Genomic DNA, 115,343 nt, shown 5'->3' with positions numbered 1-115,343 from the left:
GAGCGTTGAATAACCGATTTCTTTGATTTTTTTCATTCCGGCGGGTACGTCCTTTGTCAGTTCACCCCCCAGGGAATAAATCTGTAAACCTAAACTTTTTGTGGCGGTCGTTTCCGTGGTTACGGGAGTGGCTGCCTGTAATGTTCCCGCTTTTCCGGTCATCAAACCGCCGAGAGTCAGCAGGGAAGCATTTCTCAGGAAATTTCTTCTATTTATCATGGTCTAGTAATTTTAAGTCTTCAAAGGTATAATTTTAATCTGAAAAATAGTTTTATATTTGTAGGAAAGTAAGAACCCTATAAATTTATTTTGTATCATGGAACCTATTTATTGCCAAAGTTGTGGAATGCCACTCGTTGCCGAAACGGATTTCGGAACCAACCGGGACGGAAGTAAGAACAAGGAATATTGCGCTTTCTGCTTCAAGGACGGCCAGTTCACGCAAAATGTTACGATGGAAGAGATGATCCAGATCTGCCTCCAGTATTCAGACTCCTTCAAACATGAAAACGGCGAAAGCTACACCAAAGAGGAAGCCTTGGCAGGAATGCAGTATTATTTCCCGCAACTGAAACGCTGGAAAAAGGATTGAGTGTCCGGCTAAATCTATAAAACCGTGTAGACCGTTATGTATCAGGAATATCCCCCATGCCAACTGCTTGCCCCCTATATTGACAAATACTGGGAGTTCAAGGGTGAAACCGAATACGATATGCGCTATAAGATACTACCCGACGGCTGCACGGACTTTATCTTTTCTATCGAGGAACCGTCGCAACCCCTGAACGGAGAGATACTGATGCAACCCTACCGTTTTTATTTTGTCGGCCCGATGCGGGTTTACTCGGAGCTGGTGACCCGCTCCACCCGCCTTCATATGATGGGTGTCCGCTTCTCCCCCTGCGGCCTGGCGGCTTTTGCCCGGATGCCTTTAGGCGAGTTTACCGACACGAGGGTCAATGCGTCCGAGTTGAACGTCCTTTTCGACGATCATTTTGCAGAAATGTTATGCGAAAAGGAGTCTTTGCAAGAACGCATACATATAATAGATAGACATCTTATCGCCCGTCTACCGGGGCTCCAGCCGGTAGACCCGCAGATCATCCGGGCTACCGATCTGATCGTCCGGGCAAACGGGATGCTGCCCATACAGCAATTGACGGACAAATTGTATATCGGGCAACGGCATTTCGAGCGCAAGTTCAAACACATCACCGGCTATACTCCCAAAGAGTTCAGCAGAATCACCAAGTTCCGGTATGCAACCCGCGTATTAAGACAGATGAAGGGGGAAGATATGCAGCAATTGGCTATCGACTGCGGCTATTACGATCCGTCCCATTTCATCAAGGAATTCAAGAAGTTATCGGGGAGCCCCCCCTCTGCTTTCATGGCTTTGCCGATACCGGAAGACGATCCGCTTACTTACATAGAATAAAGAAAGTCGATTTTTTACAATAGGAAGCGGGAAGTTTCCTTTATGTTTGCCGAACAAAATTAATACTTCAGAACATGGAAAAAATCAAACAACAAGCGATCGATTTGCTGAATAAATGCGAAGTCTTAACCCTTGCCTCCATCGACGAACGGGGCTGTCCGCGTCCGGTCGTCCTGTCGAAGATTAAAACGGAAGGGATCGATTCGATCTGGTTCTCAACGGGAACAAGCTCGGAGAAGACAAAAGATTTTATCAAAAACCCGAAAGCCGGAGTCGCTTTCTACGAAGGACACGACAGCGTTACGCTGACCGGCACAATCGAAGTGGTAAACGATGTGGAAGAAAAGAAAGCCCTCTGGGTGGATTGGTTCTATGAACACTTTCCCAAAGGGGTGGACGATCCGGAATATTGCATTCTGAAGTTCACGGCTGAACAGGCAACGTACTGGATCGGCAATCAGTTTATCAAAGGAAAAGTTTAACCGGTAGGTATCGGTCGAAAGATTGCTGCCGACGTTTTTCCGGAAAGGATACATGCTTTTTACCAAGAGGGTGTATGCTTTTCGGAAAAAGGTCGGCAGCTATTTTTTTAATCGTCCAGCTCTCCCTGGTTACGCATGTGCTTTCCGTCGCAGAACGGTTTATTCTGAGACAAACCGCAACGGCACAAAGTGACACGGTTGCGGACAGGATAAAACCCGTCCGTGCTCATCTTCTATCGGGATACCGCCTTTCACCCAGATAGGGCCGTGAACGCTGAGAGCCACGTCTTCGAGGATGCTGATGCCTTCGGGCAATTCCGGTTCGATACGTTTTCCGTCTTTCGTGACGGCAGTGAGACGTCCGCTGGGACAGTTGGCACATTGCTGTTTCACGATTTCAATCGTTTCGGCCGAGTCGCCCTCTTCCACTTGTTCCCAGGACGTACCGTGGGTATCACAGAAACGAGCCACGGCACAAAGGCTTTCAGCGTCCAGCATATCGATCACCTTCCCTTCGTAGAGGACAGACATTTCATCGTATGTGTCATGGCTGGCGGTCGTATCTCCTTTAAAGCCGTTTTTCTTATGCGTCCCGTCGCAGAACGGTTTGTTATGCGAACCACCGCAACGGCACAGATGATATACGCCTTCCGGAGAATACTTCTGTATTTCCTTATAACCGGTGGAAGCACCTTTACGGTCGTTTACATAACGCAATTGGTTCAGGGGAATATCCCCGATCACTTCATAAGGCCCGTTGGGAAGAACCTTGATTTTCTTTTCACTATTAGCATCCATTACCTAAGTTGTTTTAATTTTATGTACTATTTAATAAACAACCAGCAAATGGGTTTGTTTAGGCATATCTCCGGAAAAACAATCCGGAAGAATCAGAAACCCAGCCCCAACTCAAACATAAAACGGAAACTGTCGGTTGAACCGAAGCAGGAATATTTCGTCGTAATCTTATTAATCAACGTCAGCCAGATACCTCCCCCGTAGGACGTATGCCATCTTTTGGATTGCTCGCCGGGAAACCAGACACGCCCGTAATCGAAACCGGCAAAGACACCATACTTCAGCGGGGTAAACGGATTCTTCAACTTCCCCATATCCAGCCGGATGTCCGAATACTGGTAAAAAGATTGCTTTCCGATGAAACGGTTGTCCCTGTAACCGCGCAATTCGGTGGATGCTGCCTGGTAAAACTCATACTTATTATTGAAAAGCTGCTGGGTTTTCGCCATCGTAGCCCAGGTAAGACGGTCGGTTATCTTTACATCCAGCTCCACCGATGCTTCGGCGTAAGGGAAATTACGGCTTGCATCTTTCAGGTTCATCTTCCAACCTCCGGTAAGCGTCCCTCCCAGTTTGGGGATGAAGGAACAGATCTCTTTTTCCGTATGGAAGGAAAGTCCGAGGTCGATGAACAGGTTGGTTTTGAAGATACGATGATCCTCGGGGTAAAACTGGTTAATGAAACGGTCGTTGGTTTCCTTGGCTTTAAACATTTCCCAGGAGGCTTGTACGACCAACCTCTCCCTTTCGCTGAAATCCAGGTGGAAGGAAGGGGATAATTTGAACTGGCGGATATGCACGCGGTTGTAATTCTTCTTTGCATCCTTATAGCCGTCCGTATTGTTTCCGAAGCCGAAGAAATTGTAAAAGTTCCTCCGCGAGCTGATCGTTGCATCTATATTAAACGATTTCTTCCCGTCATAAGACGGAAAAATCCCCTGATAGACAAAGCCTTGTATATAGTTGTACCCGATACGGTGCTGATAGGTAAAGGGTGAACGTTTGAAACCATACATCGTATAGGTAAAGAAGGTTCCGAGACTGAATCCCTTGTCCGAGTCGTAAATTCCCCAGGGAGTGAAAGACATCTTATGATGCTTTATCTTATTATAATCGTACTGATGAATCTCAGGAATATCCGAAAAAAACTTTTTGACATGGGGCACAGTATCGAGGGCTGCCTTCCCCGACTCATATTCATAAACACGTATGTGGTGACCCGGTTCCATCCGGTAGGTATTCTTTCCTTTCCCGGCAATCAGGAAAACGGGCACCTCCTTGTTTGCCCTGCCACTTACTTCGAAACGGTCGTCACCCTCCAGGCCGTAGAGCCAGATCTCTTTTGTCTTTTTCCGGCTGTATTTCCGGTCGAACACCCGTTGTCCGGTCTGTTGGTCGTACATCTGTATGAACAGACTGTCCGGATTATGGCGGTCGATCACGAAACGGTCTGAACGGTTGGTTCCCGTCAGCACCGGAGTTTGTTGCAACGAAGCAAAATAATTTTTTGCTATCACCTCCAGCTTCTCCCGCCTTTCCTTTATTATCCGGGTAATCCGTTTAATTTCTTGGTCTTCTATTCCTTTGGGAAGCCTTGAAAAAGCCTCGTCGATGATAGAGTCGGTAAGCGTCTGCCGGATAAATCGCGCCTGTCCGATCCATACGGAAACATCGCTTTGGGAAGCCAGCGCCATATCCAAAGCAAAGCCCAACGTATTCTCTTTCCGGACGCTTTTCGGGGAAGCGTCGTAATTGACGATGAAACCCAATCCCAGCACACGAAGCATTTGTTTGAACAAAACACCGTCTACCTTCGTAAAAGCATGGTTACGATCTATGACTATCGGGGCATAGAGGATGCTGTCTCCTTCGGAGCGGCCCAGCCAGTTCCAGTTTTCGGGTATTTTATTCCAGTCGCCTATCAGCATATCCAGCAGACGTTCGCGGATATAAAGTTCCTGATCCACCTGAAAATTCTTGTTGGCCTGTATGGTATCCAGCAATTCTTCCGTCAGGAGAATATTCGGACGGGTATTGAAATCCGGGACATCAATGACGCTAACCAACTTATTTTCGATAGACGTCCCGTTGGCAACCGTATCGCGGGTCGAATGTTCCGGCAGGTAAAATATCCGCGAATTGTTTGAACTCAACCCCGACGAGCGTGCCAGATAATCGGCGGAAATAAAGGTATAGGGATTGATTATCGTATAGGCATCCCCGATAAACTGATCCAGGTAAGTATTTTTAAAGACCTTCTTGTTATAGACTTCCTGGAAGAATTTCGACTCGATAAATGTGGTATATCCGCCTAACGGCTTCAAAAGACAGAGTTGCTGTTGGTTGTTTTCAAGCAATAATCCTTGAAAATCGGCCGCCTGTTCAACCACCTTCACCCCTCCCCACAGCGATTGCAAGGTAACGGCGGGAACGGTAATAGGGAGAGAATAAAGTGTGCGGTAATGCTCGCCCCACAGCTTATTATACAAATCGCTTTTGCGCGTGGCAGAGGGAGGATAAATGGATTTTCGGACAAGAGAGTCACCTTCGCCCACCCGTGACGAGTCCGGGCGTAAGACAGAAGCCATCATATCCGCTGAAAAGACAAACAGCATAACAAGAAAGACTATATAAGAAGCAGGACTAAGCCGCATTTTCATCATCATCAGATAATTAAACAGTAATTACATCCTACAGATAAACACCTGTATATATAAGTAACACATCAGGCGTTTTACTTGTTTTATTCATACTGCCTGGCAACCTGTGCCAGTTTCTTTGCCATCTCTTAACAGGCTTCCCATGTTTAGCAAATTGTCAATTCACCCCATTCTTAAAGGGGCTGTACGTAGACTAATCAATACCTGTCTTTTTTCATGCAACTGTCCGCGACTTAACAAATAACACTTCATTCAGATAAAGTCCAATAAAGTGACATTATAAGACTAAAAAAGAATAGAACGAATCACTCAAGCAATAAGATCTCCCATACGAAACAAATTTGTCAATCTATTTGCAATGCTTATTTACTATGCTACAGAAAATAAAAATGTTATTCAACATACGATTTTAGTATAAAACGACTTCCAGGAAGACTCAATTAAACACTTATTAACCATTATCCTATTTAAAACAAACCTCCATTTCGTTTTAAACAAGTTTTTTGTTCGTTTTAAACGAAGTTCAAATCCCTTTAAAACGAAATGAAAAAGCATTTATCGGGAAGCGACTGTTAATTTTTGTATCCACGAGCATTCTATAAGACAGATTTGAACCAGCGCATTCGCCACAAATAATCGAATAATAAAGTCTTTATGCTTAACAAGTAGTACATTCTATTACATTTTGTCAATTACGAATAAATACACAATAATTTGCATAACATTTATGGTCTTGACCTATTTTTTTCCGTTCTTTGTTATACAGTTGAATATTCATCCTTAATTATAAGCTTATGAGTTTTGCCGGCCATGTTTTCGATATGATACGAAGAAATAAGGAAGATCGCGAGAAGCTCAACCAACTTCGTGGGAGGGGGAAAGATATGCATACCAAATATTCTTCCCATATCCCAGACATCAGTGTCGAAGAATATGAAAAGATCAACCAACAATTGAAGGAACGTGAAAAAAATGAACAAACTTATATTTCACGAATAAAACTAGTTGTTTTAGCTGTTATCATAGCCATAGTTATGCTATCATGGGTTATATTTAAACTCTTGTCTTTGTAAAATCAACAAGAGTGAAAAACACATCTTCAAGATTTACACTTTTTGTTACAAATATTTGTTAATTCAAAAACTGATATTATCTTTGCATTGAGATTTTAGTACAAACCCTAAAAACTGAGAAAGGGTACAAATATGTTGGAGCAGAAATAACATTCGAAAATCGGGACTAAGGTGGTTCTTCGGGAGGAAGGATCTTTGTAACTCGCGTCTTTTATCTAATACAACTTATAATATGACTTCTATAAGTTAATTAGTCCCACAATCATATCATACATTTTATTAACAGACTGATGCGTCAGGGCTGAGAAGACAAATTATATTCTTTTCAGGCTGCCAGACTATCAGTACAACCCAATCGTTATGGGTAATTATACGGATGAAACAAAACTCATCTTCGATAATAATTTGTCCTCAGCAGGTTGGAAGACAAGGCGTATCCGTACGGCATTCGACAAACGACTGCGCCGTGTGAATACCCCTTCACAAAATCGTGGAAGAATACAACACAGAAAAAGATTTATGGCAATACGAACAAAAGATTTAAGTAAGATAGGATATACCGACAATGTAGCCCGTAGCAAGGCTGTAAACATCATCAGCAAACATTGCAAACATGACAACAAAGAAACGGTACTCGCCGTGTTGAGCGACCTGTTGGAGAATCCCGGGAAATATAAGGATAACGACGTCTGGAAGCAGCTGGCGGAACACTTCTCTCCAACAATTGAAGAGAAGCAGTTCACCACCTATCTTCTGGCGGACGAGCCGAAAGGATATAAAACTTATGGCGGGAAATTCATCGATACCCTGGCCAAACAACAGATGGAGCTGGCAATGCGTCTACCGATAGCCCTCGCTGGCGCCCTGATGCCCGACGCACATGCCGGTTACGGACTGCCTATCGGTGGCGTGCTGGCCGTTGACAATGCGGTCATCCCTTATGCAGTCGGTGTCGATATCGGCTGCCGGATGAGTATGACCGTCTTCGATGCCAAGGCGGAAAGTCTGAAACGTTACGCCCACCAGATCAAGGAAGCGTTGAAAGACTATACGCACTTCGGTATGGAAGGTGGCCTCCCGTTCGCCCAAGAGCATGAGGTACTCGACCGCGAGGAGTTCCGGTCGACACCCCTGCTACGCATGTTTCACGGGAAAGCTCGGCGGCAATTAGGAACTTCCGGCGGCGGAAACCATTTTGTCGAGTTCGGCGAACTGGAACTGGCAGCCGACAACGTACTGAACCTTCCCGAAGGTAATTACATGGCGCTCCTCTCCCATTCCGGTTCCCGCGGCTTGGGAGCGGCCATCGCCCGGCAGTACAGCGATATCGCCCGCGAAGTTTGCAAACTTCCCCGCGAAGCACAACATTTTGCCTGGCTGGACTTACACACCGAGGCGGGACAGGAATACTGGATGAGCATGAACCTGGCAGGCGACTATGCCCGTGCCTGTCACGAACAGATACACTATAACCTGTCCAAAGCATTAGGTCTGAAGCCTCTGGCAAACGTCAACAACCATCACAACTTCGCTTGGCAGGAAGAGATTGCTCCCGGCCGTCACGCCATCGTTCACCGCAAAGGCGCCACTCCGGCAGGCAAAGGACAACCAGGCCTCATCCCCGGAAGCATGGCGACACCCGGTTACCTGGTCTGCGGACGAGGAGCGGAAGAGTCGCTCTGCTCCGCTTCACACGGGGCAGGACGGGCGATGTCGAGACAGAAAGCCAAAGAGCAATTCACGCAGTCGGCCATGAAAAAGTTCCTTTCGCAGGCCGGAGTCACCCTGATCGGTGGCAGCGTGGAAGAAATGCCGCTGGCTTATAAAGACATAGAGAAGGTTATGCCTGCCCAGGAGTCGCTGGTCGATATCCACGGCAGGTTCATACCCCGGATAGTAAGAATGAATAAAGAATAGGGAAATCCCTCAGCTTACCAAAGCACACGAAATACATTATATAATATAAAAGCAGCAAGATTGGACAAATAGAAACCGGAAATGTTTCATACATTTGCCATTCAGGCCAAAAGACTCTATTTTAATGAACGAACATACATTTACCGAAACTTTCAACACCTCTTCCGCCCTGCTGACGGAAGGAGCCATCGTTGAAAGATTACGTCACGAATACCGTATTCCCCTGGACGAACAGATCGTCCACGCCGGTTTGATATACAACGAACAGCATAGGCAACAACTGGCAGCCATCTACCGTGAATACCTCGATATTGCGGAAGCCCGTCGGCTGCCCCTATTGCTGATGACGCCCACCCGGAGAGCCAATAGGGAACGGATCGCCGCATCCGCCTATAAGGACAGGCACGTCCTGAAAGACAATGCCGCCTTCCTGTCCGGACTAAGGCAATCCTACACCACGCCGGTCTATATCGGCGGGTTGACCGGTTGCCGGGGAGATGCCTATAGCGGCCAGAAATACTTCTCTGTCGAAGAGGCTTTCGATTACCATCTCCCGACACTTCTTGATTTCCGGGAGTCAGGAGTCGATTTCCTTTTTGCCGGCATCATGCCCGAACTGAGCGAAGCAACCGGCATGGCAAAAGCGATGGAGACAACCGGACTCCCTTACATCATCAGTTTCATGATCGGACGCAACGGGCGGCTGATGGACGGAACGTTTATCCACGAAGCTATCGAAAAGATTGATAAACAGACCTCACGCCCTCCCATCTGCTATATGGCAAATTGCGTACATCCGGACATCCTGCACGAGGCTTTGCTTCACCCGATGAACGATACGGAGTTGGTAAAAGCCCGCTTCGACGGTATCCAGGCAAACGCCGCCGCCCTCAGTCCGGAAGAACTGGACGGATGCTCCTGCCTGAAATCGTCGACGGCAGCCGAATTATCCGACCGCCTGTTGAGTCTATTATGGGATTTCCCGCTGAAAATCTGTGGCGGTTGTTGCGGAACCGATGCTTCTCACCTGGGAATGTTCGCCGATATTTTAGCGAACCGCACAAGGTAACGTCACTCCCCCGGTACAACCTTCAGGGCGGTCGTATGCTTGATCTCGTTCAACACGAAGGAACTCTGCATCTTTACGATGCCATTTACTTTGGTTAGCTTGTTAAAGACAAACTGGTCGTATGCGGCCAGGTCTTTAACAACTACCTTTAGAAAAAAATCATAGATGCCGCCGATCGAATAACATTCCATCACCTCATCAATCTCCTGTATCTCTGCTTTGAAGCGCTGGATATGCTCATCGTTGTGCACCGCCAGTGAAACATTACAGAAGACCACCAGCGGAAGTCCTACCTTCTTATTATCCACCAGCGCAACATAATTCCTGATATACCCCTCTTCCTCCAGCCGTTTCACCCGTTCGTAAACAGGCGTTTTCGAGATATTCAGTTCCGCCGACAACTCTTTCATGTTCACTTTTGCATTATTCTGCAACGCTTGTAAAATCTTAATATCAATCTGATCCAGTAAAGCCATAGTATTTTTTCCTATTTTCGTTATCAAAGTTATTCCTAAAACATACAATGTCCTGTATTTACTACAAATATAGGAATAATTCCTTATTTTCAATAAATCACCAGAACTAATTTACTAAATACATATATTTGCAGTACGATTTTCCTGAATTATTAATAGAAATTTACCGACAACATGGCAAAAACAAATCTGACTTACTGGTATCACCTGATCGCGATCATAACGGTTATTATCTGGGGTACTACATTCGTATCGACAAAAGTACTGATCCACCACGGGCTTTCGCCGGTCGACATCCTCTTTTACCGTTTCGCGCTGGCTTATATATGTATCTGGTTTATCTCGCCGAAGGTGTTGTTTGCCCGGAGTAAGAGAGACGAGCTTATGTTCGTTGCCGCCGGACTTTGCGGGGGATCGATCTATTTTATTACTGAAAACACGGCTTTAGGCATCACGCTGGCCTCGAATGTGTCGTTGATTATCTGTACAGCTCCTATCCTGACGGCATTTCTTTCGTTGCTTTTCTATCGGCAGGAAAAGATAAAACCGAACCTGATATATGGCTCGGTCATGGCCTTGATCGGCGTAGCGTTTGTGGTATTCAACGGCAGTTTCCTGCTGAAAATCAATCCGCTGGGAGATATGCTTACGCTGATTGCCGCATTGATGTGGGCGTTTTACTGCCTGATACTGAAACAGATGGGGAACCGTTATCCGACATTGCTGATTACGCGGAAAGTGTTTTTCTACGGGCTTGTCACGCTGACGCCGATGTTTTTGGTTCATCCGTTGAATACGGATACCACTGTTCTCTTCAACCCGGTAGTGGCAGCTAACCTGCTGTTTCTGGGAGTGGTAGCATCAATGCTTTGCTACATCATGTGGAACACGGCAGTAAAAGAGCTGGGGCCGTTCCGTACGGCAAATTATATCTATATCGTTCCGCTGGTGACGCTAATCACTTCGGCCATCGTGATTGATGAAATTATCACGGTCGTTGCCCTGATCGGTTCAGTGTTTATCCTGAGCGGGGTGTATATTGCGGAGAGAGGGTTTCGGTTCGGAAAGAAACAGAATTGTCCCCCAAATTGAGGGACAATATAAAAACTATTCTTATTTCAGTGCCTCAACCACCTTCGGTAGCATCGTCCAGATGGCATTTTCGCACTGGGCGGTGTAGAAGTTTCCGTCTATTTCAGATTTTTCGTCGGTGGCCAGTCCGGATTGGATGGCAGGTTTTGCCAGCGGATGTACGGCTACTTTCTTACCTTTCGCAACGCCTGCAATTTCAAACATCAACGCAGCTGCACAATGGCCTATCATCATCTTTCCTTTATCACCAAAGGCTTTGATGACAGCCAGCATATCCTGGTTGTACTGCTTTCCGGCGTTTTCGCTGAACACAGGAACGGCATCCCCGCAACCGAACACTAAAGCGTCGAACTCGTCCTCATGCCCTTTCAGGTTGGCTACCACATCGTCCACCGTCAGCTTGATACCCGAATTAGTCTTAATCTCTGTCGTTTCGGCAACAGCAAACACCTTATAAGAAATTCCATTTTCAAAAAATGCTTCCAGATACTGGAACAAACCTGATCCGTTTACCGGATTTACTGCTAAAACTGCTACTCTTTTTGACATAATTGTAATTATTAAGTGAAACAATAGTTACCTTTCGTAAGTTTATTACCTTTGTGCAGCAAATGTAGACGTTCCGTGCGAAACAAACAAGAACGCACTCCGGGATAAGCTACTTACACAGAGGTAACTATTATTGAATTTCAGCTTGATAGAAAAAGGAAAAAAAATGAAAAATTTTCACCCCACAGGAAATTGTCCGGTAAGGGACGTGCTCAGCCGGCTGGGCGACAAATGGTCGATGCTTGTCCTGACTACTTTGAACGTGAACGGCACGATGCGTTTCAGCGACATTCACAAGACCATCGACGATATTTCACAGCGGATGCTGACCGTCACGCTCCGGACTTTGGAGGCCGACGGCCTGGTGCACCGCAAAGTATATCCCGAAGTGCCGCCCCGTGTGGAATACTGCCTCACGGAACTGGGCACAACTCTGATGCCACATATCGAATCCCTTGTAAATTGGGCGGTCGGAAACATGGACGAGATACTGACGAGCCGGCAGACTGCCGGGCAGTAAATCGCCGGAAGGAGACATTTATTTTCATCCAGAGTATGCATGTTTTTTTGAAGAGGGTGCATCCTTTTTCGAAAGAGGGTGTATCCTTTTCTAAAATGGGATGCGTGCTTTTTGCACAAGGGAAGAAAGTAACCGGCAGCAAAGTCATCCGGTAACGCGGCGTTACAGCTTAATTTTCGTAATCAACTCCCTGACGACCGTTTTGAGTTCGGGCGGCCCGATAATCTCGGAGCGGTCGGCAATGGAGAGATACCAGCGGCCGAATGCTTCGAGCGAATAGGTCTGGTATTTCTGGAGGTAATACTCCCCGTCGGGTTGCTCGTCGTAAAGTCCGTAAGTGTATTTGGAGACTTCCGTATCGCGTGCGACATCGCGGTGGACACGAAGTTTCACCTCGATATCGACTTCAGAATAATAGACCTGCTCTATCAGCTCGTCAAGCGGAGGATGTGCTTCCTCAAAATCGTTTTCGGTCAGAGATAGATGGACAATCCTTCCCAGGTGGAAAGTACGGTAATCCTTTCTCAACTTGCACCAGGCGAGGACATACCAGATACCTCTCGAGAAAAACATGCCCTGGGGTTCGACCGTCCGCTCGGTGAGTTGATGGTTATAGCCGGCACGGTAGGTCATCAGTAATTGCTTCTTATTCAACAAGCCTTTCAGAAGCGGCTGAAGGACATTTCCGGGGATGGCAGGCGGTGCACTGTAACTCCCCGAAATCCGGATGTACTGGTCGAAATGATGAAGGATATCTTTTTCGGCCGTTTTCAGCACTGCACGTATCTTATCCATGCCACTGCGGAACAGTCCGTAGGTATCGCCGTCGGTCTGATGGCTGACAAGTTTCTCCGCCACCAGGAAAGAGAGAGCCTCCTCGGTATTGAACATCAGGGGCGGCAACTTGAAACCGTCCACCAGCGAATACCCTACCCCGGCCTCGCCACCGACAGGGATGCCAGACTCTTCCAACGCACGGATGTCGCGATAAACCGTCCGGAGACTTACTCCGAACTGCTCCGCTATCTCGCTTGCCGTGACAACAGGGCGGGATTGCAGCTTGACCAGGATAGCGGATATTCGTTCCAGACGGTTCATTGTACGTGTTTCTTCAGTTGATTTTTTTACAAAGATATCAACTTTCCGGTTATCTGTCGAACGATTAGCAAATCATCGCCCGGACTGATTGGGGGATCAGGCGAATGATGCAAATGCCGTCGCCGGTAGGGCCTTCGGGGGAGTATTCGTTCATCCAGTCTTGCCAAAGTTCGCGTTTCAGTTCCACGTCGGTGACAATCTCGACCTGACCTGCAACCTGCATCTGGCCGCCTTCCAGCGTAGCATACATCACTTCGCAGCGCGGATCCTGACGGAGGTTCGCTAATTTCTGCGTGGTGGCTTCTGTCGCGAAATGGAGTTGCTGCAATGTTTGTCCAGCCAGGTTGTTCAAGGCCGAAAGACGCGGGCCTGTCTCGGCATTGCAGGTGGCGATGATGCCGTACTCAAATCCCTTGATAAACTTTTCGGCTTCTTTTACCTGCTCTTTCGTCATCCCGGAAACCTCTCCTAAATAATACAATTTTAATTCCATCTTCGTAGCTTTTTAATGTTTATACTCGAACTATGGGACAAAGGTATGGGGCGGGGGTGACAACAGTATGTCAGGAGGGAAAAGATTATTTTCCTACAAAGAAGATTTTATTTCGCTATTTATACAAAAAAAGAGGGAAACAAATAGGATATATATTAATTACTATTTATATTTGTAACCTAAAGGTTGCTTTTAAACACCTTAGAGTTATATTAATAAACACTAGTTAACACGTTTAGTCTTATGGAAGCATCTATCATTGAAAAAACGGAAAAAGCAAGATTTAATGTCATGTTATTACAGATGATCAGTTTTGGAATTTGGATGATTGGAGGGATTTTAGCCCAATTCCCTTTCGACAAACCAGTGATAAACATATGTGGTATCATCTCTGCGATCTTCGGTTTATTGTTCTTTTATGGAACGATTAAGAACCTGCTCCTTTGTCGTGAAATCAAGAACAGCAAGGAGCTATCCAATGCTTTGGGTAATGAAATGTACAAAAGTTTCGATTGCAGGGCACGCACTAGTGGTTTATTCTCTACCATTATATGCGTAATGTTCATTTATCTGGTAGACGATTATATCAACTTTCCGGTCAAGGTATATTGTTTAATCCTTTTGTTCGTTGCCGTTATAACCGTAGGCGTACACCGGTTAGTGTTATATAAATAAGAGTAAGATGGAAAGCAAAGAACTAATCAATAAAATAAAAGTCTATCGAGCGATGAAAAACATCAGCCAGGAGGATTTAGCCACAGCCATCGGCGTGACGCGCAAAACCATCAACACCATCGAAACAGGCAAATATACCCCTTCAACCGTCCTTGCTTTGAGAATAGCCAGATATTTCAAAGCACCGGTCGAAAGTATTTTTCAGTTGAATAAAGAGGAGGAAATAACAACAAACAAATAAATACAGAAGTACATAAAAGAAGCACGCCGGTAAAACAAGAAAATGAAACAGAGGAAGAACCGTTTCTTTTTCATACATTTGCCACCAGACAAAACTTCATACATAAATCATCTTACCATGAACGACAAATTAAACATTCTCTGGACAACCGACAATAAAGACACCATATTCAATATGTTAGCCATGTACACCCTCAACTCCCAAAAGAGAGGCTGGTGGCAGGAAGTGAATGTGATTCTTTGGGGAGCTTCCGTAAAGTTAGCCGCCCAGGACACACAGGTTCAAACGGAAATTCTGGAAATGCTTCAAACGGGTGTCACCGTCGAAGCCTGCCAGGACTGCTGCGAAAGGTTCGGAGTGAAACCTGTAATCGAGAAACTGGGAGTTACCGTCAGATATATGGGAGCTCCGCTAACCGAATATCTCAAAAACGGAGAAAAAGTATTGACTCTTTGATTTGCAAGATATACCTACAAAATAAACTTTATTTTTCACACTGAAATACACAACATTATGGAACTTCCTATTTTAAAAGACAAAAACATCTTCCCCACTAATGAAGTCCTTGCCGACGTTCTGGAGACTAGTTTTCCTGCATTCGAAACATTCAGCGCATCGGCTGAAACCGCCGGCCTTACACTCGAATGGAACTATTACAACGACGGGAAGGTCTGGTTGTGCAAAGTCCTGTCGAAGAAGAAAAACCTCGCGTGGCTGGTTGTTTACCAGAACTACTTCAGAACCACCTCCTACTTCACCGAAAAGCATCTGGATCGTATCGCCGACATGGAAATTACGGAAAGCATCAAAGAGGAATTCTACCAGGCGAAACCTAGCGGAAAACTCATCCCCATGAGCGTTGTCATCACCGAAAAAGAGCAGGTGAAAGATGCCTTGTCTATGATACTTTTCAAGAAAGGATTAAAATAAACATATATGGAACCTAACGGAATCATAAAGAAACACATCGCCCCTTGCGGACTTCACTGCGGGGGTTGCTTTGCCTTCAACGGTGGCAACATACAGAAACACAGCACCGAACTCATCAAAAGCCTGGGTAACTTCGATGTTTATGCCCAACGCTTTGTCACCATGCTCGACGAACCAGTCTTCGAAAACTACCAGAGTTTCAAAATGATGCTGCATTATTTCTCGGAAACCAAATGCAACGGCTGCCGCGAACAGGCATGTGCCCTGTTCAAAAGTTGCCATGTCAGGGATTGTTTCCGTGAGAAGGGTGTCGATTTTTGTTTTCAATGTACCTCCTTCCCCTGCGAACAAACCGGGTTCGACGAACATTTGCAAAAACGTTTCATCTCCATCAACGAAAAAATACGGAAAATCGGCATCGAAAACTATTATGAGGAGATAAAAGATGTTCCTCGATACTAACCGAATAACAGTAATTTATTTCCTGTAATCAAAGGCATTTGAAAACATTGAGTACCTTTGTCCATCATGAAGAAATTAGTAATTGTCGGATGCGGACGGCTAGGCGGTATCGTCGCCGAAGCCGTTATCAAAGGCATTTTGCCTGAATATGATTTAGTTGGTGTCTATTCCCGTACGGTATCGAAGGCCGAAAGCATGGCCGCCCGGATGCAGGAACAGGGAAAACCTTGCCTAGCGTGTACAACCATAGCAGATTTGCTGGCGTTGAAACCCGATTACCTGGTGGAAGCTGCCTCGCCTGCCGCCATGAGGGAATTGGCTATCCCCACCCTGAAAAACGGTACTTCAATCGTAACCCTTTCTATCGGAGCACTTGCCGACGACGACTTCTACCGCGAAGTCTCGGAAACAGCCAAAGCACACGGCACGCGCGTCTACCTGGCCTCCGGAGCAACCGGCGGTTTCGATGTGTTACGGACGGCTTCCCTGATGGGAAATGCCTCCGCGAAGTTTTTCAACGAGAAGGGCCCCAACGCCCTGAAAGGCACGCCCGTTTACGACGAGTCGTTGCAAACGGAACAACGCACCGTCTTCTCCGGAAGCGCAATAGAAGCCATCAAGCTCTTCCCAACCAAGGTCAATGTCACCGTTGCCGCCTCACGGGCTTCGGTAGGCCCCGGGAACATGCAGGTCACAATGCAGTCCACCCCCGGATTTACGGGCGATACACAACGGGTAGAGATCAGGAACGACCAGGTACATGCCGTAATCGACGTCTACAGCGCGACAGCCGAGATAGCCGGTTGGTCAGTAGTGAATACGCTGCTGAACATCACCTCACCCATCGTCTTTTAAGAGGTTCATAACAATCCTTACCGAAAAAACAGTCATTATGGAAACCAACTATCAGAAATTCCTGTCGGGAGAATATTGTAACCGCCTGGATAAAGAAGTGTTTGATATGATCGTCCGTAACAAACAGTTGCTTGCGGAATTCAATTCGACCGACATTTCAGACAGCGAAGCAAGGACGGCTTTGCTGCATGAGCTATTCGGTCGCGTCGGAAAACATTCGAGAGTCGATATAAACTTCCACTGCGAATGCGGCAAACATATCTTTATTGGGGATAAAGTGATTATCAACATGAACTGTACCTTCCTCGACAACAATTATATAACGATAGGAAATAACGTCCTGATAGCTCCCAACGTGCAACTCTACACTGCAACCCACCCGGTAAGTGCGTCCGAGAGATTTGTGGAAGACTGGGATGAAAACTCGGGAGAGCTGTTCTTTCGTACAAGAGCGCTTCCTATTACGATAGGAAACAATGTCTGGATTGGTGGCGGAGTAATCGTACTGCCCGGCGTTACTATCGGTGATAACTGCGTAATCGGTGCCGGAAGCGTTGTCACCCAGTCAATACCTTCCAACAGTCTGGCGGTCGGAAATCCCTGCCAGGTTGTCAAAACGATATAAAAACATAGAGCACGCGGATAAAACACTGATAATTAATATTTTTCAGTGATTATCCGCATGCTACCTATTCCAACTCTGTTTATTTGCAATTGGCTGAAAGGTTTGCCAACACTTTCTCGCTCAGACGGTCAAAAGCCTGGCGCGTACGTCCTGTCGAGACTTGCATGCAACGTACATGCGGATGGTTCAGCAGGTGGCTGTCTCCCAATGCTCCGGCGGTATCGCAGAAGCAGAGATTGTCGCCTTCGAGCCATTTCATGAAGGGAGCCTCGTCCCAGGCCGGAGACAAACCGGTGTTAAACAGTATCTTTTTATTGCCCAACTGCCCGAATTCGGCTTCATGCAACAGGACGGTGTTCTTATTCAGGCAACAGAAAACGGCTTCGCTCTGCGACAACAGTTCGCCAAGGGGCAGGAAACGATAGCCCTTCCCGCGTGCCGCCTCTTTCTCGCTCCGGGCGAAATAGGCAACATCAGCCCCGAAAAACTTCAAGGCATCCGCTATCATGCCGCCGGACTTACCCAGTCCTACGATACCGACTTTCATCCCGGTAATCTCACGGGGAATATCGTCCCACGCCTCCTGCTCAAAACCATGTAGGCAACGCACCAGTTCGCTGATGACATACTCCACCACCCCTTCATCGCCATAATCGCGGATACCGGTGACAACGATACCCCGTTCGTTCGCATAGCGAATATCGACATTCGCGCTTTCCGGCGAGTAAAGCGAGCAACACATCCCGATATACCGGACGTTCGGGCACTTTTCCAGTGCCGCCCGCCCAATCCGCGAGGTGTAACTCAACAAAACAGCGTCCGCATCCCCGATACGGCTTGCCACCTCCTCATCGCCGGAGGGTATATCGTCGTACATAATAACTTCTTTCGCAAAATCTTGCAATTTCTTTTCTGCTGATGGAATCAGGCTTACAGGCTCTATCGCCACAAGTTTCTTAAACATCGGAATTTTTACTTATTTTTATCACACAAAGATAGCCCTTTCTTCCCACAAAGCGGAATTATCCCCCTCCATTCTTACAAATCGAAAACTTATCCTACCTTTGGGAACATGGAAACAAAGAAAGCTACAATCAGCAAAATCAACGTCGTCGTCGATTGCAAGGATGCAGGTATCATGGCATGTTTTTACAGCCGGCTTCTGAATTGGGAGTGGACACACCCGCAGGCAAACGGCTGGTCAGCCATCACTTCGCCCGCCGGTATGGTCATCGCCTTCCAGGAAATTGAAGAATACGAACCACCCGTCTGGCCCTGGCAGGCAGGGAAACAAGGGCAGATGCTGCACCTCGACTTCTATGTGGACGACCTCGAAGAAGCCGTCCGCCACGCCCTCAGTCTGGGAGCACGCCTTGCCGGTGAGCAATATTTCAAAACTTCCCGCACATTGATCGACCCCGCCGGCCATCCTTTCTGCCTGGATACGGACGAACCGGAGTAACCTGTCAAAAACAAACATCATGAAAAAAAAGAACTTGAACGAAATGAGCAACGAGGAACTTTGGCAACTGTTCCCTATTATACTGTCGCCCCATAACCCGGAGTGGCCCGGACGTTACGAAACAGAAAAAGAGCTGCTCATAAAAACCATCGGAACGGAAAACATCATCCGTATCAACCATATCGGAAGCACTGCCGTCCCTGGCCTGACAGCCAAACCGACGATCGACATTTTGCTGGAGATACAGCAGGAAACCGATCCCGTCCGCCTCATCCCAACTATCGAGTCAGCAGGTTATATCTATTGCCACAAACCCGACAACCCGCCTCCCCACATGATGTTTATGAAAGGATATACGCCCGAAGGATTTAAAGGTCAAGCCTTCCATCTCCACATAAGATACTCCGGCGACTGGGACGAACTCTATTTCCGCGACTATCTCCTCGCCCATCCCGATACGGCCAAGGTCTACGGTGAGTTAAAGGTCAAACTACAAAAGCTATACGAACACGATCGTGACGGCTACACCAACGCGAAAACCAATTTCATCCGAGAGATAACAAACCAGGCAAAAGAACAGATTACCTATCCCACAAACACGGAATAAATTATGAAAACCAAAGAGATTATATGGTGGATATTTCTACTGGTCATCATCGATCAGGCGACAAAGATTGTGATCTATCATTTTTATATGGATACCCATTTTGAGATTATCCCCTCGCTATTCGAGTTCAGTCCGGTATTCAACGACAAACACAGCTACGTCAACTATCTTCTGAACCAGAAACTGAATATCAATATGGGCTTCTGGATCCACATGGTCATCTTCGCCATGGCCGAATGTATCATACTGGCATTATACGTCTTCCTCAGAAGCCTGTCAAAAAAAACGAAGCTCCTCGACATCGGCATCACCTTCCAAATTGCGGGACTGATCTGTGCTTTACTCGGTAATATCGTCTGGGAAAAGGGGGTATTGGATTTCATTTACCTCAAACCCCTATTTGTTTTCGATCTGAAGGATTTATACAATAATTGTTTTGTTGTTCTCCTTCTTATATATGTACACAAGCACAGGGAAAAAGTAAATACGGCAGAAATAAAAGAGGTCATCAACCAGCTCCGCAACAGATAGAAGAGGCTGACAAACAGGAAGCAATCGAAACGAAAACGAATTTGGCCGGATTGGACAACTCCCGATCAGTATAGATTGCCTACTTTTGTCCCTAAAGAATCAGAAGTATGCGAAGCAGTACCGAAAATATCTATCAGGAAAAGGTGAACCAGGTAATCGACTACATCAGCGCTAACCTGCACCAGCCGTTACAGCTGGATGTAATAGCCGAAAGGATCTGCGTATCCCGGCGGCAGTTGCTCCGCATCATGCGCTCCGCCCTCGACGAATCCCTCTATGCCTACATGGCCAGACAGCGGATGGAACGGGCTATCATGTATATGCAGACGGAGGAAATGACACTTGTCGAACTGGCCGCGCGGGTAGGTTACGACAATCCGCAATCGTTCTCGAAAGCTTTCAGGAAGCTGTTCGGTATCTCGCCGAAAGCCTATATTAACGAGTTGAACGCCCGCTTGCAAGAATATGTGAAAAGCAGCAGCGGCAAATACGAAACCGTCCCTTCGGAAATCTGTGAGGAGGAAGATCTGAATCTGATTTATATCCGCATCGTGGGACAGTACGGAGAGGAAATGCCTTACGAAACGGCCTGGAACAAACTGATGAAGTTCCTGAAAGAAAAGCAGGCACTATCCGCCGCCACCCGCTTTATTGGTCTGAGTTTCGACGATCCGAACGTCACCATAGCCGGACAATGCCGCTTCTACGCCTGTGCAACGGTAGATAAACCGATCGAAGCGGCAGGCGTCTTCGGCACACTCCGACTGCGGAAAGGGAGATATGCCGTTTATACGTTGAAAGGCAGTTATTCCAACCTACAGGAGTTTTACAACAACATCAGCATCAGCTTCAACCACACTATCCGCCACGGTATGCCTTTCGAGGAATACATCCATTATACCGGAACGGACAGCGAGGCGACTCTAACCAAGATTTACATACCCATAAAATAAGATCATCATGGAAACGAAATACATCACCCTGACGAAGGAAAATATCGCAACCGAACATATTTGTTGCGCCTTCTCCGACAAAAAATGCAAGGAAAGTTACGAGCTGAAAAAAGAATGGCTCAGGAAAGAATTCGACAACGGATACGTTTTCCGCCGCCTTGACGAACGTGCCAAGGTATTCATCGAATATGTTCCCGCCGAGAAGGCCTGGGTTCCTGTCAACGCTCCCGGCTATCTGATGATAAACTGTTTCTGGGTTTCAGGGCAATATAAAGGATGCGGGCATGGAAAGGCCCTGCTGCAATCCGCCATCGACGATGCCAGAGCACAGGGAAAGGCGGGGCTGGTCACCGTAGCGGGTACATCCAAGTTCCATTTTATGAGCGACACCAAATGGCTTTTGCACCAGGGTTTCCAAACGGTGGAAAAACTGCCCGACGGTTTCAGCCTGCTGGCTTTGAAAATCGACTCCGAAGCCCCCGACCCGTCGTTCAAAGCAAGTGTGCGAAGCGGAGAATGTGAGGAAAAGAAGGGCGTGGTCGTCTATTACACCAGCCGTTGCCCGTTCACGGAATTTCATGTGCGCGGTACGCTGGCAGAGGTGGCCGAAAGGAAAGGTATACCGCTTAAAATCATCAAACTGGAGACGATGGAACAGGCACAAGACGCTCCTACCCCGGCTACCATATTCACCCTTTTCTACAACGGGAAGTTCGTTACAACTGACGTCAGCGTATGTATGGAGAAACGGTTCGAGAAGATTGTCGGGATTTAATCGCCCGTCTGCCAACGGATGGGTTACTCGAACAAGTCAGCGGGCGACTCCAATTCGAACAACAGCAGCTTCGCCGGAAGACCTCCGGCATAACCTATCAGAAGTGCAATACCGAAACTCAATAGGATGCCGATTAACACAATCACTGTATATCGCTGTAACAAATTATAAAACATTGAACTACACATATAAATATAAACTCAACAATTTATAATTTACTTTTATAAGTACAGAGACTTATATGCAATTTGAAGTCAACAAGCAACTAGTTAAAACAATAATAAGTTATATATTACAAGACAATAAGTCTCACATATCCAAATAAAAATCTATATTCTTTTTGCGTGAAGACTCGATATCTGATTCATTAAAAGGGACTAATCTGCTTTCATCTTTGAACATTGGAATATTTATTAGATGAATTCTTTTCGGTGGAACTATATCTGTATATAGGTGTACACCTGTCTCCTTGGTAGCAAACTCTACAACAAGTCCAGAAATATCTACACCCACAAAAAAACGAGCAGCTTTTGTATTCAAAGCATCTATACTATGCTTCAAATAATTGTTATATTTTGGTCTAAAATAATTAATTAAAATTTCTTCTATAATATCTACCTCTATTTTCCTTGGGATATGCATTTCATTAAATGCATTTATTCTCTTTTTTTCTCTTTCATACGTAGACTCAAAGTATTCAAAACCAGTACTAAATATCTTTTGTTTATGTCTAAAATTAAAAGCCATAATAAGCGCCTCTTTATCTGGGTTCAACTCTGTGATATTCATCAATATAGATTTCAAGGCTTTATGATTTTGATTATACAATCTATCCACAATATTCAATTTCTTCTTCACACCATATGAACGACCGATATAAAGGACTTCAAATAATATAGAAGTATGTTTGAGCAAAAAATCATGTATATGGAATGTCTGTATTTCTTCATTTTTCGAGTTTTTAAATATCAGATATTTATGGGGAAAGTCTGAAACTTCTATTGATTTCACCTCGTTTGGTACTTCAAATTGAACACACATAATATTCCTGTCATATTGATTCATAATAACAATACATATTTGAACAATATTCCTTTTATTATCAAAGGTCAAACTATCTACAAGAAACCATGCCCTGTTAGTCCAGGTTATAAAATTTAGTCCAGGTTATAAAATATATATTATAATTATCAGGTAATTCAATATCCTCATTTTTGAAATCTTCTAAAACGGAAGGTGTAAAGATATAAGGATCATCAGAATAATAATTGAATATTGCTTCAAAATCAAACTGCTTCATATTATCAATGTATTAATAAATAAAAATCCTCATAAACCTAAGTTTACAAGGACTTCTTATACTCAGCGGAGAGATAGGGATTCGAACCCCAGGAACCTCTCAGTTCAACGGTTTTCAAGACCGCCGCAATCGACCACTCTGCCATCTCTCCAGTACGTTTTGCTATCGTTTTCTCTCGATTGCGGTGCAAAGGTAGTGATAATTTTCATATCTCCTAATTTTCCGGAGCATTTTTTTCTTTTCACATGAATATTTTTCTTTTAGGGAAACTGGATGAGGGTTATATTCTTTTTATTACTATTTTTGTATCTAATAATTATCAATGAATTAATAAGTTTTATATGAGAAAGTTGAAAGATTTATTCTTGATTTCGGTGGTACTGCTGCTCGTTAGCTGTTCCATGTCGGCCAAATCGGATAAGAATGAAACGGAAAAGGTGGCAGCCCAGGGCGAAGTTGTCGTTTTGGACAAAGCTAATTTTCTGACCAAGGTATATAATTACGAGAAAAACCAATCGGAGTGGGTTTACGAAGGTGAGAAACCTTGTATCGTAGATTTCTATGCCGACTGGTGCGGCCCCTGCAAGAAGGTGGCTCCTATCCTGAAGGAACTGGCCGGAGAGTATAAGAACGACATCATCATCTATAAGATCAATGTCGACAACGAGAAGGAACTGGCTGCCGCTTTCGGCATACAAAGCATCCCTACCCTGCTGTTCATCCCGGCAAAAGGCAAACCGCAGCTGGCTCAGGGCGCACTTTCAAAGGAACAGTTTGTTGAACAGATCAACGGTTTCCTGTTGGGCAAGAAATAAAATCCGGACGAGCGGATTTGAAGGAAGTTGTAAGATGTTATGTTTTACAACTTCTTTTGTTTTATAGAAGCGGGAAAGCAACCGGACAAAGAGTGACGGATACAGACATAAAAAAAGAGGATATCTCTCAGCGAGACATCCTCTTTTTTATTTGGCATTTTGCACGAATTATTCTGCGCTTTCTGCTGCCGGAGCTTCTTCTACAGGAGCGTTTGCTGCTGCTTCTTCAGCTGCTTTTGCTGCAGCGGCGGCTGCTAATTCTGCTTTCTTTTTAGCTACTTCTTCAGCTTTTGCCTTGTTAGCTTCTTTTTCTGCATCCAAACGAGCTTTTTCTGCTGCTTTGGCTGCTTCGCTATCCTTAGACTTTACTGCTTCAACTGCTGCCTGTTTGTTTTTCAACCAAGCCTGGAATTTTGTTTCCGCTGCTGCTTCGTCGAAAGCACCCTTCTTAACACCTTCCAATAAGTGTTTCTTCATGCATACACCTTCGCGTGAAAGAATGTTACGAGTTGTGTCTGTAGGCTGTGCACCTACCTGTAACCAATACAAAGCTCTTTCGAAGTTCAAATCTACTGTAGCAGGATTAGTGTTCGGATTATAAGAACCTATCCTTTCAATAAACTTTCCATCACGTGGAGCCCTGCTGTCTGCGACTACGATCTGATAAAAAGCGTAGCTTTTGCGACCGTGTCTTTGCAATCTAATTTTTGTTGCCATGTTTGAATTATTATTTTACGCTGTTTGTATTAGCGGGTGCAAAGATAGTGCTTTATGCACATAAAACAAATATTAAGCGGGTATTTTTCTTCCTAAAACCTACATTTCCATCGGCATAGCGGGTGCGGGATTGCTTATACGAACATTTTTCCTACCTTTGCGCCTTCTTTTTACTATATATATAATGTACGTATGATTTCAATTGATGGACTTACAGTAGAGTTTGGCGGCAGCGCCCTCTTTACAGATATATCTTTCGTGATTAACGAGAAAGACCGGATCGCCCTGATGGGTAAGAACGGGGCGGGCAAATCGACTTTGCTCAAGATACTGGCCGGGGTACGCGAACCGAGCCGCGGAAAGGTTTCGGCCCCAAAAGATACGGTAATCGCTTATCTTCCACAGCATTTGATGACCGAGGACGGACGCACGGTATTCGAGGAGACGGCGCAGGCATTCGCCCACCTGCATGAGATGGAGGCCGAGATCGAAGCGATCAACAAAGAGCTGGAGACGCGCACGGATTACGAGTCGGACAGCTACATGGAGCTGATCGAACGGGTATCGACCCTGAGCGAGAAGTTCTACTCGATCGAGGAGATCAACTACGACGCCGACATCGAAAAGACGCTGCTCGGATTGGGTTTCAAGCGCGAGGACTTCACACGCCAGACCAGCGAATTCAGCGGTGGCTGGCGGATGCGTATCGAGTTGGCCAAGTTGCTGCTGAAGAAGCCCGACGTGTTGTTGCTCGATGAGCCGACCAACCACCTGGATATCGAGTCGATCCAGTGGCTGGAGGATTTCCTGATCGAGAACGGACAGGCGGTGGTGGTGATCAGCCACGACCGCGCGTTTGTCGACCACATCACCACCCGTACCATCGAGGTGACGATGGGACGCATCTACGACTACAAGGTGAATTACAGCAGTTACCTCCAGCTCCGCCAGGAACGCCGCGTGCAGCAGCAGAAGGCTTTCGACGAGCAGCAGAAGATGATTGCCGAGACGCGCGAGTTTATCGAACGTTTCAAGGGAACCTATTCCAAGACCTTGCAGGTGCAGAGCCGTGTCAAGATGCTCGAAAAGCTGGAGATACTGGAGGTCGACGAAGAGGACACCTCGGCTTTGCGGTTGAAATTCCCGCCTTCGCCCCGCTCCGGCTCGTATCCGGTGACGATCGAAAACGTGGCGAAGTCGTATGGCGACCACACGGTGTTCCGCAACGCCAACCTGACTATCGAGCGGGGCGACAAGATTGCCTTTGTCGGTAAGAACGGCGAGGGTAAATCGACACTGGTGAAATGTATCATGAAAGAGATCGAACACGACGGTACGCTGACGATCGGGCATAACGTGATGATCGGCTATTTCGCCCAGAACCAGGCCTCACTGCTGGATGAGAACCTGACGGTGTTCCAAACGATCGACGATGTGGCGGTAGGCGACGTGCGCAACAAGATCAAGGATCTGCTGGGCGCATTCATGTTCGGCGGCGAAAATTCGACCAAGAAAGTGAAGGTTCTTTCGGGGGGTGAGCGCACGCGCCTGGCGATGATCAAGCTGCTGCTCGAGCCGGTCAACCTCCTGATCCTCGACGAGCCGACCAACCACCTGGACATGAAAACGAAAGACATCCTGAAGCAGGCGCTGCTCGACTTCGATGGTACGCTGATTGTGGTGTCGCACGACCGCGACTTCCTCGACGGGTTGGTAACCAAAGTCTACGAGTTCGGCAACCAGCGGGTGACGGAACATCTGGAGGGTATCTACGAGTTCCTCCAACGCAAGAAGATGGAAAACCTCAACGAGCTGGAACGGTCGAAAAAGAACTGATACAGCCTGCCGGCAAAAGGATCGCGAAATCCTTTCCGGCGAGATGCCTACCTTTTCCCAAAGAGGATGCGCCCTTTTACGCAAGGGGGTACATGCTTTCCGGAAAAAGGCAGGCATCTTTTTTTTCGGCCATACACGGGTTTCCCCGTCAGATCTTCATCCCGATGCTGAGACGCAGGTCGTAAGTCGAACGGTTCACGTCGTCGTGGTAGGTATAATGGGTGCGGCGCGAGAAATAACGGTTCGACAGGCTGATATTCCACTTCTTGTCGGAAAGATACATCAGCCGCACCTCCATCACCGTCAGGCGCGAATGTCCCTTGTCGCCCTGCACGTTAAAAGTGTGCGGATCGACGGTCGAGAGGTCGATATCCGGGTCGTATCCTTTCCAGGTGAAGATATGGTAGTTCTCGAGGTTGAGCAAGAAAGCCCAGTGGCGATTGTAAGTCAAACCGGAGAAGGCCTTCGCGCTGTAGCCGCTTCCCATGTTGTAATCGCGGTTGTCGAGGCGGAAATAGTCGGACGAGCCACCGCCGAGCGCCACACCGTTGAGGTAGAACGAGCCGAAGGCATCCACCTTGTCGTCGGGTTCGGCCCGCTTATAATAGATGATCCCCCCTCCCACAGCTGCGGCTTCGGAGATGCGGTAGGGCGCCACCTTCCCTCCTTCGCTCGAACGTAGTTGCGAGTCGTAATAATCAAAGTGCTGGAAAACTCCGGCGGTGAGCGAACGGGCTCCTTTCTCCCAAACACGCTTGCCCCACAGGGCACCGATGGCGTTCACCTGGGTGATGACGGGCTGGCTCGAAAAGAAGTCGAACCCGGCACGCAACTGGAACCATTCGTAGGGCGAATAGAACTTATCTTCGAACGGGTCGCCGTAATCCAACCGCAGGCCGACATGCATACTGGTCGTCCCATGCTTGGAATGTTCCTGCTCGGCGAGGAAGCGCGGCCCGACGGTCAGTATGAAGTTCACGGGGACGTACGAGTAAGTTCTTCCCTTATGCGCCCGGTGCTTCCAGGCCTCCCCTGTGATCAGGCGGTTGATCCCCCTGACGGGAGAAATCAGGCCGGAGAGGATCTCGCGGCCAACACGTTCGGCACCGCTCGTACGGTCGTCGATAAAAAGATCCGAAAGGCGGTAGGTGATCTCGCCCAGTTCCACGCCCCCGAAGGTGGTGGCCAGCAGGTCGTTGATCGAAGGCGGTTCGTTCTCCATGAAAAATTCCCACATCAGGCTTCCGCTTGCCGCATAAGGGATTGATTGCCAGAAGTTCATCCCATTGCTACGGGCGGCGTTGAAATAGAGCGAACCGTGGTAGGGATGCGCCACGAGGTTGGTCGAAAACATGTCGGTGTCCCAAACCGGGCCGCGTCGGAAATTGCTCTTTATCGTATGTCCGTTGATACGTGCGAAGTCGGCGTTGAGGGCGAAACGGTCGAATGCCCAGATCCCCATGTTCAATCCGAACACTTCAGCTGCTGCCAGCCAGGGCTTCTTCGGCATGAAATAAGTGGAGTCGCTCACGTAATTTCTCGTATCCATTTTAGGGAAATGCTGCCCCCATGCCCACTGGAGCGAGAACAAGGAAAGCAATCCCATCCATATAATCTTTTTCATTCTCTAACAATCTTTTAACCTATGCATATACCTTTTCGTTCATGCAAACTTATACATAATTAACAGTACAGGACTCGTTTGGTTTAAATTATTGTTAGGTTGTCTCACTATAAACATCCACAATCCAAAGGAAATACTTATTTTTGCAGAAAAAACAAAATGATAGATTTTATCACCTTTTGCGACTATACCGGAACTTTTGCATTCGCAATTAGCGGTATCCGACTCGCTTCTGCCAAACAATTTGATTGGTTCGGGGCATATGTGGTCGGGTTAGTCACAGCCGTTGGTGGAGGTACGGTACGCGACATTCTACTAAATGCCACACCGTTCTGGATGGAACAGACATCTTATTTAACAGTATCGGCACTTGCGTTATTGTTTGTTATCATTTTCCGTAAATACGTTATCCGGTTGAACAACACCTTCTTTATCTTCGACGCGATCGGTCTGGGACTGTTCGTGGTGGTGGGTATCGCCAAAACGATCGAGTTCGGCTTCCCTATGTGGGTGGCTATCGTGATGGGGACGATCACCGGTTCGTTCGGAGGGATGATACGGGATATATTAATTAACGAAGAACCCCTGATTTTCCGGAAAGATATTTACGCACTGGCCTGCGTGTTCGGCGGATTTGTGTATTACCTCTGTATGCTGGCGGGACTTAGCCCGGCCATAACACAGTTCTCGTCGGCCCTGGGAGTATTCCTCATGCGCATTATAGCCGTAAAGTATCACATAAGCGTCCCGGTATTGAAGGGAGAAGAATAATTTATTACCTTTGCACTATGACAGTAAACATGAACGATCAGAAGGATAAGGCTTCTATCTTGCTAATCTATACAGGCGGTACAATCGGAATGATTGAAAATCCCGAAACCGGAGTACTTGAATCTTTTAACTTCCAGCATCTTAGAGATAACATGCCGGAGCTGAAGAAGCTGGGCTATTCGGTGTCGACCATCCAGTTCGACCCGGCGATGGACTCGTCGGAAATGGGGCCGGAATCGTGGATGAAGATTGTGAAAATTATTGCCGACAACTATGCCCAGTTCGACGGTTTCGTGATACTGCACGGCACGGACACGATGTCGTTCACAGCCTCCGCCTTGAGCTTTATGCTCGAAAACCTGAGCAAACCGGTTATCTTCACCGGGTCGCAACTACCCATCGGGATGCTGCGTACCGACGGAAAGGAGAACCTTATCACCGCGATCGAAATCGCCGCAGCCAAGGAAAACGGCGTGCCGGTGGTGCCCGAAGTATGCATCTTTTTCGAGAACGACCTGCTGAGGGGCAACCGGACAAGCAAGATCAATGCCGACAACTTCAACGCGTTTCGCTCCTATAATTACCCGGCGTTAGCGCATGCGGGTATTTATATCAAATACGATACGGGGCAGGTCTATCACCCGGTTTCGCGCAAACCGCTCAAACCGCATTACCTGCTCGACCGGAACATTGCGATACTTAAACTCTTCCCCGGGATCTCTCCCCAGGTAGTGGAAAGCATCCTCAATATCCCGGATCTGAAAGGGGTGGTGATGGAAACGTTCGGAAGCGGCAACGCCCCCAGCTACGACTGGTTCCTGACTATGCTCAGGGATGCGGTAGACCGGGGAATCGTGATTGTCAACGTCACCCAGTGCTGTGCCGGAAGCGTGGAAATGCACCGGTACGAGACAGGGCATAAATTGCTCGAAGCCGGCGTAATAAGCGGGTTCGACAGCACGACGGAAAGTGCCGTCACCAAATTGATGTTCCTTTTCGGCCACGGACTGAGTCCGGAGGAGGTGAAGGATCACATGAACTGTTCGCTCATCGGGGAAGTGACGATCCCGGATGCGTTCCGTTCTTGAATATATATACTATGTAAAACAGAATGAGCCGCGATGCGGATTTGAAGAATATGAAACTATCATTTCTAAGCTTAGCAAGTGGAAGCAGTGGTAACTGCTATTATCTGGGTACTCCCGAATTCGGGATATTGATTGATGCTGGTATCGGTATCCGTACCATCAAGAAGGTGTTGAAAGATAAAGCGATCGACATATCTAAAATCGTGGCTGTCCTGATCACTCACGACCATGCCGACCATATTAAAACCGTCGGTTGCCTGGGTGAGAAAATGAACCTCCCGATATATACTACCGCCGATGTTCACCGGGGAATAGAGAAGAGCCGGTATGTGGAAGAGACTTTGTACACCTCACGGCGGATCATCGAAAAGGAGGTTCCCTTTACCATCCGCGACTTCAACATCACGGCCTTCGAAGTGCCTCACGACAGCACCGACAACGTAGGCTATTATATAGAATACGACGAGCATAAATTCACTTTCGCCACCGACGTAGGCCATATCACCGACACGGTGACCCGTTATATGCGCATGGCCAACCACCTGATCATCGAAGCAAACTACGATGAGGAGATGCTCCGCTTCGGAACTTATCCGGCCTTCCTGAAGGAGCGCGTAGCCAGTCCGACCGGCCACCTGAGCAACCGTGAAGCTGCCGAGTTTCTGGCCGCCAACTACGACCCGAAGCTGAAAGATATCTGGTTGTGCCACCTGAGCCGCGACAATAACCATCCGGAACTTGCCTATAAGACGATCGATATTCGTCTTTTTCAGGAGGGGGTTCGGGTAGGCAAAGATGTCTCTCTTGTAGCACTTAAGCGCACCACGCCGTCTGATATTTTTGAATTCGAGTAAAATTCCTTTGAAAAAAGCGGGCGAAAAGTTTGCAAAGAAAAATTAAACCTCTATCTTTGCACCCGCAATCAGGAAACAACCTGAGGCATGAATGACTTGGTAGCTCAGCTGGTAGAGCAAATGACTCTTAATCATTGGGTCGAGGGTTCGAGCCCCTCCCAGGTCACTCTATAAAAAACCAACACATGTTGACTCGGTAGCTCAGTTGGTAGAGCAAATGACTCTTAATCATTGGGTCGAGGGTTCGAGCCCCTCCCGGGTCACAAAAAATAGTCTTTTACAGATTTCTGTAAAAGACTATTTTCGTATTACGGCATAGCAAAAAAACCGCCCTATTCTCACGAACAGAGCGGATGTTTGCCCCATGAAGGGCTTGGGATACAACGTTATTAGATATGAGGATTAACGTTATAGAGTAAAAAGTATGATTTCACCAATTACATAAAAAAAACTATTCTCACATTTTAATTTATCCAATCCACTATAAAATCAGAACCGGGTCTATTGCCCTTTTCCGGTATATGTATTTCACCGGAGATCTCCCAGTCCGTAATAAAAGCACCCGTATAATCCGGTTTGTAGCTCGCTTCCTGGTCTTCTTTTTTACCATTTGCTGAGTCGTCACAACCCCATACCGGTGAAGCACCACGTTTCCGCCGACGGGAAACAAACATTGATCTCTGTACCTTTTCGCCTCCTCCCGACCACAACGGGAAGAGATCAGTTTTAGCAAAAGTCATTTCAACTGTAATCATCTATGTAAATTTTAATCAAGCAGGCTCGAAAAAGCTCTCAAAAACTTTGATGTAAAGATATTCCACCAAAACCATTGTTTTACACCTATCTTCAGCTATTTCGGTTACGATATTTATAAATGTAGGGCACATCCGGAAGGAAATCCTCTAAAAAAGACAAAAACGCCCTCCGGGAAAAGAATTTACTCATTTCATAACAATTTTGTTTCGTTTTTGCCAAAAACTGCCTATTTTTGATAGTCAGGAAAACAACCCCGAACGGTTCCCAACATTTCCTGGCTGCCTCTTGTTGTATTGATATAAAAAGTAAGAAAATGAAGAATAAGACACACCAAAAAAGGGTCGCAGCCATACACGACCTTTCCGGCTTCGGAAAATGTTCACTCACAGTAGCTTTACCCATCCTCTCGGCAGCCGGTATCGAGGCAGCAGCCCTCCCCACCGCCATCCTGTCGACCCATACCGGAGGCATCAGCGGATACACCTACCGCGACCTCACCAACGATATGCGGCCGATCATGAAGCACTGGAAGTCGCTCGACCTCAAGTTCGACGCCATCTACACCGGCTTCCTCGGATCGTTCGAGCAACAGGACATCGTAAAGGAATTCTTCGATATGTTCCGCCGCGACGACAACCTGATCCTGGTCGACCCGGTGATGGGCGACAACGGCGAGCTCTATACCATCTTCACCCGTGAGTTTGCCGCCGGAATGCGGTCACTCTGCGAGAAAGCGGATATCATCGTCCCCAACCTGACCGAGGCGGCTCTGCTGCTCGACGAGCCGTTCCATCCCGGCCCTTATACCCACGCCTACATCGAGAGCACGCTCTGCAAGCTGGGGGCACTGGGGCCCCAAAAGGTCGTACTCACAGGCGTTTACTTCAAGGAGGATCAACTCGGGGCGGCCACTTACGACCGGACTACCGACACGATCGACTACGTTTTCACCCAAAAGATACCGGGCTATTACCACGGGACGGGCGACGTCTTCGCCAGTGCCCTCCTATCGGCCCTGATGAACGATTTCAGCCTGACCGAGTCGGCTGCCATCGCGGTGAATTTTACGGCAGACAGTATCCGGCGCACCTATAAGGCAAAGACTGATTATCGGTTCGGTGTTAATTTTGAACAAAGTTTTCCCGACTTTCTAAAAGAACTCAAACTCGTATAAGAGGATTCGATTTTATTTTTCATCTTTGCGCTACCATTAAGAATATAAACTTGAAAACTCCTATATAACAGATATGAGTAAAGTAAAAATTGCTATTTCCGGAATAGGGGCCGTGGGCGGATACTATGGTGGTTCGCTGGCTGCCTATTACGAAAACAACGACGACGTGGATATCTTTTTCATCTCACGTGGTAAGAACCTGGAAGCCATCAAAGAGAACGGACTACAGATAAAAAAATCCTACAGGCGGATCACTACCCGTCCGACGCTGGCAACCGACAACCCGGCCGAGATAGGGCCGGTGGACTACCTGTTCCTGTGTACGAAGAGTTACGACCTCGAAGATAACGTGAAGCACCTCGCGCCTGTGATCGGCTCTAACACCGTTATCATCCCTTTGCTCAACGGTGCCGACATTACCGAACGGATCCAGCAGATGGTTCCCGCCAACAAGGTATGGAAAGGCTGCGTCTATATCGGCGCGCGCCTGGTATCTCCCGGACATGTGGAGAAGTTCACGCTGAAAGACCGCCTCTTCTTCGGCAGCAACTATGAGGACTGGGAGCATCAATATACGCTCCGCAACATACTGCACCGTGCACGCATCGCAGTGACCAACCCCGACGATATCGACAAGGAGATCTGGAAGAAATTCTTTATGATCTCGACCGCCGCCACGATCACCTCCTACTTCAACGAGCCGATCAACGATGTGATAGAGAACCACAACGACTTCTTTATCACCCTCGGATACGAGCTCAAGAGCGTTGCAGAGGCCAAAGGCATCGAATTGCCGGACGACATCGTGTTCTCCTCCATCCAGTCGCAGAAGATGATGCCGAACGGATCGACCACCTCTATGCACAGTGACTTCCGGAAGGGTTCGCAGACGGAAGTCGAGACACTGACCGGCTACGTGGTGCGCGAAGCCAAAGCGCTGGGCATCAGCGTCCCCACCTACCAGTTCATGTACAAGGGACTGACGCAGTTCCCCTACCCCGGACGCAGCATCTAGGGCGGCAGCATACAACAACGAGCGGTACAGATAAAAAAGAACGAGCCGGAAATGAAAGTTTCCGGCTCGCCTGTTATAATAAGGTATAGGATCAGTCGCCTATATAAGTTTCCATGAACTTGGCATCGGGCGACGGGGAGATCGTCACCACCTGGGTATCGGCCGGGATCAACACCGTCTGTCCCTGATGGACGAAAATCTCGTTTCCTTTGTTATCGCGGATGGAAGCCTTGCCGCCCATGCAGATATATACCACGAAGGAGTCGAGTTCGGAGAAGTCGCGCACCATGATCGTGTCGATATCCAGCAGGTTGGTTGTGAAGTACTTGCAGTCGGCCAGCTCAACCGTTGCGTTGGTATGAGCCTTGTAATGCGTGCGGTAGTCGGGCAGCATGGTATAGTCGATGGCATCCTTGGCCAGCTCCGTGTGCAACTCGCGTCCGTTGCCGTTGGCATCCTTGCGGTCGTAGTCGTAGATACGGTAAGTGATGTTGCTGGTCTGCTGGATCTCGGCGATGAAACATCCGGAGCCGATAGCGTGGACGCGGCCTGCGGGCAGGAAGAACACGTCGCCCGGTGTCACTTCATAACGCTGGAGAACGTCCATTATGGTGTTGTTTTCCACCCGTTTCACGTACTCGTCGGCATCGATCTGCTGCGAGAAACCGGAATAGAGGGCAGCTCCCTTGGCGGCATTTATCACATACCACATTTCCGTTTTACCGAAAGAGTTATGGCGTTTCTTTGCCAGTTCGTCGTCGGGATGTACCTGGATCGACAAATCATCGCGGGCGTCGATAAACTTGATCAGCAGGGGGAAAGTCGTACCGAATTGCTCGATCACCTTCTCACCCAGCAACTGAGTGCCGTAGCGGCGTATCATTTCGTCGAGCGTCTTGCCGGCCATCTCGCCGTTCTCTACTATTGAATAGTTACCTTCCACGTGCGAAAGTTCCCAACTTTCACCGATACCTTCTTCTACCGGTGTGATACCCTTGAACGGGCAGATGTCTGAGCCCCCCCAAATGATCTTCTTGAGGATAGGCTTGAATGTCATTGGATATAACATACTGTGTTTCTGTTTTTTGGTTATTTCTTTACCTTTACTTTTCTCAATACAACAGCACTGCGTGCCGGTATGTAAAGTTTAAGCCATTCTTTTTTCTCTTTTTTATATAATGGGTCGAATTGTGTGAAATGATGTATCGTATCATCCGCCAGGCCGAAACCACCGAAACGGGCGGCATCCGTGTTCAAAACCACCTCATACTCGCCTGCGGGGACGAGGAAGCCATAGTCGGTAAACGACTTGGAAGGGCTGAAATTGAATACGAACACGAGGTCTTTACGCATATAGGCCAGTATCTGGTCGCCATCGCTGTCCCACACCTTCTGTATCGGGGTAGACTGGAAATTCTTCACGCTGCGGATCAGTTCGATCATCTCGCGGTCGAAGTCGCCCAGGTAGTGGTACTTAAGATCCATATTGTCTACCAGCTCCCACTGGCGGCGTGCGTACTTGTGCGACCATCCGTTGCCTTCGCGCGGGAAGTCGATCCATTCGGGATGCCCGAACTCGTTGCCCATAAAGTTGAGGTAGCCGCCGTTGATGGTCGAAGCCGTCACGAGGCGTATCATCTTATGGAGTGCGACACCGCGTTCAACCACGAAGTTATGGTCGTCCTTCTGCATGTGCCAATACATCTCGGCATCTATCAGGCGGAAGATGATGGTTTTATCTCCTACCAAAGCCTGGTCGTGGCTTTCGGCATAACTGATCGTCTTTTCGTCGGCCCGGCGGTTGGTCGTTTCCCACCAGATGGACGACGGATGCCAGTCCTCGTCTTTCTTCTCCTTGATCGTCTTGATCCAGTAGTCGGGGATATTCATCGCCATGCGGTAATCGAAGCCATATCCGCCGTCTTCGTACTTGGCTGCCAGGCCGGGCATGCCGCTCACTTCCTCGGCGATAGTGATCGCATGCTGGTTTACCTCGTGAATCAGCTTGTTGGCCAGCGTAAGGTAAGCGATGGCATCACCGTCCTGATGTCCGTTGAAGTAATCGCCATAATTGCAGAAGGCTTCACCCAGCCCGTGGCTATAGTAGAGCATGGAAGTAACACCGTCGAAGCGGAAACCGTCGAACTTATATTCTTCGAGCCAGAATTTGCAGTTGGAGAGCAGGAAATGAAGTACCTCGTTCTTGCCATAGTCGAAACAAAGCGAGTCCCAGGCCGGATGCTCGCGGCGCGAACCGCTGAGGAAATACTGGTTGTAGGAACCGTCGAAACGGCCGAGTCCTTCCACTTCATTCTTGACGGCGTGGCTATGCACGATGTCCATGATAACAGCGATGCCCATGCCGTGTGCGTCGTCTATCAGTTCTTTCAGCTCTTCGGGCGTACCGAAACGCGACGAGGCGGCGAAGAAGCTGCTCACATGGTAACCGAACGAGCCGTAATACGGATGTTCCTGTATGGCCATGATCTGGATGGCGTTGTAGCCTTCGCGGGCGATGCGCGGCAGGATGTTGCGGCGGAACTCATCGTATGAGCCCACTTTCTCCTCGTTGGTCGACATACCGATATGGCATTCGTAGATCAGCAGGGGGGCGGTATTGGGTTTGAACCGTTTGTTCCTGAACTTATACGGCACAGCCGGGTTCCATACCTGGGCACTGAATATCTTGGTGGCGTCGTCCTGTACGACACGCCGTATCCAGGCCGGGATGCGTTCGCCGCTACCTCCGTCCCACTCGACCAGCAGCTTGAACAGGTCTTCGTGGTGGAGAAGTTCTTCTTCGAGCGCAATTTCCCAGACGCCGTAGCCCTGGCGTCTCATCTTATATTGTTCCTCTTTTTTCCAGTTGTTGAACGTACCTATAAGGTAGATAGCTGTGGCATTCGGGGCCCATTCGCGGAACACCCACCCTTTGTTGGTCTTATGCAAACCGAAGTACAGATACCCGGAAGCCATCTCCGACAAGGTTTGTTTCCCCTTGTTAGTCAAGCTCTTTTCCTTGTCAATAACGTATTGATACCGTCCTTCTATCGCCTCTTTATAAGGGGCAAGCCAAGGGTCATTCTTTATTAGATTCAGCGACTCCATGATTTATTTGAGATTGGTTTAGCGCAAAGATAAAAGAAAAAAACATACCGTATTGATATTCCCGGGATATTTCTTAATTTTGCATCAAACCCATGCAACATATGAGTAGAGGAACAAAGAGTATTACCTTTTATGTAGTGATGATCCTTGTATTCGGTTCATTGATGTATTTTGTCGCCAAAGAAGGAGAGAGCCAACAGTTGGAAAGCGCCATGACATCCGCCTACGACGCCCCTAAAGACCTCGGTGAAGGTTTTTCCATTTTTTGGGAACTGATGCAGCACCATATCCAGTCGCCAATCGGGATCCTGTTGTTGCAGATCATCACGATATTGATTACCTGCCGCCTGTTCGGGTGGTTGTTTCAGAAGATCGGGCAACCGACGGTTATCGGCGAGATCGTGGCCGGTATCGTGCTGGGGCCGTCCGTGCTGGGGCATATCATGCCCGAAGTGTCGGGGTTCCTCTTCCCCATCGAGTCGTTGGCCAACATCACCATCCTGAGCCAGTTCGGGCTGATCCTCTTTATGTTTGCCATCGGTATGGAGCTGGATATCACCGAGGTACGGAAGAAGCTGAAGGAAACGATCCTGATCAGCCACACGAGTACCATCGTGCCCTTCTTCTGCGGGATGCTTACCGCCTACTTCGTCTACGACACCTACGCCGATAAAAGCACGCCTTTCCTCTCCTTTGCCCTGTTCATCGGCATCGCCATGAGCATCACCGCCTTCCCTGTGCTGGCACGTATCATACAGGAACGGGGGTTGACGCGCACGCATCTGGGGACGATCTCGCTCGCCAGCGCGGCCAACGGCGACATCACGGCCTGGTGCCTGCTGGCCGTCGTGATTGCCATCGCACAGGCCGGGTCGATGCTGAGTGCGGTCTACAATATTCTTTTCTCCGTTATCTACATCGCTTTCATGTTCTTTGCCGTGCGTCCGTTCCTGCGGATGATCGGGCATATCTATCATAATAAGGAAGTGATCGACAAAGGTCTGGTCGCTTTTATGTTCCTCCTGCTGATTATCTCGGCTTACCTGACGGAAATGCTGGGGCTGCACGCCCTGTTCGGCGCCTTCATCGCGGGGGTGGTGATGCCCAGCAACGTGAAATTCCGCAAGATCATGACGGAAAAGGTGGAAGACGTGTCGCTGGCACTCTTCCTGCCGTTGTTCTTCGTGTCGACAGGGTTGCGCACGGAGATCGGGTTGCTCAACAGCCCGGAGCTGTGGTGGATGTGCGGGATCTTCATCATCGTTGCCATCATCGGTAAGTTCGGCGGCGCGATGTTTTCCGCCCGTTTCGTGGGAGAGAGCTGGAAAGACAGCTTGTATATCGGGGCGTTGATGAATACACGCGGGTTGATGGAGCTGGTGGTGCTCACCATCGGCTACGAAATGAAGATACTTCCCCCTTCGATCTTCGTGATGTTGGTGCTGATGACGTTGGTGACTACCTTCATGACCATCCCGTTGGTGTCGTTCATCAAGTTCTGCTTCCAGACGAGGGAGAAGATCAAGGAATACAAGGCGGTGGATGTGGCCGACGGTACTTTCAAGGTGTTGCTGTCGTTCGGGCGTGCCGGAAACGGACAGATCATGCTCGACGTGGCCTATCAGATGTTTGCCCATAAGCGGCACCAGGTAGACCTTACGGCGTTGCACCTGACGGTGGGGTCGGACGTAAACCCGCTCCACACCGATAACTTCGAGGAAGTGAGTTTCGGCCCTATCCTCTACGGGGCGAAAAAGCTGGGGGTAAACATCGATACGCGCTACGAGGTGTCGAACAACGCCGGACAGGATATCACCGACATCGCCAACAACGAGGGCTTCGACTTCTTGCTCGTGGGCTCGGGCATCTCGATGAGCAACCAGCCGGACGACATCGAGGCGAACCGTTACCGCACCTCTTTCTACAACAAGTACTTCAAACGTTTCAAGGCGCCCGAATCGTGGTTTTATCCGGGTGCGTTGCTGAAGGACAAGACGAAGATGTTTATCGGGAAAAGCAATTGCGACGTGGGCGTATTCGTGAACCGGGGTTTCGTGAAGGCCAGCAATGTGATCGTGGTGATCGACTCGGAGAACGACCTGTTCCTCCTGGACTATACCGCAACTTTGCTTAAGACGACGCACGGATCGGCCGCCATCCTCGACCGCAGCAGCTCCACCACGCCGGGCAACGAGAAGATACGCCATGCCATCAGCCAGTTCACGGAGTCGACCAAACAGACTTCCCTGCTGGCGGACAAGGACATGACCGCCGCCATTTTCGGCAGCTACAATTTCATGCTGATCAGCTACGAGAGTTGGAACGACGTCTCCGAACATCGCCGCGAAGCCTTGCAGAAGATGCCTTCGACGCTGATACTGAACCACAAGGAGAAGAAGGAGAAAGAAGCGTAAGAAAACAGCGGGTTGCCCGACGGCAACAAAAAAGATATGACAAAGGGTGCATGCTAATTTCAATTAGGATGCACCCTTTTTTTGGAAAGGATACGGGCTCTTCCGGAAAAGGGTACATGCTTCGGGAGAGGGTGGATATATGATAAAGGGGAGAACCTCCCGGCCCTCCCCCTCTCTTTCTAAAGGATTCATCTAGTAGTCTCAATTCAACTTAAACCTAAACCCTAGCTTTACGCCAAAGGACATTACCTTGACTTTATCAGTAATATTTGAGTTAAGCATGCCGTTGTAAGGTATTCCCTGGCCAACGGTTTTGTTTCCTTCCGGATGGTATGAAGCCGGAGAGGATAAAAGGCCCTGGTCTTTTTTCTTTTTCATGTCCGTGAACCCGTAGTCGATATACCCGCCCAGAAGCAGGTCGGTGTCTTCACCCAGGGCGACGAGGAAGCCCAGTTCGGCTGTTCCCGCCACACCCAGTTTCAATTTGTTCTTGCCCTTCCAGCCCAGCTCCTGGCCGGGGTCGCTGATCGTGCCGAAGCCGTGGTGAGGGACAGGCGATTCCGATGGCGAACCCACGTCCGAAGGGATATGCGGGTAGTAACCCGATATGTTCAGTTCGCTGGTCGGATTGCCCTGCACCTTGTATTTCGTCTGCACGGGTATCTGGAGCTTGACGCCCAGGCCGGCGTACATGCCCCATTTTTCTTCCTCGCCGAAACGTGTCTGGTACATGGCCATCAGGGGGATATCGAGCAGGAAAGCCGTCTGTTTCTCTTCCAGGTTCTTCAGGCGGGCACGCAGTTCGAACTCGCGCGGGTGGCCGGAGAAATCGTCGTCGTCGATCATGTTGCCCAGTTTCATGTACTTGTCGTCCGACATATCACCTTTCAACTTGCCTACGGTGGCGTAACGGGAGATACCTACCCCCGTTGCGAAGCCCCAGTGCGGGTTGAAGAAGTAACTGTAACGGATATCGATCTCGTAGCCTAACTTGCTGTTACGGTTGCCTTTTTCCTGGAAACCTTCAATCTGGTAATTCAGGTCGTAACGGAAGGAAGAGGAGCCCACCCCGCCCGAAACGGTGAGGTAGGAAGTCTTCCTTTTCGTGGTGTCCTGCTCCGACTCGCGGTACTCACGCGGCTGTTGGCGGCGGTCGTCGTACCGGTTGCGTTCGCGGCTACCCGTTCCCTGCTGCGCGGAAACGGTCGTTACAAGGCAGCCGGCAGCCAGCGATAATACGATGCTTCTTATATTGGATATCATGTGTGTCATATTTGGATTCGTTTATTTGATGATGATTTTATGGGTTGTTGTCTTGCCTTCTTCGGTCGTTACCTTCACGATGTAACTCCCTGAAGCCATGTCGGTCGGGATCGTTGTCTCCCAGGTGTTCATCTCCTGGCGGTTGACAAGCTGGCCGTTGAGGTTGTACACCTCCACGACGGCCGATCCGGGTGCGTCGCCGGGCGCTCCCGTCTGCACCGTGATCGGGGTGCTCTTGCTCACCATAGCCGGGAAGACGCGGGTGACGGGGAACTGGGTCAGCGTCTCGAACGTGATCGGGCAACTGTCTATATAGGTCTCGTCGGCACGGAAGGCGCGGATCCAGTAAGTTCCCAGCAGGCCTTCAGGCACGGAATAGTAGATCGAGTTGGCATGCTTTTCGATCATCTGACCGTCTTTGTACCACTGGAAGCGGACATATTCGTTGTCCGGGTTGGTGATGTACATGAAGTCGTTCCATTTGATCTGGATGCGCAGGCCGTTCTTGGCGACGGTTACCTTGCGGCTGGTTTCCAGTCCGCAGTCACCGTAGACGTCGACGTAGTAGATGCCTTCGTTCTGCGGGGTCAGCGGTGCCTCGTAGGTGTCGGCCGTTGCTCCCGGGATGGCTTCCTCGTTGAAGAACCACTGGTAGCTGAGGTTGATGCCGATGGCTTCCACTTTCAGCACGAAGTTGTCGCCGTCGCAGACTTTCACCGACTGCGGCTGCTTGGTGATCGTGGTGGTTTGCAGCACTTCGATCTCGAAAGGATGCACTTCCACCAGTCCCGGATCGCTCTTCTTACGTACGTAAACGTTGCCGGAGTAGATGCCTTTGGCGATGATGTTGCTGACGGGGACGGTCAGGTAGTTCGCCGTCACGTCCTTGTAGTCCGTATCCCTGAAGCCGGCCTGCTGCGCTTCGTCGGAGAAGCGGACAGCGTATTCGAGGATATTGTCCGGGTCGAGCAACTGGATGGGGATACGGAACTCGCTTTCCGTCCCGCAATACGGGGCGATGTCGCCCAGGCCGATCAGGCCGCCGTCGCGGATAATGACGGTGTGGACGTAGGCCGGCTCGGTATAGTAGTGCTCGGTGGCGATGCTTTCACCGTTGTAAAGGGTCAGCTTGTAGACGGTGTAGACGTAAGTGCCTACGAGCGTGTGGGCTTCCCCTTTGTTGAAGGTGTAGCGTTCGGTTTTGGCAACGGCCTCATCCAGCGGATAATGGTAGTCGGCGGGCGTGGCCGTGTACTCGATCTCCCAGCGGTCGTAGGTGACGTTGCTGAAACCTACCGGACGGATCTGGACGTAGACGGGCGTGCCTTTGTTCACTGCCGTCGTTGTCAGGTTGTCCACGTCGCGGAAATCTTCGAGTTGGTTCGAAGTTGTGGAGACAGACCATTGCAGGCCTCCTCCGGGGCCCGGGCCGGGGCCTTCACCGTCTTTGATAATGATGGTGTGACGGTACGGGGAAGTAGCGTAGTCGTATGTTTCGACCACCTGGTTGCCGTAGAGGTCATACAGCGTCAGTTTGGTGACAGTATATATGTAAGTCCCGATTTCGGTATGCGCTTCCCGGTTGTTGAAGTTGTGACGTTCGGTTTTGAGCGTCGGGTTCATGCCGTAATAGTGCTCTGCCGGGGTCACGGTGTATTCGATAGCCCAGCGTTCAAAGTTGAGGCCTTCGTGTCCTACCGGGCGGATCTGGACAAAGACGGGGGTTCCGTAATTCACGGAAGTGGTCGCCTGGTCGTTCACATCTTTGAAGTAGGGCTGCTCGTAGGTGACGGTCGAAACCGACCATTGCAGGGCGGGAACCGGTTTGACGGGGTTGTCCTCGATGATGACCTTATGCGTGCAGCTTGCGTTACGGTACAGGTAGGTGGCTACTTCGGCACCTGCTTTGTAGAGGATCAACTTGGTGACATTATAATAATAGGTACCCTCCAGCGTGTGGGCGTCTCCCTTGTTGAAGTCGTAGCGCAGGGTTTTAGCGATTGGGGCATCCATCGGATAGTGGTAATCCGCAGGCGTGGCCGCATATTCGATTGACCACGTGTCGTAATCGATATGATCGAGCGATACAGGCCTGATCTGCACATAAACAGGCGTTCCCACCTTCACCGTAGTTGTGGAGTTATTAGGTACGTCGTTGAACTCATGCAGTTCGTTAGTTGTCTTGGAGACAGACCATTGAAGTTTAAGGGTCGTATTCGGTTCCCACTGTGCATAGAGGTCGGTGGCCGTCGTCACCGTGAAAGTAGAACCCGGTAGATAGGTCGTCCCGGTGCCGTCGGCGTTCGTTGTCCACTTGGTGAAGATATGGTTCGGACGGTTGGGTAATCCGGTTTCCGGGTAAGTGGCGGTAGTTACGTTTCCACCGTCATAAGAGACTTCATGGGTCTGATCCGGGTCGAAGTTGGAGTGGTAGACCACTTTCCCGCCATCGCCCCAAACAGCATATAGGGTGAGGTTCCCTTCAGCATACGTCAGGCTGTTGCCCACCTTGTAAGTGGCATTTGGCTCGGTTGCGTCGTCGGTCAGCGCCCAACCCAGGAAACTTTTCGTGGCGTGGGTCGCCTTCAGGGTGGTCTTGCCATCTACAACCGTGGTTTTCCCGTCGATCGTGCCGATCGTGTAGTAATTGGTTGCCTTATTGTCGGAACCGGCTTCGTAATAGACCTCGCCCACGTATTCCGTCTGGGGGGGCAAACCGAATGTTCCGCCGTTGGAATTATACTTTACCCACGACATCTCTATTGCGCCCTGGTCTTTGAAGTTTTTGAAATTCCGCTGGTCGGTCGTAGGGAGTGTTGCCGAGTAGTTGTAGGAGTTGTCGGCAATACCTTCCGGCTTGATGGGGACGGTTTTCACGATTTCGTCTTTCACACCGGCCTTTACACCGGTGAGGTTAGCGGAGAATTTATAGTTCTTTCCCAGCACATCGTCGACGGTATAGGCCGGAGTATCGCCTCTGTCGGCGTTGAGCACGTTTCTTGTTCCCGCCGCGACGGTTGTCGAATTGGAAATATCTTTATAGGTGCTTGCAGTGTTCAGCACACCGCTTGAATTATAGACCTTATTCCCCATATACAAAGAGCCGTTGTTCGTAACGGAAGCCACGATACCCCATGAGCTGTTTCCGCTCAGGCCTATCGCTCCTCCACGCTGGTCTACTTTCGAATTTTCGTTACCCGATACATTATCCACAAAAGTACAATTTGTCAGGATGTTGCTCATTTTACTGCTACCGCCGTTCAGGAAGAACTGGATAGCTCCTCCGGTAACGTTTGCACCGTCCAACCCGTATGCTCGGTTGTTGTAGAACGTGCAGCTGGTTATATTGGTCGTCATGCCCACTGTCCCGGTCACCTGTATCATCATGGCGCCGCCATCGTCGTAAGCCAGGTTGCTGTCGAAGGTCGTTTTGTTGATATTTAATGACGCGCCGTAGGTACTTCCTCCACCATCGATTATATAGATTGCTCCGCCGTCAAAGGTATTTTGTACATTTCCGTCTGCCCCGTTCGTTTCATTCTGTTGGAAAAGGCATTCGTTTATAGTCAGGTTTCCGTAGAAATAATGCATCGACATGGCACCGCCACCACCTCCAAAGGGGCCGGAAAGCAGACACTTGTTCACATTTTTTCGCAAGATAGTGTTGTTAAGCTCAAGTGTCCCCAGATAGTTTTTCGAGCCGATAGCTCCACATTCGTAGCCCGCACCCGTACCGATGTTGTTCTCGATGGTGCAATTGTTGATCGCCACCTTCGAATAACCGGACACCCAAACGGCCGGGGCGGTGTTATTTGCCGTATTATTGTATATCCTCGTATAGGAAACAACCGTAGAGGCATCTACCCCAGTGCCCATATCCAAGGCCCCGAACGAAGAGTTGTAAAATTCCATCCTCTCCAGCACCAGCTTACCGTTGGTTGCCGTGCTATAAAGCAACCGTTTCGTTGCTGTGGCACCATCCACCTTCAGGTTTTTAATTGTCAGGGTCTTATCTCCGGCACCGGAGATACGGAAAGTCCCTATATTCCACACCTTATCCCCTCCGTCGATCGTAACGTTGACGGTAGGCATCAAAAGCGATACCTCACCAAATACAAAGCTGTTTGATAATGTGATAACATCCCCTTCACTAGCATTGGTCACCGCATCCTGCAATTCTCCAACCGTTCCGACTTCTACATCCGCCGCTAGCGACTTAGCGGGAAATAGTATCAATAAGAACAAGGCAAAAAACAAAACAATAGGTTTGCTTCTGTAGTTATAGACACGAGGTCTAACAAACCCGACCGGCCTACCGCCAGTTACTAACACTGTAGCATTCTCACTCATAATTCTAAATAAAATAAAGTTCTATAAAATATCGTTCTCCCAGAAAAAAGGGGTTCTTTCCTTTCCCAGACAGTTAAAATCTATTATCCGACTGGCGCAAATTTACAAATTAGGATGAGGTGTGGTAGTTAATTTAAACAGATTAACTCAGCTTTGAAATACATAAGCTATACGGTAAACATTTCCGTCATCCCCCTTTACAAAACGAACAAAATGTAAATTTCATACTAGTTAAATTTTCAACCTATTTAACAAAAACTCATAAAAGACGACGGAAAACAAAAAGAGACTGCCTTTTTCAAAGCAGTCTCTTTGCAGATATCCTATTTACTCTATCACTTAGAACGTCACATCGATCCCTCCCATGAACACGGCTTTCGGCATCGGGAAGCCATAATTGATGGTGTAACGGGTAGCGGTCAGGTTCTCTCCTTTGACGAAGAGGTTCAGCCCTTTGTCGCGCGAACCGAAGCGATAGGCAGCCCGGGCGTTAAGGACGGTGTAGTTCTCCTTCACTTCGGAGATTTTGTTTGCCGGATTTTCCAGGCGGACATACAGGTCGTAAACGGATTGCACGTTCGCATTAAAGGTGAAACGGCCGGGGGAATAAGTGGCACCGACGTTCAGTTTGTGAGCCGGGGCAGCCAGAAGCGGCTTGCTGGTGTGCAGGTAGCTGTAATTCATATCCATGCTGAGGTTGCGGAGTATCTGATAACGTCCCTCCAGCTCGATCCCCTTGTTGGTGAAGGTGCCGACGTTGCGGTTTTCCTGAGGGAATTGGCTCGCGGGATTCACCCGAACCGACTCAATCATGTTCTTACCGTCGATAAAGAAAGCCGTCACCTCCCCGTACAGGCGGCCGTCGAGGAAAGACTGGCCGACAGCTACTTCATAATTCAACATATTCTCCGGCTTCAAATCTGCATTAGCAGCTCCCCACATATACATTTCCCGAATATTCGGACTACGGAAACCTTTCGAGAAAGAGGCACGGATCACATTTCCTTCAAGTGGACGAAAAGTAAGACCTGCCTGCGGAACCCATTCGCCACCAAATACGCTGTTATGCTCGTAACGCACGCCGGCGTTGATGCTTAGCATGTCGAACAAGTCCTGCTGCATGATTACATACCCGGCAATCTCATTAACCGATTTATCGATAAGTTCATTTTTATTATTGTTGATACTATCCTGCCAGGCATGGCCTCCCCAGTTCTTGTAGTCGATACCGGCCGTGAAGGTGTTCCCTTCCACCAGGCGGAACGACTGATAGAGCAGGACGCCCGTGTTATGGTCGTCCGAGCGGAAGAGGTAAGAGCGCGGGGTACCTCCCGGTTCGTAGCCGTCGTTGACCTCGTGGTTACCCCAGTTGTAGAAGACACGCAAGGCACCGCTTGTCTTTTCGTGGTGGTTCTCGAGGGCAAAAGAGGTGGTACCGCGCAACACATCCACGAGATAATCGAGCACAGGAGCATCGATCTCGCCCGGATTTTGGGTCTTGAACTTGGCCAGGCTCAGGTCGCCGGTCACTCTGTAGTGTTCGTTGATCTTATAGCCCAGGTTCGCGAAACCGTTGGTGATGTGGAACTTGGAGTTCGGACGATGGCCATCGGTACGGTCGTGGTTGAGGGAGATAAAGCTGCTGAAGTTGCCGATATTGTAGCCGTTGTTCACCATGTATTTCTGGGTATTGTACGAGCCATACATGATACGGGCCTGCGTGCGGCGTCCTTCCTGCTTATGATGGCGGGTGATGATGTTGACTACCCCTCCCATCGCGTTCGAGCCATACATCAGGGAGCCCGGGCCACGGATCACTTCCACGCGTTCGACGTCGGAAGCCACGTAGGTGTCAGGCAAAGCATGTCCGAAGATCCCCGCCCACTGCGGCTGTCCGTCGAAGAGCATGAGTACTTTGTTTCCCTGTCCCACCCCGCGGATGTTGACGGTTCCGGCCGACCCGTCGTTCACCCCGAAGCCGGTGATCCCTTTCTGGGTGACGAACAATCCGGGGACACGCTGCGAGAGTACCGGAAGGAGTGCCGACTCGCTGCTGGCTTCGATCTCCTCCCTGTCGATCACGGATATGGAGAGCGGCACGCTGTTGCGGTTCACTTGTATCTTATTAGCCGAGACGACAACGCCTTGAAGGTTGATCAGGCTGTCTATTCCCAGCGGTTCAACGGGCTCAACCGGCACGGAAGAGTAAGCAACCGTAGTGACCAATAAGCCCGAAATAAGTAAAAATCCTTTCTTCATAATTCAACTTGTATAATAATTTGTTATTTGCTTTTGCTCAAAAGGTAACACCATTCTTTGAAAACGTGTTACCATAGGGATAAAAAAATAGGCTCAATCCGCCCGGCTCATCACCAGTTTTCCGTGTTTTATTCCCTTGATAGCGGTCAGTTTATCGGCCAGTTCGGTGAGGCGGTGGGCAGTACCCATCACCGTTTCGATATGCAGACAAAAATGCCGGTTGACATAATACTGGGAAGACGACAGGATAACGTCCTGATAGTCCTGCTCGATACTGACAATCTTAGAGGCGATCGCTTTCTTTTCCTGGTCGTACATTATAATAATGGTACCGGCCACGATATGGTTGCATTGCCATTTCTTCTCCGCCACGTTCTTCTCTATCAGGAAACGGATAGCCTGCGAGCGGTTGGCGAAGCCATTCTCGTTCACATACTGATCGAGCGATTCCAGCAGATTGTCTTCCAGGGAGACACCAAAACGTTTTATTGCCATACGATTTTGCATTCTATTTAGGCGGTAAATATACTATTTATTACCGATACAAAGGTAAATGGATTAAAAAGAAAAAGCGTAATATAAATTACAGATAATATTACCTTAATTACAGATCCGGTGAATCTTGGTTTATACCCGATCGATATAAACCAAGGCTCACGTACGGAAACCATAAAATATTTTCCAACCCGGATTACCAGTCTCACAGCGTCTCCTGTTTCAATTGTTCGACGAACTGGTCGATGCGGCGCAACTCTTTCGGTATGTCGATCGCTTGCGGGCAATGTTCGTTGCACTGGTCGCAACCGACACAATGGTCTGCCTGCCGCAGTTTCGGCACGCTACGGTCGTAACCGACCAGGAAGGCACGGCGGGCTTCGCGGTAGTTTTCATCCATCCGGCTCTTCGGTACATTCCCTTCGTTCACACATTTGTTATAATGAAGAAGCACGGCCGGAATATCTATCGCATACGGGCACGGCATACAATATTTGCAGTCGTTGCAGGGGACTGTCGGATATTTGATCATCAGCTGCGCCGTCTCTTCCAGGAAGTCCTTATCTTCATCGGTCAACGGTATGAGCGGGGAATAAGTACGGATGTTATCCTGCAAATGTTCCATATAGGTCATACCGCTCAACGCCGTCAGCACCAACTCCGGCGAACCGGCAAAACGGAAAGCCCATGAGGCGACACTATCTTCGGGGCGGCGCTGTTTCAACCGGGTAACGATATGCTGCGGCACATTCGACAGGCGGCCTCCCAACAACGGTTCCATGATAATTGCGGGGATATTCCGCTTTTCCAACTCCTGATAGAGGTACTCGGCATTCACATTCCGTCCCGTTGCATGACGCCAGTCGACATAATTCAACTGTATCTGTACAAAGTCCCAGTGAACGGTGTCGTGCATAGCCAGCACTTCATCGAATACATCCGACGTACCGTGGAACGACCAACCCAGATGACGGATGCGTCCCGCTTCCCGTTCTTTCAGCAGGAAGTCCAGCATTCCGTTATCGACATAGCGATCGTTGAACGTCTTCATTCCCTGCCCGCCTCCGATGGAGTGGAGCAGATAGTAATCGAGATAATCCGTTTGCAGTTCACTAAACGACCGGCGGTACATGGCCATCGAGTTTTCACGTGTATAGTTCGAGAAATTAGACAGCTTGGTTGCCAGGTAATACGACTCCCGCGGATGGCGGCTAAGCGCAATCCCGGTGGCCTTTTCCGACCAGCCCTGCACATAGACGGGCGACGTGTCGAAATAGTTCACGCCGTGGGCGATGGCATAGTCTACCAGTTCGTTGACGGCATCCTGGTCGATCAGATCCCCTTTCCCATCGGGCGAAGGGATAGTGGGCCAGCGCATACAGCCGTAACCCAGCAGGGAAACCTTATCCCCCAGCTCCGGGAAAGTACGGTAGGTCATCTGGTCGGTCGGAACAGGCGAAGCGGCTTTGCTACCGGAACCTTTCGGGTCTTTCGGGGCGCAGCCATAAAGTGCGGCGGTCGTAGTGGCAGCCGTGATACCTACGATATTCAGAAAATCGCGGCGGTTGATATGTTGATCTTTCATAGGTCTATTCTTTAAACGGATTATATAATTCGGTGTCTTTCATGCCCTTCCACATAGATGGCCGTAAACGGGCGCGAAGGACAGAGGTTCTCACAGGCTCCACAACCGATGCAGCGTTCGGTGTTAACGACCGGTATCTTCAGGGATTTCGGATCATCCGGATCAGAGGCGACCATCTCTATGGCATTCGTCGGACAATGGCGGGAACAGTTACCGCACTCGACACCGTCGGTCAGCGGGATGCAATTCGCTTTCACCCACACGGCATGACCGATCTGGACAGACGATTTATCTGCTTTCGTTATCAATGTGATGGCTCCTGCCGGACAGACCTCGGAGCATTTTGTACACTCGGGGCGGCAGTAACCACGTTCGTACGACATTTCCGGCTGCATCAAAGTCATCAAACCACCGGAAGGACGCAAGACATGATTCGGACAAACCGAGATACAGAGCTGGCAGGCTGTGCAATGATGCCTCATATTCTGTATGCTTTGTGCGCCGGGGGGGACAATAGCCGTCAGACGCTCCGTTTCTTTCCGTTCTTTTATCGGAGCCAGTCCGCCGTCTCTTTTCATAATGACCTCTTCCACCTTCTTTTCCTGTGCCTTCAAGGTACCGCCCAGCACAACCAGGGCAGTGGCCGACAAAGCCCGGCGACGGGAAAGGTTAGCCTGTTTCTTTGTTTTCCATACCGGGGCATAGCGAAGGGCATCCTTACGGCAAACTTCGAGGCAGTTCATGCAGGCCACACAACGGCTACCGTCCACTTTATGCTCTTTGCTGTCGATACAGGCTGCTTTACATTGGCGGGCACAAAGGCCGCAACCGTTACATTTATCCGTATCTATCGTGATACGGTAGAGGGAAAAGCGGGAGATGAAACCCAGCACTGTTCCCACCGGACAGATCGTATTGCAATAGGTACGTCCGTTGCGCCACGCTAATACGATCAGCACCACCGTTGTAGCCAGGGCGACAAGGAAGGTCGGAAGGCTCTTCATCCATACGTCTACCTCATAAAAGGCATAACTCTCCATACGCGCCGCCAGATAGGCCAGCAGATTGTTGCCCCACATCCAAAGCGGCTGAAACAGGTTATTAGCGATACGCCCATACGCGCTGTAAGGAGCGAGCAAAGCGACCAGGGAACCGATCCCCGCCACCAAGGCCAGGATAAAAACGGCCAGTATTCCGTAACGCAACCAGGATAGTGCCGGCGAATAAGAATAGGGAAGCTTCTTCCCTCTCCTGCCGACCCGCGCGATAACATCCTGGAAAACACCCAGCGGACAGATCACCGAGCAGTAAATACGTCCGAAAGCCAGGGTCAGAAGAACTAAAAACAATACGACACCCACATTCAATGCCAACACGGCAGGTAGGAACTGGATCTTTGCCAGCCATCCGAACCATCCATGCAATGTCCCGGTAAAGTCGAGGAACAACAATGTGATGAGTACGAAGCATACTATGGCTGCTGTCAGTCTGATTTTTCTTAACATTGTATCTCTTTATTGGTTAGTAATACGGTTACAAAGGTGATGGATTTCTACTTTAAAAGATACGGTTGTTTCGTCAAAACGAAAAAAAAGGGAATGATCGCGAATAGGCCTTAATCGCTCACCAGCCACGACTTAAATTCAGCCGCTTTGTTTTTGCTGACATAAATACGCTCCGGCACTTCCACATCCAGCGTGATAAGCAAGCGGCTGTCGAACCAGATCGTTATGTTGGTGACGCTATCCCTGTTGAGAATAAACTGTTTGTTCGCCCGGGTAAAACCGGACGGATCGAGGGAAGGCATTATTTGTTCGAGTGTCCGGGAATACGGATACTTGCTGCCATCTTTCAAATAGACGATCGTATTTTTATCCGATGTATAAAAACAGGAGATATCTTTTACGCTGACCGGCAACAACTTGTCCTTATATGGTAACAGGAATTTATCTTTATACTTAGGTGCAGGTGCTAAACGGGTCAACTGCGACAGATACTGGATGAGATCCTGCCGGTTCAGCTTGCCATACTTATCCAGGGCGTGTTTGATATCTTCCACCTTGATGGGTTTCAGCAGGTAATCGATACTGTTCACCTTAAAGGCTTCGATGGCATAACGGTCGTAAGCGGTGGTAAACACGATGGGCGTTTCGAGCTCGACCTTATCAAAAATATTGAAAGCCGAGCCGTCCGACAGGTGGATATCCATAAAGATCAGTTCCGGTGCCGGGTTCGTTTGAAGCCAGTGGATCGTTTGGGTCACGCTTTCGGTATTCCCCGCAATCCGGATATCGGGCGCGACTTCTTTCAATATATCCACTAAATTTTCATAAGCTGCTGTTTCATCTTCTACAATCAGTACTCTCATAGCTGTATCACTTTAAAGGGAGATAAACCCGGAATATATCCTCATCGCATTCTATCCGGATCTGTTTATTCATCAACAAAGTAAAACGACTTTCCAGGTTCTTGAGCCCTGTCCCGTTCGTGTCGGAAGGAGACAGTTTCGGGTAAACCGGGTTAGAAACCACCAGTTCCCCCCGTTCGTTCAGCACGATCGAAACCTCCATCTTATGCTCGCTGTCGATCTGGTTATGGACAACCGCATTATCCAGCAACGGCAGCAAAGAGAGAACCGGCAACCTCAACAGATCCTGCTGCCCTTCTTCCACCTCCACCGAAAAGACCAGTTTGTTGGCAAAGCGTACTTCCATGACATACTGGAAAGACTGTACGAACTCCAGTTCTTCCCGCAGCGAGACCAGTCCTTTCCGGTCGCTTTGAAGGATATAACGGAAGGTATCGGACAACTCATGCACATACATCAGTGTCTTTTCATCGTTCTTCTTACGGATCAATGCGGAGATACCGTTCAGCGAATTAAAGAAAAAGTGCGGGTTGATCTGGTTCGCCAGTGCATCACAACGGCTTTGCAGGTTCTCAAAACGCAGACGCTCGATCTCTTGTTCCTTCTCCCGCTGTCCGGAATACAACATGGATATATAGCCGATAAACGTACAAAGGAAGCAGGTGACAAAGAACTGGAAAATCAGGATACTTCCCAACGCATCCGTACGAATCCCCATAGAAGACACTCCATACGAGATAGAGGCATAAAGAAGATAAGCGATGAATGAGAACAGGAAGTTATGCATCAGCCGTTGCTTGAACAAAGCGTCGGGCATCTTTTTCAGGTTATAACGTATCAGCAGGCTGATCAATCCCCAGAAGAAAAAGAAACGGTAAACGAAAAAGGATAACAGAACTACAAGGTCTGTCCCTTTTATATATTTCAATTCCCAGGGGATGCAGGCTATATTGGGATAGACAATAAAAACCGTACTGATCAGGCTGACCAGCGTAAGTCTACGGGTTATATAAATATCGAACGAGTCCATAGCATCTTATTTCCTGGACAAAGAAAAACAAAATAATCGTTACTTCACAGTCCCAGAGAGGGAAAGCGAAAAAAAGGGACTTAAAAACGAAAAGGGCTCAAAGTCGCTCTCCGGGATCTCCGGCGGCGACCTTTCGACATCTGCCGCAGGTGTCCTCTGACATCTGCCGCAGATACTCGGAGACATCTGCTGCAGATATCCGGAGAGAGGTGCCGCAGGTGTCCGAGGAAGGGTGCCGCATCCCTCGGAAAAAGGCTGCCGCACCCTGCCGGAAGCCTCTTTATTCAGTTATAAAATAACCATTTTCCACACTCCAGTCGTTGCCGAAGAAACCTGATACCTCAACTCCACGAATACCTTCTTTCAACACATCTACGTTGAATATTAGTAAATCAGGATAACCGGTGATACCGGAGATATAATCATTCGGATAAGTAGCTTTCATTCCTTCGATACCCGTTCCGGCCACCACGCCTACACTGGCCGTACGACTGTCAGGACGGGGATAGACGAAATAAGTACCCAGGTCGTTGCCCTTCAGCACCTTATCTCCCATACGGATTTCACCTTTCAGAACCTGCACAGGGGCATTCTTCAGGAGTTTGTTCCATGCTTTGTTATTGCTCGCATTGCCGTAAAGCACAACATTGCGGTCGGCATAGACAGACGGAATAAATTCCCGGTCGGAAATAACGTCGATAGAACCGTTGCCCCTGTAAAGGAATGTTTCAGCGTCGAAACGAGCTTTGTTCTGATACCACGCGTTTTCTTCCTTATTTCCTCCGGTTGCATATACAAAGACCACCTTATTGTCGAAAGCCTGTTTGAAACCACCATAACGCGAGGGATATTTCTCCGTTGCCGGAACCTCGTCCACCAAAGCCCATTTACCGGAAGCCTTTTTCAAAACGGCCGATTTGCCACCATCTGCCCGAAGTGTTTCGTTATCGATCGTTATAGTAGCATCTTCCGACAGCTTCAATGCGGGCAGATCAAATGTAAGGGAAGCCACATTCGAGGTTGTTCCTTCAAGGCCTTTCCCTGTCTGTTTGAAAGAAACGGAAGAAAAGGCATACGCCGTATCCTGCTGGTTGACGGTTACCCAGTAATCTTTGGCCGAGATAGCCGGAGAAGCGGTATAGAACTCCAGTTGCTTCACTTCGTCCGCAGCCGGGACTTTATGCCAACGGAAATAATCGAAAATAGGTTTCCAGTCCACACTCTCGTTGCTGTACCAGTGTGAACCGCCCGGATATTCGTAATAACAGAAGTCCGGATGGAATGTGCCTAATATCTCCCGCATCTGGCGTACCTGCTGGATGGGGACTACATTATCCGAGTCACCATGAAGGATATAGATACCCGATTGAAGGAAGTTCTTTTTCAAATCCAGTGTACGTCCGGCATTGGCAGCCTGACAGATCATATCGAAATGTTTCTCGCCGGCATTGGCTGCGTCGGCATTCCGCCGCGAGTAACGGGCGATATCCGGATAACTGGCACAGGGAGCGATCGCCGCAAAACGGTCGGGATAGGTAACGCCCAGGAACCAGGTACCGTGTCCACCCATCGAATGGCCGGTCAGGTAGGTGTGCGACGGATCGGTTTTAAATACTTGTTCGGCTTCCGCCAGAACTTCCAGCGCATCGATACGTCCCCACTCTTCCCAGTTGAAACCGAACGGGCGGCGGTTGGTCGGAGCCACGATATGCCCCCAGTCTTTCGGCGCATAGGCACGGGCCTGGTTGCGTGCTTCAACAGAGGCTCCATGAACAGACAGGAACAATGCCTGGTTATCAGCCTGCGTAGTAGACGGGGTTACGCTGTAATATTGCACACTGCCGTCTACGTTACTGATAAACGTACGTTCATGTATAGAGGAAGCATCCTTTTGCTGTAATGCGATTTCCGCGCGGTCAATCTCCTTTCCGGATTTATCCAGGAGAGTTACAGTCGCTTTCGTCTCTCCCTTTTTGGTTGAGGTAGCTGCCGGGATACGGAACTTAAGCTTACGAACCATCATCGGCATAATATCGTCGGTAGCCACGGTAGCCGTCTCGCCACTTTCCAACTTACATTGTATCTTTAATCCGGAAAGGCTTTTTTCCTGTGCATTGACAACACGGATAGCCGCCCATTTCTCCCCTGCTTCCCCGTTGATGATATCAGGAAGGGTCATGTCTCTTTTCGTGAACATCACCGGTTTAGACGGGATGATCAACTTAGCTTCGACCCGTCCGAAACGTCCCGGGGTGAAGATAAATTCGTTATTTCCCTTTTGCAAATGAAAGGGGATCAGCGTATAGGCAAAATCATAATGATCGCCTTCGTGGGGCATGCCATTGATAAAAGTACGGGTGTTTCCGCTCGACTCCAACAGGGCCACCTGCGGTTTATCGGCCTCATAACCCGTATAAACATAGGCGCGACGTAAGGCACGGTTGGCAAACTTGCCGGTCGAGTCGGCTGTGATCGGCGTCCATTGTACCGCCTCCCGGGTACGCCCATAGTTCGTTGCAGTCAGGTCTTTTTCCGTAGGGGTACGGAATTTGCCTGTTGCGATTTCCCACGCAAGGCCATCCGAAGTGGCAAATAAATAACCTGAAGGGGCTGTTACCGGGACAAAATATCCCTGCTTGAAGGCATGAAGGATAATGCCTTCATCCACACGTTCCACTCTCTCTTTGCCAAAGTATTCGACGATATTCCCTGTCGTTTGTTGCGCCAGTAGCGGGGTCATGCTCATAAAAAGCCCGGCAGCAACCATAATGTACATTTTCTTCATGTGATATAATTTAGTGGTTTAAGAATTATTCGGGAAGGGGAAAAGAGGGATATCTACTACCGGATATCCCTCTTTCTAAATTATTAATGACGTTTATTACCAATAATATTGATCCATAATCTCCTTCATGCGGGGAGTGTCTGCATCGGTGTCGTCCACATCGGCACGGAGCTTCAACAACTCCTGCTTCATCTCTTTGATCACGTCTGCATACTGTGGATCGTTGTACATATTTTTATCCTCTTTCGGATCTACCTGCAGGTCGTGGAACTCCCAAGCCGGAGTGGTCGGTTTCGGATCCGAACCGGTTGCATTAAGGCGGTCGCCATAGAGGAACATCAGTTTATAGCGTTCATTACGGATACCCATATGAGCCGGACGGATATCATGGTGCGTCCAGTAACGGTAATACATTTCCTTGCGCCAATCGGCCGGAGTCTGTCCTTTCAGGTTTTCGCGGAAACTCTTTCCCTGCGACAGTTCCGGAGCTTTCACTCCTGCATAATCAGCCAATGTAGAAGCAAAGTCCACATTCAAGATAATGTCTTTGTTGCGTGTACCTGCGGGGATTTCTTTCGGGTAGCGGATCACGAAGGGCATGTGCAGAGGTTCTTCGTACATCATTCGTTTGTCGAACATACCATGTTCGCCCAGGAAGTAGCCCTGGTCGGAGACGTAAACGACAATGGTATTTTTGCTCAGTCCTTCTTCATCCAGCATCTTCAGCAAGCGGCCGATGTTATCGTCGATCGTCGCCCCGCAACGCAAGTAGTCCTTGATCATCTTCTGATAGATCTTCTTGCGGGCAGCCACCTTATCCATACCTTTCGTAGAGAAAGGAAGTTCCGGGTAACGGCACCACCAGGCATCCGGATCTTTGGAAGCTGTCTCCCAACGCCATCCCATGTTCTCCAACTGCTGACCTTTAAATGCCCTGCCCGACTCTTCGGGGCCGAACTCCATCATACTTTCGGGTTCAGGGAAAACAACGTCATCGTAAAGATGTTTCATCCGTTCGGGGAAGTCCCAGGGTTCGTGCGTCGCTTTGAAATGACAGCACATCATAAAAGGTTTATCCTTATCACGGTTGCGTATCCATTCCATCGTCTGGTCGGTTACGATATCGGTAGAGAAACCTTTGACCTCGGTTCCCTGCTTTCCCTTATCGTCATCCACCCAGTTTTCAGCAGTCTTGAAGATCGGGTTCACGTATTCCCCCTGATCGTGGAAGACATTGAAGTGGTCGAAACCGGCAGGCTGTCTTTTCAAATGCCATTTACCGATCAAGGCCGTCTGGTAACCGCCCGCCTGCATCTGCTTGGCGATATTATCGACCGCAGGCTCCAGTCCGTCTTCCAACGTGTAGACACCGTTACGATGGCTATACGCCCCGGTCATGATAGCGGCACGGCTCGGTGCGGAGATCGAGTTGGTACAGAAACAGTTATCCAGCACACAGCCTTCATCGGCCAAACGGCGGATATTCTCATTCTTAACATAATCGGCCAGGATGCCTCCGTAGACACCCCATGCCTGGGCAGTGTGGTCGTCAGACAAAATAAAGAGAATATTCGGGCGTTCTCCTGCCTCTTTCTCTGCTTTCTTGTTCGAGCTACAACCAATAACAGGCAGGCATGTAGCCAACATGCCTGCTTTCAAAATTAGATCAGCGTTTTTCATCTTTGTTATTTTAATTTACCTGGTTCGCGGCGTCCTGTTCCCTTGACACGTGTCAGATTATCTCCCAGATCCTTGCGCATATCATCGGCAATCTTCATCAACTTGGCTGCTTCTTCGGGATATTGGGAAATGACATCGTAACGTTCTCCCGGGTCACGACGCAGGTCATACATTTCAGCTTTCTTCAGTTCAAGGTTGGTCAATTGTCCCGGTTGTCCATCGTTGCCCGGCACATAAGCTCCGTAAGTCACGTACTTATGCGGGAAAACAAGCTTGAACATGCCATCCGTAACGGCTTCCAGGTCATTCTTATGATAATAATAGACAAACGACTCACGAGGGTTTGCATCCTTTTCTCCTTTGATTAAAGGCAAGACGCTTACACCGTCGATCTTACGCTGTGGCAGCGGTGCACCGCTGATTTCAGCCAATGTAGGCAAAAGGTCGATATTGGAAGCCAGCTTGTTACAAGTAGTTCCGGGTTGGGTAACACCTTTCCAATACATCACGCAGGGAATACGGTTACCGCCATCGAAGGTAGTCGCTTTAGCTTCACGAAGTCCCCCGGCCGAACCGGCATGGTTTCCGTAGTTAGTCCACGGGCCGTTATCGGAAGTAAGGACGATCAGTGTGTTTTCTTCCAGACCTTGTTCGCGAAGTGCTTTCAATACTTCACCGACACTCCAATCTAGTTCCATCATCACATCGCCATACAATCCCTGTTCGCTCTTCCCTTTAAATTTATCGGATACAGCCAGCGGTACGTGCGGCATAGAGTGTGCCAGATAAATGAAGAACGGTTTATTCTTATTCTTCTTAATGAAGTTGACCGTACGGTTCGTATAATCTGTTGTAAACTGGCTTTGATCCGTATTATAACCGATAATTTCATTTCCGTCATAAGTAGGCAGATCAGGGAAATTGAATACTTCTCCCTGTTGCGGGTGGAAAGGCCACATATCGTTGGAATAAGGCAATCCGTAATATTCATCGAAGCCGTTTTGCAAAGGGAGAAACTGTTTGGCGTCTCCCAAATGCCATTTACCGAAAACAGCCGTACTATATCCTTTCTGTTTCAGAAGTTCCCCTATCGTCATTTCATCAGGACTGATACCATAGTCGGAACCCGGCCCGGGCGCTCCGGCAAAACCGATACGGTTCGGATAACATCCGGTCAGCAATCCGGCACGTGATGCCCCGCTGATAGGTTGTCCGGCCAGAAAATGAGTAAAGCGGACTCCTTCGGCAGCCATACGGTCGATGTTCGGCGTTTTATATCCGTATGCGCCATTATAGGAAAAGTCTCCGTAACCGGCATCATCGAGGTTGATGATGATAAAATTGGTGTAGTTTGCGGCCACACCAGTCATTGAAAATGCGGATGCAGCGGTTAATAACCATAGTTTACTGTTCATGATATTATGTTTCTTGTTAAACTTTGCGAACTTTAGAGTAGACAAAGTTCGCAAAGTTTTCTAAAGAAACAAATATTCTTACAGTAGTTTTCCCTTACAAATGCTTAGGGTTCAATCACAATCTCGAACTCGTCGCAGTCTCCCGTACGCCAGGCGAACTGTTCCGTTGTCGGAGAAATACCGAATAAAGGAGAATAGGTTTTTACCTTGATCGTTTTCCCGTCGGGCATAAATTCCAGGATACGCAACCAACCATCTCCCCCATTCCCATGCCAACCACCTCCGGCAGTCTGGGCATTGAACATCATCTGGAATACGTTTTTCCCTGCGATATTCTTATCTGTACGGCGTCCTACATTGTGGCAAAAATCATCCACCAGGCAATAGTGACCGCAAATCAACATACGAATATTGGAAGACGGGTATAACAATTTCTCCCAGACAGCCTTTCCATAATTAGCCGGAGAAACTTTATAATTCTCGGACTCGATGACCGTTCCATCCCATCTCAAATAAGAATGTGTCAGCACAAAAACCTTATGATCGGCATATTTCTTGCTTGCAGCCAGTTCCTTCGCCCATTCGAGCACCTCGTCACGGGGGGCAAACTCGGTCGTTATGATCAGGATCTTTCCCCAATGCGGTTCGTCGAAAGCAAAAGCGGCGTTCTCCAACGTGGGGAGCCCGAATGCGTTATTACACACACTGACCAGCGAATTCTTCCAGGCACTGTTACGTTCCACCGGAAAATACTCCGGGAAACGGCACAGGCGGTTTTCCGAACGGGTATATCCGTAGTCATGGTTTCCTCCGCAGATGATATAAGGTATCTTATTATCCAGTTTTGCAAAGGCGTTGGACGCCGCTTTCCATTGCTGGGTACTAGTCTGGTTGCCATTTACATTATCCGGCACGATATATTCGTTTTGCTCCACCAGGTCACCGGTACACAACACAGCCTTTACCGACAACTTCTCCAGGTTGGCTGCCGTCCATGCCGTCATCAGATCAAACAGAGGCTGGTTGGTATCAAATTTGGTATAACTCTGCGGATCGGGTAAAAGGATCAAAGAAAACGATTCGGAATCCGTAAGCTCAGGTTTCCCTACTCTTTGCACTCCGCTATTATTCTGAGCTGTTGCCATCAGAAATGGCAACAGCATACATATATAAATCAACTTCTTCATATTATCTACTTATATATCGGCCAATCAATTACCCCAACCGGAATGTTGTTGCAGATTTTTATTCGAGTTCAACTCATCCGCCGGATAAGGCAGATCCAACAATTTATCATCCCAGGTAAATCCGCCTACCCGGGGCCATTCTTCTTTCAAAGTACCCCAACGTTTCAGATCATAATAACGCATACAATCGACTGCAAAAAGTTCCACCCTCGACTCGTAATTTATTGCATCCATCGCTTCCTGGGCGTTACGGATGGTAAAAGCAGGCAATACATCCTTATCGGCCATTCCTTCGGGGATATATTTTTCCCGGTTGGCCAGCGCGAACTGACGGGCACGGGAACGGACTTTCTCTATATATTCCGAACATTTGGCAAAATCAGGAGAAGACTTTAAAGCATAGGCTTCGGCTACATGCAAATAAACCCGCGGCAACAGCATCAGATGAATATCCGCCCGTTTATTCCAGGTATTCTCTCCATACCATACTCCCCTTTTCTGAATATCATAACCGGTTGCCGTATTCACCAGCCAATCCTGTTTCCATTTCATCTGTTTTCCGGTAGTCGTTTCGATATCATCCATGATAGTGAAGAATGTCGCATCAAAGCGCGGATCACGGTTTTTCCAGCTTTCATCTGCATTGTAATAAGGAGACTCACTGACCGGCTTACCGTCTATCGCTTCATAAAAACCGACCAGTTCCCAGGATGGATAGAAATAATCACCGGAATAGGTATCGCCACGCATAACACGTCCGTCCTCTCCCAAATCTTCTATTGTTCCCCAATAGAACTCACGATACGTCTCCACTCCGCTACCGAAACCGACGGAGAAAATGATTTCAGGACATGCCTCATAATCTACCCGCAATACATTACCCGGATTTTCGATCAAAGAATAACCATACTTGTCGACCTGTTCACCGGCTTTTATAGCATTCTCATAATCCTTTTCATACAAATAGACTTCACACAGATAGGCATATGCTGCCCCTTTCGTCGCCCGATTCTGAAACTTGTCTTCCCAGGCATCCGGCAGGTTCTGTGCAGCAAATTCAAGATCGGGAAGGATGGCTTGTTTTATTATCTCACCCTTGGGGGTAGCAGCCAACTGCACATCGTCTTTATTAGTTGGATCCGACACGGAAGCAGAACGTAAAGGAACATCCCCATAGAACTGGATCAGGCGGAAATACCAGAATGCCCGGATAAAATACATCTCGGCCAGATGTTTATTGCGGGTATCCTCATCGATTATATCATCCGGCATGTTCTTAACGCCTTCTATATTTTTATTGCAGACAGCAATTCCCTGATAAGCGCGCTGCCAGATGCCCTTCACCAGATTCGACTCGTTCGGGTTGAAAGAACCGACATAAAAAGGTTGAGCATCTTTAAAGCCGGCAGACGACAAATCGCCTGTCATTCCCAGTTCCAACTGAGCATCGGCCCAATGGGCATTCAGTTTCTGTAACTTGGCATAGCATGCCATCGCTGCCAGATCGGCATGTTCTTTTTGTGTAAAGAATGTCGTTTCATCGATTGAACCGTAGGGATTCCTATCCAGGAAATTATCCATACAGCCTGTTGTCAATACACATGACAAGATCAATAATCCTATTATATTCGATTTCATAGCCATCTCCTATTAAAATGTTAAATTCAAACCAACCAAAAATATTCTCGGAGTCGGGAAGTCATCCCCCCAGTTCGTATAATGCCCTACCCCGTTGCCATTCTCCGGATCGAAACCGTCGAATGATTTACTATGAATAGTGAACAGATTCTCGCCCGATACGAATACACGTGTCCTGAAAGACTTTACAGGAACCGTATAGCCTAAAGTCAAGGAACGCAATTTCACGAAAGATGTATTGGCAACCATCAGGTCTGTCATCTCTTCATACGATTCGGATTGGATCAACGCCGGATATTTTCCTTCCGGATCAGAACCCAATGTCCAGCGGTTGTCATACCAGTGGCGGCTCATGTTACGGTTAGGGAAACGGTTCTGGAACGACATCGGTGCATGTTGCTTCCTTCCGAAAACTCCGGCAAACACAGCGTTGAAATCAAATCCTTTCCAGTCGGCGGACAGAGTCAGACCGGCACTGACTTTGGGGATATAGCTACCCAATATGACACGGTCGTCACTGTCTATCTTGCCGTTACCATCCATGTCGACATATTTCAAACGTCCGATCTTGGCATTCCCTTGTCCCATCGCTTTATATTTATCGGCTTCTTCCTGAGTCGTAATCACGCCCCCGGTCTTATAGCCATACAAAGCATCGACCGGTTCGCCGACCCGATTGATCGTCACGCCACCGTAGCTTCCGATGGAAGTTACTTCCTCGGTGACTCCTTCACTTAGTTTCTTTATTTCATTATGCAGGAAAGATACATTCCCTGAAACACTGAAAGTGAAATCCCTTACCTTACCGTTATAGCCGACTTCAAGGTCAAAACCGCGATTCTGTACTTTCGCATAGTTGACATTCGGAGCAGTCATCCCCACCGACAACGGCAATACCATGCTGCGTAAAATACCATCCGTGCTCTTTATGAAATAATCTGCCGTCATAAACAGTTTGCCGTTAAACAATCCCAGATCGACACCGATGTTGGTCATGGTGGTCGTTTCCCATTTCAGTTTTTTGTTGGATAAAGCAGTCTGACTATAGCCGGAATACAGGATCTGATTGTTACCGCCATTGCCGAACATGACTTTCTGGCTTTCCACAGCTGCAATCGTCGGATACCATGAACCGATAGACTGGTTACCTAATTGTCCCCAGGATGCTCTCAGTTTCAATGAACTGATCGGTTTTACCGAAAAGAAATCTTCTTCCGAAATACGCCATGCTCCTGAGAAAGAAGGGAAAACACCCCAACGTTCGCCGTCTTTGAAACGGGAAGAACCGTCGGCTCTCAAATTGACGGAGAAAAGATATCTCCCGGCATAATCATAATTGATACGCCCAAACCAGGAAGCCAAAGCCAGTTGGCTCTTTCCACCTTCCAATGTCCGGTCGGTCGAATTCGTTCCGCCATCGATCACATGCATATTATCGACTTCCGACACGAAATCCTTTACGACTCCTTTCAGGTTATCTTTGGAGAATAGCTGCTGGGAAAAACCTCCCATCGCATTGATCGTGTGCTTACCGAATACTTTATCGAAATAAAGCAGATAGTCTGTTACCCACATAAACTCTTTCTGACGATTTTCCGAATAACTATTCTGGCTATTGGTCTGTCCCCCGTCACTGAAAAGAGGTAAAAACGATTTGTCTTCCGAATAAACCATATCAATACCTCCGTTGAAACGGAATTTCAACCAGTCCGTAAACTTATATTCGACAAACAGATTATCCAGTACCCGGTAGTTGTCATTCGTCGGGGTATTCCAACCCACTTCGGCAATAGCATTCTTGGAACTGGTATAGGCCGGATCCGGTTCTCCATAGGTTCCATCCGCATCGTAAGCCGGAATGATCGGAGCATTGAAGATTACATCGGAATACCGGTTATCCTTACTTCCTTTGGTGTTGCGGTAAGCCAGGTGTACATTATTACCGATAGTCAGGCGGCTGTTAACCTGCCCTTCAATATTGGCACGTAAAGAGGCTTTCTGGAAACCGGTATTAATCGCAATACCATCCTGATTCAGATATTCCGCCGACAGGTAATAACGGGTTTTCTCTCCACCGCCGGAGACACTTGTATTTATATTATAGGTAGGCGCTGAGCTATAAATATGATCGCTCCATTTTGTTCCTTTCCCGAAGGTAGCGGGATCGATACCGTCAAATTTAGTTGTAGGATTACCTCCGTCGATAGCCTGCTTATTATCGCGCATCTCCTGGATAGCAGAGACAAATTCTTCAGCAGTCAGCAAATCCATAATGCTGGAAGCTTTTTGAATACCCCATGTCGCATTGACAGATACTTTGGCTGCACCGGTCGAACCTTTCTTGGTTGTGATCAGAATCACACCATTGGCCGCACGCGATCCGTAAATGGCAGCAGAGGAAGCATCCTTCAGGACATTCACCGTTTCAATATCACCAGGGTTCAATGTTTCAAAGCCGGACGTAACAGGAACACCGTCGATAATGATCAGCGGATTACTATCGCTACCGCTTCCGAAAGTCCCGACACCACGTATCTTAATGGAAGTTTCTGCACCGGGGAAACCACTGCTACTCAAAACGGACATACCCGACATCTTACCTTGTAAAGCTCCCCCGACCGAAATATTAGAATTGGTAGCCAGGTTTTCACCGCTCAGGACAGAGGCTGCTCCCATCAAATCTTTTTTCTTCATCGTTCCATAACCCACCACTACAACTTCTTCCAGGTTCTGGGCATCTACCTGCAATTTAAGATTATGTACAGTCTTATTTCCGACTTTTATCTCCATAGGAAGATACCCGATGTAAGAAACCAGCAGAACGTCATTGTTTCCGGCTTCAATCACATACTTTCCATCCAGGTCTGTCACCGTGCCGTTTGTAGTTCCCTTGACCACAATATTTGCTCCGATAACAGGCTCTCCGTTTTCATCTACAATCACACCGGAGACAGGACGTAATGACCGGGAAGCAGGGGCTTCTCCTCCGACTGCTTTCTTGCTGACTGAAATCGTATTATCAGTCCGCTCAAAATTTAATCCTGCCTGCCTGGTTATTTCTGCCAATACAGTAGAGAGAGAAGCATCCCGAAAGCTTAAGCTTAAGGATTGATTGGCTTTAAGGACAGTTTCTCCATAAAAGAACTTCAGTCCTGTTTTCTCTGATATCTCTTTGAATACCTTTTCTACAGGCTGATTTTGCACTTGAATTGTTATTTTCTCTGATCGGTTGGTCTGGGCGGTTACAGGTTGCAAACACAAAATTGCTAAAAAAACAAAATGAATGAAATAACCAGCCCAGCGATACTTCTTATTAGTTAGGAAGTTCATAACTTTGGGAGTTTAATTGTTGTTTTAAATAGAAATATTAAAAACGACTCCGTATAAAACAATGCCGGGAGTGGACGCTTGGCATTATTTTACAGGATTTTGAAAGGAAGGTCTGCTTCAGGTCTTCCTTTTCTTTTGGTGTTTTCTCAGGTTGTATCTTTCATAACTTTTTCGATTAACAGGTTAATAATCTGATCTATTTATAGAAAATAATTTTATCGCCCTCCTTTCGGTATTTTATATCCGTAGAATACTGAATAGACTTAAGTACAGACTCAAGACTTTTATTATCATGTTCCCCATAGATATAATCATCATAGGGTTTATCACCCGACAGTTCAATCTTACAGTTATACATCCGCTCCAACTCCTTGACTACACTACGGATCGGGGTCTTATTAAAATACAGGCCTCCGTCTATCCAGACCGTTGCATGGCGGGCACTTTCGTTTCGCTTCTGTATCTCACCGTTTTTCCGGGAAAAGACAAGCTGTTCGTCGGGTAACAAGCGCATCATTGCATCGGTCATATCTACCTGGACTTTTCCGGAGCGTACACTTACCAGAATCTGTTCATCCACATCATAAGCTTTTACATTGAATGAAGTACCCAATACTTTTACACTGGCATCTTTTGTGGATACTACAAATGGTTTATCTTCATCATGCACCACTTCGAAAAAGGCTTCTCCATCCATTTCTATCCGGCGGAAGTCCTGTGTAAACCGTTCCGGGTATTTCATGAAAGAACCGGCATTCAGAATTACTTTTGTCCCATCCGGCAAAACAATCCGCTTATGCTCTCCATTTTTAACCCTTATTTCCGTGTATGCTATATTTTGCATGTCCGTGATCCGTGTAAATTGATATGCACCGAATCCCACCGATACAATAAGAGCAAAGATCGCAGCATATTTAAGTAATGAGCCAAACGGTATTTTTCTCTCCTCTTTGCGTATACGGGTTAATAATGCTCGCGCTTCCGCTGTATACTGTTCATGCTGCAAGGAAGTCGTTTCTTCTTCTGGTACTGATTGCCAAACCAGATCCATTTCTTCATTTATCTCTTTTGTATACTGCTGCGAACGAAACATATCCATGATCCGATTTGCATCTTCACAGGTATATATTCCACTGATAAATCGTTTTAAAATTATATTTATATGCTTCAATTGCTCCATATCTTTTTACGTGTCTATTAATAGTACAGAGATAAGCAGCGCAACTGGGATACCGTTAACTTTTATTATACATTTAAGCAGAATAGAAGTAACAATAGATCGGTATATGTCCCGGCATATTTAGCCAGGTAAATGCGGATTATCTTCAATGAAGCTGAGATATGTTGCTGAACCGTATAGACGGAAATACCTAATTCGTCGGCTATTTCTTTATGCGATTTCATCTCTTTCCTGCTCATATCGAATATCCTTCGTTGTTGGGTAGTCAGGTTCATTAGGGCTTTCTCCAACAACCCGTTCAAATCAGCATCCAAGATGGCTTCCTCCGTATCATTCGTGATTTCTACTGCCGCCGATAAAATTTTATTCTTTAGTTGTTGTTCTTTATCGATACCGGCGAGCACGTTCAATATCCTGTTCTTTACAATAGTATAAATATAGGGTGCAAAAGGAGACTCCGGATTAAGGAACCGACGATTCTGCCACACAGAGGCAAAAGCATCCTGATAAATATCTTCAGCAAATTCCTTGGATTTCAGAAATGTCATGGCAAAATACATCAGCCTGTTCTTATACAAAGCGTATAATTCACAGAATGCGGTTTCATCATCATTGAGTAATCCCGTTATTAGTTGTCGTTCCTGTTCCGAGTTGATATACATCTATTATAAATCTCCCTTTTCTATACTTGCAGATACTTTTTCAACCGTCAAATATAAAAACATTCCGTTATATCCCCTATTACATTTGGAAGAAGTATTTGTTTCGGTTGCAACTTTCTCATGGAAATATCAGCAGGAAAGTGTACATTTGTGTGATTTTTACGAAAGGATTAGATTGCAGATGAAAGTATGTATTGCTGAAAAACCGAGTGTGGCACGCGAGATTGCCGAAGTACTGGGGGCTACAAAAAGAATGAATGGGTATATTGAAGGAAACGGATATCAGGTTACCTGGACATTCGGACATCTGTGTACACTAAAAGAACCGCATGATTATGCCGACGAATGGAAACGGTGGAGCCTGAGTGCCCTTCCGATGATCCCTCCCCGCTTCGGTATCAAACTGATCAGTAACCCCACTTACGAGCAGCAGTTCAAGGTGATCGAGACCTTGATGCAGAATGCCGAAATGGTGATCAACTGCGGTGATGCCGGCCAGGAAGGGGAACTGATACAGCGCTGGGTAATGCAAAAAGCCGGATGTACTTGTCCGGTGTACCGCTTATGGATTTCTTCTCTGACAGAAGAAGCTATCCGCGAAGGTTTCCAGCACCTGAAAGAACAAACAGAATTCAGAACATTATATGAAGCCGGGTTGTCGCGTGCTATCGGCGACTGGTTGCTCGGTATGAATGCGACCCGCCTGTATACGATCCGTTACGGACAGAACCGCCAGGTGCTTTCTATCGGACGTGTTCAGACACCGACACTGGCCCTGATCGTAAACCGCCAGGCCGAGATAGAGAATTTCAAACCCGAACCTTACTGGGAGTTGAAAACGATCTACCGGAATACTACCTTTTCGGCTACGAAAGGCAAATTCACTAAAAAAGAAGAAGGCGAAGCTTTCCTTGAAGTTGTACAAAAGGAAGACTTCACCGTCACCGATATATCTGAAAAGAAAGGGAAAGAATACGCTCCGCGGCTTTTCGACCTGACTTCATTGCAGGTGGAATGCAACAAAAAGTTTGCATTTACCGCCGACGATACATTAAAACTGATCCAGTCATTATACGAAAAGAAAGTGACCACCTATCCGCGTGTGGATACTACTTTCCTGAGTGATGACATCTACCCGAAGGTACCTAACACCCTAAAAGGGCTGGTCGATTATACTGAGTTGACAGCTCCGGTATTAGCCGCCAAGATCCCTAAGAGCAAAAGGGTATTCGACAACTCTAAAGTAACGGATCACCATGCCATTATCCCGACCGGGGTACCGGCCCGTAACCTGACGGAAAACGAGCGGAAGGTATACGACCTGGTTACCCGCCGCTTCATAGCCGCCTTCTATCCGGATTGCGACATATCTACCACCACCGTGCTCGGTAAGGTAGACAAGGTTGATTTCAAAGTAACCGGAAAGCAGATCCTCAAACCGGGATGGCGCGTTGTATTCGGTGCCGAACAAAAGGATCCGGATGCCGAACCGACCGAAGAAGAAGGTGTATTGCCAGACTTCGTAAAAGGTGAAAGTGGCCCGCACAAACCTATTTTAAAGGAAACATGGACTACTCCCCCCAAGCCCTACACGGAAGCGACATTGCTCCGTGCGATGGAAACGGCAGGTAAGTTGGTCGATAATGATGAACTTCGTGATGCCTTGAAAGAGAATGGTATTGGCCGTCCTTCCACCCGGGCTGCGATAATTGAGACATTGTTCAAACGTAATTATATCCGCAAGGAACGTAAGAATCTATACCCCACTGCCACCGGTGTGGAACTGATCGGAACCATACATGAGGAATTACTCAAAAGTGCCGAACTGACAGGTCTTTGGGAAAAGAAACTGCGCCAGATCGAACGGGGCACTTACGAAGCACGAACATTCTTGGAAGAATTGAAACAAATGGTCAACCAGGTAGTCATCAACGTTCTGTCTGACCAGTCGACCCGTAGAATAACAATCGAAGAGGCTGTCAAAGAACAGCCCAAAGAGGAGAAAAAAGAAAAGAAACCGCGTAAGCCGCGTGCTAAAAAGGAAGAGGCTCCGAAAGAGAAAGCAGCTCCCAAACAACCGGAAAAACCGGTTTGTCCGGTCTGTAAGAAAGGTAGTATCCTGCGGGGTAAAACAGCTTACGGTTGTTCCGAATATAAGAATGGCTGTACCTTCCGCCTGGATTATGCGACTTATGGCGAAGGGCTATCGGATGAGGAATTGGCAAAAGTGATCGGTAAGTTATAACTACATGGTCACTTATCGTTATAATGTTCTTTTGCTTGTACAACCGTTACAATCACCCGATCTTCTTCGACTGTATAAATTAATCTGTCTTTTTTATTGATACGACGAGACCAGTAACCAGACCAGTTCCCCCGTAAAGGTTCAGGCTTACCGGTACCGGTGTAAGGATGTTCACGCAGTTCATCTAACAAAACATTCACTTTCTTAGCACCGACTTTATCACCAGTGTAAGAAAAAGAAGCAATATCTATCTTCGCATCCTCAGTAATAATTAATGTATATCTCATAAACCAAGTAACTCCTTCTGAAGTTCAGGAGTCAATTCCACCACCTCACCATTCTCTTTCTGCTTTACTGATTTCCGGAAATGGGCAAGATTCGCCGGATTAGTAAAAAAAGGATCTTCTTTCGGAGTGGTAATACGTTTAATGGAAGCTTTCACTTTCTTTACTAATTCCATATCATCCAAATCTAATATTATTCTCGCCAATTCGGCTTTTTCAGCCTCCAAGGCCATAGTTGATTTTGTCATAGTTATTCCTTTTTATTATGTCCTTGACAAAAGTAACAATTAAATTCCATATTCCAACAACCTTTATTCCTTATCTTTGTAGCCTCAAAAACAAAGAAAAAGATGAGAGACGAATGGTTCCCTCTGGTAAACGAGGAGGGAGAAACAATAGGCAAGGCGACCCGTAAAGAGTGTCACAGCGGAAGTAAGCAGCTGCATCCGGTTATACATCTGCATATCTTCAACAAGGAAGGCGAATTATATCTGCAAAAACGCTCCATGACAAAAGATATCCAACCCGGTAAATGGGACACTGCCGTAGGCGGACATATCGATTATGGCGAAACAGTAGAAGAGGCTCTTTGCCGGGAAGTACGCGAAGAGTTAGGGATAACGGACTTTATTCCGGAATTTATCACCCGCTATGTCTTTGAATCGTCCATCGAGAAAGAACTCGTAAACACGTTCCGTACTGTTTACGACGGAAAGATCATACCGGATACGGAAGAACTGGACGGTGGACGCTTCTGGCGCATCGATGAGATCAAAACGAATCTCGGTAAGAACGTCTTTACCCCTAACTTCGAGCAGGAGTTTAGGAGGCTGTTTCTATAACACATATAAACAGCAACAATACTATTCACCATTCACCTTATCTACATTAAATACTTAAATAACAAGGAATAGACAATCGGTAATACAGGTGAAGGATTTAAGAAAAAGGTGAAGGGTCGAGATAAACCCTTCACCTTTTTTCTATATTCGAACCAAACAATACCGATTCCCGGCATTTGTATGTACCCTTCGGATACCGGAAGCATTCAGCATTTTACCAAACCGGCAGGCGGAAGTATTACTGAACTTCCGTTTGGAACGTTCCGAAATAATATCCAACAACTCGACCGACGTAAACCGCTCCTCCTTCTCCCCCTCTTCCGGCAGACGAAAATAAGTAAACAGATACTGTATCTCCAAAGGCTCATCCTGAAACCCGGAATTGCTTTGTGTCAGCAATCGCTCCTCTTCACTATTCAACCAATATCGTTCTCCCGAACGAATGGCATGGACCGCCTGGGCATACAATTGTTCATACTCTACAGGCGCCGATACATCGATTGCCCCTGTCACCTGCACACAAACATACCGACGGCTTCCCGTCGGATCGGTCAGCAACTCCATCGGATTAGCTGTAGCCGAAAATGAAGCCAGACGTCTCATCTGCTGAAATGTCTTCTGATGCGGACGGCGTACTTTCACTTCCGGCTTCTGGATCAAATGTTTCAGATCCGCCTGATATTTCTTGCTTAAGCGGTCGAACTCATCGATGGTAATCAACAGGTTTTGTGCCATCAGCAATTCCGCTTCACTTTTATTCTCCAGATTAATGCTTTCCGCATGATAATCCCTTAACACCGGCGGGAGAAGCAAACGAAAGAAAGTCGACTTCGAAATGCCCTGTCCACCAACCAATACGGGCACCAGGCTATTGGCATACAAACGGTCCGTCTTCTGCCAGTGGGCAACCATACTGACAAACCATACATAAAAACGGTTCCTCCATTCGCCATCCTTGGTCGGCACCGTATCCGCCAGTGCACGTATCCGGTCTTTCCCATCCCATGCCGGGAGATTATACAAAAACTGCTCCAGCGGATTATAATTCGGAACTCTGGGAGAATAAATATACCGCCGCACATCTTTATCCCATATATCGAGCCCCTCTTCCATGGCATTCAGGCAAATACCATTCAACACCTCCGCCGTGACAGGCCGGAAACGGAAACAGAACGAATGCTTCTCCCTGTATTCCACCTCACCGATAATTTCATTCTTACGAAACTCGTACCGCCGCTTCAGAAATTCCTCCATGCGTGCCAGCAAATTCATGGGAACCGGCAGACAAGGTTTCTTCCCGAACGACTTACGCGCAAGATACACATTATGTACAGTCAGTCTCAACAGGTTCTGATCTTCTAAACTCCACATCCGGAAATAAAGCCAGCGAACCGTATCTTCCTCCGGGACACCGGAATCGAAACACAACGCACTTACCGCCGCTACAAAATCCTTCGGTTCTTCCTCTCCCCATCCGGCTCCATGTTCCCGGTAAACTTGATTGAGACAGGTTTCAAAAAGCATTTCTATCTTCTTCCGTTGCTCCGTTCCCGGCAAGATACGCGCCAATGGATCGTCTGACTGTATGACCTGCTCCATATATCCCGGTTCTTCAGGCATTGCCAGCGGTTGTTCCATCCTGACCGGCAATGCTTCCGGATTATAAAAACATTCCGGATCATAGGACAATCGACATCCCCGGTCGAGCGAAGGTTCCTTTATATCGACTTGCCATTGTAACTGTGCCTGATAATGCAATACCGCCCTGCGATAAGCGTGCGCATGGAAACAGATGGCCTTCTCCCGGTCGACCGGTAATGTACCGTCGGGCAACGTATAACGCACCACAACCTTGACACTCAGACCACTCGAACCAATCATAGCCAGCAAGGGTTGGTTGTACCTGACTATTTCGTCACGCAGCCGCCTGGCTTCCGAAAGATTGGCCAAACGATTAAACTCCAGCAGAATCAGTCCGTTATAATGCTTCCAAACCTGATCTTTATAACCGGATGCAAAAACTACCACCGGAACTTTCTCTGCATCTGCCACCCGATTTCCCGGTGAACAATATGGAATCATTTCACGCATATTCTCCACCGGTTTAGCCTGAGTCGTATCTTTAATACGCGCTACCACCGAAGCCAGCTCCACCAACTTACCGGAACCTAGATTTCCTTTTAATAACGTAACTTTCATTTTGTATCCTCCTTCTCCGGTAAGACGTAAACAGCCACTTTCGGCCCACCCAGGCGAACGATCCATCCCTGCTCCCTCAACCGTTTCAGATCTCCTTGTGCCAGATAACGCGAACAGACATTCACTCCCATACAATCAGAACTGGACACCTCCCGGTGGTTCGAGAGATAACGCAGGATGCGTTCCTGCCGCTGCTCCGGAGTATACGCATCTTTTCTCCTGTAATCCGTTGCCCGCTCGAAAGTCATCGAATTCATCTCCTTTTTCAACTCCTTGCAAGCCCGGAAAACAACTTTCGAAAAGTGAATACTTTCCGCCCTGATCTCTTTGGGGTTACGTATCGGCGGACATTTCGCCGTCACAGAGAACAAACCGATCCCGTCGATCTCCACCGGATTACCCTCCTTCAGCGCCAGGATTAACTCTTCTTTAAAACAAGTCATCAGACCTTTGACCTCTCCTTCATTGAAGGTACTACGATCAGCAATCTTCTCACATAACTTCTCAAAACGCAGCACCTGCCCTTCCACGATACGGGCATGCAGCACTCCCTCCTCTTCTTCTGTCTGATGCGGGGAATGGGGATTTTTGTAAAACAGATACTTAGCCGGCATATACAATATTGTGTTTTTCTACCCCTTACCCTAGTGTACAGTAAGAGGTTAGTTAATACTCTTTAAGGCAAACCCTATAACTTATTTACTTAACGACCAAGGTCGGCAAGCTTACCTAGCACCATTAATAAGCTTAACGACGTAGGTCGCAAAGGTTAACGATCGCCATCCGTTGGTTTATAAGTCGTAACTAAAGGTATAGATTATTATTGGTTTTATGGTAATATATAGGAAGGAAAGTGATAATTATTTTAAGGGAGAAAGGGGGGTAATAAATAAAAGGTGAAAGGTTTGCATCAACTATTCACCTTTTCGAGCAACCATTCACCAACAATTCACCTATTTAAATAGAAACAAATCAGCATATTAGATAGACAAAAATGAAGAGTGAATGGTTTATAACCATATTTCACTATGTAAACCTGCGATTTATAAATTGACACTAATCAATTCATAGCTCCAAAGAAATAGAACCGTAAACTATCAAAAAATACTAACTATAAAAACAAAACCGGAAATACCTAATTAATAAGTATCCCCGGTTTTATTATATGTTATAAAGCTTACTTACACATTTCATTAATCACCGCAATCAACTCGCCACCTATCTCTTCGGCTTCTTTCATTGTATGAGCTTCTGCATAGATACGGATGATCGGTTCGGTGTTACTTTTACGAAGGTGAACCCATTTATCGGGGAAATCGATCTTTACACCATCGATATCAGTAATATCATATTGAGCGAACTTTTCTTTTACCTTGGCTAAAATAGCATCCACATCGATCTCCGGAGTAAGCTGAACTTTCTGCTTGGAGATGAAATACGGAGGATAGCTGGCACGTAATTCGCTTGTTTTCATCTTTTTCTTTGCCAGGTGAGTCAGGAACAAAGCGATACCCACCAAAGCATCACGTCCATAATGGCTAGCCGGATAAATCACACCGCCATTACCTTCACCGCCAATCACAGCGTTGGTTGCTTTCATTTTTGCCACGACATTCACCTCTCCTACTGCGGCTGCATTATATTCGCAACCATGAGCACGGGTTACATCACGTAAGGCACGGCTCGAGCTCAGGTTACTTACCGTATTACCTGGAGTATGACTCAATACATAGTCGGCTACTGCTACTAACGTATATTCCTCACCGAACATTTCACCATCTTCACAAACAATAGCCAGACGATCCACGTCAGGATCGACAACAAAACCTACGTCTGCTTTTGCATGCTTCATCAGATCGGAAATCTCTGTCAGGTTCTCGGGAAGAGGTTCCGGATTGTGAGAGAAGTTTCCATGAGGAGCACAATGCAATTTGAATATTTCCTTCACACCCAGAGCATACAGTAAATCCGGCAGAACAACACCACCTACGGAATTTACAGCATCGATAGCGACACGGAAGTCAGCAGCCTTAATCGCTTCTACGTCTACCAGATCAAGATTAAGTACACTCTCAATATGTTTTTGTTTGTATGTATTGTCAACGATCACTTTACCTAAATGATCGACATCTGCAAACTCAAAGCTTTCAGAAGCTGCAATTTCCAAAACTTCAGCACCTTCAGCCGCATTCAGGAATTCACCCTTTTCATTCAGCAGCTTCAATGCGTTCCATTGCTTCGGATTATGACTGGCAGTCAAAATAATACCGCCACAGGCACCTTCCATAGCTACAGCTAATTCGGTAGTGGGGGTTGTTGCCAGGTCGATGTCTACAACATCAAAGCCCATGCCTGTAAGAGTACCTAAAACCACCTGTTTTACCATCGGGCCAGAGATACGGGCATCACGTCCTACTACAATTTTGTTGGATGTTGCTTTTGTGCTTTTTCTAATGAAGGTAGCATAGGCTGCTACAAACTTCACAATGGCTAACGGATTTAATCCGTCTTCCGGTGCTCCACCGATTGTGCCGCGGATACCGGAAATAGATTTAATTAAAGTCATACGTAAGTTCGATTATTTTTCAAATGTATATTTCACTTTGCTAAAATAGACCGGAGTATAATTACTCTGGAAATAGCCTCCAGATGCCATTCGCTTAAAAGGAACAATCAATTTAACAATAGCACCATCACCTACATGGTATAAGGCTGTAGCCAACCCTTCACCTACGAATAAATCCGGATCATAACTTCTGCTTTCACCAGAATAAACATTGTAACCAAAAATAAATTCTGTAGGAAATCCTAAAGCACCAAGACTATAAGTCAGATTATTGGTCATCATATAAGCTGTATCTGAGTTTAAAAATCCTTTTGCTTCGAAGCGGCAAAGAACTTTGGTTGTTCCTAATACGGCACGCTCTCCATTACCTGAATCTATCACATTCAGATACACATCATTATCCAACTTCACAAATTCATTTTCCTTAAAAACACCATCAGACGGATAATTTTTAAGAACCCTTATTCCTTCATTATCGATCAATCGATCGATAGCTTTCCTCTCAGCCTTCAAGTACTCTGTATACGACTTCGTTTTGTCGCATGATACTACTACCAGAGCTACACACATAATCATCAGGATATAAAAACCTCTCTTCATCTGTTATTCTTTAATGTATAAATGAGCGACAAATGTAAATAATATCCGCCATATCTCAGGCAAGTTTCTCTATTTCTTCTGTTTTATTAGGATTAAATTCTTTTAATCCTTTCTCAAAGACAGCTACAGCTTCTTCCAGAGAACCATGAAATTCTCCACCGGAAGCATTTTTATGACCACCCCCGTTAAAATACTGGCAGGCAAACAAATTGCATGGAAAATCACCTACAGAACGCAAAGATATCTTTATATAATCTTTATCTTCACGGATAAAGACACTAAATGATACACCTTGTATGCTCAATGGCATATTTACAAAACCTTCCGTATCACCGGTTACATAATTAAACCGGTCTAATTCGGCCTGCGAAAGAGTAATCAATGCAGCATGTTTCTCCGGATAGATCTTCATCTTTTCATACAAGACATATCCCTGCATACGAAGACGTGATTCGGAATACACCTGAAAGACTTTGCGATAAATCAAATCCTTATCTATTCCCTTCTTTATCAGTTCACCGATGATCGTATAAATTTCCGGCTTATTCGAATTATAGGTAAAAGAACCTGTATCCGTCATCATTCCGGTATAAATACAAACGGCTGCTTCTTTATTAAGCAGGTCGAACATCCCCATGCGGCAGATAAAGCGGAAAATCATCTCACTGGTAGACGACATTTCGGGATACGACATCATCACCCGGCAAAAATCTGCGGGATTCAGATGATGATCGATCAAGACCTTACGGCCTTCTGCTGCAATAACAGCCGGAGCCAGTTTCTCTATACGTTTAGGTTCATTAAAGTCCAGACAGAAAATAACATCTGCATCATGGATCAATTGCTCTGCAAACTCGGGATACTTTTCATGTATCACAATATCTTTTGCTCCCGGCATCCATTTATAGAATAAGGGAAATTCATTGGGGACAATAACTGTTACGTTATCTTTACCATAGGCAGTAAGGAAATGATACAATCCCAAAGCTGAACCGAGGGCATCGCCGTCGGGAGTAACATGGGTAACAATAACAAAACTTTCGCCTTTCTCTACGTATTTCTTGGCTTTCTGAATTTTCTCTTCGTGAATGATTTTTGTAATCATATTTTCTATTGTTTACATGGACAAAGGTACTACTTTTTTACGTTCTACACTGTAAAAAAACGTTCAATAAGCAAATCAAACAATAGAAATAACAATAGAAATAAGGAGACGAATAAGAATCGGGGACGCCGGGTTTGCAGGAACAACAGAAAAAAGAGAGCAATCCCATAACCCAGAATAGTCAGCAACAAGTCAATTTGAAAAGAAAAGGTTGCTCCCGGCACCCTGCTAAAAGCCTCAACAATTTGTAACAAAGCATGTGTTATCTTCTCTACAAACAGCTGAAGATATTCATAACCGGGAAAATTTACAGGTAATAAAACCCAGATCAGTCCGGCTGGTATCAGAAAGGTCGCCAGAAAGGTCAAAGGCAGATTTGTACACAAAAAGACCAGGGAGAATTGCCTGAAATAGTATAAACAAAGTAATGTCGTACCCGCTTGTGCAGCCAGTGTAACAGTTATCCAACTCCAGGGAGCAGCAACCAAAGGGTTACGAACCTCGATCAAACCTTGGAGCCGAGGTTGCAAATACAAAATAGACAACACCGCCAGATAGCTTAACTGAAAACCGATATCAAATAAATAAAACGGATCAAACACCAGCATACAAAACGCAGAAGCAGCCAGTGTATTATACCCGTCCGTTCTTCGCCGTAACGTTCTACCTGTCAGATACAACGTCAGCATCAATCCAGCACGGATAGCAGAGGCTGCAAATCCGGTAATGACAACAAAACACCAAAGTAAACAGATCGTCAACAGATACTTCAACCATCTATAAAAAGCGCTCTTGGGCAAGAAGGATAAGAATAAGGAAAGGAAGCCGCAAACAATAGCCACATGAAAACCACTTACTGCTAACAAATGAGCAACTCCCGTTACCGAAAAACTTCTTTTTACTTCCTGATCCATCCCTTTCCGGTGGCCCAACGTGATCGTTGCCAATACAGATTTTTCTTCTTCCGACAAGTGCAAAGTGTCGAAAGGTTTCAATAAACGCTCCTGCCCTCTTTCTGCCAGTTCAGATACTAACGAGAAAACGGGTCGTTCGTCCCTCTCCTGCCAGTAAGCCGTTCGTTGAATAGAGAAAGACAATAATAACAAAAGAAATACAGCTCCCCACTGCCAACGAAGCTCATAATTACAATGAGACTTTTCCGTCCCGGAGATTACAGCCATATAAGAAAACAGGATGATCAATAAGGGGAATAGTATCAGAAACAATGACACAATGCGGCAATCGAAGTAAGCCTGCAGTAAGATCCCGGTTATCCAGATGAAAAGCGGCCTGATAAAAGGCCGCTTTTGTATTTCTTTTATTATCATACAAAGGTCGGTTTTGGTTGGTAATCTATATACTCTTACATATCTTTCAGCTCTTTTATTGTTCGTATCGGATCAGGAGAACTGAAAACAAAACTTCCAGCCACCAGCACATCTGCCCCGGCATCTACCAGACGTTTTCCAGTATCCAGATTCACACCTCCATCCACTTCAATTAAAGTATCCAGTCCTTTTTCCCGGATCATTTCTTTCAAACGAGCCGTTTTATTTACCGAATGCTCAATAAAACGCTGCCCACCGAAACCCGGATTAACCGACATGAGTAACACCATATCCAGATCCTGTATTATATCTTCCAGTAAACTGATCGGAGTATGCGGATTTAATGTAACAGCCGCTTTCATTCCAGCCTCTTTGATCGCACCGATCGTACGATGCAAATGCGTACAGGCCTCATAATGAACATTCATCATATAAGCACCGGCAGCAGCCACCTCTTTGACAAACTTCTGAGGCTCGACAATCATCAGATGCACATCCATCGGCTTCTTCAGAATGGGTTTTACTGCGTCGAGAACCGGAAAACCGAAAGAGATATTAGGAACGAATACTCCGTCCATAATATCCATATGCAACCAGTCTGCCTCACTATTATTTATCATTTCCACCTCTTTTTGCAGGTTCAGGAAATCGGCAGCCAGCAAAGAAGGAGCAATCTTATGTTTCATAATTTCAAGTCTTTTGCGCAAAGGTACAAAAAAAAGAAAGAGAACACTATGACAAGTGTCCTCTTTCCTTCAATTTCTTAGTTCATCACATAACCACAAAACTCCGGTTGCAAAGCAGGTTCAGCATGGTAACTCCTTGCAAATTGAGATAAGAAATCAAGCGTTTGTCGGCTTGGTGCACTTTTCTTCTCGTTCCGGTTTTTCTTTGTTTTATCCTTCAATCCATCCATACATTGAGTAGAAAATCTCTTCATAGGCATCCCCTTTTTTATTCGTTTGATTATAAAACGGGGGCAATTTCTACTTATTGCATAAATGACAGAATATTTTTACCTGATAATAAAAATCATAATTGGCTCGCTCCGCGAACCGATCATGCCAAAGACAACTCTATATGATTCTCGTCAGCCATACGACGCATATTCAGGATAGCGTAACGCATACGTCCCAATGCTGTATTAATGCTGACACCTGTAATATCTGCGATTTCTTTAAAGCTCAGATCCTGATAGTAACGCATTTCCAACACTTCGCGCTGACTGTCGGGAAGGTGCTTCACCAACTTCTTCACATCCGACAATACCTGATGACGTACGATATTGTCTTCGATCGTTCCATCGCAAAGCTTGATATTATTGAACAGATCCACTTCCACCTCATCGTTGGATACAGTATTTTCACTGCGTTCCTGACGGAAGTTATCAATGATCAGATTGTGTGCAATACGGGTGATCCATGCTTTAAACTTACCGTTTTCTGTATAACGGCCTTGTTTAATAGTCATAATCACTTTCACAAAAGTTTCCTGGAAGATATCTTCCGTTAACTCTTTATTGCGGACTATAAAGTAAATATAGGAATGGATACTGCTCTTATGACGATTCAACAACACGTCAAAGGCGGTATTATTACCCTGTGCATAAAGGACAACCAGATCTTCATCTGTCATCGATTTTAAAGTCTTCATTACTTCTGTATTTTATAGTTTCTTGAGTAATGTTTATGCTATAGGCAATGAGGTTTTAAATGTTAGACAATTTCGTTTTCGAAAGCAAAAGAACAAAAAGTATTTTAAACAGGCAAACATTTCTGTTATTTTTATACAAAAATGTCCCCTGCCTGTACGTTTTATGTACAAACAGGGGACATTTGCTAACAAACTATATTTTTAGAACTTATAACCCAAAGTTAAAGCAACCTGGGTTGTCTTTGTCTTAAGTGAAGCGGGATCGGATTTAACAAATACTTCTCCATTTTCCCGGAATGTACTTGGGAATGCATAAGCATCTTCCTTATATTCACGATATACACATGCCAGATCAACATAGAAACTCGGAGTAAAACGGTATCCCAGACCAATAGAATAAGAATTAGTACCTTTATCCACTGTATAATTAGGTATAGTACCAACAATACCTACTGCATCGGCATAATAAGTTCCATCAGCTTTCTGTGGAGAAATTCCATCTTTCACATGCTGTTTCATCGGAGATGTTCTCCATAAAGTTCCGGCACGTACAGAGAACTGAGGAGTAATCTTCACCTCGGCACCGACTTTTAATGTGCCAGACATACCAAAGTCCTTCTTTATATCATCTGTACTCTGCAGGTCGTTTCCATCCAAATCGTTCAGATTCATTCTCTTGTAATTTGTCAATTCATAATCGACACTTACCAGAAAGTTTTTACCTACACCAGCAGCACTGAAAATCCAACGATCCGGAGTACGAAGATGATAACTTCCCGACTGATAGTCCGGTGTATTATTTTTCCATTCTTCCCCATTTATCGTAGTTGTTGCGTCTCCATGAAAATAATCAGTCAGTTTATACCATGTCGGAGAATTATAGGCAACACCCAAACGAAGAAAATCTGTCGGACGAACAATAGCACCAAGATTAAATGCATACCCTGTTCCGCTTGTAGTAAGACCATTATCCAATGTCAACCACTCTGTTCTAGTAAAATCCTCTGCATAACTGGTATTCAAACTATAGTCCATATCAGTTACAGCAACTGTTGCCCCCAGAAAGACAAGGTCCGAAATATTTGTTGCAAATGAGAAATTATACTGACCAATAGAACCTTTTTCATTCACTAGCAAATCCACATTTTGAGGGATAGCAGGCCGCCAACCATCAGCACCTTGCTCTCCAAATGCTGAGTGATATTCATTCTTCCCATCATATGGATCTATAAAACCTGCATCACTTCCTAAAATTGCAAGCCAAGATATATTCGAATTAAAATAAGGATCATACCCCCCCTCTGGCTTAAAGTCACCCGGCTTTACACCATATGCTAAATCAGCCACATAATCAGCCAGCGAAAAGTCTTGTGCCCCATTCATCCGATAAGTACGGTTAAAGCTCTTTACGCGATTATAAGAGATACCCAGATTCCATCCTACGATACCTTCATCATTTCCGGTTGGGAAATAACCCACATAAGCAATATTGTCAAAGTTAAACCTTGTCTTGCTCTCATCCGCTTTCGAACCATTCCAGTTTGTATTGGCTTTTATTGACGAAAGACTTATCGTAGTTACCACCTCCGAACTACGATATATCCCCAACCCTGCCGGGTTAGTAGACATAGACGATATATCCCCACCTAATGCACCGAAAGCCCCACTCATACCCAAATAGCGGGCAGTACCGTTCAAATCGGTCTGAGACATTTTGTATGCATCCATTTCACCTTGTGCATATGCGACACCACCGGCCAGGAAAAATGCCGATATAAATAAGCACGTTATTCTTTTCATCGTTTCTGTTATTTCTAATACCTTAAATATATAAGGGCACATGTACGGATACAGGCCCTTATACTATAATTATATTATCTCTCTCATTATCTGCGTCCACCTGAACGACCGCCACCACCGCCACTTGAACGGCTACTACTGCTGCTTCCGCTACTGAACGATCCACTGCTACGGCTACTGCTGCTACTTCTTGACGGAGCAGAATATGTACTCTGGCTTCTTGAAGATGCGGAGTTGCTGTAACTTGAACGTGTACTGCTACTTCTTGTAGACGGACTTGCCTGAATACCGGAAGAAGAGCGTGTAGATGAACCACTACTATAGTCGCTTCGACGGGTAGCAGGACGTGTGCGAACTGTTCCTTCCGATTGTACCCGACTGGAAGAAGTTCCTCTGCTTGAACGAATGCTGCTGCTTGTTCCTTCACCTCTTACTGATGATGATGAACGAGTTGAATAACGGTCAGAACTCAATCCTCTTGAACTGCTCGTGCGGTTGCTTTCACTTCTTAAAGAAGATGCACGGTTCGACGACCTATTGGATACTGCACGTCCGGATGAAGTCGAGTTATAGCGACTGGAAGAATTTCTTCCGGTTGTATAACGGCTAGATGTCGAACGTCCGCGTGATGAATAGTTGTATGGGCTATAATAATGATGGTGATGGTGTCCGTAATAGCCACCTCCCCAGTAGCCTCCACCCCAGTAACCACCGCCCCAATAGCCGGGACCGTAATAACCACCGTACCAGGGACTACTCCAGCCGGCATAGAAACCGCCCCATCCCCAGCCGAATCCCCAACGGGGGCCATACCAGGATGAGTAAGTCCACCAAGGACTATAACTATACCAGGGATCATACCAGTTGTTATACCACGGAGAATACCAGCCTCCCCAGCTATTGCCCATGTTGATATTGACATTCACATTGGCATTGCCGTCGGAGTAATCCGTATCATAACCATAGCTGTAATATCCGTCACTCAGATACAAATCCACCTGATCTGCACCGGCAATCGTGATCTTACTCGGTGAATGATAACGAACAATACGTTCGGTATATTCCGAATCGGAACGACGCTCCTTTTGTTTCGTAACCTTCTGATTGTTATCAGGCAGTTCCTCGATATAAGTGCCGTCTTCTTCATCCATATCTTCATCGTACGGTTCTTCTACATCCACAGATGTATATCTGCGATTATATTCGTCTACATCACGATTCTCGTCGTATGCGGAACTATTGGAATTGGAATCGGAGGCCGATGCCAATACTATTCCCGATGATGTCTTCGTTTCCTCCTGTTGTTTGGGTTGTATAACCTTCTCTTCTGTCTTTTCTTTCTTTTTGTCTTTACTGGAAGAGAAATACACATCATCAAAGAACTCCTCCTGGGCAGCAGCACTGAAGGCTACCAGAAGCATCACCACTAAAGATGTTAATTTCATGGGTTTCATATTCGTTTCTCCTCTACATTATATATTTATTCTATTGTTTAGACTCTGTTTCCATCGTCAGGGTTTAAACGCACATTCTTAATAACTATAAAAATAATGCATTCTACATACAAATATAACACGTTCCCAATAAGGATCAAGCATTTATATATACTTTAACTTTAATATTTATCCTGACATGATCTATTATACAAGGTAAGATGCCGTTTCATTTACAAACGCTGCATCAGGTAAGAACATAGCAGAGGGAACAAGCCCGGCAGAAACTAACAAAGAAGTAGTAGTATCTTAACTTTTTTGTCCTTACCTTTTATTATTTTCCTCCTTTACTTTTATTCTTTTGAGCTTGCTCAAAATCAATTTCGGGCTAGCTCAAAATTAAATTCATGCATGCTCAAAATTAATTTCCAGCATGCCCAAAAGAAAACTTATAACAATCTTTTGAACTAATAATAAGAGAGGAAAATATTAGTTTACCGGGAGTTGGCAGCTAGTTGTCCGTAGCCTTCGGGGCAGACAATTGTTTTTACGCTACTGATAGAATTTATTCCAAAGATAAATCGTATATTTGTCCTTTGGTTTAAAACCTTGTAAACTGTATATTAACAAGATTAATTCTATTTGTAAATGGGAAGAGTATTAGTTATTGGTGCCGGGGGCGTAAGTACCGTTGCTGTTAAAAAGATCGCGATGAATGCCGATGTTTTTACCGATATCATGCTGGCTAGCCGCACGAAAAGCAAGTGCGACCAGATCGCTGCTGATATTAAGAATGTAAAAATAAAGACAGCACAGGTCAATGCAGATAATGTGGACGAACTCGTTGCATTGTTTAATGACTTCAAGCCCGAGTTGGTTATCAACCTGGCTTTACCTTATCAGGACCTCTCCATCATGGACGCCTGTCTGGCTTACGGTGTGAGTTATCTCGACACTGCCAACTACGAACCGCTGGACGAAGCTAAATATGAATATAGCTGGCAGTGGGCTTATAAAGACCGTTTCGAAAAGGCCGGCCTGACAGCTATCCTGGGTTGCGGATTTGATCCGGGTGTAACGGGTGTATATACAGCTTATGCAGCGAAACACCATTTCGATGAAATTCAATATCTGGATATCGTAGACTGCAACGCAGGAGACCACCACAAGGCATTCGCAACGAACTTCAATCCGGAAATTAATATCCGCGAGATCACTCAACGTGGTAAATATTATGAAGACGGTAAATGGCTGGAGACAGATCCTCTGACAGTTCATCAACCGATCAATTACCCGAACGTAGGCCCACGCGAATCATACCTGATGTATCATGAAGAACTGGAAAGCCTGACAAAGAACTTCCCGACCATCAAACGTGCCCGTTTCTGGATGACATTCGGACAGGAATATCTGACTCACCTGCGTGTGATACAAAATATCGGTATGTCGCGTATCGACCCGATAATGTACAACGGCCAGGAGATCGTTCCTATCCAGTTCCTCAAAGCCGTATTGCCTAACCCGGGTGATCTGGGAGAAAACTATACGGGCGAGACTTCCATCGGTTGCCGTATCCGCGGTATCAAGGATGGCAAGGAACAGACTTACTACGTATATAATAACTGTAGTCACGAAGCTGCTTACAAGGAAACAGGTGCACAGGGCGTAAGTTATACGACCGGTGTTCCGGCCATGATCGGCGCCAAGCTGTTTATGCAAGGCGTATGGAAGAAACCGGGTGTATGGAATGTGGAAGAATTCGATCCCGATCCATTCATGAAAGAACTGAACGAACAGGGTCTGCCCTGGCATGAAATGTTTAACGTAGACCTGGAACTATAATATGGCATTACAAGTAGGAGACAAAGCGCCCGAAGTATTGGGGCTCGATCAGAACGGAAATGAAATAAAACTCAGCGATTTTAAAGGTAAGAAGTTAGCACTTTACTTCTACCCCAAAGACAATACCAGCGGCTGTACGGCGGAAGCTTGCAGCCTGCGTGACGGCTACAAGGCATTACAGGCAGCCGGTTACGAAGTGGTCGGGGTGAGTAAAGACAGCGCAAAATCCCATCAGGGATTTATTGCCAAGCAGGAACTGCCTTTCAACCTGATCGCTGACACGGACACAGCCCTGCAACAAGCATTTGGCGTATGGGCCGAAAAGAAATTGTACGGACGTTCATACATGGGGACGCTTCGCACCACCTTTATTATCAACGAAGATGGAATCATCGAGAAGATAATCGGTCCGAAAGAGGTGAAAACTAAAGACCATGCAAATCAAATCCTTAATTCATAAAAGGGATGGCAAAAGAAGAAAATTTATTTGAAGAAGGAAAAACACCGGACGCAAAAGCAGCAGACGGTAAGCCGGCAGTAAATGCCGACAAGTTGAAAGCGCTTCGCGCCGCAATGGATAAGATTGAAAAGAACTACGGAAAAGGTTCTATCATGAAGCTGGGTGACGAAAGCATTGAGAACATTGAAGTAATTCCTACCGGATCTATCGCCCTGAATGCTGCATTAGGTGTTGGCGGTTATCCAAAAGGACGTGTAATTGAAATATACGGGCCGGAATCATCCGGTAAGACGACGCTGGCAATCCATGCAATCGCCGAAGCACAGAAAAAAGGCGGTATCGCCGCTTTTATCGATGCGGAACATGCTTTCGACCGCTTCTATGCTGAAAAGTTAGGTGTGGATGTAGAAAACCTCTGGATCTCTCAACCGGACAATGGTGAGCAGGCGTTGGAAATTGCGGAACAGCTGATCCGTTCTTCTGCGGTAGACATTATCGTGATCGACTCTGTTGCCGCCCTGACACCGAAAGCTGAAATTGAAGGCGATATGGGTGACAGCAAAATGGGTCTGCAAGCTCGTTTGATGTCTCAGGCGTTGCGTAAACTGACCGGAACAATCAATAAGACGAACACGACTTGTATCTTTATCAACCAATTACGTGATAAGATCGGTGTTATGTTCGGAAACCCGGAAACGACTACCGGTGGTAACGCACTGAAGTTCTACGCTTCCGTACGTTTGGATATCCGTAAGATCGGAACGTTGAAAGACGGAGACGAAATGAAAGGTAATCAGGTTCGCGTGAAAGTGGTGAAGAATAAAGTGGCACCTCCTTTCCGCAAGGCTGAGTTCGACATCATGTTTGGCGAAGGTATCTCTAAAGCAGGTGAAATCGTCGACTTGGGAGCAGAACTGAACATCATCAAGAAAAGCGGTTCATGGTACAGCTATAATGAGACAAAGCTGGGACAAGGACGTGATGCAGCCAAACAGCTGATTAATGACAACCCGGAATTGGCAGAGGAGCTGTCGGGTCTGATATTTGAAGCTTTAAAAGCATAATATTCTTACATATAATTATATGTAGTATGTAACGTGTGACGAAGACCTTTCCCCGGTCTTCGTCACACTTCATATAAACCATAGATATCGGGGATTTACTATTTTCTAACCTTATAATATGACTAACAAAGACAAATATCGCCAACTTTGTAGTAAGGAAACAAGCCTACCTCTGTTTTCGAGGGATTGGTGGTTGGATGCTGCTTGCGGCGAAACCTTATGGGATGTCTTGCTGGTTGAAGAAAAAGAGAAAATACAGGCCTCATTTCCAATCTATATTCCGCACCGGGGGATTATTTCAATGCCCCCTTTCACCCAGACGATGGGCCCGTGGTTTGCCCCGGAAGCTCAGGATGCCAAATATACCCGGACGTTGGGAAGACACCAGGCTATCTGCAAGGAGTTTACAGACGCTCTGAAAAAATATCCTCATTTCCTGCAACATTTCAACTACCGGATAACAGACTGGCTACCGTTTTACTGGGAAGGATATAAACAGACAACCCGCTATACTTACCTGCTGAAGAATATCAAAGACGAGCAAGTTGTATGGGAAAATATGAGTTCTAATATCCGCCGGAACATCACAAAAGCAAAAGAAAAGTATAACATCACTGTAAAGAAAGGCATCCCTGTCGATGACTTCCTGAGAGTTCAGGCTCTGACATTTAAACGCCAGCAATTACCGGCTCCTAAAGAACTTGAGATACTGAAGAATATCATAGCCGTCTGCCGGCAACGCAACCAGGGCGATCTTTGGGGAGCTTATGATGACAAGGGGAATCTGCACGCCGTGGCTTTTATCGCCTGGCAGGAAAGTTCCGCTTATTACCTGGCCGGAGGAGGTGATCCCGAATTACGGGCATCGGGTGCACATAGCCTTATTTTATGGGAAGGCATCCGTTTTACCGCCCAATATACAGACCTATTCGACTTCGAAGGCTCGATGATTCCTGGTGTTGAACGCTTTTTTCGTGAATTCGGGGCAATTCAAACCCCTTTCTTCACAATAACCAAAGGAAATCTGAGTTTATTATATAAAGCCTGGCTGAAGTTAACGAAATGGAAATGAACGATCGCACTTTACATTATATAATACGTTTCCTTTTGGGGGAAGATATCTCCGGGAGGGTGATTGCCGCTATCGGATACACGGCAAACAGGAAATTGTATGACCGCTACAGTATAGTGATCGTTCCGTCCGGTTTCTTCAACAATCATATATACGGAACGCCGGCTTCCCTACCTAAACTGCCGTTACAAGAAATAGAAGGGACTCCTCTCCTGTTCGGGACTCCTCAAATAGAACAGGTAGGCGATACGATGGTCATTCACGCTGACATCGTTGCAAGCACATACTTTCTCATTACCCGTTACGAAGAAATAATCCAACGGAACGAACGGGATGAGCACGGGCGTTTTCCCGGAAAACAATCTTTACCTTACCGGGCAGGATTTCTTCACCGCCCAATCGTCGACGAATACAGGCTTTTATTACGCAGTTGGTTGCAACGGTACGGGCTTCGGGTGCCTGACATAAAAAAACAGATACAACATATTTATCTGACACACGATCTGGATGCACCGACTCTTTACCGTTCCTGGAAAGGTTTTATCCGTTCCCTCAAAGACGGAAGAGGGTTAAGTAAATCCATCCGGGGAAAATGCGGCCCGGTCGAAAACGATCCGTATTACACATTCCCCTGGATGTTCCAACAGAATAAAATACTTCAAGATCAGGTGGGGAAAGAGATATGCAAATCTATCCTTTTCGTCCGTAGCGGAGGTAAATGCAAACAGGATAAACCTCACTACAGCTTACGCAACAAGGATATATGCCAACTGATACAAACGGTTCTATCCAATGGTATGACCATAGGGTTACACAGTAGTTATCAGGCGGGCATCACTCCCACCCTTATCGGGAAAGAGAAAACAATACTGGAAGAAAATGCGGGTAAGAGCATACGCTGCAACCGGCATCATTTCCTGGCCAGCCGTGAACCGGAGGATATGACGCAACTGGAAGCGGCTGGAATTACAGACGATTTTACAATGGGATACGCAGATATAGCCGGTTTCAGATTAGGAACCAGTTATCCGGTACGATGGATCAACCCCGTCAACCGCCGTTTATCTTCTATCTGGCTCCATCCATTGACATTGATGGAATGCTCTTTGGAAGAAAAAAAATATATGGGATTAAATCAGGATGAAGCTTTCACCTACAGTATGAATTTAGTCGAGCAGGTGAAAAATGCCGGTGGAGAGTTAACCCTTCTGTGGCATAATACCAGTGCACAGGAAAACACAGATAGTTATTTAAGAAAGCTTTACAGCCATTTATTAAACGAACTCGCAAGAAAATGAAAATTGTTACTATTGTCGGTGCCAGGCCTCAATTCGTAAAGGCGGCTATGGTAAGCCGGGCGATTCTGGAACATAATAAGAATAATGCTTCTCCTATTGAAGAACTTCTTCTTCACACAGGACAGCATTACGATGCTAATATGAGCGACATCTTTTTCAATAGCATGGGTATTCCTCAACCGATCTGGCAGCTGCAATGCGGAAACGGGACACATGGGGAAATGACCGGCCGCATGCTTATTGAGATCGAAAAGATATTACTCGATACACTTCCGGACTATGTGCTGGTATATGGTGATACCAATTCTACATTAGCCGGAGCGTTGGCTGCGTCTAAACTTCATATACCTGTCATCCATGTGGAAGCGGGTTTACGCAGTTTCAACAAACAGATGCCGGAAGAGATCAACCGAATTTTAACGGATCACATGGCAACTTTGCTTTGCTGTCCGACTTTTGCGGCCGTTAAGCATCTGGCAAATGAAAATATACAGCAAGGCGTGCATCATGTCGGTGATGTGATGTATGATGCAGCCCTGTTGTTCGGTAAGCTGGCTGATAAGTCATCGCAGATACTATCCCAGCAACATCTTAACAGTAAACAATTCAGGCTTTGTACCGTTCATCGGGCTGAAAATACAGATAACAGGGAACGCATATCCGAGATAATCGACGCATTGACAGAGATTTCGTCTCCGTCTTTCCCGACTGTCCTCCCCCTGCATCCCCGTACACGGAATTGCCTGGAAAAATATAAAATGCTTTCTCCTCTGGAAAAGCAAGAAAGTATCCGCATCATCCCACCGATCAGCTTTTTAGATATGGTGATGCTGGAGAAACATGCCGCCACAATCCTGACAGACTCAGGCGGTGTACAGAAAGAAGCTTATTTCCATCATACTCCCTGTATTACTTTACGGGATGAAACAGAATGGGTGGAGACTGTCGAAGCCGGATGGAACCAGATCGCCGGATATAAAAAACAGGATATTCTGCATTGTCTGGAGAACGAACCTGCCCGGATAGAAATCCCGGAATACGGAACCGGCAATGCTTCAGATAAAATCATTGGTTTGTTATGAAGAAAGTACTAATCATCTGCGACCTTTTTCCGCCGGCTTTCGGCCCGCGCATGGGGTACTTATGTAAGTATCTTAAGCTTCATGGTTGGAAACCGGTCATTCTGACGGAAGCCGTCGATGAGAAAACTTTTACTTTTCTCGCAGGAAAAGATCGGGTTACCTATGTTAATTACTATACGGCAAAGAATCCGGTTGTAAAGAAACTCCAGTGGATCAGTACGCTTTTACTCGATCTTTGTTTCGGTTATAAAGACATCCGCATGTATAATGCAGCCCGGAAGCTGGTTAAAGAAAATAAGTTCGACCTGATATTATGTAGTAGTTTCCGTACTTTCCCATTACCGGCTGCACAAAAGGTTGCCGATAAATATAAACTACCTCTAGTGGTTGATTTAAGGGATGTTATTGAACAGTATACAGGTGATGAATTTATTTCTCATGCATTACCTTCGTTTTGCGGATTTAACAAACTGTTTGTTTCGATCTTTAAGCGGAAGAGCCTTCGTGACAGGAACCGGGTATTGGAAAAGGCCGGTTATGTAACAACTATTTCCCCCTGGCATGTGGCTGTTTTAAAACAATATAATCCGAAAGTAGAACTGATCTACAATGGTTTCGATCCGGAATTGTTTTATCCGGAACAAAAAACGACCGATCAGTTTATCATTACTTATACGGGCAGGTTACTCAGCACCGCAATGCGTGATCCCAGCCTGCTGTTGGATGCATTGGCGACCCTATCTGCAGAGAAGTTTTTTACAGAAAAAGATTGCCGGGTCTATTGGTATGTAGATGATGCTTCCCGGAAAATCATCACCGAGGAAGCTAAAAAATATGGAGTCTTATCATATATGGATTTCAAAGGATACGTACCGGCATCCGAGATCCCATCCATATTAAATAATAGTTCTGTCCTATTGCTACTGACCAACAGGGCTGAAGGAACCGGCCCTAAAGGAATCATGACCACGAAGTTCTTTGAATCGCTGGCTGTAGAGAAACCGATACTTTGTGTCCGAAGCGACGAAAGCCATCTGGCAGCGGCTATCCATGATACCAATGCCGGGCTTGCAGCAACCAATACAAAAGAGGTTTGCCGTTTCCTGAAATCTTATTATAAAGAATGGAAAGAGAAAGGGTATACATCTTCGCCGATAGACAAAAGTAAGTTACTTCGTTTTTCGCGCGAAGAGCAGGCAAAACAATTCATACATATATTCGAAAAGATAAAAACTCATGGATAAATATATCAATATAGTTGCATTCAATATTCCCTGGCCGGCCAATTATGGCGGAGTGATCGATGTTTATTATAAAATGTTGGCTCTACACAGATGTGGTGTAAAGATCATCCTGCACTGTTTTGAATATGAACGTCCCCGCTCCAAAGAACTGGAAGCTTTATGCGAAAAGGTTTACTATTATAAGCGAAAGACCGGATTATTGGCGAATGTTACTTTATTGCCATACAATGTATTCAGCAGGAAAGATCCGGAGCTGCTGAAAAATCTTTTGCAGAATGATTATCCTATATTATTTGACGGCCTACATTCCTGCTACTATATAAATCACCCGCAATTGCAGGGACGGATGAAGATATACAGAGAAAGTAATATCGAACATGACTATTACCGTCACTTAGCCAAAGCGGAAACCAATCTGATCAAGAAGTATTTTTTTCTGGTAGAAGCCTGGCGCTTCGAACGATATCAGGATATATTAAAACATGCAGACCTGATGATTGTTGTTTCTGTTACCGATACAGATTATCTGCGTAAAATATTCCCTGATAAGAAAGTGGAATATATGCCGAGCTTCCACATCAATGATCAGATATCAGTAAAAACGGGATCGTCTGATTTCGTTTTGTATCATGGGAAATTATCTGTAACGGAGAATTCACAGGCGGCTTTGTTCCTGATAAAGAATGTATTCTGTAAGCTGGATTGTCCTTGTATCATCGCCGGAATGAACCCGCCATCCGCTCTACTGGAAGCGGCGGCTCCCTATTCCAACATCACAATAGAAGCAAACCCATCCGACGAACGTATGGATTACCTGACTCACGAAGCTCAGATCCACATGCTGATTACATTCCAGGACACAGGCTTAAAACTTAAATTACTGAACAGTCTCTTTGGCGGCAGATATACAATCGTAAACCAGAAAATGGTTACAGGCAGCGGATTGGATCCTTTGTGCCATATAGCCAACACTCCGGAAGAAATGATAAAGACCTGTAACAGTTTAATGAAGCAGCCTATGACCCAGGAGTTAATTGAGAAAAGAAAAGAATTTCTGTTCCCTACTTATTCCAACCATCAACAAGGGGAACGACTTTATAAAATGATCTATGAAAAAGCATGACTTATCACATATTGCCCGTTCGTTATCAGCACGTTTGCAGGAAATTGACTATGATCAACTTCCTATCAGCGACTATAACAAACAGTATATAAGCAATCTGAAGCCGGCGATGGATTATTATATGAAGATCTATAGTGCCTGCCTGTCAAAAGGCTTCAATATCATTAATTGTTCTCCTGAAAATGCAATTTTGGTTGACTACGGAGGAGGAAGCGGATTTCTCAGCATCCTCGCCAAATCAGCCGGAGTTGGCAAAGTTATTTATCTTGATCTTAATCCTAAATCGGTAGAAACGATTCAGGTATTAAAGAAAGAGACAGGCGTTGGGCCGGATATTATTTTACACGGTAATTCAGATACGCTTGCCGACTGGTGCAATAAAAATAACGTTCAACCGGATTTATTAATTGCTACAGATTTGATTGAACATGTTTATGATCTGGAAGTTTTCTTCAGAGATCTTTTCGGTCTGAACCGGAAAATACAAATGATCTTCACCACCGCTTCTACTCCCTTCAATCCGTATGTAAAACGTCGTTTACATAAATTGATGGATAGTAGTGAGACAGGAACAGTTGAAACACCTAACTATTATACCTTAAGGAAAACATATATCGAAAAGAACTATCCACATCTTTCCACTGATGAAATAGAGAAATGGACTCTTCAAACCCGTGGGCTCATCTATCCGGATATAGACAAAGCTATCAAAGCCAATAAACTACCGATATTAAAAGACAAACATAATACCTGTGATCCGGCAAGCGGAAACTGGACGGAACGGATTCTTCCAATCAATGATTATCATTCATTGATAAGTCCTTACAATTACTCTTTGAAAGTTGATAAAGGTTTTTATAATTCGGACAGAAGAAGCGTAGTCAGTTCGATTATATGTAAAAGTATAAACCTACTGATCCGCCTGTCAGGCAAAGTTGGTTTTCTGATCGCTCCTTTCATTTTCTTGTCCTGCATCAAACAACGCCCTGAGAGCTGATTGAATATACGGACGTTGAAGATCGTAAGGTTTCAGTACGCGATCATTCCATTGCAACAAATCGATATCCATAAGAATATTTTCTTTTTGTTTATCTTCAGGCGCACGCCCCAGTTTTTTTTCTATCTGCTTGAATATAGCTATTAACTGATCCGGCTCTTCCGAAGTAAAAGCAATAGCCACCTGATTCAAAAAAAGAGAAGGATTGCGCATATCCATTGGTTCGGTATAGACCGCCTCAGAAAAGTATATTGAAACAAAATGATCACGCAAAAGCTGATCTGCCAACTCTATATTCCTTTCTTTATCCCGATTTGAACCGAGACATAATATCACTTTATTCAACATACTTGTTTTACTACTTCCGGTAATCTTCCTTTTTTGAATTACAAAACTATAAAAAAATAACAAATTATATTACGCACCGCGTTGAATACCTATTTTTAGGTATTGGTTATACAAGCTTTTACTTTTACCTTTGCACAAGAATTTAAGAAGATGAGATTATCAGAGCTTCACACAGGCGAAAAAGGTGTTATTGTTAAGGTAATGGGACGCGGAGCTTTCCGCAAACGCATTATCGAGATGGGATTTATCAGAGGTAAAGAGGTGGACGTTATACAAAATGCCCCACTTAAAGACCCTATTCATTATCGGGTAATGGGTTATGATGTTTCATTACGCCGCAACGATGCCGCAATGATAGAAGTGATCAGTGCAGCTGAATATGCCAAAGTGCAGGCCTCGCAGGAAATAGAAAAACGTCCTGCAGATTCTTATATTTCTCCTTCCACCGAAGATTTACGGGCAATCGCCATCAATAAAGGAAAAACAATCAATGTGGCATTGGTTGGTAACCCGAATTGTGGAAAAACATCCTTGTTCAACTTTGCTTCCGGAGCTCATGAGCATGTAGGCAACTACAGCGGGGTTACGGTTGATGCCAAAGAAGGTACATTCCAACAGGATGGCTATACTTTCCGGATTGTAGACTTACCCGGAACCTATTCTTTATCAGCATATACACCGGAAGAACTGTACGTTCGTAAACATCTTAGCGAGGAACAGCCGGATGTAGTCATCAACGTTATAGATGCATCCAACCTGGAAAGAAATTTATATCTGACTTGCCAGCTTATCGATATGGATGTCCGTTCTGTCATTGCTTTGAATATGTACGATGAACTGGAACGACAAGGCAATAAATTTGATTATGATTCTTTATCACGCATGATCGGAACTCCGATCGTACCCACGGTAAGTAGAAGTGGTTTCGGTATCGAAGATCTCTTTAAGCGAGTCATCAAAGTTTATGAAGAAGAAGATCCGGTAATCCGGCATATCCATATAAACTATGGAGAGGTGTTGGAAAAAGGTATTACAAACGTTCGCAAAGCGATTAAGGAGAATGCAAATATCGCAAAGAGTCTTTCAAAACGTTACCTCTCCATCAAATTACTGGAAGGTGATCCTGAAATTGAAAGTTTCATAGAAACATTACCATGTGCTGAAATAATCCTTCAGGAACGTGATCGCAATGTGACTCAAATCGAAGAGTTATTACTCGAAGACTGCGAAACGGCATTTACAAATGCGCGCTATGGATTTATATCCGGAGCCCTACGGGAAACGTTCGAACAAAACAAAATAAAAGAAGCTACCAGTACCCAGATCATTGACTTGTTTGTCACTCATAAAGTACTGGGCTTCCCCATCTTCATCTTATTTATGTGGATAATGTTCGAAGCAACATTCCGCTTGGGAGAGTATCCGATGGGGTGGATTGAAGATTTAGTGGGCTTAATTGGTAATTTCGTTCGTTCACACATGAGTGAAGGCCCCTTAAAGGATCTTTTGGTAGACGGTATCATTGGCGGAGTCGGTGGTGTAATCGTTTTCTTGCCTAATATCCTCATATTATATCTGTTTATTTCTTTTATGGAAGATTCCGGATATATGGCACGTGCGGCTTTTATCATGGATAAGATCATGCACAAAATGGGACTTCATGGAAAATCATTCATTCCATTGGTAATGGGATTCGGTTGTAATGTGCCGGCGATTATGGCGTCTCGTACAATCGAAAGCCGTAATAGCCGGATGATAACCATGCTGATTAACCCGCTGATGAGTTGTAGTGCCCGTCTGCCGGTATATGTTTTATTGACCGCAGCTTTTTTCCCGAATAATGCGAGTTTCGTGTTGCTTGCACTATATGTAACCGGAATTATCCTGGCTGTTATTATGGCCCGGCTGTTCAAACGTTTCCTGTTCAATGAAGAAGATGTTCCGTTTGTAATGGAGCTTCCTCCCTATCGCATGCCTACTGCTAAAGCGATCATGATCCACATGTGGGAGAAAGCGAAACAGTATCTTCACAAAATGGGAGGTGTCATCTTAGTTGCTTCTATTATTATCTGGTTCCTGGGATATTTTCCTCGCAACACAGAAATAGGAGATGTATTCGACAAGCAAATAGCGGAAGTGGAGAATGCAGAACTGGATTCTGCAGAAAAGACTGATGCTATTGCAGAACTGGAACGTCTGAAGAACATGGAACACCAAAAGAGTTCTTATATCGGAATGATTGGCCAGACAATACAACCCGTACTCAATCCGTTGGGATTTGACTGGAAAATGAGTGTCAGTCTACTCACAGGTATGGCGGCTAAAGAAGTTGTTGTAAGTACGCTTAGCGTATTATACACGGGCGAAGAAGAAGATAGCCAGGCTTTATCCGAACGTCTGAAACAGGATCTGGATGCTGAAGGCAATCCGGTATTTACTCCACTTATTGCCTTGAGCCTGATGCTTTTCGTTCTCATTTACTTCCCTTGTATAGCGACAATATCAGCTATCGTGAATGAATCTGGTTCATGGAAATGGGGAATATTTGTAGTTATTTATACGTGTGTGCTGGCTTGGGTTGTTTCGTTTGTGGTTTATCAGACGGGGAGTTTGATTATTAATTTAATAAATTAGAATTATGTGGCAAGATATAGCAGTAACCATTATAGGAATTATTGTATTTTTCTACATCGGAAGAAAGATATATAAATTCATCCATCCATCCAAAGCAGATAAGTCCAGTTGCAGATGCACAGGCTGTGCCCTCAAAAAGACATGTTCTCAATAACTGTTCTGCAAACATATATCTTGGTGATTTTGGAATGTTTTCTTTGGGTTAAATCAAAACTGTTTCTTAAATTTGTCAACAAATAAAATTCCTATAAATATATACACCAAATAAAATATGCAAGCTATTATTTTGGCAGCCGGAATGGGCAAACGCCTCGGAGAATTAACAAAAGATAATACCAAATGTATGATCAAAGTAAACGGAGTTACGTTGATCGACAGAGTCTTAAAACAATTATCCAATCTCCATTTAAACAAAATCGTCCTAGTAATTGGTTATCAAGGAGAACAGTTAAAACAATATATAGGAAACAGTTATCGGAATACTCCCATTGAATATGTTTTCAACCCTATTTTTGACAAAACGAATAATATTTACTCTCTATATTTAGCAAAAGACCACCTCCAACAAGATGACACAATTCTTCTTGAATCTGATTTGATTGTAGAAGATAAGCTTTTTGATAAGCTATTGAACAACCCGTTTCCTAACTTAGCTTTAGTGGCGAAATATGAAAGTTGGATGGATGGGACAGTAGTCCGACTGGATGAGGATAATAATATTGCCAGCTTCATTCCTAAAAAAGCATTTAAATACTCTGATACTCAATACTATTACAAAACAGTAAACATGTATAAATTTAGTAAAGAGTTTTCATGCAGTAATTATGTACCTTTTCTTGAAGCATACAGTAAAGCATTAGGAAATAACGAATATTACGAACAAGTATTACGAGTCATCACATTATTAGATAGATGCGAATTTAAGGCTTTGCCATTAAACAATGAAAAGTGGTATGAAATAGATGATATTCAGGACCTAGACATTGCTGAAACAATTTTTTCCGAAGGAGATATAAAACTCGCTAAATATCAAAAAAGGTACGGGGGATACTGGCGTTTCCCTGAGATGTTAGACTTTTGCTATTTGGTTAATCCTTATTTTCCATCTCCCAGAATGAAAGAGGAATTAAAAGCAAACTTTGATATACTATTAACGGAATATCCTTCGGGAATGTTTGTCAATAGCCAACTTATAGCTAAATATTTCGGAATTAATACAGAATATGTATGTGCAGGAAATGGTGCAGCTGAATTGATAAAAAGTATTATGGAAAACCTAAAAGGTAAATTAGGGCTTATTTACCCAACCTTCGAAGAGTATCCTCACCGAATACAGTCAGATAAATTAATAACATTTACACCTAATAATTCAGACTTCACATATACAGGAGAAGAATTGATTAACTATTTCTCGGACAAAGAACTAACAACCCTATGTCTGATCAATCCAGATAATCCATCCGGAAATTTTATTCCCCTGAAGGACATAATCAAATTAATCGAATGGAGCCAAAAGAAAAATCAACAAATTATTATTGATGAATCATTTGTTGATTTCGCGGAAGGATATCCTAATAACACTCTATTAAGAAATGACTTACTTAAAAAATATCCAAACCTTATTGTCATTAAAAGTATTTCAAAGTCATATGGTGTCCCCGGATTGAGGTTAGGAATATTAGCTACGTCTAACCCGGAAATTATTACTAAAGTCAGAAAAGATGTATCTATTTGGAATATCAACTCTTTTGCTGAATATTATTTACAAATATTTGGTAAATACGAGTCTGATTATAACGTAGCCTGTCATAAATTTATAGCTGAACGTAATCGTTTCATGGAAAATCTTAAAGAAATTCCTTTTTTACGTCTTATCCCATCTTCTGCTAATTATTTTTTGTGTGAAATCACTAATAAATATACCGCAAAAGAACTCACTCTTATATTATTAAACCAATATAATATATTAATAAAAGATTGTAGTTCAAAAACATCATTTGAAGGGAAAAACTATATACGTATTGCTATCAGAAATCAATATGATAATAACAGACTGATCCAAACATTAAAAACATTATCAAAATGAGAACCATTTCCAATCAAGATATATTATCACTATCAATTAGCCCGTTACAATGTATTGAATGGGTTAAAGAATCTTTCTGTATGAAATACAATTGTGTCTTGCCCGAAAAAATCAGTATTAAACTGCATGACAATATTTTCTACAACACAATGCCCAGTTACCTTACAGAATTAAATAGATTCGGTGTTAAAATAGTAACACGCTATCCAAATCGAACACCTTCTATACAAGGAGAAATTTCTTTGTACGATGGGTCTGATGGAACATTTCTTGCACATATGGATGCTTCATGGATCACAAAAATGCGAACAGGAGCTGTTGCTGCATTGACAATAAACAAATTAGAAAAATCAAACGCGCAGATCTATGCATTCATGGGATTAGGACAGACAGCAGAAGCCACACTATTATGCCTATTAGCACTCACTAATCCTGATAAAGAAATTCATATACGTTTGTTAGCCTATAAAAATCAGGCAGAGAAATTTATTGATACATTTAAAAAATTCAAAAATATTTCATTTGAAATTGTTCCTACAACTACGGAACTAATAACAGGTGCAGACATAGTTGTATCGTGTGTTACCGCTATGGATCAAATTGTAGCATCAAATGAATGCTATAAAGAAGGAGTACTTGTCGTCCCTGTACATACACGTGGATTTCAAAATTGCGATTTATTTTTCGATCGATGCTTTTGCGATGATAAAGGACATATATCTTCTTTCAAATATTACAACGAACTAAAAAATTTAGACGAAATATCAAATCTTTTATTAGGAAATAATCCGGGACGCAGAACTGATAAAGAAAGAATACTAGCCTATAACATAGGGATTTCACTTCATGATGTTTATTTTGCGTCTCACATATATGATTTATTTATCAACTCTCAATAAATTATGATATTTTCATGAAAACACAAAAATTTACAATGTATAAATGGGGTTATTTAATAATCGTTTTTTTTGTGGTTATACTATTTTCTTGTAATAGAGAGGATGAGATAAATTCCCCTTTATTAAATCACTCTATATTTTATTCCATTAACAATATATTAGCAAGTGAAAGATTGCTTTCGATCATGTATAGTCAGGAAGATTCGACTTACACTAGAGAAAGATTCAAAATAGTACATATTTCTGATTTACACTTATCAACCTGGTCAACTGATAATAATAAGGAATCTCCCTACAACTTGCAAGAAGCTGTGATGTTCGCTAATCAAAGTAATTTAAAAATTAACACATTAGTTGCAACTGGAGACTTTGTTGGTAATGAATTACAAACGAAAAAACAAGAAGCAATCAACAACTTAACATCTTTTATCCAGTATTTCTATAAATCCAATAAAGTTCCATCTTTCACTTGCTTAGGGAACCATGACTCCAATATGCTTTCAACAAAAGCCAGTGAGCATATAAGCAAAAAGGAATTATATAATATATTTCAAGCATCCTTTAATTATCCTATCAACAAAATGATTGGAGAAAATTATTATTATGCAGATATCCCTACCACCACCCAAAGTATAATTCGCATAATAGCATTAGATATGACAGACCAGAATACATTTATTTATGATACTCAACATTATGCAGTCTTTTCTCAAAAACAAATTGACTGGCTATGCCAAATTGCTCTTCAAAAAGATATGACAAACAATCATAGTATTATCATACTCAATCACTACCCATTTCAACCTTACTCGAAAAAGAGAGAAACATTTTTATGTGATGGTGATTTCGTACACCAATGGAATATGATTCCTGAAATCATTGAAGCTTTTCGAAAGAAAGAAAAAATTGAATATATATATACAAACAAATTTATTCCAAATTCACCTATTCATGTCCATGTAGATTTTAGTACTACACCCGGCGAATTTATCTGCTATTTAGGAGGACATGCACATATTACATCTCAATTCCAAATAAAAGGCTTATCCAATCAATCTCCTCTCCTCCCACTCCAAAATATGCTATTATGCACTAATCAGTCTCCTTCGGAAATTGGACTAGTATACAACAAAGTACAACGCCAAAACCAAAGTATTGACAGTAATAGTTTTTGTATTTACGCTATTGATACTATAGAAAAAAAAATATATATCACATTTTTCGGAGCATACAAACCTCATAATTCAATAGACTACCCTGAAGTCATAGACATTAAATATCTGTAATTCATCAACTAACCCACACAACTCTTTAAAAATTCATTCAAGTACCAAGTTCGACATAGTTTTCTTCTTAAAAGCAGAATTAAAAAATAAGCAGTATCTTTGTCTTATTAATAAACACTCAATTACACAAATCGTAAGTAAGACAATAAAAAGACTATCTAATCGTTATATCAACAAAATAAGATTAAATATATGACACAAGATTTTATTAATAAACAATTCTATAATCTTTATATATTCACATTATTTTTCGGAATAATTCTATATAATCCTATTGGATTTAAATCAGCAGATGAAATCTGCGCTTTACTTCTTTTAGTAATGTTTCTCTTTGCTGTATTCAAATCAAAAAACTGGGAGTTTAATAAAGTATTTCTTTTTACTATAGCGGTCTTTACTTTTTACACTTCCTATTCTATATATATTAGCAGTAATACTAAAGCAGCAATAATCACAGACTTAATCATCCAAATGAAACCTTACTTAGGTTTTTTTGCAGTCTACCAATTAAGGCCTCTTTTTGATAAGATTCAAAAGAAAATTTTACAAGATATATGTTTGGTTCTTTGGTTTATACTTTTACCCATAGGACTTATTGGTATTTTTGATCCATTCTTTATTGGTAAAGTTATGGTACATCCAACCTATTTTGCAGCAGCAATTGTAGCTCTATCTCTCACATATTTATTCTGTGGAAAATATACTATGAAAGAAAAAGTCATTTTCCTATTTATGTTAAGTATAGGCCTCGCTTCTGGACGATCTAAATTTTATGGTTTTTTCGCACTCGCTATTGTGTCAATCATATATTTTGGAAAAGCTAACAACATAAAAATGAACTTAAAAACAATTTTAATCTTCATATGCACCATTACGTTAATATGTTATGTAGCATGGGAAAAGATTCATTTATATTTTGTAGCTGGGATAACAGGTGAAGTTGAAGAAGACCTCATTGCTCGCTATGTATTATATAGTACATCTATTCTTATATTCAAAGATTATCTACCTCTAGGTTCTGGATTAGCCAGCTTTGCAACTCATGCATCTGGAGCCTACTATTCTGATATCTATTCCAAATACGGCATTGACCATGTTTGGGGCATCAATAAAATTGGATGGGAGTTTATTGCAGATACTTATTATCCATCTTTAGCACAGTTTGGCATAGTTGGTATTATTCTTTATATTTCATTTTGGATATATGTATTACGAAAAGCTTATCTATTCTTTTTAAAAAACAAACAAGCAAAATACATAATTATCACTTTATTAATCACAGGCTATATAACAATTGAAAATATAGCAGATGCCTCAATTACGAGCAATAGAGGCTTTTTTATGATGATGTTATTAGGGCTTACAATGGCAGAAATAAAATCTCTTGAATTAAAAAACAAAGTAAGCATTATTAATTCAAAACAATAAAAAGATGAATAAATATTTCAATGTACATTTAGAATTCGATAAAAATAAGATAGAGAATGTCATCCAAATGGCAATCTCAAACAACCAAAAAGGATACGTATGCATAATTGAAAGTAATAATCTAGCAATAGCGAATAAAGATATAGTATTCAATGGTGTTGTAAATAATAGCCTGATCAATACTTGTGATGGTTCAAACATAGCATGGTTACTCAGCCATATATATAAACAAAAATTACATTCTTACACTGGGAATGATATATTTCTCAACTTTATTTCAAAGAAAAAATACAAACATTATTTTTTAGGTAATACTCAAATAGTTTTAGATAGTCTAAAAGAAAATTTATCAAAAACAGACCCAGCTATTAGCGAGATGGTTTTTAAAGAATTACCTTTCAAAAATGTTACCGATTTTAATTATAAGCAAATAGGAGAAGATATCAATAAAAATAACCCTGATCTCATATGGGTGTCTCTAGGAGCCCCCAAGCAAGAACTTTTTATGTCAATGCTTCTACCATACATCAACAGAGGTATAATGTTTGGAGTTGGAGCTGCATTTAATTTTAATGCACCATCCGGAAAAATAAAAAGAGCACCACTTTGGATGCGCAAAAATAGATTAGAATGGCTTTATAGAGCTTTTGAAGAACCTCAAAAAAATGTACCTAGATACTGGAACTTTATAAAATTATTGCCCCAGCTCATGATTCATGAATGGAAGCAGTCGAAGAAAAAAGATTTTCATTGACAATATTAATATCCTTAATAAACTTAGTAATGGAATAATGCTTTTCTATCGTTTGGCGAGCAGCGTATGATAAACTTTCTAACATATCTCTATCTGAATTCAACTCTGTTACAGCGTCAACAATTTCTTCTATGGTAGAAGCTAATCTTCCATTACAAGAGTTCACTACATTTGGAATAGATCCTACAGGTGAAACAACTGGAACCATACCATACCCCATACTTTCCAACAAGGACAAAGGTAAGCCTTCAAAATCTGAAGGCAAAATAAAAACATGCGATTTCATCATCAATTCTTTTTTCAAATTCCCATAAACTAATCCAAAGTCTTTTACATCAGATTGCACATCCGCTAAAAGCTTTAAAAAATAATCCTTATCCGGACCAACTCCACACAAATTAAAAACAAATGGTATCTGCTTTGATTTCATTATCTTTAACGCATCAGCTATTTTAGCTAATCCCTTAGCTTTGTCAATACGACCTAAAAAAAGAAATGACAATTTATCTTTAAAGTCTTTTTTTTCTTCAATATACTCAGGAAAATCTACTGCATTAGGAATTACATTTATTTTACGACTATCAACTTTAGTATAGTTTTTCTGCAGAAATTCTTTTTCTAAATCACTTAAAACAATAATCGTTTTTGCTTTTTTCAAGAAAAAGTTTATTATAGGCTTAAAAATACCAGCTTTACAATTCATAAAACGACCACCATGAATATGTAGAATTACAGGAGCAGAGCGAATCCACAAAATAAAAAATAATAAAATATCCCGAATCAGAGATTTGGGTTCAAGTCCAAGATTAAAATGAACGAGCCGCAACTTTTCATTTGAAAAAAAAGAGATATAAAACAAATTTTTAAACAGATTAAATAGCCAATATACCCCACGCTTTTGTTTATCTTTTTTCCCTACAATAAAAGGTATATAATTATATTCTTTATTATTTTGAATCAACAAAGATGAAATAGTTGAAATACCACTAATATTCTCTTGAGGATTAAGAGATGGTGTTATAATTAATATATTCAATTTATTACTCACAAGCATAATATCATTCAAAATTAATTTCAACAATATGATATTCTATTTTATCCAAAGAAGGCAATGTCATATAATCATTATAAAGTCGTTTCAAATACTTATCAGGATCATTTGGTCCCCAAAAAAAATGATTTTCAAATTCAAATTTTCGTAATGGAAAAATTTCTGACATTCTTCTTTCAGAAAAAAAACCAACGCCTAACGGATGATGTAAAATATCACTAGAAGAAAACAAAGCAAAAAAGCGTAAAAAAGGATATAGTATTTTTTCCAAAAAGCCAAGAAAGGATCTTTGCAAGATTAACTTCACGCCTCTTTTATCATTTTTCTTCCACGATAATTTATACAAATAATAATGAAGCTTAGCCGCTATTCGAAAAATCCAAAGAGGACCTCTTTCCATAGGGAAAATATCTATAAAAACACCCCTATACTTATAATTACTACCTAAATTGCCAGTTTCAATTATTTCTGAATGTAAATCACGAATTTTAGCAAATTGAGCAATATAGTTGCGATCTGTTTTACTCGTTTGAACTACCATTGATTTAGGAAATTCTTTATCCAAAATTTTAAGTAGCCGCTTATAATCCTTTCTTAGAACTTCTATATCGAGATCATCATCCCAAGGGATGAAGCCTTTATGCCTAACTGCTCCCAAAGCAGTACCGGAACTTAGCCAGTAAGATATTGAGTGCCTCTGACATATTTTATCAAATTCAATCAACATCTCCAACATTCTTAGCTGCTGTTTTCGAAGAGTCGAACCTTCTTTATTAAACAATGTATATTCAAGTTGCATTATAATATAATATTTTATACTTCAAACAATAATATAATCGATAGAGTACAATAAACAATTCTGTTATACCTAAAACCAAAGCAAATGTTTGAACTGTAAAAAGATCTAAGTAATACAAAAGTAGATATATTACTATCAAAACAAAAGTAGAACCAATCACACTAACATTAAAAGGTCGTGGATAACCAAATGCTACTAACAAAGGAGTTCCTAGATAAAGAGAGATACCACCACAAAAAACAAAAACACACAAAATTCGTAATATACCAACAGCCTCAGTCAATTCCTCACCTGCAAAAAAAGCAATCCCTAAAGGCGCAAATATATAAATAAACAATGTAACCACAGATGAACAAACACACATAAATCCAAAGCATTTACGAGCAAATTGCCGATCTCGGATCCTGGCTAAATGAGGATACACTGACTGGTTTATCATTTGCAAAGGAATAAAAGCCACATTTGCTATTTTCTGTGCAATATCAAATGCAGCTACACTTTGCATAGAAAAAAAGATACCACAAATAATTTTAGCTATTCCTGCATTTATCAATAAAGATAAACGCGATATAAAAAAAGGAATACTAGCTAGAAAATAAGCTTTCATATTACTATAGCTAACAAAAGACAAATGAATTTTTTCTACTACCAATAGAAGATAAATAGAAATAAAACCTGACAACAACATTCCTAATGACTGCAACAATGGTATAAAAATGTAATCATCTGATGAATGAATAAAAATAAATATTGAAATAGTATAAAACAAAATCGAAAAGAAGCGAACAAAAGTAATATATTTCATTCTTTCGATTCCCTGAAAATACCAAACAGGAAACAGAATGTCTGAGAAACAAGATAAATATGCAAAAAAAATCAATAATACATTAGATCGAAAAACATCGAAAACCAAGCAACATGTAATCAATATAAAAGATGAAAAAATCCACAAAAAGAATTTTATACATAAAACAGAAGATACAAGCTGTGATAATTGCTCTTTATCATTTCTCAATATAGCAACATCTTTTACAGCTGAAACATCTAATCCAAAGTTAATAATGATTGAAAAATAAGATACAACTGTTTGCACAAAAGCAATTAAACCATAATTTTCACCACCCACAATCCTTATTATATAAGGAAGAGCTATAAATGGCATTGCTAATTTTAACACTTCTAATATGGACAAATATCCCGTATTCTTAACAATTATTTTATATTTCGACAATCCCTTTATATTCATCTTTCACAAAAATAAGAAAATATTACTTCTCTACTTTCTTTAGTACAGTCTGTAAATAAGTATTCACAATATTAGCCCATTTATACTGGGAAAGATTAGCACTTATTTGACTACTATCCAAAGGAAATACACTCACAACTTCTTTTAATGCTTCGCTAAAGCTTACAGATGTATCTTTTATTAGAATGCCACAAGATGGATTAATAACTTCTCGATTAGAAGTTGTATTGGTTGCAATCGTATATAAGCCAGAAAAGATATACTCAAATGTCTTTGTTACAGGCTGTTTATCATAATAGTTCGTTAGAGGTACATATGAAACTCCAACATTACATTCGTCAAATAATGAAACAAGATCTATATGATGTAAATAACCATGTATCTTAACTATATTTTCCAATTGGTTAATTCGAACAAACTCTTCAATATCCTTTCTTTCGTTTCCATCACCTACAATATGATATATCATGCTAAAATCTTTAGGCATTTCCTGAGAGAAAGAATAAAATCCTTTTACTGTATCCAATATATTACGTCCACTTAAAGTTCCTACATACAATAATCGTAAAGCATCATAACTCTTTATTTTTTCTGATATTACATCAGCGCCTAAAGGAAGAAGATAAGTTTTTTTAACAGATAAAGAAAGCTCTTTCTGAACTCCTGTAGAAATAACAGTAACAAAAGAAAAAGTTTTTGCAGAAAATCTCAAAAAACAATTTTCCCATTTTCGCCGAAGTTCATTTGGTGAAACTGATAATGTACGAATATCCAAAATAGACTTTTTCCAGGGAAGGAGAAAGTGTAAAAGAGAAAAACCATTGAAATAAATGATAAAAGTAATACCTTTACATTTTATCATTTGAAACAAAGCTCTAATAATAAAAGAAAATGAGCGTTTCAATTTAGAACCTTTCCAAGGAATATATACGACTTTAACGTTATCCATTAAAATCTTTTTAGATCCTTTGTAAAAACAAAAATAAGTAATATCATACACTTCTTTCAAATACTCACAGTATTTGAAAGAATCTGTATGATATCCAAATTGTTCATTACTTATTATTAGTAATTGCTTCATTTACTATTTAATTTTCAAGTACTCTTCACGTAATGCCAGAATCTGCGTTTTTACAAAAATACAAATAACAGGGAAACATAGAGTAAACAATATTATTGCCAGTCCAACAAATAACTTTCTTGGTCCCACCGGAGCTTCCTTTACATACGCAGCATCCAATACACGAGCCTTATCAAAATCTTTTCCAATTGATAATGCGATTTCTTCTTTTTTTTGTAATAAAATTAAATATACTCCTTGATAAATCTCTTGTTGACGTTTCAAATCGATATATTCCTTTTCTAATGTTGGAACCTTACCCATTTTATCCAAAATCATCTTTTCTTTCTTCTTCAAATCTCCCAATGTCAAATTTAGACTTTTACGGGTATTCTCTATAGATAGAAATACACTTCCTCGCAACTGTTCAACTTGACGATTAGCTTTTTCAATTAAAGGACTTTCTGTTTCAGATGCTTGCATAATTCTAGAACGTTCCAATAATGCTTCATTATATAAAGTAAGAGGACTACTCTTATCACTGGTTTCCGCACTAAGCAAAGACGGAATAAGATTATATTTATTTACAGGATTTTTTATATATTCAGACATCATCTCAATCAGGTGAGATTGAGCTTCTAACTCAATAATTTTCAACTGCAAGTCTTTCATCTGTTCAGCATAAAACTGTACATCGTACTCTATTGCGGTCATCTTATTTTCAAGTTTATAAACCTCTATTTCTCTTTCAACCTTAATCAAATCAGAAACAGTACTATTTATCCGCTTATTTAAAAAGTCTATCGATTTTAATCCTTCTTTCTTTCCATAATTATCTTCCTGCTCATTATACAAAGAAATTAATGTATTCAACATATCGATTCCTCTCTTTTTTTCATAATCCTGACATACAAATTCTACAACATTTGATGTTTTTGAATATTCTTCTATAGTTAATTGTTCTGCAAGTTCATCTGCAACCCATTTTGCCGGAACAACATCAACTTTCATTGAAACAGCTTCTTTTTTTCCATCAGTGTATGACAATAAAAAAGAACCTTCTTTAATTTGTATCTCAGCTGGAAGAGAATCAAATACGAGATGTTTTTTTTCACTTTCCCCCTTAGCTTCTATTTCTACCTTCCCATTCGTTTTTATAGCAATATTAAAAACGATTCTTTCAGATAGAGATGCATTTGTTAGTGAATCCGGCCTTAAAACAATTGGTGATTTCTCATATAGATAATGTTTATAGGCATAAGGTTTATTATAATTCACATTAATACCTAATTCTAATATCATTTTCTCCAATAAATTATTAGACAAAAATTTCACTAGCTCATCATCCATATTAATACTTCCATTTCCAATATTACCCAGACCGAAAGATTTCATTAGACCCGCTGTTTCTCCTAAAGCCATAGCTGCAGTTCCCATACTCTTATCTTCCTGAAGTTGAACACGTGCTGTCATTTCGTATGTCTTAGGCATTACTATCAGATATATTACACCTAAAGTTAATGATAACAAAAACACCGCCAAAAAGAATTTCCAATAATCGAAATAACTTACTATTATTTTCTTCAATCCTATAGTTTCATCGTCAGTCACATTTATTTCATTCATTATTTCCATAGATATTTATTTCTTTGAAGTATTAATAATTGTAATAACCATTGATGAAATAATAGATACAGCACTGATAATAGAAGAAAATACAGTTATACTATATTGTTGAGCTTGACTATAGCGTGCATTCCTCTTCTTAGCAGTATTGGGTTCTACATAAACAACATCATTTTGACGTAAATAAAAATATTTTGACGCAAACAAAGCTGGATCAGTCAAATCCAACCGTACAAATTCTTTCTTCCCATTATCATCTCTTATTAACAATACATTTGTACGATTTGCATTTATAGTCAGATCTCCAACTTGCCCTATCGCATCTAAAATAGAAAGACGATCATTACGCACAGTCAAAGCGCCCGGACGAGAAACTTCTCCCATCATTGTTACTCTAAAATTAGTGAGCAAAACACTAACCAAGGGATCTTTTATATACTTTGAAATATCGTTTTCCAGCACATTAGCCAATTCCAGACGAGTATATCCTTCAACTTTCACTTTGCCTAAAACCGGAAAATTTATATATCCGTCTTTATCCACTAGATAATTATACATTGATTGAGAAGCAAAAACAGGTAGTTCACCTTCTTGAGCATAAGCAAAACTTGGTGGATTAAATGGTGTTGCAGCCGTTGGATCCCATGCAGTAACAGTTATATTCAACATATCTCCTGGTAAAATTTTCGTATGATAAGTCTGACTCATCTGAGCCACCTGCTCCGGCGTTAGAGAATCAACACCCTGAAAATAGACAACATCTTTGGGTACAGAACACCCACCCAAAAACAAGGTAAAAAGTACAATAGACAATAATTTCAATCTCATAAGCTCATTCTATTCAAAATAAGGTGCAAATATACGTTTTTTTATTTAACGACATGATTTAACAAGTCCCGAATTCTAACGTTACATTTAATAACGATGCATTTATGGATATATTGCTGCATAAGCAATTAAAAAGATATTAGATTTTCTCCTTTTTCCTAAATAATCATGTACTTTTGTTGTCAAACAAAATAGATTATGCTTGAAATAGGAAAATACAACACACTCAAAATAGTTAAAGACCTCGATTTCGGAGTTTATCTGGATGGAGGCAATGGGAAAGAGATACTTCTTCCTGCCCGTTATGTTCCTAAGAATGTAAAGCCGGGGGATGAAGTGGAAGTTTTTATTTACCATGATAATGAGGGCAGGCTAATAGCAACAACAGTCCATCCACTGGCTACTGTCGGTGAATTTAAATTCATGGAAGTAAAATCAGTGAATAATACAGGTGCATTCCTGGAATGGGGATTAATGAAGGATTTGCTAGTACCCTTCAAAGAGCAGAAAATGCCGATGCGTGAAGGCAGATGGTATCTGGTATATGTCCATCTCGATCATATTACAGGACGGATCGTCGCTTCCGCTCGTATCGATAAGTATCTGGATAATGTAATGCCTGAATATACATTCAATCAGGAAGTAAATTTGTTAGTAGCTGACGAAACAGAGATCGGCTATAAAGTTATCATCAATAATCTACACTGGGGATTAGTATATTATAATGAAGTCTTTCGCCGTTTGGAAAAGGGGGAAGAACTCAAAGGGTATATCAAAGAAGTCCGTGAAGATGAAAAAATTGATGTAAGCCTTGTTCCGCTGGGTTATCAGAAAATAGAAGGATTGGCCGGAGTTATTCTCGAATCATTAAGAAGCCAGGGAGGTTTTATCGCTGTACACGACAAAAGTGATCCGGAAGTCATTCAGTCTCTTTTCCAATGTAGTAAAAAAAGTTTTAAACAAGCTATCGGTGCTCTTTACAGGCAACATCTCATCACATTGGAAGATGGAGGCATCAGTTTAGTTTCTCCTTGCTGAAACTATTGTTTCAATAGGGTGAAACTTTTGTTTCATCGGGATGAAACTATTTCTACGTGACTAAGTCAATGCCCCAAATACCATAAAAAAAGTGACGCCGCTTGTTTAATGCGGCGTCACCCTATATAGATTGATTTATGTTCGTTTATTAATGCTGTTTTTAATCTAACTTCAATACAGCTAAGAACGCTTTCTGCGGAACTTCCACTGTTCCGATCTGTTTCATTCGCTTCTTACCCTCTTTCTGTTTTTCCAACAACTTGCGCTTACGAGAAATATCACCTCCATAACATTTTGCCGTTACATCCTTGCGAACAGCTTTTATGGTTTCACGGGCAATAATCTTAGCTCCGATAGCTGCCTGAATAGCAATATCAAACTGTTGCCGGGGAATAAGCTCCTTCAGTTTTTCACACATACGACGTCCAAATGTCACACTATTGTCCACATGCGTCAGCGTTGATAAGGCATCTACAGGTTCCCCATTTAACAGAATATCCAGTTTCACCAGTTTACTTGGACGAAAATCATGGATATGATAGTCAAAAGAAGCATATCCCTTAGAAATACTTTTCAGCTTATCGTAAAAATCAATTACAATTTCCCCTAAAGGCATATCATAATGAATCTCTACACGATCACCTGAAATATATTCCTGTTTCAGCAAAATACCGCGCTTACCCAGACAAAGTGTCATGATCGGGCCAATAAAAGTCGTATTTGTTATGACAGAAGCACGAATATACGGCTCATCGATATGATCTATTAATGTTGGCTCCGGCAGGCCACTTGGATTATGCACCTCCAGACAATTACCTTTTTTATCAAACACTTTATACGATACGTTCGGTACAGTCGTGATCACATCCATATTAAACTCCCGATCCAATCGCTCCTGTACAATCTCCATATGCAACAGCCCCAGAAATCCGCAACGGAAGCCGAAACCCAGCGCAGCTGAACTTTCCGGCTGGAATGTCAAAGAAGCATCATTCAATTGCAGTTTTTCCAACGAAGCACGCAGATTCTCAAAATCTTCGCTATCGATCGGATAAACACCGGCAAATACCATCGGCTTCACTTCTTCAAAACCAGCAATCGCTTCTTTCGCCGAACGAGCCACATGAGTGATCGTATCTCCGACCCGTACCTCACGGGATGTTTTAATTCCGGAAATAATGTAACCAACATCCCCCGTACGGATCTCGCTACGTGGAGACATTTCCAGTTTTAATATACCTACTTCATCTGCATCATATTCCTTACCTGTTGCAATAAATTTCACATGATCCCCTTTACGGATCACTCCATTCACCACTTTAAAATAAGCAATAATACCACGGAATGAATTAAATACCGAGTCAAAAATAAGACATTGAAGAGGAGCATCCGGATCTCCCTTCGGAGCAGGAACCTTATCAATAATAGCATCAAGTATCTGAAAAACACCTTCACCGGTTTTACCACTTGCGCGGATAATATCTTCCCGCGGACACCCCAGCAACTCAACGATCTGATCTTCCACTTCATCCGGCATAGCACTCGGAAGGTCTATCTTATTCATGACAGGAATTATCTCCAGGTCATTTTCGATAGCCATATACAGATTAGAGATTGTCTGCGCCTGAATTCCCTGGGCAGCATCGATAATAAGCAAAGCCCCTTCACATGCAGCAATAGAACGGGAAACTTCGTATGAAAAGTCCACGTGTCCCGGAGTATCAATCAGGTTCAAGGTATATTCTTCACCCTTATAATTATACTTCATCTGAATGGCATGACTCTTGATTGTAATGCCTCGTTCGCGTTCCAGATCCATATCATCAAGAACCTGCGCTTGTAAGTCTTTGCCTTCGACTGTCTTGGTGTATTCAAGTAAACGGTCAGCCAAAGTACTCTTACCATGGTCAATATGAGCAATAATACAGAAATTGCGGATATTCTTCATGTGCCAATTTATTTTAAGTGTGCAAAGATAGGAATTTTAGGTCAAAAACTATACTTTTGGCATACCATTTGTTGTTAATATTATATGACACTACAAGAAATAAATAAAGTATACAACCGCATTGTCGGTTCATTAGATAGTAAGGAATTAAAGAATGCTTTTGATTCCATTCAGGCACTCATTTCCGGAAGTCGCGAAATAGCGTTTCAGGACAAATTGAATGAGTTGCAGGAAACATATAAATATATGTTGCGCTATCGCATTGAAGGAGCTAAAGATCCGATGCAGGAACAAATATATAACAAGATTCAGACCTCTTCTTACGAATTGGCTGACCGGATCAGGCATAAAGCACTGGCAATCGAATCGCCTTTGGCCTTTTACAGCCGACGCAGGAGTTTGCAGGTTCAGCCAAACGTAACATTCGAGAATCTGCGTCTTCAACTCAACAAGCATTATGCGACAGGAAACAATGCTGAATATGATGCAATGCTTATCGTCCTGTTCAATAAAATATGGGTATCCGATCCTTTTACTGTCGAAGAAGCTGCCGTAATAAAGAACATCCTTTTCGACAACGAACTTCCGTTTACAGCAGGTAGCCAGATCGTTTCATCACTAATGCTGGGATTGCAGGCAGCTTTCGATCCGGAAAAGCTCATGTTATTGTTTGATGCTGCTAATCATGAAAATGAAGAGATTAAAGTACGTGCACTGATTTCTATCCTGCTAACATTATATACTTACAGGAAAAGAACGGCTCTTTATCCGCAAATAACAAACAGGTTGGATGTTCTTTCTGAGGCACCCGGCTTCACGAAAGCAATACGAACGATCACACTGCGTTTTATCCTGGCCCGTGAAACCGAAAAGATCACCAGGAAACTACAAAACGAGATCATTCCGGAAATGATGAAACTAAGTCCTAAGATCAGCAATAAAATAAATCTGAAAGACATTACTCCGGAACAGTTGGGAGAAGAAATGAACCCGGAATGGGAAAATATATTTGCAGACAGTTCACTCGGTAAAAAGATGGAAGAATTCAGTGAATTGCAACAAGAAGGAGCTGATGTTATGCATTCCACCTTTGTTCATTTAAAAAGTTTCCCCTTTTTCCGTGAACTAAGCAACTGGCTTCTGCCATTCACAACAGAACATTCATCGTTCGGAAATCGTTTTAACCAGAATAATGGTGAAAAACAGATGCTGGACTCTATGACGCTTGCGGCATTCATGTGCAATTCAGATAAATACTCATTATACTTCAGTATGATGCAATTACCTGAAGAAGCAAAGAAAATGATGATGAATCAATTTGACAGCCAGGCAACTGAAATGATCCAGCAAAATAAGGAAGAGTTGATCAGTAAACGAGGAAAACTGGAAACTATTACAGGACAGTATATACAAGACTTGTACCGTTTCTTCAAAATATATCCAGGACATTTGGATTTCAATGATATTTTCACGATGCCTCTTGATTTCCACAATCTAGATATTTTGCGTCCTTATATCTCCGATGAAGAAAGCCTGAGTACGATTGCCGAATATTACCTACGTAAAAACTATTTCAGCGATGCCCTAACCATATTCAATCAGTTGGCCGAAACGAATCAGGAAAGTGATATTCTTTTTCAGAAAATCGGTTACTGTAAACAGATGAATGATGACTTACAGGGGGCTCTCGATGCTTATTTGCGAGCAGACCTTTTAAATCCGCAAAGCAAATGGGTGATTCGCCGAATCGCCGGTTGTTACCGTTCGCTGAAAGAGCCGGAAGAAGCATTGAAATATTATCGCCGGTATGAGAAACTGAATCCCGACAATTTGTCTATTACGGTCAGCATAGGACATTGTTATCTGGAACTCAGAAACTACAGTGAAGCATTAAAATGTTTCTTCAAAGTTGATTATATGGATAGCAACAGTAAAGCATGGCGCCCGATAGCCTGGTGTTCGTTCCTGACTGGCAAATATGACCAGGCACGTAATTACTATAAAAAAATATTAGCAAACCAGCCTAATACGCAGGATATGTTAAATGCCGGCCATACAGAATGGGCTCTGCAAAATATAAAGGGAGCTATAGAGTTCTACAGACAAGCTATAGAAAAAGAAGATGGAAACTTCCATAAGTTCCAGGAAGAATTCAACCAGGATATTCCAGACCTGATCGTCGCCGGTATAGAAGATTCGGAAATATCCCTGATGATGGATCAACTTAGATATGTATTAAATGATTCTTTATAACTTCAATAATAAAAAAGCCCTATTCATTAAAAAGTGAATAGGGCTTTTTTATTAGATATGCTATGCTTATACCGGTTCGACAGGTATACAAATATCTACAATAAACTTCTTTTCCGGATGTTCATCATGGTTGTTCTGATAAATTTCATAATGATGTCCATAACCGCATTTACAACCATTCTCTTCCAATAAATCAAACATGGCCATCCAGGCAGCCGGAAATTCAGACATTGATAGCTCAAAACGTCCAACCGCATATAAACCACCGGAAAGCTTATAGCTTCCAACAATACCTTCCGGTTTTATTTCTTCCGGAACAAACATGGCTGCATCTGCAGTTAACTTATCTTTCGGAGTAACCCGGGGATCATCATGATAAACAGACAATAGTCTCATATCCGATTGTGAAACAAATCCTCTGGGGAATGCCCATTTCATAAGATTGGCAAAAGCCTCCTGCATCTGATCCAATGCTCCCTGGTGACGGCAATAAATAATAGCCCTCTCAGGCATCTGTTTAATTTCAAAAGTGCAATTCATATCCATATCATTTACTTTAATTGTTTTATCACGACAAAAGTACCGTGAATAAAGCGAGGTATGTTGCTCATTTATGCTCTTGAATTGACATTTCTTGCTATCCGGATATCCATTTTTGCGACGATATTCTTCGGCTGAAACACCAAAATGACGCTTAAAACTACGACAAAAGGAAGAAGCAGAAGAAAACCCCCAATCATACGCCACATCCTTAATTGCAAGAGGATCGCTCAACAAAACATTGGCAGCTCGTTCTAATCTTCTCCGAAGAATATACTTTCCAACAGGTTCACCTATGGATGTCGTAAATATCCTGTGGAAATGATAAGTAGAAATATCAACCAGAGATGATAACTCATCTATTGAGATCTGCCTGTTCAGATTCGAATTTATATAATCAATAACCCGGTTGATTTGTTTAGTATGATCCTGTCGTATTGTATTCGCCACGTTTATAGATTGTTTTAATCGAATGAAGTACAAATATAGGAATTGGTATCTATATATAGAAAGTGTGATCTGTCATAAATACAAAAAGGAACCAACCTTACGATTGATCCCTTTTCCTTGTTTTGAGTCTCTGACTCTAAAACGGCGGCTATCTACTCTCCCACTTTTACGCAGTACCATCGACGTGGTTGGGCTTAACTTCTCTGTTCGGAATGGGAAGAGGTGGATCCCCAACGCTATAACCACCTTAATATCTTTAAGATGTTTGACCTAGGACAACGTTACTTTAACGTAACCTTCGCTTTATGGCCTGTATTGCTACTTGCCATCTGCTGATATATCAATCCTTCCT

The 115,343-nt window shown here is 44.4% G+C and carries 101 protein-coding genes, 3 tRNA genes and 1 rRNA gene (1 of these 105 cut by a window edge); 49 read left to right on the top strand and 56 right to left on the bottom strand.

Translation table 11 applies throughout. From position 1 onward, the window contains the following. Nucleotides 1-219, bottom strand: the 5' end (the start) of a protein-coding gene (locus HMPREF1212_RS07210; RefSeq protein ID WP_028728392.1) for a sugar phosphate isomerase/epimerase family protein. Its footprint begins 717 nt before the window's first position; only the first 219 of its 936 coding nucleotides appear in the window; the start codon lies at nt 217-219; the stop codon falls past the left edge of the window. 97 nt (nt 220-316) lie between these two features. Between HMPREF1212_RS07210 and HMPREF1212_RS07205 the strand changes: the two genes are divergently transcribed. From HMPREF1212_RS07205 to HMPREF1212_RS07195, 3 genes are all read left to right on the top strand, one after another. Then, nucleotides 317-592, top strand: coding sequence for a zinc ribbon domain-containing protein (locus HMPREF1212_RS07205; RefSeq protein WP_046148908.1), 276 nt, complete (start codon nt 317-319; stop codon nt 590-592). Between the two features lie 36 nt (nt 593-628). After that, entirely contained in the window at nt 629-1,438 is an 810-nt protein-coding gene (locus tag HMPREF1212_RS07200) for an AraC family transcriptional regulator (RefSeq protein ID WP_046148907.1), read from the top strand. A gap of 74 nt (nt 1,439-1,512) precedes the next feature. Next, nucleotides 1,513-1,920 carry a pyridoxamine 5'-phosphate oxidase family protein gene (locus HMPREF1212_RS07195; RefSeq protein WP_046148906.1) on the top strand — a complete coding sequence of 136 codons (408 nt, stop codon included), beginning with the start codon at nt 1,513-1,515 and terminating at the stop codon, nt 1,918-1,920. A 107-nt stretch (nt 1,921-2,027) separates the two neighbouring features. Here the strand turns inward: HMPREF1212_RS07195 and HMPREF1212_RS27270 are convergent, their stop codons facing one another. The 3 genes from HMPREF1212_RS27270 to HMPREF1212_RS07185 form a co-directional block, all read right to left on the bottom strand. Further along, on the bottom strand, nt 2,028-2,108 hold the full coding sequence (locus HMPREF1212_RS27270) for a CDGSH iron-sulfur domain-containing protein (RefSeq protein ID WP_369800837.1): 81 nt from the start codon (nt 2,106-2,108) through the stop codon (nt 2,028-2,030). Next, nucleotides 2,080-2,718 (bottom strand): CDGSH iron-sulfur domain-containing protein, encoded by a 639-nt coding sequence (locus HMPREF1212_RS07190; protein ID WP_232430054.1) that lies wholly within the window; start codon nt 2,716-2,718, stop codon nt 2,080-2,082. Before HMPREF1212_RS07190 ends, HMPREF1212_RS27270 begins: the two co-directional genes overlap by 29 nt. 92 nt (nt 2,719-2,810) lie before the next feature. Beyond that, entirely contained in the window at nt 2,811-5,384 is a 2,574-nt protein-coding gene (locus HMPREF1212_RS07185; RefSeq protein WP_232430053.1) for a hypothetical protein, read from the bottom strand. Nucleotides 5,385-6,172: 788 nt separating this feature from the next. On the opposite strand from HMPREF1212_RS07185, the gene HMPREF1212_RS07180 reads away from it, so the two are divergent. The 3 genes from HMPREF1212_RS07180 (at nt 6,173) to HMPREF1212_RS07170 (ending at nt 9,437) form a co-directional block, all read left to right on the top strand. Continuing rightward, nucleotides 6,173-6,451: a hypothetical protein gene (locus tag HMPREF1212_RS07180; protein ID WP_046148905.1), complete on the top strand. Its 279-nt coding sequence runs from the start codon at nt 6,173-6,175 to the stop codon at nt 6,449-6,451. A gap of 519 nt (nt 6,452-6,970) precedes the next feature. After that, nucleotides 6,971-8,368 (top strand): RtcB family protein, encoded by a 1,398-nt coding sequence (locus HMPREF1212_RS07175; RefSeq protein WP_046150272.1) that lies wholly within the window; start codon nt 6,971-6,973, stop codon nt 8,366-8,368. A gap of 124 nt (nt 8,369-8,492) precedes the next feature. Continuing rightward, nucleotides 8,493-9,437, top strand: coding sequence for a homocysteine S-methyltransferase family protein (locus tag HMPREF1212_RS07170; protein WP_046148904.1), 945 nt, complete (start codon nt 8,493-8,495; stop codon nt 9,435-9,437). 2 nt (nt 9,438-9,439) lie between these two features. Here the strand turns inward: HMPREF1212_RS07170 and HMPREF1212_RS07165 are convergent, their stop codons facing one another. After that, complete coding sequence (locus HMPREF1212_RS07165; protein WP_007653114.1) at nt 9,440-9,913, bottom strand: Lrp/AsnC family transcriptional regulator; 474 nt, start codon at nt 9,911-9,913, stop codon at nt 9,440-9,442. Between the two features lie 174 nt (nt 9,914-10,087). On the opposite strand from HMPREF1212_RS07165, the gene HMPREF1212_RS07160 reads away from it, so the two are divergent. Beyond that, nucleotides 10,088-11,005, top strand: a complete 918-nt coding sequence (locus HMPREF1212_RS07160) for a DMT family transporter (RefSeq protein ID WP_046148903.1) — start codon at nt 10,088-10,090, stop codon at nt 11,003-11,005. A 21-nt stretch (nt 11,006-11,026) separates the two neighbouring features. On the opposite strand, the gene HMPREF1212_RS07155 is transcribed toward HMPREF1212_RS07160, so the two are convergent. Beyond that, a complete protein-coding gene (locus tag HMPREF1212_RS07155; RefSeq protein ID WP_007653110.1) occupies nt 11,027-11,554 on the bottom strand; it encodes a DJ-1/PfpI family protein in 528 nt (175 codons plus the stop codon). A 166-nt stretch (nt 11,555-11,720) separates the two neighbouring features. Between HMPREF1212_RS07155 and HMPREF1212_RS07150 the strand changes: the two genes are divergently transcribed. After that, nucleotides 11,721-12,074: a winged helix-turn-helix transcriptional regulator gene (locus HMPREF1212_RS07150; RefSeq protein ID WP_046148902.1), complete on the top strand. Its 354-nt coding sequence runs from the start codon at nt 11,721-11,723 to the stop codon at nt 12,072-12,074. Nucleotides 12,075-12,236: 162 nt separating this feature from the next. Here HMPREF1212_RS07150 and HMPREF1212_RS07145 read toward each other — a convergent pair whose 3' ends face one another. Both HMPREF1212_RS07145 and HMPREF1212_RS07140 read right to left on the bottom strand, forming a co-directional pair. Then, the gene (locus HMPREF1212_RS07145; protein ID WP_046148901.1) at nt 12,237-13,172 is read right to left on the bottom strand and encodes a helix-turn-helix transcriptional regulator; all 936 of its coding nucleotides are present in this window, start codon (nt 13,170-13,172) and stop codon (nt 12,237-12,239) included. A 64-nt stretch (nt 13,173-13,236) separates the two neighbouring features. Next, nucleotides 13,237-13,665 (bottom strand): pyridoxamine 5'-phosphate oxidase family protein, encoded by a 429-nt coding sequence (locus HMPREF1212_RS07140; RefSeq protein WP_046148900.1) that lies wholly within the window; start codon nt 13,663-13,665, stop codon nt 13,237-13,239. 243 nt (nt 13,666-13,908) lie between these two features. Here HMPREF1212_RS07140 and HMPREF1212_RS07135 point away from each other — a divergent pair, with 243 nt between their 5' ends. From HMPREF1212_RS07135 to HMPREF1212_RS07105, 7 genes are all read left to right on the top strand, one after another. Next, complete coding sequence (locus tag HMPREF1212_RS07135; protein WP_046148899.1) at nt 13,909-14,340, top strand: hypothetical protein; 432 nt, start codon at nt 13,909-13,911, stop codon at nt 14,338-14,340. Between the two features lie 7 nt (nt 14,341-14,347). Then, a complete protein-coding gene (locus tag HMPREF1212_RS07130; RefSeq protein ID WP_046148898.1) occupies nt 14,348-14,581 on the top strand; it encodes a helix-turn-helix transcriptional regulator in 234 nt (77 codons plus the stop codon). A gap of 117 nt (nt 14,582-14,698) precedes the next feature. Continuing rightward, nucleotides 14,699-15,037 carry a DsrE family protein gene (locus HMPREF1212_RS07125; protein WP_046150271.1) on the top strand — a complete coding sequence of 113 codons (339 nt, stop codon included), beginning with the start codon at nt 14,699-14,701 and terminating at the stop codon, nt 15,035-15,037. A gap of 57 nt (nt 15,038-15,094) precedes the next feature. Further along, on the top strand, nt 15,095-15,511 hold the full coding sequence (locus tag HMPREF1212_RS07120) for a DUF3788 family protein (RefSeq protein ID WP_046148897.1): 417 nt from the start codon (nt 15,095-15,097) through the stop codon (nt 15,509-15,511). Nucleotides 15,512-15,517: 6 nt separating this feature from the next. Further along, nucleotides 15,518-15,973, top strand: a complete 456-nt coding sequence (locus tag HMPREF1212_RS07115) for a DUF3795 domain-containing protein (protein ID WP_046148896.1) — start codon at nt 15,518-15,520, stop codon at nt 15,971-15,973. Between the two features lie 66 nt (nt 15,974-16,039). Next, complete coding sequence (locus HMPREF1212_RS07110) at nt 16,040-16,828, top strand: aspartate dehydrogenase domain-containing protein (RefSeq protein WP_046148895.1); 789 nt, start codon at nt 16,040-16,042, stop codon at nt 16,826-16,828. A gap of 37 nt (nt 16,829-16,865) precedes the next feature. After that, a complete protein-coding gene (locus tag HMPREF1212_RS07105; protein ID WP_046148894.1) occupies nt 16,866-17,453 on the top strand; it encodes a sugar O-acetyltransferase in 588 nt (195 codons plus the stop codon). A 79-nt stretch (nt 17,454-17,532) separates the two neighbouring features. Here HMPREF1212_RS07105 and HMPREF1212_RS07100 read toward each other — a convergent pair whose 3' ends face one another. Then, nucleotides 17,533-18,417, bottom strand: a complete 885-nt coding sequence (locus tag HMPREF1212_RS07100; protein ID WP_007653089.1) for an NAD(P)-dependent oxidoreductase — start codon at nt 18,415-18,417, stop codon at nt 17,533-17,535. Nucleotides 18,418-18,525: 108 nt separating this feature from the next. On the opposite strand from HMPREF1212_RS07100, the gene HMPREF1212_RS07095 reads away from it, so the two are divergent. The 5 genes from HMPREF1212_RS07095 to HMPREF1212_RS07075 all read left to right on the top strand — a co-directional run bounded on the left by HMPREF1212_RS07095 (nt 18,526) and on the right by HMPREF1212_RS07075 (nt 21,781). After that, nucleotides 18,526-18,915: a VOC family protein gene (locus HMPREF1212_RS07095; RefSeq protein ID WP_046148893.1), complete on the top strand. Its 390-nt coding sequence runs from the start codon at nt 18,526-18,528 to the stop codon at nt 18,913-18,915. A gap of 19 nt (nt 18,916-18,934) precedes the next feature. After that, nucleotides 18,935-19,522 (top strand): GrpB family protein, encoded by a 588-nt coding sequence (locus HMPREF1212_RS07090; RefSeq protein ID WP_046148892.1) that lies wholly within the window; start codon nt 18,935-18,937, stop codon nt 19,520-19,522. 3 nt (nt 19,523-19,525) lie between these two features. Beyond that, on the top strand, nt 19,526-20,053 hold the full coding sequence (locus HMPREF1212_RS07085; RefSeq protein WP_046148891.1) for a signal peptidase II: 528 nt from the start codon (nt 19,526-19,528) through the stop codon (nt 20,051-20,053). Between the two features lie 107 nt (nt 20,054-20,160). Then, on the top strand, nt 20,161-21,006 hold the full coding sequence (locus tag HMPREF1212_RS07080) for an AraC family transcriptional regulator (protein ID WP_046148890.1): 846 nt from the start codon (nt 20,161-20,163) through the stop codon (nt 21,004-21,006). 7 nt (nt 21,007-21,013) lie between these two features. Beyond that, complete coding sequence (locus HMPREF1212_RS07075; RefSeq protein ID WP_046148889.1) at nt 21,014-21,781, top strand: N-acetyltransferase; 768 nt, start codon at nt 21,014-21,016, stop codon at nt 21,779-21,781. A 23-nt stretch (nt 21,782-21,804) separates the two neighbouring features. On the opposite strand, the gene HMPREF1212_RS27110 is transcribed toward HMPREF1212_RS07075, so the two are convergent. The 3 genes from HMPREF1212_RS27110 to HMPREF1212_RS07065 form a co-directional block, all read right to left on the bottom strand. Beyond that, nucleotides 21,805-21,957, bottom strand: a complete 153-nt coding sequence (locus HMPREF1212_RS27110; RefSeq protein WP_198293255.1) for a hypothetical protein — start codon at nt 21,955-21,957, stop codon at nt 21,805-21,807. A 133-nt stretch (nt 21,958-22,090) separates the two neighbouring features. After that, on the bottom strand, nt 22,091-22,846 hold the full coding sequence (locus tag HMPREF1212_RS07070) for a hypothetical protein (RefSeq protein ID WP_046148888.1): 756 nt from the start codon (nt 22,844-22,846) through the stop codon (nt 22,091-22,093). A gap of 301 nt (nt 22,847-23,147) precedes the next feature. Then, nucleotides 23,148-23,232: transfer RNA gene (locus HMPREF1212_RS07065), tRNA-Ser, on the bottom strand. A gap of 190 nt (nt 23,233-23,422) precedes the next feature. Between HMPREF1212_RS07065 and trxA the strand changes: the two genes are divergently transcribed. Next, nucleotides 23,423-23,896, top strand: coding sequence for a thioredoxin (gene trxA, locus HMPREF1212_RS07060; RefSeq protein WP_028728928.1), 474 nt, complete (start codon nt 23,423-23,425; stop codon nt 23,894-23,896). A gap of 168 nt (nt 23,897-24,064) precedes the next feature. On the opposite strand, the gene HMPREF1212_RS07055 is transcribed toward trxA, so the two are convergent. Then, complete coding sequence (locus HMPREF1212_RS07055) at nt 24,065-24,613, bottom strand: 30S ribosomal protein S16 (protein WP_046148887.1); 549 nt, start codon at nt 24,611-24,613, stop codon at nt 24,065-24,067. A gap of 192 nt (nt 24,614-24,805) precedes the next feature. On the opposite strand from HMPREF1212_RS07055, the gene HMPREF1212_RS07050 reads away from it, so the two are divergent. Further along, nucleotides 24,806-26,449 carry an ABC-F family ATP-binding cassette domain-containing protein gene (locus tag HMPREF1212_RS07050; RefSeq protein WP_028728926.1) on the top strand — a complete coding sequence of 548 codons (1,644 nt, stop codon included), beginning with the start codon at nt 24,806-24,808 and terminating at the stop codon, nt 26,447-26,449. Between the two features lie 148 nt (nt 26,450-26,597). Here the strand turns inward: HMPREF1212_RS07050 and HMPREF1212_RS07045 are convergent, their stop codons facing one another. Then, the gene (locus HMPREF1212_RS07045) at nt 26,598-28,073 is read right to left on the bottom strand and encodes a DUF3943 domain-containing protein (protein ID WP_028728925.1); all 1,476 of its coding nucleotides are present in this window, start codon (nt 28,071-28,073) and stop codon (nt 26,598-26,600) included. 159 nt (nt 28,074-28,232) lie between these two features. Here HMPREF1212_RS07045 and HMPREF1212_RS07040 point away from each other — a divergent pair, with 159 nt between their 5' ends. The 5 genes from HMPREF1212_RS07040 to HMPREF1212_RS07020 all read left to right on the top strand — a co-directional run bounded on the left by HMPREF1212_RS07040 (nt 28,233) and on the right by HMPREF1212_RS07020 (nt 31,049). Then, nucleotides 28,233-28,844, top strand: coding sequence for a trimeric intracellular cation channel family protein (locus HMPREF1212_RS07040; RefSeq protein ID WP_028728924.1), 612 nt, complete (start codon nt 28,233-28,235; stop codon nt 28,842-28,844). 29 nt (nt 28,845-28,873) lie between these two features. After that, nucleotides 28,874-29,932, top strand: a complete 1,059-nt coding sequence (locus tag HMPREF1212_RS07035) for an asparaginase (RefSeq protein ID WP_369800836.1) — start codon at nt 28,874-28,876, stop codon at nt 29,930-29,932. 50 nt (nt 29,933-29,982) lie between these two features. Then, nucleotides 29,983-30,786 (top strand): MBL fold metallo-hydrolase, encoded by an 804-nt coding sequence (locus HMPREF1212_RS07030; RefSeq protein WP_046150270.1) that lies wholly within the window; start codon nt 29,983-29,985, stop codon nt 30,784-30,786. Nucleotides 30,787-30,879: 93 nt separating this feature from the next. Further along, nucleotides 30,880-30,952, top strand: a tRNA-Lys gene (locus HMPREF1212_RS07025). A 24-nt stretch (nt 30,953-30,976) separates the two neighbouring features. Beyond that, nucleotides 30,977-31,049, top strand: a tRNA-Lys gene (locus tag HMPREF1212_RS07020). A 201-nt stretch (nt 31,050-31,250) separates the two neighbouring features. Here the strand turns inward: HMPREF1212_RS07020 and HMPREF1212_RS07015 are convergent. Further along, nucleotides 31,251-31,541 carry a hypothetical protein gene (locus HMPREF1212_RS07015; RefSeq protein WP_225608106.1) on the bottom strand — a complete coding sequence of 97 codons (291 nt, stop codon included), beginning with the start codon at nt 31,539-31,541 and terminating at the stop codon, nt 31,251-31,253. A gap of 314 nt (nt 31,542-31,855) precedes the next feature. Here HMPREF1212_RS07015 and HMPREF1212_RS07010 point away from each other — a divergent pair, with 314 nt between their 5' ends. Beyond that, nucleotides 31,856-32,716: a pyridoxamine kinase gene (locus HMPREF1212_RS07010; RefSeq protein WP_046148886.1), complete on the top strand. Its 861-nt coding sequence runs from the start codon at nt 31,856-31,858 to the stop codon at nt 32,714-32,716. 73 nt (nt 32,717-32,789) lie between these two features. Further along, entirely contained in the window at nt 32,790-33,731 is a 942-nt protein-coding gene (locus HMPREF1212_RS07005; protein WP_028728919.1) for a ketopantoate reductase family protein, read from the top strand. 91 nt (nt 33,732-33,822) lie between these two features. Here HMPREF1212_RS07005 and HMPREF1212_RS07000 read toward each other — a convergent pair whose 3' ends face one another. Together HMPREF1212_RS07000 and HMPREF1212_RS06995 are read right to left on the bottom strand one after the other, a co-directional pair. Further along, the gene (locus tag HMPREF1212_RS07000) at nt 33,823-34,800 is read right to left on the bottom strand and encodes a type I phosphomannose isomerase catalytic subunit (protein WP_046148885.1); all 978 of its coding nucleotides are present in this window, start codon (nt 34,798-34,800) and stop codon (nt 33,823-33,825) included. A gap of 20 nt (nt 34,801-34,820) precedes the next feature. Further along, on the bottom strand, nt 34,821-36,839 hold the full coding sequence (locus tag HMPREF1212_RS06995; RefSeq protein WP_046148884.1) for an alpha amylase C-terminal domain-containing protein: 2,019 nt from the start codon (nt 36,837-36,839) through the stop codon (nt 34,821-34,823). Nucleotides 36,840-36,940: 101 nt separating this feature from the next. On the opposite strand from HMPREF1212_RS06995, the gene HMPREF1212_RS06990 reads away from it, so the two are divergent. Next, entirely contained in the window at nt 36,941-39,253 is a 2,313-nt protein-coding gene (locus HMPREF1212_RS06990; protein WP_046148883.1) for a cation:proton antiporter, read from the top strand. A 201-nt stretch (nt 39,254-39,454) separates the two neighbouring features. Here HMPREF1212_RS06990 and HMPREF1212_RS06985 read toward each other — a convergent pair whose 3' ends face one another. From HMPREF1212_RS06985 to HMPREF1212_RS06910, 16 genes are all read right to left on the bottom strand, one after another. Next, nucleotides 39,455-40,525 (bottom strand): outer membrane beta-barrel protein, encoded by a 1,071-nt coding sequence (locus tag HMPREF1212_RS06985; protein WP_046148882.1) that lies wholly within the window; start codon nt 40,523-40,525, stop codon nt 39,455-39,457. A 12-nt stretch (nt 40,526-40,537) separates the two neighbouring features. Next, nucleotides 40,538-44,866, bottom strand: coding sequence for a T9SS type A sorting domain-containing protein (locus tag HMPREF1212_RS06980; protein ID WP_052724932.1), 4,329 nt, complete (start codon nt 44,864-44,866; stop codon nt 40,538-40,540). A gap of 339 nt (nt 44,867-45,205) precedes the next feature. Further along, entirely contained in the window at nt 45,206-47,125 is a 1,920-nt protein-coding gene (locus HMPREF1212_RS06975; RefSeq protein ID WP_046148881.1) for a TonB-dependent receptor plug domain-containing protein, read from the bottom strand. 93 nt (nt 47,126-47,218) lie between these two features. Continuing rightward, complete coding sequence (nikR, locus tag HMPREF1212_RS06970) at nt 47,219-47,620, bottom strand: nickel-responsive transcriptional regulator NikR (RefSeq protein WP_028728519.1); 402 nt, start codon at nt 47,618-47,620, stop codon at nt 47,219-47,221. A 205-nt stretch (nt 47,621-47,825) separates the two neighbouring features. Next, nucleotides 47,826-49,205: an aldo/keto reductase gene (locus HMPREF1212_RS06965; RefSeq protein WP_046148880.1), complete on the bottom strand. Its 1,380-nt coding sequence runs from the start codon at nt 49,203-49,205 to the stop codon at nt 47,826-47,828. Between the two features lie 20 nt (nt 49,206-49,225). After that, on the bottom strand, nt 49,226-50,710 hold the full coding sequence (locus HMPREF1212_RS06960) for a 4Fe-4S binding protein (protein WP_046148879.1): 1,485 nt from the start codon (nt 50,708-50,710) through the stop codon (nt 49,226-49,228). 110 nt (nt 50,711-50,820) lie between these two features. Further along, the gene (locus HMPREF1212_RS06955) at nt 50,821-51,573 is read right to left on the bottom strand and encodes a LytR/AlgR family response regulator transcription factor (protein ID WP_046148878.1); all 753 of its coding nucleotides are present in this window, start codon (nt 51,571-51,573) and stop codon (nt 50,821-50,823) included. 7 nt (nt 51,574-51,580) lie between these two features. Next, on the bottom strand, nt 51,581-52,603 hold the full coding sequence (locus HMPREF1212_RS06950; protein WP_046148877.1) for a sensor histidine kinase: 1,023 nt from the start codon (nt 52,601-52,603) through the stop codon (nt 51,581-51,583). A gap of 280 nt (nt 52,604-52,883) precedes the next feature. After that, nucleotides 52,884-55,388 carry a carboxylesterase family protein gene (locus HMPREF1212_RS06945; protein WP_232430051.1) on the bottom strand — a complete coding sequence of 835 codons (2,505 nt, stop codon included), beginning with the start codon at nt 55,386-55,388 and terminating at the stop codon, nt 52,884-52,886. 96 nt (nt 55,389-55,484) lie between these two features. Next, nucleotides 55,485-57,068, bottom strand: coding sequence for a sulfatase family protein (locus tag HMPREF1212_RS06940; RefSeq protein ID WP_028728525.1), 1,584 nt, complete (start codon nt 57,066-57,068; stop codon nt 55,485-55,487). A 5-nt stretch (nt 57,069-57,073) separates the two neighbouring features. Beyond that, a complete protein-coding gene (locus tag HMPREF1212_RS06935; RefSeq protein ID WP_028728526.1) occupies nt 57,074-58,483 on the bottom strand; it encodes a sulfatase family protein in 1,410 nt (469 codons plus the stop codon). 104 nt (nt 58,484-58,587) lie between these two features. Continuing rightward, a complete protein-coding gene (locus tag HMPREF1212_RS06930) occupies nt 58,588-59,646 on the bottom strand; it encodes a metallophosphoesterase (RefSeq protein ID WP_232430135.1) in 1,059 nt (352 codons plus the stop codon). Nucleotides 59,647-59,694: 48 nt separating this feature from the next. Continuing rightward, on the bottom strand, nt 59,695-61,308 hold the full coding sequence (locus HMPREF1212_RS06925) for a RagB/SusD family nutrient uptake outer membrane protein (protein WP_198293254.1): 1,614 nt from the start codon (nt 61,306-61,308) through the stop codon (nt 59,695-59,697). Between the two features lie 12 nt (nt 61,309-61,320). Next, nucleotides 61,321-64,638, bottom strand: a complete 3,318-nt coding sequence (locus HMPREF1212_RS06920) for a SusC/RagA family TonB-linked outer membrane protein (protein ID WP_046148873.1) — start codon at nt 64,636-64,638, stop codon at nt 61,321-61,323. A gap of 196 nt (nt 64,639-64,834) precedes the next feature. Continuing rightward, nucleotides 64,835-65,818: a FecR family protein gene (locus HMPREF1212_RS06915; RefSeq protein WP_028728530.1), complete on the bottom strand. Its 984-nt coding sequence runs from the start codon at nt 65,816-65,818 to the stop codon at nt 64,835-64,837. 65 nt (nt 65,819-65,883) lie between these two features. Then, nucleotides 65,884-66,480 (bottom strand): RNA polymerase sigma-70 factor, encoded by a 597-nt coding sequence (locus HMPREF1212_RS06910; protein WP_028728531.1) that lies wholly within the window; start codon nt 66,478-66,480, stop codon nt 65,884-65,886. Nucleotides 66,481-66,661: 181 nt separating this feature from the next. On the opposite strand from HMPREF1212_RS06910, the gene HMPREF1212_RS06905 reads away from it, so the two are divergent. Further along, nucleotides 66,662-68,725 carry a DNA topoisomerase 3 gene (locus HMPREF1212_RS06905; protein WP_046150268.1) on the top strand — a complete coding sequence of 688 codons (2,064 nt, stop codon included), beginning with the start codon at nt 66,662-66,664 and terminating at the stop codon, nt 68,723-68,725. A gap of 8 nt (nt 68,726-68,733) precedes the next feature. On the opposite strand, the gene HMPREF1212_RS06900 is transcribed toward HMPREF1212_RS06905, so the two are convergent. Beyond that, nucleotides 68,734-69,012 carry a Txe/YoeB family addiction module toxin gene (locus HMPREF1212_RS06900; protein ID WP_028728533.1) on the bottom strand — a complete coding sequence of 93 codons (279 nt, stop codon included), beginning with the start codon at nt 69,010-69,012 and terminating at the stop codon, nt 68,734-68,736. Then, complete coding sequence (locus tag HMPREF1212_RS06895) at nt 69,009-69,257, bottom strand: hypothetical protein (protein ID WP_028728534.1); 249 nt, start codon at nt 69,255-69,257, stop codon at nt 69,009-69,011. Before HMPREF1212_RS06895 ends, HMPREF1212_RS06900 begins: the two co-directional genes overlap by 4 nt. 102 nt (nt 69,258-69,359) lie before the next feature. Here HMPREF1212_RS06895 and HMPREF1212_RS06890 point away from each other — a divergent pair, with 102 nt between their 5' ends. Beyond that, entirely contained in the window at nt 69,360-69,851 is a 492-nt protein-coding gene (locus tag HMPREF1212_RS06890; RefSeq protein ID WP_046148872.1) for an NUDIX hydrolase, read from the top strand. Nucleotides 69,852-69,992: 141 nt separating this feature from the next. Here HMPREF1212_RS06890 and HMPREF1212_RS06885 read toward each other — a convergent pair whose 3' ends face one another. From HMPREF1212_RS06885 to HMPREF1212_RS06835, 11 genes are all read right to left on the bottom strand, one after another. Further along, nucleotides 69,993-72,050: a VapE domain-containing protein gene (locus tag HMPREF1212_RS06885; protein WP_046148871.1), complete on the bottom strand. Its 2,058-nt coding sequence runs from the start codon at nt 72,048-72,050 to the stop codon at nt 69,993-69,995. Then, nucleotides 72,047-72,664, bottom strand: coding sequence for an HU family DNA-binding protein (locus HMPREF1212_RS06880; RefSeq protein WP_046148870.1), 618 nt, complete (start codon nt 72,662-72,664; stop codon nt 72,047-72,049). The genes HMPREF1212_RS06885 and HMPREF1212_RS06880 overlap by 4 nt, the downstream gene beginning before the upstream one ends. A gap of 563 nt (nt 72,665-73,227) precedes the next feature. Next, nucleotides 73,228-74,616 (bottom strand): phosphoglucosamine mutase, encoded by a 1,389-nt coding sequence (glmM, locus tag HMPREF1212_RS06875; RefSeq protein ID WP_028728538.1) that lies wholly within the window; start codon nt 74,614-74,616, stop codon nt 73,228-73,230. 12 nt (nt 74,617-74,628) lie between these two features. After that, on the bottom strand, nt 74,629-75,216 hold the full coding sequence (locus HMPREF1212_RS06870) for a DUF4827 family protein (RefSeq protein ID WP_046148869.1): 588 nt from the start codon (nt 75,214-75,216) through the stop codon (nt 74,629-74,631). A 55-nt stretch (nt 75,217-75,271) separates the two neighbouring features. Continuing rightward, nucleotides 75,272-76,321, bottom strand: coding sequence for a DHH family phosphoesterase (locus tag HMPREF1212_RS06865; RefSeq protein ID WP_046148868.1), 1,050 nt, complete (start codon nt 76,319-76,321; stop codon nt 75,272-75,274). A 44-nt stretch (nt 76,322-76,365) separates the two neighbouring features. Beyond that, nucleotides 76,366-77,649 (bottom strand): ComEC/Rec2 family competence protein, encoded by a 1,284-nt coding sequence (locus HMPREF1212_RS06860; RefSeq protein ID WP_232430050.1) that lies wholly within the window; start codon nt 77,647-77,649, stop codon nt 76,366-76,368. Between the two features lie 35 nt (nt 77,650-77,684). Beyond that, nucleotides 77,685-78,335 carry a ribulose-phosphate 3-epimerase gene (gene rpe, locus HMPREF1212_RS06855; RefSeq protein ID WP_046148867.1) on the bottom strand — a complete coding sequence of 217 codons (651 nt, stop codon included), beginning with the start codon at nt 78,333-78,335 and terminating at the stop codon, nt 77,685-77,687. A gap of 77 nt (nt 78,336-78,412) precedes the next feature. After that, on the bottom strand, nt 78,413-78,589 hold the full coding sequence (locus tag HMPREF1212_RS27105; protein ID WP_167331511.1) for a hypothetical protein: 177 nt from the start codon (nt 78,587-78,589) through the stop codon (nt 78,413-78,415). A 119-nt stretch (nt 78,590-78,708) separates the two neighbouring features. Further along, the gene (locus HMPREF1212_RS06845; RefSeq protein ID WP_046148865.1) at nt 78,709-79,302 is read right to left on the bottom strand and encodes an RNA polymerase sigma factor; all 594 of its coding nucleotides are present in this window, start codon (nt 79,300-79,302) and stop codon (nt 78,709-78,711) included. A gap of 201 nt (nt 79,303-79,503) precedes the next feature. Continuing rightward, complete coding sequence (locus HMPREF1212_RS06840) at nt 79,504-81,102, bottom strand: OmpP1/FadL family transporter (protein ID WP_046148864.1); 1,599 nt, start codon at nt 81,100-81,102, stop codon at nt 79,504-79,506. A gap of 86 nt (nt 81,103-81,188) precedes the next feature. Continuing rightward, nucleotides 81,189-82,556: a hypothetical protein gene (locus HMPREF1212_RS06835; protein ID WP_046148863.1), complete on the bottom strand. Its 1,368-nt coding sequence runs from the start codon at nt 82,554-82,556 to the stop codon at nt 81,189-81,191. 627 nt (nt 82,557-83,183) lie between these two features. On the opposite strand from HMPREF1212_RS06835, the gene HMPREF1212_RS06830 reads away from it, so the two are divergent. The 9 genes from HMPREF1212_RS06830 to HMPREF1212_RS06790 all read left to right on the top strand — a co-directional run bounded on the left by HMPREF1212_RS06830 (nt 83,184) and on the right by HMPREF1212_RS06790 (nt 92,717). Further along, on the top strand, nt 83,184-84,377 hold the full coding sequence (locus HMPREF1212_RS06830) for a saccharopine dehydrogenase family protein (protein ID WP_028728546.1): 1,194 nt from the start codon (nt 83,184-83,186) through the stop codon (nt 84,375-84,377). A gap of 1 nt (nt 84,378) precedes the next feature. Next, nucleotides 84,379-84,837, top strand: coding sequence for a thioredoxin-dependent thiol peroxidase (bcp, locus tag HMPREF1212_RS06825; protein ID WP_046148862.1), 459 nt, complete (start codon nt 84,379-84,381; stop codon nt 84,835-84,837). A 5-nt stretch (nt 84,838-84,842) separates the two neighbouring features. Next, complete coding sequence (gene recA, locus HMPREF1212_RS06820; RefSeq protein WP_028728548.1) at nt 84,843-85,901, top strand: recombinase RecA; 1,059 nt, start codon at nt 84,843-84,845, stop codon at nt 85,899-85,901. Between the two features lie 118 nt (nt 85,902-86,019). Further along, nucleotides 86,020-86,973, top strand: coding sequence for a GNAT family N-acetyltransferase (locus tag HMPREF1212_RS06815; RefSeq protein WP_046148861.1), 954 nt, complete (start codon nt 86,020-86,022; stop codon nt 86,971-86,973). After that, nucleotides 86,970-88,271 (top strand): UDP-2,3-diacetamido-2,3-dideoxy-alpha-D-glucuronate deacetylase VimE, encoded by a 1,302-nt coding sequence (locus HMPREF1212_RS06810; RefSeq protein WP_046150266.1) that lies wholly within the window; start codon nt 86,970-86,972, stop codon nt 88,269-88,271. Before HMPREF1212_RS06815 ends, HMPREF1212_RS06810 begins: the two co-directional genes overlap by 4 nt. Further along, the gene (gene wecB / locus HMPREF1212_RS06805) at nt 88,268-89,353 is read left to right on the top strand and encodes a non-hydrolyzing UDP-N-acetylglucosamine 2-epimerase (protein WP_046148860.1); all 1,086 of its coding nucleotides are present in this window, start codon (nt 88,268-88,270) and stop codon (nt 89,351-89,353) included. Before HMPREF1212_RS06810 ends, wecB begins: the two co-directional genes overlap by 4 nt. Beyond that, nucleotides 89,350-90,597 (top strand): glycosyltransferase, encoded by a 1,248-nt coding sequence (locus HMPREF1212_RS06800; protein WP_046148859.1) that lies wholly within the window; start codon nt 89,350-89,352, stop codon nt 90,595-90,597. Before wecB ends, HMPREF1212_RS06800 begins: the two co-directional genes overlap by 4 nt. Next, nucleotides 90,590-91,720, top strand: a complete 1,131-nt coding sequence (locus tag HMPREF1212_RS06795) for a glycosyltransferase (RefSeq protein ID WP_028728553.1) — start codon at nt 90,590-90,592, stop codon at nt 91,718-91,720. The genes HMPREF1212_RS06800 and HMPREF1212_RS06795 overlap by 8 nt, the downstream gene beginning before the upstream one ends. Continuing rightward, nucleotides 91,707-92,717 (top strand): class I SAM-dependent methyltransferase, encoded by a 1,011-nt coding sequence (locus tag HMPREF1212_RS06790; protein WP_046148858.1) that lies wholly within the window; start codon nt 91,707-91,709, stop codon nt 92,715-92,717. The genes HMPREF1212_RS06795 and HMPREF1212_RS06790 overlap by 14 nt, the downstream gene beginning before the upstream one ends. Here HMPREF1212_RS06790 and HMPREF1212_RS06785 read toward each other — a convergent pair. Next, nucleotides 92,646-93,065 (bottom strand): 2-amino-4-hydroxy-6-hydroxymethyldihydropteridine diphosphokinase, encoded by a 420-nt coding sequence (locus tag HMPREF1212_RS06785; RefSeq protein ID WP_046148857.1) that lies wholly within the window; start codon nt 93,063-93,065, stop codon nt 92,646-92,648. The genes HMPREF1212_RS06790 and HMPREF1212_RS06785 overlap by 72 nt on opposite strands. 150 nt (nt 93,066-93,215) lie before the next feature. On the opposite strand from HMPREF1212_RS06785, the gene feoB reads away from it, so the two are divergent. The 6 genes from feoB to HMPREF1212_RS06755 all read left to right on the top strand — a co-directional run bounded on the left by feoB (nt 93,216) and on the right by HMPREF1212_RS06755 (nt 102,152). Beyond that, nucleotides 93,216-95,699: a ferrous iron transport protein B gene (gene feoB / locus HMPREF1212_RS06780; RefSeq protein ID WP_046148856.1), complete on the top strand. Its 2,484-nt coding sequence runs from the start codon at nt 93,216-93,218 to the stop codon at nt 95,697-95,699. Nucleotides 95,700-95,970: 271 nt separating this feature from the next. Continuing rightward, nucleotides 95,971-97,785 (top strand): aminotransferase class I/II-fold pyridoxal phosphate-dependent enzyme, encoded by a 1,815-nt coding sequence (locus tag HMPREF1212_RS06775; protein ID WP_046148855.1) that lies wholly within the window; start codon nt 95,971-95,973, stop codon nt 97,783-97,785. Further along, nucleotides 97,782-98,684 (top strand): ornithine cyclodeaminase, encoded by a 903-nt coding sequence (locus tag HMPREF1212_RS06770; protein ID WP_046148854.1) that lies wholly within the window; start codon nt 97,782-97,784, stop codon nt 98,682-98,684. Before HMPREF1212_RS06775 ends, HMPREF1212_RS06770 begins: the two co-directional genes overlap by 4 nt. Nucleotides 98,685-98,698: 14 nt before the next feature. Further along, nucleotides 98,699-99,970: a metallophosphoesterase family protein gene (locus tag HMPREF1212_RS06765; RefSeq protein ID WP_046148853.1), complete on the top strand. Its 1,272-nt coding sequence runs from the start codon at nt 98,699-98,701 to the stop codon at nt 99,968-99,970. A 192-nt stretch (nt 99,971-100,162) separates the two neighbouring features. Next, the gene (locus HMPREF1212_RS06760; RefSeq protein ID WP_046148852.1) at nt 100,163-101,398 is read left to right on the top strand and encodes a hypothetical protein; all 1,236 of its coding nucleotides are present in this window, start codon (nt 100,163-100,165) and stop codon (nt 101,396-101,398) included. A gap of 4 nt (nt 101,399-101,402) precedes the next feature. Beyond that, entirely contained in the window at nt 101,403-102,152 is a 750-nt protein-coding gene (locus tag HMPREF1212_RS06755; protein ID WP_046148851.1) for a WecB/TagA/CpsF family glycosyltransferase, read from the top strand. Here the strand turns inward: HMPREF1212_RS06755 and HMPREF1212_RS06750 are convergent. Genes HMPREF1212_RS06750 through HMPREF1212_RS06725 form a run of 6 tightly spaced genes read right to left on the bottom strand, consistent with a single transcriptional unit; the run spans nt 102,106 to nt 108,762 of the window. Then, on the bottom strand, nt 102,106-103,233 hold the full coding sequence (locus tag HMPREF1212_RS06750; RefSeq protein ID WP_046148850.1) for a glycosyltransferase family 4 protein: 1,128 nt from the start codon (nt 103,231-103,233) through the stop codon (nt 102,106-102,108). The genes HMPREF1212_RS06755 and HMPREF1212_RS06750 overlap by 47 nt on opposite strands. After that, the gene (locus HMPREF1212_RS06745) at nt 103,211-104,002 is read right to left on the bottom strand and encodes a LicD family protein (protein WP_046148849.1); all 792 of its coding nucleotides are present in this window, start codon (nt 104,000-104,002) and stop codon (nt 103,211-103,213) included. Before HMPREF1212_RS06745 ends, HMPREF1212_RS06750 begins: the two co-directional genes overlap by 23 nt. After that, nucleotides 103,992-105,248 carry an oligosaccharide flippase family protein gene (locus tag HMPREF1212_RS06740; RefSeq protein ID WP_046148848.1) on the bottom strand — a complete coding sequence of 419 codons (1,257 nt, stop codon included), beginning with the start codon at nt 105,246-105,248 and terminating at the stop codon, nt 103,992-103,994. Before HMPREF1212_RS06740 ends, HMPREF1212_RS06745 begins: the two co-directional genes overlap by 11 nt. A gap of 22 nt (nt 105,249-105,270) precedes the next feature. Continuing rightward, the gene (locus HMPREF1212_RS06735; RefSeq protein ID WP_046148847.1) at nt 105,271-106,329 is read right to left on the bottom strand and encodes a glycosyltransferase; all 1,059 of its coding nucleotides are present in this window, start codon (nt 106,327-106,329) and stop codon (nt 105,271-105,273) included. A gap of 3 nt (nt 106,330-106,332) precedes the next feature. Next, on the bottom strand, nt 106,333-107,943 hold the full coding sequence (locus tag HMPREF1212_RS06730; protein ID WP_232430048.1) for a GumC family protein: 1,611 nt from the start codon (nt 107,941-107,943) through the stop codon (nt 106,333-106,335). A 6-nt stretch (nt 107,944-107,949) separates the two neighbouring features. Then, nucleotides 107,950-108,762 (bottom strand): polysaccharide biosynthesis/export family protein, encoded by an 813-nt coding sequence (locus HMPREF1212_RS06725; RefSeq protein ID WP_046148846.1) that lies wholly within the window; start codon nt 108,760-108,762, stop codon nt 107,950-107,952. A 198-nt stretch (nt 108,763-108,960) separates the two neighbouring features. Here HMPREF1212_RS06725 and HMPREF1212_RS06720 point away from each other — a divergent pair, with 198 nt between their 5' ends. Continuing rightward, nucleotides 108,961-109,800 (top strand): CvfB family protein, encoded by an 840-nt coding sequence (locus HMPREF1212_RS06720; protein WP_046148845.1) that lies wholly within the window; start codon nt 108,961-108,963, stop codon nt 109,798-109,800. Between the two features lie 160 nt (nt 109,801-109,960). On the opposite strand, the gene lepA is transcribed toward HMPREF1212_RS06720, so the two are convergent. Beyond that, entirely contained in the window at nt 109,961-111,748 is a 1,788-nt protein-coding gene (gene lepA, locus HMPREF1212_RS06715) for a translation elongation factor 4 (RefSeq protein ID WP_028728570.1), read from the bottom strand. 84 nt (nt 111,749-111,832) lie between these two features. Here lepA and HMPREF1212_RS06710 point away from each other — a divergent pair, with 84 nt between their 5' ends. Then, on the top strand, nt 111,833-114,001 hold the full coding sequence (locus HMPREF1212_RS06710) for a tetratricopeptide repeat protein (protein ID WP_046148844.1): 2,169 nt from the start codon (nt 111,833-111,835) through the stop codon (nt 113,999-114,001). Between the two features lie 66 nt (nt 114,002-114,067). Here the strand turns inward: HMPREF1212_RS06710 and HMPREF1212_RS06705 are convergent, their stop codons facing one another. Next, nucleotides 114,068-114,991, bottom strand: a complete 924-nt coding sequence (locus tag HMPREF1212_RS06705; RefSeq protein WP_046148843.1) for an AraC family transcriptional regulator — start codon at nt 114,989-114,991, stop codon at nt 114,068-114,070. 139 nt (nt 114,992-115,130) lie between these two features. Continuing rightward, nucleotides 115,131-115,241 (bottom strand): 5S ribosomal RNA (gene rrf, locus HMPREF1212_RS06700). Nucleotides 115,242-115,343: the final 102 nt, after the last annotated feature.

Origin of the sequence: Parabacteroides sp. HGS0025, from assembly GCF_000969845.1 — a bacterium.
Lineage (GTDB): Bacteria > Bacteroidota > Bacteroidia > Bacteroidales > Tannerellaceae > Parabacteroides > Parabacteroides gordonii.
This window is presented reverse-complemented; position numbering and strand designations above follow the sequence as displayed.

Coding starts and splice junctions, on each gene's coding strand:
- HMPREF1212_RS06790 (WP_046148858.1), top strand. CDS start 91,707: ATGAAAAAGCATGACTTATCACATATTGCCCGTTCGTTATCAGCACGT.
- HMPREF1212_RS06835 (WP_046148863.1), bottom strand. CDS start 82,556: ATGAAACCCATGAAATTAACATCTTTAGTGGTGATGCTTCTGGTAGCC.
- HMPREF1212_RS06900 (WP_028728533.1), bottom strand. CDS start 69,012: ATGAGATATACATTAATTATTACTGAGGATGCGAAGATAGATATTGCT.
- HMPREF1212_RS06720 (WP_046148845.1), top strand. CDS start 108,961: ATGCTTGAAATAGGAAAATACAACACACTCAAAATAGTTAAAGACCTC.
- glmM (WP_028728538.1), bottom strand. CDS start 74,616: ATGACTTTAATTAAATCTATTTCCGGTATCCGCGGCACAATCGGTGGA.
- HMPREF1212_RS07015 (WP_225608106.1), bottom strand. CDS start 31,541: ATGATTACAGTTGAAATGACTTTTGCTAAAACTGATCTCTTCCCGTTG.
- HMPREF1212_RS07175 (WP_046150272.1), top strand. CDS start 6,971: ATGGCAATACGAACAAAAGATTTAAGTAAGATAGGATATACCGACAAT.
- HMPREF1212_RS07070 (WP_046148888.1), bottom strand. CDS start 22,846: ATGAATCAATATGACAGGAATATTATGTGTGTTCAATTTGAAGTACCA.
- HMPREF1212_RS06840 (WP_046148864.1), bottom strand. CDS start 81,102: ATGAAAAGAATAACGTGCTTATTTATATCGGCATTTTTCCTGGCCGGT.
- HMPREF1212_RS06860 (WP_232430050.1), bottom strand. CDS start 77,649: ATGATAATAAAAGAAATACAAAAGCGGCCTTTTATCAGGCCGCTTTTC.
- HMPREF1212_RS06945 (WP_232430051.1), bottom strand. CDS start 55,388: ATGAAGAAAATGTACATTATGGTTGCTGCCGGGCTTTTTATGAGCATG.
- HMPREF1212_RS07140 (WP_046148900.1), bottom strand. CDS start 13,665: ATGGAATTAAAATTGTATTATTTAGGAGAGGTTTCCGGGATGACGAAA.
- HMPREF1212_RS06895 (WP_028728534.1), bottom strand. CDS start 69,257: ATGACAAAATCAACTATGGCCTTGGAGGCTGAAAAAGCCGAATTGGCG.
- HMPREF1212_RS07150 (WP_046148902.1), top strand. CDS start 11,721: ATGAAAAATTTTCACCCCACAGGAAATTGTCCGGTAAGGGACGTGCTC.
- HMPREF1212_RS07080 (WP_046148890.1), top strand. CDS start 20,161: ATGCGAAGCAGTACCGAAAATATCTATCAGGAAAAGGTGAACCAGGTA.
- HMPREF1212_RS06795 (WP_028728553.1), top strand. CDS start 90,590: ATGGATAAATATATCAATATAGTTGCATTCAATATTCCCTGGCCGGCC.
- HMPREF1212_RS06955 (WP_046148878.1), bottom strand. CDS start 51,573: ATGAGAGTACTGATTGTAGAAGATGAAACAGCAGCTTATGAAAATTTA.
- trxA (WP_028728928.1), top strand. CDS start 23,423: ATGAGAAAGTTGAAAGATTTATTCTTGATTTCGGTGGTACTGCTGCTC.
- HMPREF1212_RS07125 (WP_046150271.1), top strand. CDS start 14,699: ATGAACGACAAATTAAACATTCTCTGGACAACCGACAATAAAGACACC.
- HMPREF1212_RS06735 (WP_046148847.1), bottom strand. CDS start 106,329: ATGAAGCAATTACTAATAATAAGTAATGAACAATTTGGATATCATACA.
- HMPREF1212_RS07000 (WP_046148885.1), bottom strand. CDS start 34,800: ATGTTATATCCAATGACATTCAAGCCTATCCTCAAGAAGATCATTTGG.
- HMPREF1212_RS06930 (WP_232430135.1), bottom strand. CDS start 59,646: ATGCTGTTGCCATTTCTGATGGCAACAGCTCAGAATAATAGCGGAGTG.
- nikR (WP_028728519.1), bottom strand. CDS start 47,620: ATGGCAATAAAACGTTTTGGTGTCTCCCTGGAAGACAATCTGCTGGAA.
- HMPREF1212_RS06785 (WP_046148857.1), bottom strand. CDS start 93,065: ATGTTGAATAAAGTGATATTATGTCTCGGTTCAAATCGGGATAAAGAA.
- HMPREF1212_RS07155 (WP_007653110.1), bottom strand. CDS start 11,554: ATGTCAAAAAGAGTAGCAGTTTTAGCAGTAAATCCGGTAAACGGATCA.
- HMPREF1212_RS07030 (WP_046150270.1), top strand. CDS start 29,983: ATGAAACTATCATTTCTAAGCTTAGCAAGTGGAAGCAGTGGTAACTGC.
- HMPREF1212_RS06940 (WP_028728525.1), bottom strand. CDS start 57,068: ATGAAAAACGCTGATCTAATTTTGAAAGCAGGCATGTTGGCTACATGC.
- HMPREF1212_RS06865 (WP_046148868.1), bottom strand. CDS start 76,321: ATGATTACAAAAATCATTCACGAAGAGAAAATTCAGAAAGCCAAGAAA.
- HMPREF1212_RS07200 (WP_046148907.1), top strand. CDS start 629: ATGTATCAGGAATATCCCCCATGCCAACTGCTTGCCCCCTATATTGAC.
- HMPREF1212_RS06755 (WP_046148851.1), top strand. CDS start 101,403: ATGAATAAATATTTCAATGTACATTTAGAATTCGATAAAAATAAGATA.
- HMPREF1212_RS06725 (WP_046148846.1), bottom strand. CDS start 108,762: ATGAGATTGAAATTATTGTCTATTGTACTTTTTACCTTGTTTTTGGGT.
- HMPREF1212_RS06845 (WP_046148865.1), bottom strand. CDS start 79,302: ATGAAGACTTTAAAATCGATGACAGATGAAGATCTGGTTGTCCTTTAT.
- wecB (WP_046148860.1), top strand. CDS start 88,268: ATGAAAATTGTTACTATTGTCGGTGCCAGGCCTCAATTCGTAAAGGCG.
- HMPREF1212_RS07095 (WP_046148893.1), top strand. CDS start 18,526: ATGGAAACAAAGAAAGCTACAATCAGCAAAATCAACGTCGTCGTCGAT.
- HMPREF1212_RS06880 (WP_046148870.1), bottom strand. CDS start 72,664: ATGCCGGCTAAGTATCTGTTTTACAAAAATCCCCATTCCCCGCATCAG.
- HMPREF1212_RS06740 (WP_046148848.1), bottom strand. CDS start 105,248: ATGAATATAAAGGGATTGTCGAAATATAAAATAATTGTTAAGAATACG.
- HMPREF1212_RS06810 (WP_046150266.1), top strand. CDS start 86,970: ATGAACGATCGCACTTTACATTATATAATACGTTTCCTTTTGGGGGAA.
- HMPREF1212_RS07100 (WP_007653089.1), bottom strand. CDS start 18,417: ATGTTTAAGAAACTTGTGGCGATAGAGCCTGTAAGCCTGATTCCATCA.
- HMPREF1212_RS06800 (WP_046148859.1), top strand. CDS start 89,350: ATGAAGAAAGTACTAATCATCTGCGACCTTTTTCCGCCGGCTTTCGGC.
- HMPREF1212_RS07170 (WP_046148904.1), top strand. CDS start 8,493: ATGAACGAACATACATTTACCGAAACTTTCAACACCTCTTCCGCCCTG.
- HMPREF1212_RS07090 (WP_046148892.1), top strand. CDS start 18,935: ATGAAAAAAAAGAACTTGAACGAAATGAGCAACGAGGAACTTTGGCAA.
- HMPREF1212_RS06910 (WP_028728531.1), bottom strand. CDS start 66,480: ATGTATATCAACTCGGAACAGGAACGACAACTAATAACGGGATTACTC.
- HMPREF1212_RS07010 (WP_046148886.1), top strand. CDS start 31,856: ATGAAGAATAAGACACACCAAAAAAGGGTCGCAGCCATACACGACCTT.
- HMPREF1212_RS07195 (WP_046148906.1), top strand. CDS start 1,513: ATGGAAAAAATCAAACAACAAGCGATCGATTTGCTGAATAAATGCGAA.
- HMPREF1212_RS07050 (WP_028728926.1), top strand. CDS start 24,806: ATGATTTCAATTGATGGACTTACAGTAGAGTTTGGCGGCAGCGCCCTC.
- HMPREF1212_RS06830 (WP_028728546.1), top strand. CDS start 83,184: ATGGGAAGAGTATTAGTTATTGGTGCCGGGGGCGTAAGTACCGTTGCT.
- HMPREF1212_RS07055 (WP_046148887.1), bottom strand. CDS start 24,613: ATGGCAACAAAAATTAGATTGCAAAGACACGGTCGCAAAAGCTACGCT.
- HMPREF1212_RS07115 (WP_046148896.1), top strand. CDS start 15,518: ATGGAACCTAACGGAATCATAAAGAAACACATCGCCCCTTGCGGACTT.
- HMPREF1212_RS07205 (WP_046148908.1), top strand. CDS start 317: ATGGAACCTATTTATTGCCAAAGTTGTGGAATGCCACTCGTTGCCGAA.
- HMPREF1212_RS06905 (WP_046150268.1), top strand. CDS start 66,662: ATGAAAGTATGTATTGCTGAAAAACCGAGTGTGGCACGCGAGATTGCC.
- HMPREF1212_RS06965 (WP_046148880.1), bottom strand. CDS start 49,205: ATGAAAGATCAACATATCAACCGCCGCGATTTTCTGAATATCGTAGGT.
- HMPREF1212_RS07085 (WP_046148891.1), top strand. CDS start 19,526: ATGAAAACCAAAGAGATTATATGGTGGATATTTCTACTGGTCATCATC.
- HMPREF1212_RS06870 (WP_046148869.1), bottom strand. CDS start 75,216: ATGAAGAGAGGTTTTTATATCCTGATGATTATGTGTGTAGCTCTGGTA.
- bcp (WP_046148862.1), top strand. CDS start 84,379: ATGGCATTACAAGTAGGAGACAAAGCGCCCGAAGTATTGGGGCTCGAT.
- HMPREF1212_RS06730 (WP_232430048.1), bottom strand. CDS start 107,943: ATGGAAATAATGAATGAAATAAATGTGACTGACGATGAAACTATAGGA.
- HMPREF1212_RS07190 (WP_232430054.1), bottom strand. CDS start 2,718: ATGGATGCTAATAGTGAAAAGAAAATCAAGGTTCTTCCCAACGGGCCT.
- HMPREF1212_RS07120 (WP_046148897.1), top strand. CDS start 15,095: ATGGAACTTCCTATTTTAAAAGACAAAAACATCTTCCCCACTAATGAA.
- HMPREF1212_RS07185 (WP_232430053.1), bottom strand. CDS start 5,384: ATGATGATGAAAATGCGGCTTAGTCCTGCTTCTTATATAGTCTTTCTT.
- HMPREF1212_RS07005 (WP_028728919.1), top strand. CDS start 32,790: ATGAGTAAAGTAAAAATTGCTATTTCCGGAATAGGGGCCGTGGGCGGA.
- HMPREF1212_RS07035 (WP_369800836.1), top strand. CDS start 28,874: ATGAACGATCAGAAGGATAAGGCTTCTATCTTGCTAATCTATACAGGC.
- HMPREF1212_RS06990 (WP_046148883.1), top strand. CDS start 36,941: ATGAGTAGAGGAACAAAGAGTATTACCTTTTATGTAGTGATGATCCTT.
- HMPREF1212_RS07110 (WP_046148895.1), top strand. CDS start 16,040: ATGAAGAAATTAGTAATTGTCGGATGCGGACGGCTAGGCGGTATCGTC.
- feoB (WP_046148856.1), top strand. CDS start 93,216: ATGAGATTATCAGAGCTTCACACAGGCGAAAAAGGTGTTATTGTTAAG.
- HMPREF1212_RS06935 (WP_028728526.1), bottom strand. CDS start 58,483: ATGAACAGTAAACTATGGTTATTAACCGCTGCATCCGCATTTTCAATG.
- lepA (WP_028728570.1), bottom strand. CDS start 111,748: ATGAAGAATATCCGCAATTTCTGTATTATTGCTCATATTGACCATGGT.
- HMPREF1212_RS06815 (WP_046148861.1), top strand. CDS start 86,020: ATGACTAACAAAGACAAATATCGCCAACTTTGTAGTAAGGAAACAAGC.
- HMPREF1212_RS06775 (WP_046148855.1), top strand. CDS start 95,971: ATGCAAGCTATTATTTTGGCAGCCGGAATGGGCAAACGCCTCGGAGAA.
- HMPREF1212_RS06960 (WP_046148879.1), bottom strand. CDS start 50,710: ATGTTAAGAAAAATCAGACTGACAGCAGCCATAGTATGCTTCGTACTC.
- recA (WP_028728548.1), top strand. CDS start 84,843: ATGGCAAAAGAAGAAAATTTATTTGAAGAAGGAAAAACACCGGACGCA.
- HMPREF1212_RS06980 (WP_052724932.1), bottom strand. CDS start 44,866: ATGAGTGAGAATGCTACAGTGTTAGTAACTGGCGGTAGGCCGGTCGGG.
- HMPREF1212_RS07160 (WP_046148903.1), top strand. CDS start 10,088: ATGGCAAAAACAAATCTGACTTACTGGTATCACCTGATCGCGATCATA.
- HMPREF1212_RS06710 (WP_046148844.1), top strand. CDS start 111,833: ATGACACTACAAGAAATAAATAAAGTATACAACCGCATTGTCGGTTCA.
- HMPREF1212_RS07135 (WP_046148899.1), top strand. CDS start 13,909: ATGGAAGCATCTATCATTGAAAAAACGGAAAAAGCAAGATTTAATGTC.
- HMPREF1212_RS07130 (WP_046148898.1), top strand. CDS start 14,348: ATGGAAAGCAAAGAACTAATCAATAAAATAAAAGTCTATCGAGCGATG.
- HMPREF1212_RS07105 (WP_046148894.1), top strand. CDS start 16,866: ATGGAAACCAACTATCAGAAATTCCTGTCGGGAGAATATTGTAACCGC.
- HMPREF1212_RS06915 (WP_028728530.1), bottom strand. CDS start 65,818: ATGGAGCAATTGAAGCATATAAATATAATTTTAAAACGATTTATCAGT.
- HMPREF1212_RS06925 (WP_198293254.1), bottom strand. CDS start 61,308: ATGAAATCGAATATAATAGGATTATTGATCTTGTCATGTGTATTGACA.
- rpe (WP_046148867.1), bottom strand. CDS start 78,335: ATGAAACATAAGATTGCTCCTTCTTTGCTGGCTGCCGATTTCCTGAAC.
- HMPREF1212_RS06920 (WP_046148873.1), bottom strand. CDS start 64,638: ATGAACTTCCTAACTAATAAGAAGTATCGCTGGGCTGGTTATTTCATT.
- HMPREF1212_RS06770 (WP_046148854.1), top strand. CDS start 97,782: ATGAGAACCATTTCCAATCAAGATATATTATCACTATCAATTAGCCCG.
- HMPREF1212_RS07165 (WP_007653114.1), bottom strand. CDS start 9,913: ATGGCTTTACTGGATCAGATTGATATTAAGATTTTACAAGCGTTGCAG.
- HMPREF1212_RS27105 (WP_167331511.1), bottom strand. CDS start 78,589: ATGAAGAGATTTTCTACTCAATGTATGGATGGATTGAAGGATAAAACA.
- HMPREF1212_RS06745 (WP_046148849.1), bottom strand. CDS start 104,002: ATGCAACTTGAATATACATTGTTTAATAAAGAAGGTTCGACTCTTCGA.
- HMPREF1212_RS07075 (WP_046148889.1), top strand. CDS start 21,014: ATGGAAACGAAATACATCACCCTGACGAAGGAAAATATCGCAACCGAA.
- HMPREF1212_RS07040 (WP_028728924.1), top strand. CDS start 28,233: ATGATAGATTTTATCACCTTTTGCGACTATACCGGAACTTTTGCATTC.
- HMPREF1212_RS06995 (WP_046148884.1), bottom strand. CDS start 36,839: ATGGAGTCGCTGAATCTAATAAAGAATGACCCTTGGCTTGCCCCTTAT.
- HMPREF1212_RS07145 (WP_046148901.1), bottom strand. CDS start 13,172: ATGAACCGTCTGGAACGAATATCCGCTATCCTGGTCAAGCTGCAATCC.
- HMPREF1212_RS06885 (WP_046148871.1), bottom strand. CDS start 72,050: ATGAAAGTTACGTTATTAAAAGGAAATCTAGGTTCCGGTAAGTTGGTG.
- HMPREF1212_RS07045 (WP_028728925.1), bottom strand. CDS start 28,073: ATGAAAAAGATTATATGGATGGGATTGCTTTCCTTGTTCTCGCTCCAG.
- HMPREF1212_RS06890 (WP_046148872.1), top strand. CDS start 69,360: ATGAGAGACGAATGGTTCCCTCTGGTAAACGAGGAGGGAGAAACAATA.
- HMPREF1212_RS06760 (WP_046148852.1), top strand. CDS start 100,163: ATGACACAAGATTTTATTAATAAACAATTCTATAATCTTTATATATTC.
- HMPREF1212_RS06975 (WP_046148881.1), bottom strand. CDS start 47,125: ATGAAGAAAGGATTTTTACTTATTTCGGGCTTATTGGTCACTACGGTT.
- HMPREF1212_RS06765 (WP_046148853.1), top strand. CDS start 98,699: ATGAAAACACAAAAATTTACAATGTATAAATGGGGTTATTTAATAATC.
- HMPREF1212_RS07180 (WP_046148905.1), top strand. CDS start 6,173: ATGAGTTTTGCCGGCCATGTTTTCGATATGATACGAAGAAATAAGGAA.
- HMPREF1212_RS27110 (WP_198293255.1), bottom strand. CDS start 21,957: ATGTTTTATAATTTGTTACAGCGATATACAGTGATTGTGTTAATCGGC.
- HMPREF1212_RS06985 (WP_046148882.1), bottom strand. CDS start 40,525: ATGACACACATGATATCCAATATAAGAAGCATCGTATTATCGCTGGCT.
- HMPREF1212_RS06950 (WP_046148877.1), bottom strand. CDS start 52,603: ATGGACTCGTTCGATATTTATATAACCCGTAGACTTACGCTGGTCAGC.